The organism is Plantactinospora sp. B24E8 (assembly GCF_039871735.1).
Lineage (GTDB): Bacteria > Actinomycetota > Actinomycetes > Mycobacteriales > Micromonosporaceae > Plantactinospora.
Genome location: NZ_JBDPMH010000032.1, coordinates 1 through 83,705 on the forward strand (window position 1 = coordinate 1; position 83,705 = coordinate 83,705).

The following is an 83,705-nucleotide window of genomic DNA, read 5'->3' on the forward strand; positions in this document are numbered from 1 at the left end:
CGGAGACCGATTCCGTCGCAAGAACCTGTCTACCGATGGCTCCACGTCCTTATCAAAAGCTGTCCGCTATGGACGGTACGCCCGTGTCATCCCGAACCGCCCCCGGATCCTTGCTGAGATCACCTCACTGGACGATCTTCGCGCTGTTGGCCGTACCGCCACCCTGGACGTTCATACACAGATTGGTGTGCGATACCTGGATGTGTACCCCGGCCGCCGGGGTGATCGCCGCCGAGGCAGGCGCGGCCGGCACACTGAGCAACGCCGCCAACACCACAAGAACTAGGCCAGCAGCACGTGAAGCTTTCGGCCGCAGGCCAGGCCGAACCCAAGTTGGATACACCTTTCTCCAATCATTGTCGTACAACTTTGGAGGGTAGCTACACCTCGACAATCTGCTTGACCCTAGTCACACGCATCCGACCAGCCGCCAACGTCCACGGAACGACAGACCTCTTCCGAGATTGGGTAATCCAGGAAGTCAATCAACAAAAAGCGCGCCCCAGGAAGCCACCGCCAGCCAACCGGGAAACCTAATCGGTCGAACGTGAGCGCCTAGTCCTTTTACGGGAAGCCTTTAGGATCTCAGCATAGTAAGCGAGTCGCGCATCATCAAGATCGATCAACTCCAGGATCTCACCCACGATTTCACCATGCTTGCCAAAACCCTCCTGCAGAATCACCCAAATACCTTCACGCGCCTTATGCCGGCACTCATCCCCCAATCGCCCACGCCCGATGGACCTTTCAGTAGAATGCGATTCTCCAGCCAACACACGCCACAATGCCTCCAGAAGCTCCAGCCGGGAAGACGGCAACAAGTCTCCAGTCATTGCCGCGAGGATTACTCCGATTGCCGGAACAGCAACCTCGAACAGATTTCCATCCACCTCCAGATGTCCATCTAAGGTCACGCCATAGACATCCGAAGGATCCTCGACATCGATCAGCGATCGAAACAACGCGGGCACATGTTCTGCCGTGCCTCGACAGCCACACCGAAACCGACTCCAGTCATACCTGTCCAGCTCCGCAGAAAACAACTTATTCGAAGACATCAGCGACCCCCTCAACCCCAAAATACCCCTGAGACGAAGTTGCCTTCACCAAATAGACCCTGACAGACCGAGCAAACTTCCTTTTCCTGCACCGCGCGCCCTACGCCATCTCTGAAGTTCTGCCATTTCAAAGCCTTGGTGAAGATCACATCCACATGGTCCCAGTCCGTTCCGATCAATACATTTGGCTCAGCACAGTTACCACGACCAGAGCAGCTGACCGCAATCTCTCCGGTACGGAGATTCACGGCACCGACCCAGGTCTTCGTCTTCGCCACACCAGTAGCCGCGTGCACCGCCTCGGACACCATACCCTGCGCCTCAACGAGTTGATCCTCAAGATCCCATCCACCGGCCGGGCTACTACGAAACAACGGCGGTTCGAATTCGAGTTCACCTGTTCCCCCGCGAGTCCCTCGCTCAGGCGCCAAATCGGTTATCCGACCATTTGTCGGACAAACAAATCTGGCACCGACATCTGAATTGTGGACCAGGACCGGAATGCTGCCGGCAACCACATAGTACGTGTGCAGGCCATCGACGGTGAGGTTGTGGACGCGCTGGTCCTGCGCAGTCCATCGCTTGACCGCTGTGACCTGTACGTAGGTACCAGCCGACGTACGCAGAAGCGAACCGGCATGCAGCTCCGAGGCGTCGAGCCAGGTGCCGGAATCCGGTACCCAGAACGGATGGCCGGCGGTGGCCTGGACCGAAGCGGTGTGGTCTCCGGTGTCACCATCCACGTCGATGGTGACCTCGACGATTTCCTTCTCGCCCTGGCCGACGATCAGGTCGGTGACCTTCCTGGGCCCCGTCTCGCCGGTCGTCGGGTCGGTCGCCAACACCACGTCACCGACCCGGACGTCCTCGATCGGCTTACGGCCACCGTCGGCCATCAGAACGGCGGTGCCCGGAACAAAGCTGTTCGACACTCCGGACCCGGTACATCCGCCGCCCATCCGGACCGGCGCCCGCCTGTCTAGAGCCCGGCCGACCAGGCCGCCAGGACGGAGGTTGGTAAAGCCCTTCGCGGTCGACATCGCGGCAGTGCCCGCCGCCGAGAACGCCGACCGGCCGGCTCCGCCGATCACGGCCCGCACGCCCGCGCCCACCGCGGATCCGGCCACGGTGGACAGTGGGCCGGTGACCGCGCCGAATGCGGCGCCCATCAGCGCGTTGGCGGTCATCTCCTGCCAGCCCTTGCCGCCCTCGACGAGGTCGTTGACCAGCGATCCGACCGCACCAGCCGCCGCCGCGCAGCCGACCGCGCCGACCCCGGTCCACCCGACCGCCACCCCGCACCCCACGCCGACGACCGCACCCGCCACCGCTCCGGCGATCGCGGCCTTGTGCTCGACGACCCAGTTCCCGGCCGCGTCCAACGCGGTGGTCAGGCCACCGATCACCGCGTCCCGGGCCGCGATCGCCTGGTTGTAGAGGTCTGCCGCTGCCTTGGCGCTGTCCGCCACGACGTTCTGCATGGCGGAGACCAGCGCGGCCGGCTGGGTGACCGCGGTGACGACGATCTTGCCGAGGCCGGCGATCAACGGCCTCGCCGCTGCCGCGATCTTGCCGACCGGGGTGTGTTTTACCGCATACTTGATCGCCTGGCGCGCCGCCGCACGGATCTGCACCGCCCGCTGTTGCACCGCTGCGGCCTTCTGCGCCAACCACTGCTTGCCCCGGTCGACGTAAGGCTTCGCATACTTGTTGTAGAGGCTGTTCAAGCCTCTGCCGACCGCCTTCATTCCGTCGGCGAGCGCCCGCAGCCCTCTCTTCGCCATGTCGAAGCCGATGGTGATGCCCCGCTTCAGACCCGACCAGGCCGCCCGGGCGTACTGGTTGACGTATCCGCCGGCGCTGACGACGGCTCGGTAGCCGCTGCTGACCGCGCTGCTGACCGCGCCGCCAACAGCCTTCGCCGCCCGCGCGCACCAGCCGCACGCCCAGTGCCCGTCCGGGTCGGTGTTGGCCAGCGGATTGCCGGCGCCGTACGTGTAGCGGTTGGCCAGGATCGACGCGCCCTGGGCGTAGGTGACCGAGTCGCGAGAGATGAAGGAACCGGTGCCGGGTGAGTACCAGCGGGCACCCATGTTGACCTGATCGGTTTCCGGGTCGGTCCAGTCGCCCTGGTAGCCCAGGTTGGACTGTTCCCCGCTGACTCCGATCCGCTCACCGAACGGGTCGTAGGCGGTCGACCCGGCGAGCGCGGCCATCGTGCCGTCTGCCCCGTCGAACGCGCCGACCAGGTCACCGTGTTCGTCCGTGAGCGCGACCCGGGAGTCTGCCTCCTCGGCGACGGCCAACAGCTCCCCGTTGGGACCCCGGCTGTAGCGCTCGGCGCCGTCCGCGACCACCTCCGGGCTCAAACCGGCGTAGCTGAAGCTGGTGCCGTTACGAATCCCGACACGGTCCAGGCCGTCGTACTGGTAGGTCTCCTCGTCCTGGCCGACCAGCCGGTCGAACGCGTCGAAGGAGTACTCCTCGACCAGTCCCGAACTGGTCCGGCTGGCCAGCGTGCCACGCGCCGTGTACTGGTAGGTGTAGTCGCCGTCCGAGAGCAACCGGTTGCGGGCGTCGTAGCTGGAGGTTTTGTCGCCCGCCACGATCCGGTTGCCGGAATCGTCCCACTCGTAGCCGACGGTGCCGGTCGGCGACGTCCAGGAGACGAGCCGGGCGGCGTCGTCGTAGCCATAGCTGTTCCGGCCCGGTTGGGCCGTGCCGGTCGTTTCCTTGACCGTCAACCGGTCGTCGGCGTCGTACTGGTAGGAAATCTTGGCAACCTCGTCACCGGAGGCGTTGCGCAGCACGTCCGAACTGACCCGGCCGAGATTGTCGTAGCTGTACGTCCGCACCCGACCGAAGCCGTAGTCGACGGTGGTCGGCAGCCCGGCGGCGTCGTAGCCGAGGGTCTGGGTGACCCCACCCGTGTCCTCCTGCAGTGTCGCGAGCCGCCCCCTGACATACCCGAACGTGGCGGTCCCGGAGGCGTCGGTCCTGGCGACGAGCTGCCCGTCCCGGTTGTAGGTGTAGCTCGCGTCTCCTGCCGGCCCGACAGCGCCGAGCAGCCCGCCCCGGTCGTTGTAGTCGTAGGTGTTGGTTCCGCCGGGGGCGTTCACCGAGACGACCCGGCCCGCCAGGTCGTAGCCGATGCCGCGGGTGGCGGCGGCCGCACCGCTGCCGGTTTCCGTGGTCAGCCGGCCCGCCGCGTCGTACGCCCTGATCCTGACGACGCCGCCGGGCGCGACGAGACGCTCCGGATTGCCGGCCCGGTCGTACCCGACCGTCCAGGTGCGATCGGCGGCATCCGGATGACCCGCGGTCGGGGGCTCGATCACCGACTCGGGCAGGCCCAGTGAGTTGACGGTGTAGATGACATCGTTGTTGCGTCCGTCGGTGTACCGGGTCCGGTTACCCGCCGCGTCGTAGCCGAACGAGGTGACGATGTTCTTCGTGGCGGATACCGGCTCGGTTTGGCGGACGAGTCGGTTGTGCGCGTCGTACTCGAAGGTCGCCCGCTTCTGCAGGGCATTGATTTGGGCGGTGACGTTGCCGTCCGCGTCGTACTCGAACTTCTCAGAGCGGAGGACGGTGCCGGCGGCGTCCAGGTCCGACTCCTGGGCGACCCGGCCGAAGCCGTCGAACTCGGTCCGGGTTGTCCGGCCCAGCCCGTCGGTCACCCGCACCTGGTTGCCGTGCAGATCGTAGCCGAGTTGGGTGGTCACGCCGGCGGCGCTGGTGTTGGAGACGACCTCACCGGCGGTGTTGTAGGCGGCGGTGGTCCGGACCCCGGCCGGTGACACGGTCTCGACCAGGTTACCAACGTCGTCGTAGCGGTACCGGGTGGTGAAGCTGTCGGGCACCGGGTACCGCTCGATCTGGGTGGTGGTGACCGGCCGGTCGAGGTCGTCGTAGGTGGTCTCGGTCCGGGCGCCGGTCGGGCTGGTCGTCGAGAGCACCTCTCCGGTCCGGGTGTACGTGTAGCGCCAGACCGCCCGTTGCTCGTTGGTCGAACCCGGCTGATCCCGGGTGATCACCCGGTTCAGCCGGTCGTAGCCGAGGCGGGTGACGTTGCCTCGGGGATCGACGATCTCGGTCGGGTTCCCGAGCGCGTCATAGCTGGTCGTGGTGGTGGGCGCGGTCGGGAGGACGGGCATCCCGGGCGGGGCGTAGATCGGTTGGCTGGCGCTGACCACCCGCCCCAGTCGGTCGTAGGTGCTGCGTCGGACGTTGCCGAGCGCGTCCCGGGTCGCCACCACCTGTCCGAAGGCGTCGTAGCCGGTGGAGACGGTCGGGTGGACGACGGCGGCCGGTCCGCCGTTGCTCTCCGCCGTGACCGGTGGGGCCCGGGCGGAGATCTGCCGGCCGAGTTCGTCGTGCCGCAGCGTCGTGGTGTACGCGGTCCGGTCGGCCCCGGCCACGTTGCCCCGTGGGGACGTGACGGTGGTCGGCAGACCACGCTGGTCAAAGGTGTACGAGGTGACCAGCGCCCCGTTGTCGGAGACGACCTTCTCCTGGGTGCGTCGGCCGGACGCGTCGTAGACGTTCTCCACCACGTTGCCGGTCGTGCTGGTCGGCCACGGCACGTTGCTCGGCATTCCCGAGTACGAGGTGCGGAGCACGTTGCCGCCGCTGTCATAGGTGTAGCTGATCCGCCGGGCCAGCCCGCCCGGGTCGAGCACGGTACTGGTGATCCGCCCCATCGCGTTCACGCTGTGCTCGGTGACCGACAGCCCGTTGCCGGTGACCTTCCGGGTCAGGTTGCCCGCCGCGTCGTAGGCGTTCTCCTCCATCACGTAGTCGCGGGTGCTGCCGTCCGGGTTGCGGAAGCCCTTCAGCACGATCTTGTGGAGCAGATCGTCCTTGTAGTAGGTGTACTCCTGCCGCCGACCCATCGAGTCGACCTGCAGCACCATCCGGCCGGCATAGTCGAAGGCGTACGAGTTGAGCACGACGTAGTCGCCACCGTCCGGTGGAGCCCCACTCTGCTCAGGGTCGCCGTTCCAGTCCCGCAGCCGGACCTCCGCCAACGCGTTTCGCGCGGTGTACGCGTACTCGTAGTGGTTGCCGTTGGCGTCGATGACAAAGGTCCGGTTGCCAAACTGGTCGTAGCCCTGGGACTCTTCGTTGCCTTCCGGGTCCACGGTACGTACCGGCCGGTTGAATTCGTCGTACTCGGTGGTGGTGACCCGCGCCGGGGCGTCGCTGAGCACGTCCCGGCTCTCCACGCGGGTCACGTTGCCATCTACGTCGTACGTCGTGGTGGTCACCAGTTGGTGGCGGGTGCCGTTCACCTCGTCCGTGGTGACCGGGCCGGTGCTGGTGACCGGCCGGTTCAGGTCGTCGTAGCTGGTGGTGGTGACAACGCCGGCCGGATAGGTGTCGGAGATCTCCTTCTCCGCGATCTGCCGTCCGAGTTCGTCGTAGGTGTACTCGACCCGCATACCGGACGGGGTGATCAGCACAGCCAAGTCGCCCTGCCGGTTGTACTGGTACCGCGTCGTCGCATCACGGGTGTCGGTGGTGGTGCGGACCAGACCGGGTGGAGTCGGGTCCGGATGGCCGACTGAGCCGCCGCTGCCGTCGGTGTAGGTGTGCGCGAGGAGGAAGCCGTCCGGGCCGGTTTCCCGTAGTACGTCTCCGTTGGAGGTGTACTGGTAGGTGGTCCGGTAGCGGTTGTCGGTCGCGCTGCTGGACCGGGCGTCGCGGGTCTCGGTCGGCAGGTCGTTACGGGGATCGAATGGATTCGTCACCGTTGTGGGGTACGAGGTGTAGGAGGTGTGGCATTCGGTGGCGGTGCGACACGTCCGGCGTGAGGTGACGTTTCCCCGGTCGTCGAAGGTGAGCTGGACCTTATCGCCGCTCTCGTTGGTGATCTCGCTCTGATATCCCTTGTCGTTGTAGCCGAACGAGCGGATGACCAGACCGGTCAGTTCGTGCTCCTCGAAGATCGGCCCACCGGAATCACCGGGAATGACGGTGCAGAAACCCGGGTCGCTCGGGTCGGGCGAGGTACAGACCTCGGTCGGTGACGGACTCGGGGTGGGCGACGGCGACCGGTAGTCCGGCCGATCCTCCTCGCGGGTGTCGACTCCGACCGGAGTCCCGGTGCGAAGTACCCGGCCGGCCAGGGCGTCGTACTCGTAGAGGTAGGGACGGTTGGCCGGGTCGAGCACCTGCACACTCCGACGGAGGTCGTTGTTCCCGCCGTAGACCGCCGGGGCGCCGATCTTCCAGGTGCCCCCGTTGCCGTCGGTGAATTCCTTGATCCGGTCCCGTTCGGTGTCGTAGACCGCCTCGGACGAGTTCTTGCCGCTGGGCAGCGTGACCCTGGTGAGCTGGTCGGCCGCTGCCGCCTGGGCGAAGTGCGCCTTTACCGCCGACGGCCCGAGCGGGTGGGCGTACGTGGCGACCTCGTCGATGCTGCCGGAAAAGAAGCGTCGGGCCGAACTTCCCCACTGTGGCCAGGATGCCGGAATGGTCGCGTACCCCGCGCCGATCTGGTTGAAGGTGAGCGTGCTGTGCTCGATCGAGGCGGTCCGGGTGCCGGCCAACTCGCCGTCGACATAGAGCGTCTGGGTGTTGCCCATGGCGGACAGGACAACATGGTGCCACTGGTTGTCCCGGATGTCCCGGGTACTGGTGATCGGGCTGACCGTGCCGCCGGCAAACTGCCCGCGTAACCGCCCGTCGAGCCCCACGTAGAGCAACGGCTGACCGTTGGTCGCGGTTTCGCCGAGCGCCTTGTCCTGGTATCCGAGCAGCGGCCCGCCGGTCTGGTTCGGCGAGATCTTAACCCACAGTTCAATGGTCGCGTCGCGGTTCTTCTTCAGGGTCCCCTTGGTCAATTCGATCTGGGAGCTGGTGCCGTTGAAGGTGGCCGCGGTGTTGCTGGTGCCGGCCAGGGCACCCGGAACGCCGAGGATGACGTTGCGGATGATGCCGGCGTCCTTGCCGAGGTTGGTGGCGACCTCACTGCCGGCGGTCCCGCCCTCGGCCTCGCCCAACCGCCAGTACGAGTCGGGCCCGCTGTCCGTCACCGCGCTGCGGTAGTGGGAGCCTGCGGCGTAGGTGTAGCTCGTGCAGATTGCCGGGTCGGGCGCGCAGACCCGGGTGAGGAGGTCGCCGGTGTAGGTGTACGTCCAGGTCAGACGCCGGCCGCCGACCGGGTCGGTGGAGACGCTGGAGATGTGGTTGCCGGTCCAGGTGAAGGTGAGCGACCGACCGTAGGTGGCCCCGGGGACGGGCATCACCTGTGCCTTCACCAACCTGCCGTTGTTCGGGTCGTGGCTGAGCTGGATCGACCTGAACCAGGCGTCGCTGATTTTGTGGAGCCGGCCCGAGCCGGTGAACTCGTAGCTGGTTCCGGCCCGGTCGAGTAGCTTGTAGAGCCCGTTCGTCACGCTGAGTTGGGCGGTACGTCCCATCGGCGCGGCGAAACTGCCGTCCGGGTTACGGCCGAACCGGACCTGCTGCCCGTCCGGGTAGGTGATGACGACGTTTCCGGAGCCGTCGTCGTCGGGCAACAACCGCATGTCGAACTGGGTCATCCAGCCCGCACCGAACAACAGGTCACGTCGGGGATCCAGGCTGTTGTAGGTACGCACCACCCGCAGCGGAGGCCCGATGTTGGAGACGGCCGCGTCGACGGCTCCGGTGGTGAGGTTACCGACCTGTGGATCGAAGTCACGCTCCTGGCTGCCGTACGGTGCGTTGGCGATCCGGGAGGTGATCTCCGGCTGCGGCACCGCCGACAGCATCGTCTGCCAGTCGGAGAACACCTCGTTGCCGGCGTCCCTGATGCCGGCCCGCCACTCGTAGGTCTTGCTCCAGACGAGTCGGCCGGCCGGTACCGTCCACGCCTGACCCGTCTGGTAGCCGGAACTGGCACAGTTGACCCGGGCTCCTGCGGCGTCACGTTCGCAGTATTCGAAGTTGAACCGCAGGGTGGATCCCGGAGGCGCGTCGATGTCGGTCGCCCGAGCCCAGAGTTGCGGAGTCAGGGTGGGGGTGGCGTAACCGTTCGGCGGCTGGAGTTCGTCCAGCACCGGCGGGATGTCGAAGACCTCCAGGACAATCCGGCCCGGCGGGATCTGCTGGTCGGTGAAGACCGGTCCGCCGGTCCGTACCATGGTGAAGTCGAGGAAGTACCGGCCCGGCGGCAGGGGCTGGATGGTGGCGTCGAAGGTCACCCGTCCCTTGCGGGCCACGGTGGTGGTCAGATCGGCCGCCCGCCGCTGCCCCATCGCCGTGCCGTCGGAGACCCGGTAGGCCCGGTAGGCGAGGTAGTAGGCGCCCGGCGTCCAGGATTCGGCACTGAGGTTGGTAACCGTGATCTTGACCTTGCCGGCCTGGTTCTGCAGGACCGGAGGCTCAGGAACCGGCTTGGGAATGGTGTAGCTGGCGTTGTACGGCGTGTGCGTGACGTACAACCGGGGCGGGTTGGCGGTGCCGGTGCCGGCGAACTTTTTCCATGCCACGCTGTCGCTGTCCGAGGCGCGCAGCGACAGCCCGTGGTTGGGGTCACCGTCAGCCCACCCCTGGATCAGGTCACGACCCTTGGTACCCAGGTCGAACAGCGTTCCCCTGATCGGGCAGGACGACGCGGCCTGGCCGATTCCGACGTAGCCGTACGCGAAGGACTGGCTGGTCAGCGCCGGACCGACGGCGGGACCGGGATAGGAGTACCCGGAGCCGGCTGTCCAGGATCCGGTCACCGGGTGGACGGTCACCCGACGCGGGCTGCACGAGGCCGAATCGAAGTTCACCACCTGCAACTGGGCGCCAAAAATGGTGTGGTTGCGCAACCGGTCCGCCAGACCGTCGAATTTCAGGTACGACGCGGCGGCGCCGCCGCTACCCGGCCGGCCGACCAACAGCTCGTCCCGGTCGATGCGTGACCCGTTGCCCTGCACCACCATCGTCTCGTCGGCGGCGCCGTTGGCCACCGACGGGTCGACCCGGACCGGGAACGCCCGTGCTGGATCACGCAGCCAGGCAGGGTCAGCGGTCAGCTCGATCGCCGTTCCGGTCGCGTCCGGAACCAGCCGGTAGGCGACGCTGGTGGAGACCACGCCCTTCGCATCCATCATGTATCCGGCCGGAATCACTGCCCGCTGGACCCCGGCACCGTCACGCAGCACGATCCGGTCGCGGTCAAGCACGGCGGTGAGTCCGGTCAGTCGCATCGGGAACAGGAACCGGTGCGGCGCGTCGGCCGAGTGCAGTACGAGCGTCTCCTTCACCCCGCCCGCCTGGGCCCGCAACTCCAGGTCGACCCCCGGCCGCACCCCGGGATACGTCGCCGTCTCGCCATGGGCCGTGCCGGAAACCGCCAGAGCCTCTGCGAGTCCGTACGCGATGACGTGCTGCTCGTCGAGGGCCAACCGCACCAGTTCCGGCGCATCCGCCCGGTGGGCGATCCTCAGGTCGACCGAGTCGGCCCGGGACCGCCATCCGGATCCGCCCGGGACCAGCGTCAGGTCGATGTCGGCCCAGGTGCCGTCCGATTGTTGATAGTGCAGCGGCGTCGAGGAGATCTCCGTCGTCTCCGTGCCGTCCGCATTCGTGTAGGCGCGTTGGTGGGCATCGCGCCGGTGCGTGAGCTCCCGGCTGGTCTCCTCGTCGAAACCACGGACAGCGGCGACCGGCGGCGTGACCACCTCGGCCCGGTTCTGACGGATGGCCGGAGGAGCCGACGGCTTGGTCAGTGGGTAACGCCCCCGTAGTGACTGTGGGACGGTCCGGTTGGCAGGACCCTCGACAATGTGGTCTTCCAGATCGGCCGAACCCCATCGCTGGTCCGGTGCTGATTCAGCACGGTGTACGCGGTCGGCCGCCGGCCTGGACGGCGAGTTGAGTGCGGTCCGGGTGCCGGGCTCGGCGGTGTTGGCGAGCAGGGCCGCGCAGAGCAGCATCGCCCCCAGCAGCCATGGTGTTCTTCCACGGCGACCGAGATGCTTCCCCCGCTTCGGGGGTGTGGTGAACGGACGTCGAATCCTCAACATGCCCTGCCTCCCCGTCCGGCACGACCAGCGGCTAGGGCGCTCTCCACCGGGTCGATCAGCCGACCCGGTAGTCGCGACCGGCCTGTTACTGGCTTCCAGACAAGGTACGGATTGTGCGCACAGCAGGACGCACAGTGCAGGCATATCGGAGATACAACGAGCGGCCAGCTTTCATGCGTACCCCCTAGCAGAGGCACAGCGAGGCGATCCGTCACGCCTTGCAATGTTTTGATCACCAGGGAAAGCCGATGCCGAAGAGGCGCTATACGATGTCGATCATTTGGAAGCATCGAGAGGTGGTGATGTAGCGATGCAGTACGGCCTACTCGGTCCCATGCTCATCCAACCCGGCGGGCGGCCGGTCACCGTAAACGCGCTCAAGCCACGTACGCTTCTCGCCTGCCTGGTCGCCGAGGCCAACCGGCCGGTCAGCATCGACCACCTCATCGAAGAAGTCTGGGGAGCACAGCCACCCGGCTCGGCCAAGGCGAACGTCCGGACGTACGTGGCGGGGCTACGCAAGCAACTGGACGCCCCCGGCGTCCGTGTGGTCCGAGCGACCCGCGCCGGCTATCTCGTCGAACTGGCTACCCAGGCGCGGGACGTCGACGTCTTCCGTGCGCTGGTCGCCGACGGTCAGGCGGCCCGGGCGAGCGGCGACGCCGAGGCGGCGCTGACGACATTCAGGCAGGCGCTCGGAACCTGGCGCGGCCGGGCGATGTGCGATGTCGGCCATGGGCCGCTGCTGGGTCGGCATGCCCGACAACTCGAAGAGGAACGGCAGACCTTGTTGGAGCACGGCGTCGAGGTTTGCCTCGGTCTCGGTCTGGCCGAAGAGGCAGCCGTCCTGCTCCGACAGATCATCGCCGAGCGCCCCCTCCATGAGCCGGCACACGCCGCGCTGATGACCGCGCTGTATCGCTGCGGAGACACCGTCGGCGCCCTGAACGCGTATCAGAACGTCCGTGAGCAGCTACGTCACGAACTGGGGGTTGACCCCGGGCCGGAGCTGAACCGGCTGCATCGCGCCATCCTGAATCGGGATCCCGCGCTGGTAACTGCCATTCCATCCGACCAACGTCCACCTCGCCGGGTCACTCGGTGGACCATCGGCACGTCGGTCGAAGCGCCTCGGCAACTTCCCGCCGACGTGCCCGCCTTCGTGGGCCGCGGACGCCAGGTGGAACTGGTGCTACGTGAGTTGACGTCATCGCCGGATACCCGCCCAGCCGCCACGGTGATCACGGGCACCGGCGGGGTGGGTAAGTCGGCCCTGGCGGTCCACATCGCGCACATGCTGTCGGACCGGTTTCCGGACGGGCAGCTCTACACCAGTCTACGACGGGCGGAGCCGTCGACACCGGTCGACCACCTGGCGACACTGACTCACTTCCTACGGGCACTCGGCGGGTCGGTGCCGGCGTCGGACAGCGTCGAGGAGGTGGCTGCCACCTATCGCTCACTGCTCGCCCGCCGACGCGTCCTCATCGTCCTCGACGATGCCGAGGACGCCACCCAACTGCGTCCGTACCTGCCGGGAAGCGCGCAATCTGTCGTCATCGCCACCACCCGGAGGAGCCTGGCCGCCCTTCCGGCTGCCCGGTACGTACACCTCGACGTCCTCGAGCCGGACGAAGCGATCCGGTTGGTCGCCACCGCCATCGGCGTCGAACGGGCCGCCGCCGACCCCGACGGCATGGCCCGGCTCGTCGACGGTTGCGCTCGGCTACCGCTCGCGCTCGCCATCGCCGGCGCGAAGCTCGTGGGTCGCCCCGGCTGGGATCCCTCTGACCTCGCGGACCTGCTCGACGACGAACGGCAACGGCTCGACGCGCTGACCGTGGCGGATCTCGACCTGCGTGCCGCCTTCGCCGCCCACTACGGCATCCTGAAGCAGGAGCAGGCTGGCGGGGCGGCCCGGGTCTTCCGCCTACTCGGGCTGCTCAACGTGCCGCAACCCGACCTCGCTGCCATAGCCGCGATGCTCGACCGGCCCGCCTCCGAAGTCCGTGCCGACCTGGAGTTCCTGGTCGACCTCGGGCTCGCCGAAACGCCGACCGTCAACCGCTACCGGTTGCCCGACCTTCTCCGAACCTATGCAAGGGAGCTCTGTCAGGGGACTCCGGACGCCAAAGACCTGGACTCGGCTCTTCAACGTGCGCTGCGCTACTACCTGGCATCGGCGGGAGCAGCCGTCGCCGTGCTCTGGCCGGAGGCGCCGCCACCGCTGGACGCCGACCGGGCCGCCGGCGGGAGGAGCTTCGCCACGATGGTCGAGGCCCTCGGATGGCTGGACAAGGAAAGGACGAACCTGGTCGCGGTGGCTACGGCGCACGAGGGCCGGAGTGCGACAGCCGCTCTGGCCGCCGCACTCCGTAGAACGCTTCACCCGTACCTTGGCTGGCACGGACGTCTGACCGAACGCCAGCCGGTCACGACCCCGCCCAAACGCCGCCGGGCACCGGTGACGGTACGCCGCAACGCGCTGTCCGCACGACACGTCCTCCTGGAGGAGCCCTTACCGGACTGACGGACACTCCTTCGCCTTGTCAGTCACCTCGGCCGTCAGCTCCCGATCGCGATGGCGAAGACGTGCATGGTCGGTACGTTCGTCGCCGGCCCGGCGCTGATGTTCGGCAGCTCCACCCGGGCCACCGGCTTGCTCTGGATGGCCACGCCCACCTGGTAGATGCAGGCGGCCACATTCTGCCGCTGGTTGCCGGGCCGGTTCTGGTACGCGGTGACGATCGCGGCGGTACCACCGGCGTGCGGACCGCCGTACCAGTCCGGGGTGCTGAGCGTGAACGTCTGGCGGGTCCCGTCGGCATAGACCACGGCGGCGGTTCCCGACACGGCACCGTAGGTGCCGGTCAGCAGGAAATTGAGCGTGCGACCCGTACCGGTCACGCTGATGGCCTGCCCCGAGGCGATGGCGTTGTCGGCGCCGCCCGGGGCCACGTTGGGCCAGCGGAAGTTCACCCCGTTGCGACTCACCGTGCTGCCCGGGGTGACCCCGGCCTGGGCCAGGGCCTGCGCGGAGAGGGTGGCCCCGCCGCCGTCGAAGTTCCCGGCCCCGGTGTTGGTGTCGTTGGTGGTGCTGACGTTGGTGAAGCTCTGTTCCAGGGTCGGGGTGGTGGCGACCGATCCGCTGGCCCGGTAGGTGCGCCCCGCCTGCACGGTGAGTTCGACGAGGTCGGTCTCGATCCGCGTGGTCCGGGCCGGGGTGCCGTCGGTGGTATCGACGACGGCGTGGTTGGCGGTGAAGAGCCGGCCGCGCAGTCGGACGGCGCCGGTCCGGTCCGCCCGGACGAGGATCTCGGTCGCCTGGCCGCCGGTCCAGGTGATGCCCACGGTGTGCCCGCCCCGGGCCCGCAGCCCGCTCACCCGCCCGTTGGGCCAGGCCGCCGGCAGCGCGGGCAGGATGTGCAGTTCACCGTTGTGGCTGTGCAGCAGCATCTCGGCGATGCCGGCGGTGGCGCCGAAGTTTCCGTCGATCTGGAACGGCGGGTGCAGGTCGAACATGTTCGGGGCGAGGCGCGCGGGCGTGGCGAGGTAACGGATCAGGTCGTGGGCCCGGTTGCCCTCCTCCATCCGCGCCCAGAAGTTGATTTTCCAGGCCAGTGACCAGCCCGTGCCGTCGTCGCCGCGCAGCTCCAGGGTCCGCCGGGCCGCCTCGAACAACTGCGGGGTGCCGCGCCGGGTGATCTGGTTGCTCGGGGCCAGCCCGTAGAGGTGTGAGACGTGCCGGTGGGTCCGCTCGGTCTCGACCCAGTCGTAGAGCCACTCCATGATGTTGCCCCGCGAACCGACCTTCATCGGGGCGAGTCGGTCCCGGGCGGCCCGGACCTGGGTCCGGAAGGTGCTGTCGACGTTGAGGACCTCGCTGGCCCGGGCACAGCCGTCGAAAAGGTCCCGGAGGATCTGGTTGTCCATGGTCGGCCCGGCGCACACGCTGGCGTTCGAGTGGTGGCTGAGTTCCGGCGAGTTCGACGGGTTCGTCACCAGGTAGCCCAGGGTCGGCTCGGTCACCAGGGTGTCGAGGAAGAACTGCGCGGCGCCCCTCATCGCCGGGTAGTTGGCCCGGAGGAACTCGATGTCGCCGTTGAACAGGTAGTGGTCCCAGATCATGGTGGCCAGCCAGGCGCCACCGGTCTGCCACATACCCCAGAACGCACCGTCGACCACGGCGGTCGCCCGCCAGGCGTCGGTGTTGTGGTGGGTGACCCAACCCCCGGCGCCGTACTGGACCTGGGCGGTCCGGGCACCGCTGACCGAGAGGTCCCTGATCATGTCGAAGACCGGACTGTGGCACTCGGCCAGGTTGGTCGTGTTGGCGGGCCAGTAGTTCATCGGCAGGTTCGCGTTGATGGTGTACTTCGAGTCCCACGCCGGGGTCAGCGAGTCGTTCCAGATGCCCTGGAGGTTGGCCGGCTGGGTGCCGGGACGCGACGACGAGATCAACAGGTACCGGCCGAACTGGAACAACAGCGCGGAGAACTGCGGATCGCTGACGTTGTTGTGCTGCGCGATCCGGACGTCGGTCGGCTGGTCCGCGGCCGAGGTGCGGCCGAGGTCGAGGCTGACCCGCCCGAACAGCGCCTGGTAGTCGGCCACGTGCCGGCTGCGGAGCTGGTCGTAGCTGCTGGCCCGGGCGGCCGTGAGGTGCCACCGTGCGATGCCCTGGTAGTCGCCGCTGACGTTGCGGTAGTTCACGTAGCTGGAGCCGATCGAGACCAGCAGGGTCACACTGTTGGCGTTGGTGACCCTGAGCGTGCCACCGGAACTCGTCACGGTGCCGCCGCTGACCGTGGCGTTGGCCAGGGCGAGGAACCGGACCGCCCCGGTGACGCCCTCCTGGTTGCCGGAGACGCCGTCGAGGGCGATGGTGCTGCCGTCCGGGCTGGACACCGAGGTGCGTTGCGGGCTGTCGAAGGTGGCGGTGAAGGTGATCGACCCGGTCCGGTCGGCGGTCAGGCGCATCGCGATGACCTGGTCGGGCGCGCTGGCGAAGACCTCCCGCTGGTGGCGCACCCCGTTCACCACGTACGTCACGGAGGTGGTCGCGGTGGTCAGGTCCAGTTGCCGGTCGTACTGCGACGCCCCACCCGAGGGGAAGGCCAGTCGGAGGTTGCCGACCGTCTGGTAGGCCAACTGCCCGCCCGGGTTGCCCATCATGGTCTGGTTGATCAGATCCTGGGCCTGGGTCCACTGGTTCGCGAAGACCAGCCGCCGGATCTCCGCCAGCGCCGCCTGCCCTCTCGGGTTGCTGGGGTCGTGCGGGCCGCCGGCCCAGACCGTGTCCTCGTTGAGCTGCAGGCGTTCCGTGTCGACGTTGCCGAACACCATCGCCCCGAGCCTGCCGTTGCCGATCGGGAGCGCCCGCAGCCAGTCGGTGCCGGCGGGCTCGTCGTACCAGAGCGCCAGATCGCCGGCCGCCAGCACCTGCGGTGGCGCCGCCGAGTCCGCCCGGGCCGCGGCGGTCCACGGCAGTGGCAGCAGGGCGCCGCCGGCGCCGACCGCGCCGAACTTGAGGACCTGTCGTCGGGTCAGGTCTGACATCGATCCTCCAACCGGTGGCCGATCCGGTCACCTCGAGACGTGGGAGAACTACGGAAGCCGATCAACGAGTCGCTCGGCGACGTGCGCCCCCGGCCCACCGGGGTGGGCCACCGACAGCCCTCACGTCGCCAGACATCTGATGTGTTTCGCGAAGGTTACTCCCGCGCGACGGAATAGGCAATAGTCGATAGGCGGCAGCCGTCGCCCGTCGCCCGCCCCGCTCGGCCCGCCTAATCCCAGCCAGATCAAGGCTCCGCCAAACAAGGCCGGCGGTCAGCGACCGCCCGACCAGCCTGGGCCAGCCCGACGGATCACTGCGCGAGATCCGGACCGCACTCGACGCTGCACTGATACATCAGATGTGTTGATGCTGCCAGGACTCTCGCCGGGGTCAACCCCGACGCGTCCGGTCCGCCGGCCCCGGGCCCCTGCCACGCCCCGTACCGCGACGGCCGCGCTCACCCGGCGGCCAGAGATGGTCGCGGAGCCGGCCGAGGGCAACCTCCCGGCTGGCGGCGGGATCCCTCGCGACGAGCCGGCGCGCGTGCTCGGCGACCTGCTCGGGGAGGCGGTAGCGGATGCCGTCCTGGACGACCAGTCGGCGCTCGCACAGTTTCCCCAGGCCCTGCCGGGCGTGCACGACGGTCAGATTGCTCAGGACCGCGGCGGCGTACACGTCGAAGTCCGGCCCCGGGTGCAGACCGAGATACCGGAGCAACCGCCGCTGCCCCGGGGACAGTTCGCGGTAGGCGAGTTCGAACGCGACGACGGCACGGATGGCGTCATCTGTCACCAGGACGGCAGGAAGCTCGTCCACCCGACTCACGGCGGTCCGCACGGGACAGCCCTCCTCTCAGTGGCCCCGAGCCGGCCACCGTCGACCGGACCGACGGCAGCGCAACCTTGCTGGGCAGACCTCGACGACAGCAAACGTCCGATGTCTCTATAGTGGTGAGGGCTACCGGCAGCCGGCCCGGGCGACCGTCCCACGGCGGCGGCACAGGGCGGACCGGTCCGAAGGGGGCATGGATGGCACTGACCGACGACGCGATCGCGAAGCTCCGAAGCATGATCCAGAGCGGCGAGCTGCCACCGGGCGCCCGACTGCCACCGGAACCGCAACTGGCCGCACAGATGGGGTTGTCCCGCAGCGGCGTCCGGGAGGCGGTGAAGGTGCTGGAGTCGGCCCGGGTCCTCGACGTGCGGCGCGGCGACGGGACGTACGTCACCAGCCTCGCGCCCCGGCTCCTGCTGGAGGGGCTGGGCGTCGCGGTGGAACTGCTGCGCGACGACACGCTGCTGGAGGTGATGGAGGTGCGCCGCATGCTGGAGCCGGTGGCCACCGGCATGGCGGCGCTGCGGATGACCGACACCCAGCTCGACGAACTCGCCCAGATCCTGGAGGACATGCGGGCGGCGGCCGACGACGCCGAGAAGCTGATCCAGTTCGACACCGCCTTCCACCACACCGTCGTCGCGACCACCGGCAACGAGACCCTCACCTCGCTGCTGGACGGGCTGTCCAGCCGTACGCTGCGGGCCCGGGTGTGGCGCGGGTTGATAGAGGGCAACGCGGCGCACAAGACGATCGACGAACACCACGCCATCTACCTCGCCCTGCGCTCGCGCGACCAACTGCTCGCCCACGCCAGCGCGCTGATGCACGTCAACACCTCCGAAGCGTGGCTTCGTACGGTGCTCGCCGCCCAGGCGGCGGAGAGGTAGCAGGGGGTCGGCTCCGTCCGGACCGTGCGTGCGTCGCGAGCCGTCCCGGCCCCGCCGGGCCGGACGGTGGGCACACCCGGCAGTGCCGGCGAGGGATCCGAACCAGACATCAGATGTTCCGGATCCAACCCGTCGAGTGCCGTCCCGCCCGATGATCATCGTGTCGGCGCTCCCGCCCCCACCGACGCGGCCGTCCACCGTGGGCCGTCCGGGAACCGGTAGTCGGCCAACGACGCGGTCAGGATCTCCGCGCTCATGCCCGGGGCGGCGGGTGCGAGGTACCGCCCGTCGCTGATCCGTACCGGGTCGACGAAGTGCTCGTGCAGGTGGTCGACGTACTCGATGGCCCGGTCGGCGGTGCTGCCGCTGACCGCGACGAAGTCGAACATGGCCAGGTGCTGCACCAACTCGCACAGCCCCACCCCACCGGCATGCGGGCACACCGGAACCCCGAACTTCGCGGCGAGCAGCAGGATCGCGAGGTTCTCGTTGACCCCGGCGACCCGACAGGCGTCGATCTGCACGATGTCGACGGCGTCGGCCTGGAGCAGCTGCTTGAACATCACCGCGTTGTGCACGTGCTCGCCGGTGGCCACCTTGACCGGGGCGAGGACCCTGCGCACGGCGGCGTGCCCGAGCACGTCGTCCGGCGACGTCGGCTCCTCGATCCAGTACGGGTCGAACGCGGCCAGCTCGCGCATCCACCGGATCGCGTCGGGTACGCCCCAGATCTGGTTGGCGTCGACCGCGATCCGGACGTCGGGTCCGACGGCCTGCCGGGCGATGGCCATCCGCCGTACGTCGTCGGCCAGGCTTCCGCCGACCTTGAGCTTGATCAGCCGGTACCCCTCCTCGACCGCCTCCGTGCAGAGCCGGGCCAGCTTCTCGTCGTCGTAGCCCAGCCAGCCCGGGGTGGTGGTGTACGCCGGGTAGCCCTCGGCCCGCAGCAGCCGCTCGCGTTCCGCCCGCCCGCCCTCGGCGGCCCGCAGCAACGCCAGCGCCTCCTCCTCGGTGAGTGCGTCGCGCAGGTAGCGGAAGTCGACCTGGGCGACGAGCTGCTCCGGGCTGAGGTCGGCGAGCAACTTCCACAGCGGCTTGCCCGCCCGCCGGGCGGCGAGGTCCCACACCGCGTTCACGAGACCGCCGGCGGCCATGTGCACGACGCCCTTCTCCGGGCCCAGCCAGCGGATCTGGCTGTCGCCGACGAGCCGGCGGGCCAGCGCCCCCGGGTCGGCGGTCACCTCGTCGACGGACTGCCCGATCACCATCGCGGCGAGCGACCGCACCGCCGCGACCTGGATCTCGGTGCCCCGGCCGACGGTGAAGACGAACCCGTGCCCCTCGGCCCCGGTCGTGGTGCGCAGCAGGATGTAGGCGGCGGAGTAGTCCGGGAACGGATTCATCGCGTCCGACCCGTCGCGGTGCCGGGACGTGGGGAACCGTACGTCGATGGTCTCTACGGACGAGATGCGCTCACTCACCGGAACTCCTGGGGGATCGAACGGCGGGCCTGGTCGTACCCGGACCTGCCGGTCCGGCCTCGCGGTGGCCCGCCCGGCGGGCCGGACGACTCATGTCTGCGCCCTGCCTCCGGTGATGCGGGAGACCACCAGGGCCACCAGGATGACGGTGCCGTTGAGGAAGTTCGTCCACTGCGCGGGTACTCCGGCCAGGGTCAGCACGTTGATGATCATGAACAGCAGCAGTACGCCGGTGAAGGCGCCGAAGACACTGCCCTTGCCGCCGTTGAGACTGACCCCGCCGATCACCGCCGCCGCGAAGACCTGGAAGATCGCACCGCTACCCTGGGCCGCCGGCACCGCTGCCAGCCGACCGCTGATCAGCAGGCCGGCGAGGGCCGCGAGGACACTGGCCACGACGAGGGCGATCCACAGCACCCGGTCGGTACGGATACCCGCCGCTCGGGCCGCGTCGGCGTTGCCACCGATCGCGTACAACGCCCGACCGGCGCGGGTGTAGCCGAGGACCACGATCCCGGCGGCGAACAGCAGCAGCGACAGCCAGATCGAGGCCGGCACCCCCAACCAGACGGCGGAGCCGAGGTACGTCATCGACTCCGGCAGCGCGAAGAAGGTCTGGCCGCCGGAGATCCCGGTGAGCAGTCCACGCAGGACGATGAGCATGCCCAACGTGACGATGAAGCCGTTGAGGCCGAACCGGACGATGAGCAGCCCGTTGAAGGCACCGATGAGGGCGCCGACGAGCAGGGCCACCGGCACCGCCCAGGCCTCCGGCAGCACGTCGAGTCCCAGACCCCGGGTCAGGGCGGGGTCGACGATCAGCCAGGCCGCGATGCCGGGCGCGAGCCCGAAGGTCGACTCCAGCGACAGGTCCATCTTGCCGGTGATCAGCACGATGGTCTGGGCGAGGACCAGGATGGCGATCTCCGACATGCTCTGCAGCACGTTGATGATGTTGTCGGAGCTGAGGAAGACCGGGTTGACGATCGATCCGACGATCGCGACCGCGATGATCGCCGGCACCAGGGCGAGGTCCCGCAGCCGGGCGACCGCCAGGGTCCGCGACGAGGACGGCGACCGCGACGGCCGCGAGGGCGGCGTCACGGACGGCGGCGTGGTGGTGGACAGCGTCTCAGACACGGTGGAGATCCACCCCTTCCATGGCGGCTACCAGATCGTTGTCGCTCCAGCCGTGGGTCATCTCGCCGACGACCCGGCCCTGGAACATGACCAGCACGCGATCACAGATCCGCAGATCGTCGAGCTCGTCGGAGACCACCACGACGGTCGTACCGCGACGGCGTACGTCCTCCACGACACCGAGGAGGGTCTGCTTGGACCGCACGTCGACACCGGCGGTCGGCGTGATGAGCACCAGCAGCTTCGGATCGCTGGCCAACGCCCGACCCATGACCACCTTCTGCTGGTTGCCGCCGGACAGGTCGGAGACCGGCACCCGCGGCCCGGACGCCTTGATGGCCAGACCGGCAATGGTGTCCCGGGCCAGGGCGTCACGCCGGGCCGGCGAGATCAGACCACGCCGCCCGATCCGGTCCGGCACGGTCATCGTGACGTTCTCCGCGATGGACAGCAGCGGCACCAGCCCCTCCCGGTGCCGGTCCTGCGGCACCAGGCCGACGCCGGCGTCGAGGGCGTCGGGGACACTGCCCGGACGCAGTACGCGGCCGTCGACGGCGACGGTCCCGCCCACCCGGGGCGCCAGGCCGACGATCGCCTCGGCGACCTCGATCTTGCCGCTGCCGCCGCCGCCCGCGATGCCGACGACCTCACCGGCCCGGGCCTCCATCGACAACTCGGCACCGGAGGAGGTGACCAGGTCGCGTACGGCCAGCAGCAGCGGAGCGTCCGACGCCACGGGCCGGTGCTCGGCCTCGGGCATCGTCACGTCCTCACCGGTCATCGCCGCGACCAACGCCGGACGGCTCAGCTGGGCGACCGGAGCGGTGACGATGTGCCGGGCATCGCGGAAGACCGTCACCTGGTCACAGATCTCGTAGATCTCCTGGAGGTGGTGACTGATGAACAGGAACGTCACCCCCTGGGCGCGCAGGTCCCGGATCCGGTCGAACAGCCGGTTGATCCCGGCCGCGTCGAGCTGGGCGGTCGGCTCGTCGAGGATGATGAACCGGGCACCGAAGGACAGCGCCCGGGCGATCTCCACGAACTGCCGCTGCTCGACCGAGAGCGTCGACGCGGGCTGGCGTACGTCGACCTCGACCGACCACGCCGCCAGCAGCTGTTCGGCCTCGCGGCGCAGCGCCGACCAGCGGATCAGTCCGCCCCGACCCCGGGCGTGCCGGTTGAGGAACAGGTTCTCCGCCACGGTGAGGGTGGGGATGATCGTCGACTTCTGGTAGACGCAGGCCACCCGCTGCCGCCAGGCGTCGCGGTCACCCAACGGCGGCGCCGGACGGCCGTCGAACGCCACGGCACCGTCGTCGGCGGCCTGCAACCCGGTGAGGATGCTGACCAGCGTCGACTTCCCGGCGCCGTTGCGTCCGACCAGGGCGTGCGTCTCGCCGGGACGGACCACGATGCCCGCGTCGGCCAGGGCGACCGTGGATCCGAACCGCTTGGTGATGTTCACGGCCTCGACGACGGGCCGGCCGTCGCCGGTCGGCCCGTCACCCGGGCCCGGTGGGGCGGTACTCATGCGTTGTTGCCCCACAGCGACGCGTCGTCGAACTTCAGGGTCGGCTCGCCGGCGACCGGCGCACCGTCCAGGGTCACCAGCGGCGCCGGAAGCTGGTCCTCGAGCAGCCCCTCCCGTACCTGGATGATGTTGCTGCCGTGGTCGGTCGGGCCGGGCTGGAAGGTCTTGCCCTCGATCGCCGCCTTCACGTACTCGAGCCCGTACCTGGCGTACAGGTCGGCCGGCTGGCTGACGGTGGCGTCGATCAGGCCCTCGCCGATGTTCTTCAGTTCCTCCGGGATGCCGTCGTTGGAGACGACGAACACGTGCTTGGGGTCGCTCGGCGGCACCTGCAGGCCACGCTGCTTGAGGATCTGGAGGGTGCCGGACAGCGCGAACGAGGACTGCATGTAGACACCCTTGATGTCCGGGTCCGAGGCGAAGCGGGTCTGCAGCTTCGCCGCCGCCACGTCCGCCTTCCAGTCGGTGGCCTCGCCGAAGACGGTGATCCCGGGGAACTTGTCGCGCATGCACTCGTTGAAGGCCTCGGTACGATCCCGGCCGTTGATCGAGTCGAGGCCGCCCTGGAGCATGACGACCTTGCCCTTGCCGCCGAGCTTGGTGCCGAGGAACTGGCATGCCTTGATGCCGTAGGCGCGGTTGTCGGCGCGCACCACCATGAAGACGTTGCCGGTGTCCGGCCTCGTGTCGATGGTGACCACCGGGATCTTCTTCGAGTCCAGTTGCGCCAGGGTCGGTGCGATCGCCGCGGTGTCCTGCGGCGCCATCACCACGCCCTTGACGCCCTGGCTCATGAAGGTCTGGGCGTTGGAGATGAGGTTCGCGATGTCGTTCTGCGAGTTGGTCGTCTTCAGTTCGACGCCCAGCTCGTCCGCGAACTGCGGCACGTACCTGATGTACGAGTTCCAGAAGTCCGTGTCGGAGCGCGGATAGTCGACACCGACGAGCAGTCGGGAACCGCCCGGTGCGGTGCCGTCACCGCAGCCGGCCGTGAGGCTGACCGACACGCCGAGCACCATCGTCAGCCCCGCGGTCAGCAGAGCTCTCCGATTGATCATTGCTTCTCCATATCTGCGACGTCGTCCGACGACGGGTCGCCGCGACCAGGCCCCGGGTGCGGCGCACACATCGGACGCCACTGGGTTCAGTCGGCGGTGACGATCCACCACGGGTTGGCGCCGCCATCCCCGGTCCAGCGCTTCGGCCGCGCTCCGGGGGTGGGTGTCGCACCCGGCGTCCTGGGATCTTCGGTCGGACCGGGGGCGGCAAGCAGTCGGCGACGGGTGAGGGATGGACGGGACATGGCAATCCCTCCGAAACACGGGGTGGCGTGGGGTGCATGGTCACGCGTTCAGACATCAGACGTTAGAGGTTTCCATCGCGTAACGTCAACGGCCAACTCCAGCAGAATCCGTGCTCCTGGGACCGGTCGACGGCGCGGAGTAAGCGACACGGGTCAGAGACATCTCATGAATTGTGGTCAACCTCGTTCGTCGGCACAGCGCCGAGACCGCCCGGCACCCGTCCACCTCGCCGCGAGCCCAGCCCGCGACCACGGTGGCGGCACCAGACGAGCGCCATGCCGCCACCGACCGATGTTGACGGTCACATCGAGACGGTCGAGGACCGACACTTTCGCATGTGGAGGCGACTTGCGGACGTTAACATCGATGCCCCTGAGGAGGCCAGGGTGCGCCGCGGAAGCGCTGGTTCACGGTGACCGGCCACCCCCGGGCGTGGTCACCACGGACGCGCGGGTCAGCTCGGTCGGACGGCGGCCGCCGCCGGGACGTCGAGGTACGCGGAAGCCTGGGTCAGATACAGTTCGACATACGTACCATCGAGCGTCATCGGTGTGTCGTGACTGCCGTGCTCGGTCACCCGGCCGGACTCGAGCACGTAGATGTGGTCGGCGTACCAGACGCCCGAGAACCGGTGCGAGATCAGCAGCACCGTACGGCCGGCGAACAGCGTCCTGATCCGGGCGTGCCCGTCGACGGTGGGCAGCCCACGGCCACCGTCGTGTCGATCGTGCCCGGCCGTCGCGGCGCACGCCCCCGTCTGCCGGCGGCCCGATGCCGACCGCCGAGCATCTGCCCTGGCTGACCCCGCTCGGCTTCCAGCACGAGCGACGCACCCTGTGGGAGGCCGAGCGGGTCTACCGGGACCTCGACGCCGTTCTCGCGGCACCGTCGATCACGCGTCCGGTGCTCATCCTGCACGGCCAGCAGGACCGGAACCCGGCCACACCGCCAGAGCAGGCGATCCTGCTGTTCCAGGCGCTGACCGCGCTGGGCACGGCCAGCCGGCTGGTCCTCCTGCCCGCCGAGGGCCACCGGGTCCGGAGCCGGAAGGGACTCGCCGCCGGCCTGACCGAGCAGGTCTCGTGGGTCCGACGCTGGACCGGTGACGCCGATCGCGTGACGCGCCCGCGCCACGCCGACTGCCCCGCCAGCTGACGCTGCCGGGCGACGGCCGCCGCCGTACGACGCGGCGGCCGTCGCGATACGACGGTCGGAACCGCGCCGGTCAGCCGCTGATGGTCGGGCGCAGGTCGGCCGCCGGCGGCTGCCAGACGTCCGGCGTCGCGCCGACCTGCTCACCCGAACGGATGTCCTTCACCTCGTCGCCGGTGCCCTCGTTGCCGGGGAACCAGACGTACGGGATGCCGCGCCGCTCGGCGTACCGGATCTGCTTGCCGTACTTGGCGGCGGACGGGGAGACCTCGGTCGGGATGCCGCGCCGGCGCAGCGCGTCGGCGATCCGGTTGCTCTCCGCCCGCCGTTCCTCGTCGGCCAGGGCGACCAGCACACAGGTCGGCACGCTCCGGGAGATGGTGAGCGCATTCGCCCCGAAGAGCAGCCCGAGCAGCCGGGTCACCCCGATCGAGATGCCGACCCCGGGGAACCGGTTGTTCTCGTCGCTGGCCAGGTTGTCGTACCGGCCACCGGAGCAGACCGAGCCGAACCGCTCGAAACCGCGCAGTTGGGTCTCGTAGACCGTACCGGTGTAGTAGTCGAGGCCACGGGCGATCCGCAGGTCCGCCACGCAGAGCCCGGGGGCGTACGTGCTGGCGTTCTCCATCACCGCGACCAGTTCGGCGAGACCCTCGTCGAGCAGCGGGTCGGTCACCCCGAGAGCACGGACCGCGTCGGCGAACGACGGGTCCGGGGCGGAGATCTCGGCCAGTGCCAGACACGCCTTGGCCTGGGCGTCGGTCGCCCCGGCGGTCTCGGCCAGCAGCTTCGCCACCCCGTCCGGGCCGACCCGGTCGAGCCGGTCCACCGCACGCAGCGCGGCCAGCGGGTCGGCGAGCCCGACGCCCCGGTAGAAGCCCTCCAGGACCTTGCGGTTGTTGACCTGGATCAGGATCGGCAACCGTCCGTCGGCGCCGCCGCCGATCGGCAGCCCACCGAGCGCGTCGCCGATCACCAGCGGGATCTCGGCCTCGTAGTGCGGGGGCAAAGTGTCCCGGTCGACGATGTCGATGTCGGCCTGGAGGAACTCCCGGTAGCGGCCCTCCTGGGGACGCTCCCCACGCCACACCTTCTGGATCTGGTAGCGCCGGAACGGGAACTGCAGTTTGCCGGCGTTCTCCAGCACGTAGCGGGCGAACGGCACGGTCAGGTCGAAGTGCAGCCCGAGGCCGCCCTCGCCGGTGGAGGCCCCCGCCTCCTCCTGGAGCCGGCTGATCAGGTAGACCTCCTTCGAGGTCTCCCCCTTACGCAACAGCTGGTCCAGCGGTTCCACCGCGCGGGTCTCCAGCGGCGCGAAGCCGTACAACTCGAAGCTGGTCCGGAGCCGCTCCAGGACGTACTGCTCGATCATCCGCTGTGGCGGTGCCCACTCGGGAAAGCCGGAGATCGGTCGTGGCTTACTCATGATGCTCGGTGCTCCTGTCAGATCTCGCGCAACGGGCGCGAGTGGGGATTACCAGCCTCGGGCGGACGGCGCACGCTGCGGCCCGTCGAGGTCAGCCACCTCGATCAGGTACGGGTTGCTCGTCCGCTCGCGGCCGATGGAGGTCGCGGGGCCGTGGCCGGGCAGCACGACGGTGTCGTCGGCGAGCGGGAGGATCTTGTCCCGCAGGCTCGTCAGCATCGCCGGCAGGCTGCCGCCCGGCAGGTCGGTGCGGCCGATCGAACCGGCGAACAGGACATCGCCCGCCAGGCAGATCTGCTCCGCCGCCCAGTCCACGCCAGGTGGAAGGGGCAGGTCGGACCGGACGGCCGGGCCCACGCCCGGCAGCCGGAACAGCACCGACCCGCCGGTATGGCCGGGCGCGTGGTCGACGGTGATCTCCAACCCGGCGAGCGACAGCGTCGCGCCGTCGGTCAGCTCGGCGACGTCCTCCGGTTCGGCGTACGGCAGTCGTCCGCCGAAGAGGCTGGTCAGGTCCGCGGAGAGCCCTTTTGCCGGGTCGGCGAGCAGCTCCCGGTCGCCCGGGTGCACGTAGGCGGTGATCCCCCGGGCACCACAGACCGGGGCGACCGAGAAGGTGTGGTCGAGGTGTCCGTGGGTGAGCAGCACGGCGGCCGGCCGCAGTCGATGCTCGGCCAGCAGCGCGTCGAGCTGATCAATCACCCCGATGCCGGGGTCGACCACGACACACTGTTCCCCGGGCGCGGTCGCCACCACGTAACAGTTGGTGCCGAAGGCGTCCGCCGGGAAGCCGGCGACGAGCACGTCCGCTCCCTCCACTCCACGGTTGGCCCCGCCCACCCTATCCGTCGTCGGTCACCGGGACGCGACCATATCCACCAGCCGGAAGGCCGCCAGCGGGGCAGTGATAATCTCCGATGGTTTCGGGGGTGACCTCGTACAACACTTTCCCAGTCGGTACCCGTACACTCTGGCGGGCGTGTGGCGTGGCGCACTTGACGCCACGACGGCGGAGCGCGCCGTCGGCCAGAACACCATCGGGTACGGCGACCAGAGGTCGGCGACGACCAGGGGCACATGAAAGGGGAGCTCGGGTGGCTTCCAGCAAGGACCGGCAGCGCAAACTGGCGCGGGCCAAGCTCGACCGCCAGCTGGCCCGACGGGCGGCCGCCGCCCGGCGCAAGCGGCAGATCCGGGCCGGTGTCGGCTCCGCCGTCGCGCTGCTGCTGATCGCCCTCGGGTCGTTCTGGGCTCTCGGCGGCTTCGACTCCGAGCCCGCCGACGACCCGACCGCCATGGAGATCTGCGCCTGGACGAAGCAGGACAGCCAGGTCAACACGAACCTGAAGGACGTCGGCACCCCGCCGACCCGCGACCTGCCGACCACCGGCACCCGCCCCATGACGATCACCACGAACCAGGGCGAGCCGGTGACGGTGCAGTTGGATCTCGCCTCGGCGCCGTGCGCCGCCGCGAGCTTCACCCACCTGGCCGGCAAGAGCTTCTTCGACAACACCAAGTGCAGCGAGATCACCACCGAGGGGGCGGTGCGCTGCGGCGACCCGACCGACACCGGGTTCGGCGGTCCGACGTACACCTTCTTCGACGAGAACGTTCCGGCCGGCTCGTCGGAAAACCCCTCGACGCCGCCGTCGGCCGAGCCGTCCGGGACGCCCACCGCGACCGCGTCGGCGAGCCCGTCCGGCAGCCCCGAGCCGAGCCCGTCGGCGACCGCCGCGACCGCCCACTACCCGGCCGGCACGGTGGCGATGATCGGCAACCCGCCGGGAGCGAACGGCAGCCAGTTCCTGATCTTCTTCAAGGACTTCGCCACCACCGAGCCGAAGTACTCCGTGGTGGGCACCGTCACGGCCGGACTCGACGTGATCAAGAAGATCGGCGCCCTGGAGACCGTGGACAATGGTTCCGGCAGCAAGGTGAAGCCGAAGACCGACGTGGTGATCCAGAGCCTCACCGTCGGCGAGCCGTCCTCGGCCGACCCGACGGCGGTGCCGCCGACGGCGACCACACCGCCGGCGTCACCCTCGGCCAGCCCGACGGCTGCCGGAGTTTCCTGAGCATCCCCAGACCGCCCCAGACCACCCAGCCGCGGACGCCCACCGCGCAGCTGCACATAGTCCAGGAGGAGCCACCGTGACGTCCACCAGAGAGCGGCAACGCGCCGCGGCGCGGGCAAAGCTGGAACGGGATATGGCCGAGCGGGCCGCCGCGGCCCGCAAGCGCCGGCAACTCCAGGCCAGTATCGGTGCGGGCGTGGCGTTGCTGCTGGTGGTCGCCGGCACCGTGTGGCTGGTGGTCAGTCTCGGCGACGACACGAAGACCGGCGGGACCCAGGCGGTCGGCGCCACCTGCGACTGGACCGAGATCCCGGCCGAGCAGCGCAGCCCGACGACCAAGGACGTGGGGCTGCCGCCGACCACGGCGAAGAGCACCGGCAGCCAGATCATGACGATCGACACCAACCTCGGCCCGATCACCGCCAAGCTGAACCTGCACGAGGTTCCGTGCACCGCGGCCAGCTTCACCCACCTGGCCGAGAAGAAGTTCTTCGACAACACCAAGTGCCACCGACTGGTCACCCAGGGACTCCAGGTGCTGCAGTGCGGCGACCCGAGCGTCGCCGCCGGCAGCGGCTGGAAGGAGACCGACGGCACCGGCGGCCCGTCGTACCGGTTCGCGGAGGAGAACCTGCCGACCGAGAAGCGGCCGCCGTACCCGGCCGGGGTCATCGCGATGGCCAACTCGGGCCAGCCCGGCACCAGCGGCAGCCAGTTCTTCATCGTCTACGGCGACTCGGAACTGCCGGCCCAGTACACCGTGCTCGGCACGGTCACCCAGGGCCTGGACCTGGTCGCACAGGTGGGCGCAGCCGGTGACGACGGCGCCTTCGCCCAGCAGGCCGGCGGCGGTCACCCGAAGAAGGAAGTTGTGATCAAGAGCCTGACCATGGGCGCACCGGGCGGCGGCCCAGCTCGTTCGGCACGCGCCCGGCGCCACGTTCGCGGCGCCGGGCGCTTCCGTTTCCGGAGGGCGGAGACCTGCCCGGGCATCCGGCACGGGCCGACGACCTACCCCGGCGCGGGCCGCGCTCGCGGTCCTCGCCGACCGGCCGTTCGCCGACGCCGTCGCCTGGCCCGCTGGGACCAGTTGCTGTGGGCACTGCTGAGCGGGGAGTCACAGAATCCGGGCGGCGTCGAGCCGCCGAGCGCGGTCGGGCCGGAGACGGCGCGCCAGGCCGACGAGGAGTTCGCCGCCGCCCGCACCCTGCTGGCCGAGGACCCGACAGCGGTACGGGCCCCCCGCCGACCCCACCAGCGGGTGGCGCCGGGCCGAAGGCCGGCGTCAACCCCCGTGCCGGAGGCCGGCGTCAACCCCCGTGCCGGAGGCCGGCGTCAACCCCCGGGCCGGCACCGTCGCGGAGGCGGCCCGGACCGCGTTGCGGCTGCTCGACGGCGGTCCGCTGCTACCGCCTCACTGAGCCCGACCCGGTTGTCAGGCGCCGGAGGTGACCCGGTACGCGTCGAAGACCCCGTCGACCTTGCGTACCGCAGCGAGCAGGTGCCCCAGGTGCTTCGGGTCGGCCATCTCGAAGCTGAACCGGCTCACCGCCACCCGGTCCCGGGTGGTGGTGACGGTCGCGGAGAGGATGTTGACCCGCTCGTCGGAGAGCACCCGGGTGACGTCGGCGAGCAGCTTGTGCCGGTCCAGCGCCTCGACCTGGATCGCGACCAGGAACGTGGACGCGGAGGTGAGCCGCCAGCTGACCTCGACGATCCGTTCGCTCTGCACCCGCAGTTCCTCGGCGTTGGCACAGTCGTCGCGGTGCACACTCACCCCGCCGGACCGGGTGACGAAACCGAAGACCGAGTCCGGCGGCACCGGGGTGCAGCACCGGGCCAGCTTGATCCAGACGTCGCTGACGCCGCGGACCACCACACCCGGGTCCCCGCCCCCGCCGCTGCGGCGCGGCGGACGGGTGGCGACGGCGGTCTCGGCGAGGTCCTCGGCCGCGCCCTCCTCGCCGCCGTATCCGGCCATCAGCTTCTGCACCACGGACTGGGCGGAGACCTGGCTGTCCCCCACCGCCGCGTAGAGCGAGGCGACGTCGGCCAGGTGCAGGTCCCGGGCGATGGTCATCAGGTTGTCCGTGGTCAGCATCCGCTGCAACGGCATGCCCTGCTTGCGCATCGCCTTGACGATCGCGTCCTTGCCGGCCTCGATCGCCTCCTCGCGGCGTTCCTTGTTGAAGTACTGCCGGATCTTCGTCCGGGCCCGTGGGCTCTTGACGAAGCCGAGCCAGTCCTGGGTCGGGCCGGCGGTGTCCGACTTCGAGGTGAAGATCTCGATGACGTCGCCGTTGGAGAGCGTCGACTCCAGCGGCACCAGCTTGCCGTTCACCCGGGCGCCGATGCACTTGTGCCCGACCTCGGTGTGCACCGCGTAGGCGAAGTCCACCGGCGTGGAGCCGGTCGGCAGCGGGATCACGTCCCCCTTGGGGGTGAAGACGTAGACCTCCTGGCTGGAGAGGTCGAAGCGGAGCGCGTCGAGGAACTCGCTCGGGTCGGCGGCCTCCCGCTGCCAGTCCAGCAACTGCCGCAGCCACGTCATCTCGTCGATGTGGGCCGGCGGGCCGACGACCGTCTCGCCCTTCTTCTCCTTGTACTTCCAGTGCGCGGCGATGCCGAACTCGGCCGTGCGGTGCATGGCGTACGTCCGGATCTGCATCTCGACCGGCTTGCCGCTCGGCCCGATGACCGTGGTGTGCAGCGACTGGTACATGTTGAACTTCGGCATCGCGATGTAGTCCTTGAACCGGCCCGGAACGGGCTGCCAGTTCGCGTGGATCACACCGAGTGCCGCGTAGCAGTCGCGCACCGTGTCGACCAGGATGCGTACGCCGACCAGGTCGTAGATGTCGTTGAAGTCGCGACCCCGGACGATCATCTTCTGGTAGATCGAGTAGAGGTGCTTCGGTCGCCCGGTCACCTCCGCCTTGATCTTGGCGGACCGCAGGTCGACCTGGACCTTCTGGGTCACCTGTCGGAGCAGTGCCTCCCGCTGCGGCTGGTGCTCGCCGATCAGCCGGTTGATCTCCTCGTACCGCTTGGGGAAGAGGTTGGCGAACGCCAGGTCCTCCAGCTCCCACTTGATGGTGTTCATACCCAGCCGGTGGGCCAGCGGGGCGAGGATCTCCAGGGTCTCCTTGGCCTTCTGCTCCCGCTTGGTCACCGGCAGGAAGGTCAGGGTACGCATGTTGTGCAGCCGGTCGGCCAGCTTGATCACCAGGACCCGGGGGTCCTTGGCCATCGCGACCACCATCTTGCGGATCGTCTCCGCCTTGGCCGCGTCGCCGAGTTTCACCTTGTCGAGCTTGGTGACGCCGTCGACCAGCAGGGCGACCTCGGCACCGAAGTCGGCCCGCATCTGGTCCAGGCCGTAGTCGGTGTCCTCGATCGTGTCGTGCAGCAGCGCCGCCACCAGGGTGGTGGTGTCCATCCCCAGGTTGGCCAGGATGGTCGCCACCGCCAGCGGATGCGTGATGTACGGGTCACCGGACTTGCGGTACTGCCCGGAGTGCCACCGGGCGGCCGTGTCGAAGGCCCGCTGCAGCAGCCGGGCGTCGGCCTTGGGGTGGGCGAACCGGTGGGTGGCGATGAGCGGCTCCAGCACCTCGCTCACCTGCGGCGTCTGCCACGGGGCGTTGAACCGGGCCAGCCGGGCACGAACCCGTCGACCGGTCGGGGCGTTGGCGAACCCGAAACCCGTGGCGGACGACGACGGGCTGCCCGTCGCGGCGCCCACAACCTCGCCGCCGGCACCCGGACGGACCGGCGCCGGGCTGCCGTTGCGGCTGACCCCGGTCGGCACCGTTCCGTTGCCGGTCGCGCCACCGCCCGACACCCCAGCCGCCGTCGAACCGGCGCCTGACACACCGGAACCGGTCACCGAAACGCCGGTGCCCGTCGGACCGGCCGAGACGGAAGCGGACGAAACCGGAGCAGACGAGGCCCGGCCAGGCGAGACGGGAGCAGGCAAAACCGGAGCAGTCGAAACCGGACCGGCTGAGACCGGACCGGACGAAGCGGGAGCGGGCCCACCGGAAGCGGCCGGACGGGCATCCGAGACAGCGGAGCTGGCCGAGCCGGGCGAACCACCATCGGACCCGCCGGAGGCGGCGCCGTCGGCGGGGCCGCTCGCCGGGTCGGTTGTCGAGTCGACAGCGGCGTCCGCGTCGACCGGAGCCGCGCCGGACACAGCGGTGGAGCCGATACCGGGCCGCACCGGACCGGGTGCCGGTGTAGCGGCACCGTCCGTGCTGGTCACGGCGTCGACAGGACCATCAGCTTCGTTGGTGGGACGCACCGTACCCTCCGCCGGAGGGGCGACATCGTGGGACACCGGCCTCCTCAACACCTCGCCGGGAACGAGCCGACCGTAACTGGTCAACCCCGTCCCGCACCAGCCGGGCGCACTGCACGGCGCTCGACCACGAACGGCAATCGTACCCGTCCCACCGACCCGGCTACCGTCCTCCGGACGTACGGATCGGTCGAGGCGGTCCAGTGGATCAAACGGTGAGCAGGGCGTGGACCGGTCTCGGCGCCAGCCGGTCCCGACCCTTCAGGAAGCTCAGTTCGAGCAGCACGGTGAAGCCGGCGACCGTGCCGCCGGCCCGTTCGACCAGGTCGAGCGTCGCCTGGGCGGTGCCACCGGTGGCGAGTACGTCATCGACCACCAGTACCCGGTGTCCGGCGGTGAAGGCGTCCTGGTGCACCTCGAGCGTCGCCTCGCCGTACTCCAGCGCGTACGAGGCGGCGTAGGCGGGGCGGGGCAGCTTGCCGGCCTTGCGCACCGGCACCACGCCGACCCCGGTCGCGTACGCGATCGCGGCGGCGACCACGAAGCCTCGCGCCTCGATCCCGACCACCGTGTCGAACGAGTCGCGGCCGTGGTACTCGACGATGCCGTCGATCACCTCACGGAACACCGCCCCGTCGGCGAAGAGCGGCATCAGGTCCTTGAACATGATGCCCGGTTTCGGGAAGTCGGGCACGTCCAGGACCCGGCTGGCCACCAACTGTGCGGTCAGGGGACCGCTGTCGCCGCGTGCCTCGCTGGGGGTCTCCGTCACGGGTGTGTCCTTTCATACGAAGGCGTCCGCCGGGCCACCAGAGGCCCGACGGACGCCATGATGTCGCATCCCGCTCGCCGCCGGCCGGTCGCGGTGACCCGCGTCGGACGACGCAATCACCGCGCTCGGCTCAGCGCCGCTTGCCGCCCGGCCGGTTACCGCCGCCGGAACGACCACCACGTGTCCCGGCGGAGCCGGACCGCTTGCCCACGGTGGGACGGGCGCCCACCTTCGGCGCGGCCGCGGCCAGCGCGTCCTGGTCGGTCTCCGCCGCGCCGTCGGCCGTGGCCGGCTCCTCCGCCGACGCGTCGGCCGAGTCGGCCGGGCGCGGCTGGCCGGCCGGACGCGCCGGACGACGTACCGCGCCGTCGCGTCCGCCGCCCGCCCGGCGGGCGAGAACCCGCTGGGTGTGCGTCCGGACCCGGGGCTCCCGCTCCTTGAGGGTGACGAGCAGCGGCGTGGCCAGGAAGATCGACGAGAAGAACGCGGCACCCATACCGACGAAGAGCACCAGACCGAGGTCCTTGAGCGTTCCGGCGCCCAGCAGACCGGCACCGATGAAGAGCAGACCCCCGACCGGCAGCAACGCCACCACGGAGGTGTTGATCGACCGCATCAGGGTCTGGTTCAGCGCCAGGTTCGACGCCTCGGAGTACGTCTGGGTGCTGCCCCCGAAGATGCCCCGGGTGTTCTCCTGGATCTTGTCGAAGACCACGACCGTGTCGTACAGGGCGAAACCGAGGATGGTGAGGAAGCCGACGATTGTCGACGGGGTGACCTCGAAGCCGATCGCCGAGTAGATACCGGCGGTGAGCACGAGGTCGAGGCCGAGCCCGACGATCGCGGCGACCGCCATCCGGATCTCGAACCGGACCACCAGGTACGCGGCGACGAGGACCAGGAAGATCGCCAGACCGATCAGGGCCCGCTGGGTGACCTGACCACCCCAGGCGGAACTGACCCGGCTGTCGCTGATCTGGTCCACCCCGACGCCCAACTCCTGGGCGATCTCGGCCCGGACCTGGTCGGCCTGCTGCTGGTCCAGCGGCGAGGTCCGGAACAGGTACGTCGCGTCGCCGACCTGCTGGCTGGAGACCACGTCGGCCGGCCCGTCCGGGGTCTGCTCGTCGGCGAGCGCGTCGTGCACCGCCGTCTCGGCCCGTTCCATGGTGCCGACACTGGTCGGCACCTGGAACTCGTTGCCGCCCTTGAACTCGATGCCCAGGCTGAACCCCTGCAGCACGAAGCTCAGTACCGCCAGCAGCACCAGGCCGCCGGAGATGCTGAACCAGAGCTTGCGGCGGGGGACGATCTGGAGACCGGCCTCACCGCGGTACAAGCGGCTGGCAAGACCACTCCTGCTCATCTCAGGCCTCCTTCACGCGCGACGTGCCGGTCTGGTTCTCGTCGTCGCTGGACTGCAGCGCCCGGCCGAGTCCGCTGACCCGCGGCGACAGGAACGCCGGGGTCCGCGCGAACATCGTCATGATCGGGTGCCGGAACAGGAAGACGACAACCAGGTCGAGAATGGTGGCCAGACCGAGCGCGAAGGCGAAGCCCTTCACGGTGCCGACCGAGACGAGGTAGAGCACCACGGCTGCCATGATCGAGATGGCGTTCGCCGAGATGATCGTCCGGCGGGCCCGTGCCCAGGCCCGGGGTACCGCGCTACGCGGGGTCCGGCCCTCCCGGATCTCGTCCTTCAGACGTTCGAAGTAGATGACGAAGGAGTCGGCGGCGACACCGAGCGAGACGATGAAGCCGGCGATTCCGGCCAGCGTCAGGGTGAAGCCGATCTGCCGGCCGAGCAACACCAGCGCGCCGAAGACCAGCACGGCGGAGAGCAGCAGGCTGAAGAAGATCACCGAGCCGAGCAGCCGGTAGTAGAAGAACGCGTAGATGATGACCAGTAGCATGCCGACGCCGGCGGCGAGCAGACCGGCCCGCAGCTGCTCGGTGCCGAGGGTGGCGGTGATGTTCTGCGCCTCCTGCGGCTGGAAGGTCAGCGGCAGCGCGCCGTAGCGGAGCTGGCTGGCCAGGTCGTTCGCGCTGGCGGCGTTGAAGCTGCCGGTGATCTGCGAGTCACCGGTGAGCACGCCCTGGATCTCCGGCGAGGAGATGATGCTGTTGTCCAGCACCACGGCCACCCGGCAGCGCCCCTCGTCGCCGAGCGCGGCCTGGTCGCAGGCCCCGCCGTCGTTGTTGAAGGCCTCCCGGGTCAGGTTGGTCCACTTGGTCTGACCGTCACCGGTGAAGTCCAGGCTGACCACCCACTGGCTGGTCTGCTGGTCGAGTACGCCGTCGGCGTCCGCCACGTCGGTGCCGAGCACCTTCGCGACGTCCAGGAAGTTCTTGATCTGGCCGCCCTCGCAGGCCACCACCTGCTGCTTCTCGTCCTTGATCGAACCCGGTGCCCGCTGGTCCAGCTTCGCGCAGGTGATGGTCGGGACGTTGAACTGGATGTTCGCCGGCAGGACCCGGACCTCCGCCGGGGTCAGGTCCGCGAACGGCTTGAGCTTCTCGGCGAGCGCCGGGTCGGCGCTGAAGTCCGCCGGGGCCTGCAGGCCGTTGGCCGCGGCCCAGGCCTCCGCGCCGATTTTCTGCTCCACCGCGGCCCGCTGCTGCTCCAGGGTCTGGTCGGCGGGGGCGGCGGCCGGCGTGCTCGCCGAGGCGGTCGGCGTCGGGGAGGCCGGGGCGCTCGGCGTCGGAGAGGCGGGGGCGCCACCACCCTGGCCACCGGCGCCCGGCGACCCGGTCACCGCCGGGCTGGGGCTGCCGGAGGGGGAGGCGCTGCCGGACGGTGTCGGGCTGCCGGACGGGGCCGGGCTGCCGGTGGCGCCCGGGGTCGGCGGGGTCACCGGACCGCCACCGTCGGCGGTCTTGAGCACCTTGCGGAACCGGAGTTCCGCCGGCGTGCCGATGTCACCGAGGTCGGCGTTCTGACCGGGCACCGAGATCACGATGTTGCGGTTACCTTCGGTGACGACCTCGGCCTCGGCGACGCCACGGCCGTCGACCCGCGCCTGGATGATCTGCCGCGCCTCCTCCAGCGACTCCGCCGGGGGCGCCTGGCCGGCCTCGGTGGCCGCCTCCAGGGTCATCCGGGTCCCGCCGACCAGGTCCAGGCCGAGCTTCGGATGGAGCCGGTCCGTCCAACTGCCCTGGGCGCCTGCGGCGAAGAACACCAGAAGGTATAGGACGACGAAGATGAAACCGAGCACGGCAATCTGCCGCCCGGGTCGCATCTGTCCCTGAGGTGGTGCCACGGTTGTCCTGTCTCCCTGCGCGGTTCGGCCGCTAGTTGTGGGCGGCGGGTCGGGCGCCGGCCTGTCCGGCGACATGCGTACCGCACCGGCAGGAGGTCCCACCGGCACGGTTATCTATTATCTTCGATGCCAAGGTGCCCCGTCGTCCGGGTCGGTCACTCCTTGGCTTCGACCTCGTCCGGCACCTGCTCGATCCGCTCCACCTGCTTGACGACCCGGGCGATCGCCGGACGGGCGTACCGGGTCTGCACCCCGGGGGCGACCTCGATCATCACGGTCTCGTCGTCGACCCCGGTGACCGTGCCGTAGAGGCCGCCGATGGTGACCACCTCGTCGCCGGCGGAGAGCGAGGACTGCATGGTCTCCGCCTCGCGGCGCCGCTTCTGCTGCGGCCGGATCATCATGAAGTACATGACACCGAAGAGCAGGACGATCATCAGGATCGGCATCAGACCGCCGAGCCCGCCGCCACTGGATTGTGCTGCCACGACTGGCACTGTTTATGACCTTCCCATCGGCCTCGTCACGACATGGGAATGCCGGAGCGGAGGCAGGATCTCACGTCCTGTCAAACCGCGGCGAGTCTAGTCCCTGCGGCTGAGAATCACCGAATGCGGTACGGATCACGTTCCGGTCACACCTCGGAGGACCCGGCGGTGAACAGGTCGGGCGTCGCCGGCACGTCAGCACCAAATGTACCATTCGGGGGCGTACGCCCCAAGTGACGCCAACCGGCTGCGGTCGCCACCCGCCCCCGTGGCGTACGCGCCAGCAGCCCGGCCCGAACCAGGAACGGTTCGCAGACCTCCTCCACGGTGTCCGGCTGCTCCCCCACCGCCACCGCCAGGGTGGAGAGCCCCACCGGGCCGCCCCGGAACGAGTCGACCAACGCGGTCAGCACGGCCCGGTCCAGCCGGTCGAGCCCCAACTCGTCGACGTCGTACACCCGCAGGGCCGCCCGCGCGGTCTCCCGGGTGACCGTGCCGTCGGCCCGGACCTCGGCGAAGTCCCGCACCCGGCGCAGCAACCGGTTGGCGATCCGGGGCGTGCCCCGGGACCGGCCGGCGATCTCCGCCGAACCGTCCGGGGTGATCGGCACCCCGAGGATCCGCGCCGACCGCTGCAGCAGCACGTCCAACTCGTCCGGGGTGTAGAAGTCGAGGTGCGCCACGAAACCGAAGCGGTCCCGCATCGGCCCGGTGAGCAGCCCGGACCGGGTGGTGGCGCCGACCAGGGTGAACGGCTCCACGTCCAGCGGGATGGCGGTCGCGCCCGGCCCCTTGCCGACCACCACGTCGACCCGGAAGTCCTCCATCGCGCTGTAGAGCAGTTCCTCGGCCGGCTTCGCGATCCGGTGGATCTCGTCGATGAACAGCACGTCACCCTCGGCGAGGCTGGTCAGGATCGCCGCCAGGTCGCCGGACCGTTCGATCGCCGGACCGCTGGTGACCCGGATCCCCGCGCCCAGCTCGGCGGCGACGATGTTCGCCAGGGTCGTGTTGTGTACGACCAGGTCGTTGACGGTGAAGGTGTGGTCGTCGGCGACGGTGAGGCATCGACACTCATGTAGCCCGGCCGACTCAACCGAGACGACCCGATCGGCGGCGAGGGACTCCTCGAACCGGTCCCGGCGCGGCGCCCACTCCGCCAGACGCCTTCCACGTTCACCGATGACCGCGATCCGCTCGACGAATCTGGCCACGTCGTCCTGACTGGTGACGCTCAGCCGCCAGGACTCGTGCGGTCGGCCCTGGTAGCGGCCCCGCTTGAGCTTGAGACACGACTGGATGCCGAGCCGCAGGAGGAGGTGCTGCACGTCCTGGAGTAGGCCGTGCGAGACGCTGTAGAACTCCACCACCACGTCGTGGCGGTCTCGCCCTCGGCGGCTCACCGTACCGTCACCGGCGAAGTAGGCCCCGAGGAAGGCGCTGACCTGCCAGGCGTCGCCCTGGTAGACGAATTCCGGCACCCGTTTCAGCCAGGCCGTCTTACCCAGCAACTGGTGCGTGGCGAGCCAGTCCCGCAGGCCTGACACTCGCACAAGCGAGCTACCCGCGCTGTTCGCCCGGGTGGTGTGCCGATGCCCCATCCGGTCACACGTCGACCGGAAGTCGGCCAGGACGTCCGGGTCGCCGCTCGTGAAGGTGACCTGGTTCGACGTGCAGCTGTCCCCGATGAGATATCCGGCCAGCCGGAACTCGTCACTCGACTCGGTCCCGTCCGGGGTCAGTGTTGGGCACAGCACATTCGCCAGCACGTCCCGGTCGGTCAGATCACCCGCCTTGACCCAACCCTCGGCCGTCCAGAACGGGTGGTCCGGTGCCGCCACCACCTCCCGGCCGGTCGCCGTCCGGATCCGCACGCAGTCGAGCTCTCCCTGCTCGTGGACCGCCTCGACAAGAGCGGGCTGCCCGGTACGGGTGATCACCCGGTCCCCCGGAACGATCTCCCCCAGCCGTCGGCGTGTGCCGTCGGCGAGCAGTACCAGCGCCTCGACCGAAACCGGCTTACCCAAGCCGGGTGGGCCCGAGAGCAGGATGTGGTCCGGTGGGGTGCCGCGACCCATCGCGCCCTGCAAAAGCAGGTCGAGCTGGTCGCGTACCCGGTGCTGGGCGATGAAGTCGGCGAGCCGCTTCGGACGGACGCTGACCTCCGCGTCCCGTTCCGCGTCGCTGGCGTACGCCGAGACCAGCCCCTCACCCGGCTCGACGTACTCCCCCTGCCCCGTCATCGGGTCTTACCGAGCAGTCGGATGGCCTGCTTGAGCAGCACCGGAACCGGCGGGACCTCGCCGTCGAGGGTCTCGGCGACCGCGGCCACCGCCTGGTCGGCCTGGGCGGCGGTCCAGCCGAGCCCGACCAGCGCCTGGCGTACCTGCTCGGTCCACGCCCCGGCGGTGACCCCGGCCGTGCCGTCCGGGCCGACCGGCACCGGCCCGATCCGGTCCCGCAGTTCCAGCACCAGCCGCTCGGCGCCCTTCTTGCCGATCCCCGGCACCCGGGTCAGGGTGGCGGTGTCACCGCCCGCGATCGCCCGGCGCACCGTGTCCGGGCTGTGCACGGCGAGCACCGCCTGGGCGAGCCGGGGACCGACCCCGCTGGCGGTCTGCAGCAACTCGAAGAGCTGCTTCTCGTCGTCGTCGGCGAAGCCGTACAGGGTGAGCGAGTCCTCCCGGACGACCAGGCTGGTGGCCAGCCGGGCCGGTGCACCGACCCGCAGCCCGGCCAGGGTGCCCGGCGCACACTGCACCGCGAGCCCGACCCCGCCGACCTCGATCACCGCACTGTCCGGGGACAACCCGGCGACCACTCCGCGCACGCTGGCGATCATGCCGCTCCTCCCTGCCGCCGGCCCCCCGGCCGCCTCGTCGTCGACCCGCGCCGGGCCGCGCTCGCCGCGGCCGACAGTCTGGCCCGGGTGCCGCCCCGCCAGATGTGGCAGATGGCCAGGGCCAGGGCGTCCGCCGCGTCCGCCGGCCGGGGCGGGGCGTCCAGCCGCAGCAGCCGGGTGACCATGGCGGTCATCTGCGCCTTGTCCGCCTGCCCCGAGCCGGTCACCGCCGCCTTCACCTCACTCGGGGTGTACGTCTGCACCGGCAGACCGGCCCGGGCACCGGCCAGTACGCCCACCGCGCTCGCCTGGGCGGTCCCCATCACCGTCCGCACGTTGTGCTGGCTGAACACCCGCTCCACGGCGACGCTGTGCGGCCGGTGCTCGGCCACCAGCGCGGTCAGCGCGGTGTCCAGGTGCAGCAGGCGCAGCGGCAGTTCGTCCTCCGGGTCGGTGTAGACGACGTGGTAGGCGACGAGCGTGCAGGGGCGCCCCGGCATCCCCTCGACCACACCGACCCCGCACCGGGTCAGTCCCGGGTCGATGCCGAGCACCCGCACAGCGGTCGCCCGGGGGGCACCGTTGCTCCGGGGGCCGCTGGCTGCCCGTACGTCGCCTGCCGCCACACCGTCCGTCCGCACGCCGCCCCCTCCCCTGCCCCCGACACGTACGTGTGTTCGACACCCTAATCGCCGGCACCGACGGCCGGAACGCCGACACGCCCGCCCCACGGTCACCACCCGACACCCTGCCGCACCGCCGGATCCACCACATAGCCAGGGACCGGAGTATGTGTCCGACGCCCATGTGCGACCGACCGGCGAACTCGTAGCTTCTTGCGCCATGACGGTAGAACCCGGGCGGGACGGCCAGCCCACGCAGCGGCCCGAGGCGACGGATCCGGGCGGGACCGACGGCCCGACGACGCGGCTCGCGGCGGGTGTCGCCGCAGGTGTCCCGGACGTGGTGCGGCTGGACCTGTCCGGGCGGACCGCACTGGTCACCGGCGGTGGCAGCGGCATCGGTCGGGCCTGCGCGGTACGGCTGGCCGCGGCCGGCGCGGCGGTCACCGTGGTCGACCTGGACGCCGACCGGGCCGAGGCGGTCGCCGCACAGATCGGCGGCCGGGCGGTCGGGGCCGACCTGTCCGACCCCGGGGCGGTCGACGGGATCGACGCCGAGGTCGACATCGTCGTCAACAACGCCGGACTGCAGCACGTCGCCCCGGTCGACGAGTTCCCGCCGGACCGCTTCGCCCACCTGCACCGGGTGATGGTGGAGGCGCCGTTCCGGCTCGTCCGCCGGGCGCTTCCGCACATGTACGCGGGCGGCTGGGGCCGGGTGGTCAACATCTCCTCGGTGCACGGGCTGCGTGCCTCGGCGTACAAGTCGGCGTACGTGTCGGCGAAACACGCGCTGGAGGGACTCTCCAAGGTGGTCGCCCTGGAGGGCGCGGCGCACGGGGTGACCGCGAACTGCGTCAACCCGGCGTACGTGCGTACCCCGCTGGTGGAGGGCCAGATCGCCGCCCAGGCGGCCCACCACGGCATCCCCGAGGACGAGGTGGTCGAAAAGATCATGCTGGCCCGGGCGGCGGTCAAGCGCCTGATCGAGCCGGAGGAGGTGGCCGAGCTGCTCGCCTACCTCTGCTCCCCCGCCGCCGCGTTCATCACCGGCGCCTCGATCCCGCTCGACGGGGGCTGGACGGCGAACTGAGCCGACCGGTCGCGCAGAATGGACGCCGTGTCGTCGCCGATCGAGTTCCTGGAACTGTTGGAGCGGGAGGCCGCGCCGGTCGAGTTCGAGGGGCCGCTGGTCGCCGCCCGGGAGGCCGGGCTGGCCGCCGACCGGCTCGGCGAGCTGGAACAGGCGAAGGTGGTGGCGCTGCGGGTCCGGGCGCTGCTGGAACGGCGGCGGCGGCGCGAGGCGGAACTCTCCGGCCTGTACGACACCGCGAACGACCTCGCCGGGCTGCGGGACTCCGACGCCGTCCTGCGGGCGATCGTGCGCCGGGCGCGACACCTGCTCGGCACCGACGTGGCGTACATGACGCTTGTCGACGACGAGCGGGGTGACACGTACATGCGGGTCACCGACGGTTCGGTCTCGGCCCGGTTCCAGGGGCTCCGGCTGCCGATGGGTGCCGGCCTGGGCGGGCTGGTGGCGCAGACCGGCAGCCCGTACGCCACCGCGAACTATCCAGAGGACGACCGGTTCCACCACACCGGCGAGATCGACGCCGGGGTCGGCGAGGAGGGGCTGGTCGCGATCCTCGGCGTTCCGTTGCGACTCGGCGCGCGGGTGATCGGGGTGCTCTACGCGGCCAACCGGTCGGCCCGGCCGTTCGCCCGCGAGGAGGTGTCCCTGCTGCTGTCGCTGGCCGCGCACGCGGCGGTGGCGATCGACACGGCGCGGCTGCTCGCCGAGACCCGGGCGGCGCTGGCCGAGCTCTCCGCCGCGAACGCCACGATCCGGGCGCACAGCGCCTCGGTGGAGCGGGCCGCCGCCGCGCACGACCGGATGACCGCGCTGGTGCTGCGCGGCGGCGGGGTGGAGGACGTCGCGGCGGCGGTGACCGGGGTGCTGGGCGGTGCCCTGCTGGCGCTGGACGCCGAGGGTCGGGTCCTGGCCCAGGTCGGACACCTCGACGAGCCGGACCGGGCGGCCCGGCACGAGGCGGTGGCCGCGTCCCGCACCGAGGGACGCAGCGTGCGCCGGGGTGAGCTCTGGTACGCCGCCGTCGTCGCCGGCGCGGAGAACCTCGGCACGTTGGTGCTCCGGCCGGACGAGGAACTGGTCGACGCCGACCAGCGGATCCTGGAGCGGGCCGCGCTGGTCACCGCGTTGCTGTTGCTGTTCCGGCAGTCGGTCGCCGAGGCGGAGGGGCGGGTCCGGGGTGAGCTGCTGGACGACCTGATCGCCCGGCCGGTGCAGGATCCGGCCGCGCTGCGGGCCCGGGCCCGTCGGCTGGGGGTGGACCTGGACGCCCCGCACGTCGTGGTCGCGGTCGTCGACGATCCGATGGCGGACAGCGCCTCGGTACGCCAGCGGATCGTCTCCTGGGCCGCGACGTACGCCTCGACCCAGGGCGGTCTGGCCGCGGCCCGGGACGGGCGGGTGGTGCTGATGCTGCCCGGCGACGACGCGGGCGGGGCGGCCCGGGCGGTGGTCCGGGACCTGTCCCGGGTGACCGGCCGGCCGGTGACCGCGGGTGCCGGTGGACCGTCGACCGGGCCGGCGAGACTGGCCGAGGCGGCGCGGGAGGCGGACCGGTGTCTGACCGCGCTCCGGGCGCTGGGCCGGCCCGGCGAGGGGGCGAGCAGCGCCGAGCTCGGTTTTGTCGGGCTGTTGCTCGGCGCGGTGGAGGACGGCTCCGACCGGGACGTGACCCGGTTCCTGGCCGACACGGTCGGGCCGGTCGTCGACTACGACGCCCGGCGGGGCACCGCGTTGGTCCGGACCCTGGAGGCGTACTTCGGGGTCGGTGGCAGCCTGGCGAGGGCGGCGGAGCTGCTGCACGTCCACGTCAACACGGTGACCCAGCGACTGGAGCGGGTCGGGCAGCTGCTCGGCCCGCAGTGGCAGAAGCCGGAGCGGGCGCTGGAGGTGCAGCTCGCGCTGCGGCTGCACCGGCTGCGTGACCACCAGCGGCCGGGCTGACCGGCCGGCGTGACCGGCCGGCGGCCGGCGTACCCGGGCGCCGGCCGACCGCGCAGCAGGCGACGGCGTACCCGGGCGTCAGCGGGCGGCGATCCCGGCGATGACGGTGTCGACGATCCGGATCGGGAGGTCGGTCTCGTCGAGGTGTGGGTTGGCCCGCAGCACCCGCTGCATGACCAGTGGGGCGGTGAGCAGCGACACGACAAGCTCGACGTCGATGTCGGCCCGGATCTCGCCGAGCCGGATCCCGCGGCGCAGCACCTCCCGGAGCATCCGCCGGCGTGGTTCGACCACGTCCTGGTAGAGCCGGTACTGCTCCGGGCTGCGGTTCAGCGTCGGCATGATGCACGGCATGATCTGGCCGATCCGGGGGTCCGCGTTCTGGGCGGTCGGACTGACCAGCATGATCAGGTCCTCGCGGACGGAGTCGCCGGGCGGCTCCGGCGGTGGCGGCTTCAGGCGGCGCAGCGCGTCCTGCAGCAGCGCCTCCTTGCCCGACCACCGCCGGTAGATCGTCGCCTTGCCCACCTGTGCCCGGCTGGCGATCGACTCGATGGAGAGCGTCTCGACGGCACTACCCTCGGCGAGCAGGTCGAGCGCGGCCTCCAGGATCGCCTCGTCCGCGCGGATGCTCCGCGGTCGCCCTGGCGCCCGCGGAGCATCCGTCGTGTCGGTCATGTCAACCATTGTTCCGCTGCCGTTACGCAGCGACCAACTCGGGATCCGGGTCGACCGCCGGCGTCGGGGGCAGCACCTGGTCCTCGGCCGACCGGCCGGGCAGCCAGCGCAGCACCACCACGATGCCGAGCGCGGCGATGACCGCCGAGATGCCCGCCGCCCAGTGCATGGCGTTGACGAAGGCGTCGTTGGCCGCGTTCATCACCGACACACCGGCCGGACCGAGCCGCTCGGCAGCCCCGTACGCTGCGGAAATCGACTCACGGACGGCGTCTGAGGCCGGCTCGGGCAGGGCCTTGGCCGCCGGGGCGATCTGGTCGCGGTAGACGCCGGAGAGCACCGAACCGAGCACCGCGACGCCGAGCGCGCCGGCCACCTGGCGGACGGTGTTGCTGACCGCCGAGCCCACCCCGGCCTTCTCCCGGGGCAGCGACGACATGATCGACTCGGTCGCCGGCGGCATGATGTTCGCCATTCCGACGCCCTGGATGAAGAAGATCACCTCGATGAACCAGATCGGCGAGTCGGTGCCGGCGAAGGCGAACATCGCCAGCGCCCCGGCGGTCAGCAGCAGACCGACCGTCGCGACCGCCTTGCCGCCGTACCGCTTGACCATCGCCGCGCTGCGCGGGGCGAAGACCAGCTGGGCGACCGCGAACGGCAGCATCAGCAGACCGGTCTCCAGCGGGCTGTAGTCGCGGACGAGCTGCAGGTAGAAGGCGCTGAAGAACATCACGCCCATGGCGGCGAAGAAGACCAGGCCGATCACCGCGACCGGCGCGGCGAACCGGGGCACCTTGAACAGACGTACGTCCAGGGACGGGAACTCGATCCGCCGCTCGTAGAGGACGAACCCGGCCAGGACCGCCAGGCCGCCGACGATGCCGACCCAGACGATCGGCCGGCCGAAGCCGTGGTCGCCGCCGTCGATGATCCCGTACGAGAGCGCGACCAGGCCGACCACTGACAGCAGTACGCCGACGATGTCGATCCGGCCCGGCTTCGGGTCCTTCGAGTCCGGTACCAGGATCGCCGCGGCGATCATGCCGAGCACCACGACCGGAACGTTGATCAGGAAGACCGAGCCCCACCAGTAGTGCTCCAGCAGCAGGCCGCCGAGGACCGGGCCGATCGCCACGCCGAGGCCGACCGCGCCGGCCCAGATGCCGATGGCCCGACCCCGCTCCCGGGGGTCGAAGACGTTCGAGATGATCGACAGCGTCACCGGCATCACGGCAGCGGCGCCGAGGCCCATCAGGGCCCGGGTGCCGATCAGCTGTCCCGGGCTCTGCGCGTAGGCGGAGAGCAGCGAGGCGAGGCCGAAGATGGCCAGGCCCGCCTGCAGGAAGAGTTTGCGCCCGTAGCGGTCGCCGAGCACTCCGAAGGTGAAGAGCAGACCGGCGAAGACCAGGGTGTACGAGTTGATCGACCACTCGAGGTCACCCTGGCTGGCGCCGAGTCCGTGCACCGGGTCGGCGAGCGTCCGCAGTGCGACGTTGAGGACCGTGTTGTCCAGTACGACAACCAGCAGGCTGACGACGAGGACCCCGAGGATGGCCCAGCGCCTCGGGTGTCCGGTGTTCTGGGTTAACTGCATGCCTTTGTGTCCCCCCGAAATCCCGCGTCCGGCCAGTGGGTCTGGCGCGCGGGAGGTGTTCTGACCGCACCGACGATAGCGAGAAGAGAACCGAAACGGCACCGTCTCGTATCGTATTGTGAGTCGACTCACCGACGGCCCGCCGACGGGAATAATCAGCCGGCGAGGCCGCAGGCAGCCAGCACCAGACGCAGACGCCGCTCGGTCGAGTTGGTCAACGGTGGCACCAGCAGGGTCGGGATCCCCGCCTCGACCGCCCCGCCAGCCCAGCAGCACGGCCTCGATCGACAGCGTCCGTCCTCCCGCTGTTGACCTCAACCCGACTTCAACTGGCACCGTTTGCGGGTGATGACGCTGACCCGGGTGGTGCCGGCGACCTACCGTACGACGCTCGCCGTACCTGCGTTCCGACAGCTGCTCGGCGGGCTGGTGATCTCGCACCTGGGCAACGGGATGAGCATGGTCGGCGTCGCCTGGCTGGCCCTGCGGCTCGCCCCGCCGGAGCGGGCCGGCCTGGTCATCGGCGCGGCGCTCGCCGCGTACACCCTGCCGGCCGCCGTCGGAGCGCTGTTGTTCGCGCGCTGGCTGGGCCGGGTCGCGGCCCGCCGGCTGGTCGTCGCGAACGCCGTGCTGCGGGCGGTCGCCCTCGGCACCGTCGTGGGTCTGCACCTCACCGGGGAACTCACCGCCGGCCGGTACGTCGCGGTGCTGGCCGTCTCGTCGCTGCTGGCCGCCTGGGGCAGCGCCGGCACCTACACCCTGATCAGTCAACTTTTTCCGCCGGACCGTCGACTGCCGGCGAACGCTCTGGTCAACACCAGCCAACAGGTGTCCTTCATCGCCGGACCGGCGCTGGCCGGTCTGCTGGTCGCGGTCCTCCACCCGGCGCTGGTGCTCGGCCTGGACGCGCTGAGCTACCTGGTGCTGGCCGTCCAGGCGGCCCGGGTCGAGCCGCCACCGACGACCACGGCCGCCGACCGGCAGACCCGCCGGACCGGCACCGGTTTCCGGATCCTCGCCCGGCGACCCGCACTGCTCGGCCTGGTCGGGGTCACCGCCGTCTTCTTCTTCCTGTACGGCCCGGTCGAGGTCGCCCTGCCGCTGTACGTCGCCGACGAACTGGCCGCCGGCGCCGGCCTGCTCGGCGCGTACTGGACGGTGTTCGGCTGCGGCGCGGTGCTCGGCGGGCTGCTCGGCGGGCTGCTCACCGAGGCGCGGCAGTGGACGGTCACCGTCGCGGTCATCGCCGGCTGGGGTCTGGTCCTGCTGCCGTTCGGCTTCAGCACGTCGACCTGGCTCACCCTGACCTGTTTCGCCCTGGGCGGGCTGGCCTACGGACCGTTCCCGGCGTTCACCTTCGCCCTGTTCCAGAACGCGGCACCGCCGGCCGACCTGCCGTCGGTGCTCGCCGCCCGGAGCGCGGTGACCACCGCCGCGACCCCGCTCGGCGCTGCGCTCGGCGGTCCGCTGGTGGCACTGCTCGGCGCTGCGGGCACGCTGTTCGCGTCCGGACTCGCCACCGTCGGACTGGCCGTACTCGTCGTCGCCGTGCTCGGCTTCCGACGAGCCGGAGCCGTACCTCGCCCGTGACCACTGGTCCGGGCGTACCGGCCCCACCGGAACGAGCCGATCGGGGAGCAAGCGGCCTCATGCGGCTGACCGGGTTGCCGGATGTGGGTACGGTTCGCAACCGTGGATCAGACCGTGCACCCCGGGTTCAGCCAGGAGGTCGTGGCGGGACGGCCCGCGTGGCGGCACGACCGGTCCGGGGTGGTGTTCCGGCTGATCCCGGCCGGAGTGTTCCAAATGGGATTCTCCGACGAGGAACTGGCCGCGATCGACACCCTCGTCAGCGGCGCGAACCTGGAGTGGTACGACGAGTACGCCGACCGCTCCCGGCCCGTCCGGACGGTGCGCCTCGATGCGTTCCTGCTGGCCCGGCACCCGCTGACGATCACCCAGGCACGGTCGTTCCGGCCCGGCTACCGCGACGAGTACGGCTGCGCGGACGAGCACACCGCCGCCACGATGTACAGCACCGGGTCGCTGGAGGCGATGCTGGCCGCGATGCCCTTCCGACTGCCGAGCGAGGCCGAGTGGGAGTACGCCGCCCGCGCCGGCACCACCACCCTGACCTGGCGCGGCAATCGTCCACCGGACCAGCGGACAGACCTGTTGCGGGTGTTCGGTGACGAGGCCACGATCCAGGCACACGAGAACCCGTTCGGAGTGGCGGCGATGGGTTGCGTCTTCGAGGTGTGTGCCGACACCTACCGGCCCGACCACCGCCGCGCGGGCGACGACGGGCGGCCGTACCTTGGTCCGGGTCCCCGGGTGAGCCGGGGCGGCGCGGCGTCGTTGAGTCCGTGGCAGGGGTGCGGCGAAGCGGCCCTGATGTTCTCGGCCTCCCGCGCGGCGCTGGAGCCGGTCGACCTGCACGACATGATCGTCACGAGTGTCCGACCAGCGCTGGACTGGCCACTCTCGCCGCCCGGCGATCGAGCCGACCGGCCGCGATAACCCGTTGGCGGGCCCACCGCCCGGCCCCCGACGGGCGCCACGCAGTCACCGTGATGCCTGACGGCAGGTCTTCATTCGAAAAGGGCAGGCAGCCGACGTGCCCCGGCCGGCGTACGCCGGCCGGGGCAACGGTCCGGTCCGCCGGGGTCAGCTCTCCGGTCGGGTGGTCCGGACAAAGGCCTGCCAGGCCGGTTCGGCGAAGGTCAACACCGGACCGGGGCGATCCTTGCTGTCGCGTACCCGGACGGCACCGGGCGACCAGGCCACCTCGACGCAGTTTCCCTCGCTGCCGGACCGGCTGGAGGTCCGCCAGCTCCCGTCACTCCGCACCATGCATCTCCTTCGCAATCGCCGTGATCAGCTCCCGGGACCCATCCTCGTCCAGCGCCAGCTCGCTCAGCGAGCGCCAGGCATCCTCGTAGACCTCGATCTCGTGCGGTTTGTCCAGATAGATTGCTCCGCACGGCCCGTCCATGTAGATCGTGGTCGGCTCCGGCTCCCGGACGTTCTCCTGCGGGAAGTCCAGCATGGTGAAGCCACCGGACCATCCCCAGCGGTGCAGCCCGGCGGCCAGCGGCAGCACCCGGAGCCGGACGTTGTGCCGGCGACTGGCGCTGACCAGGTGGTCGAGCTGCCGGGCCATCGTCACCCGGTTGCGTGGCGGACGGCGCAGCACCGCCTCGTTCAGCATCACCTCGAGCAGTGGGGCCGGTGGGACCACCCGGGCCAGCAGGCCCTGCCGGCGCACCCGGACCTCGACCTTCGCCTCCCGGTCCGCCTCGGACATCTGCGGCTGGTCGATGGCGATGAGTTCCCGCACATAGTCAACGGTCTGGAGCAGGCCCGGCACCACGTTCGGCTCGTACGTCCGGATCCGGGTCGCCGAGGACTCCAGACCGATGTAGAGCTTGAACCACTCCTTGATCGCTTCGCCGTAGCTGTGCCACCAGCCGCGCGCCTTCGTCTCCCGGGCCAGTTTGCGCATGGTCCGGATGGTCTCCGCCGAGGCGCCGTAGAGCCGGCACATCGCCTCCGCGTCGTTCGGATGGATCGGCACCTGGCCGGTCTCGTAACGCCAGATCCGCGGTGCCGACCACTCGAGTTCGCGGGCGGCGGCGACCACGGTGACATGCGCGTGTTCCCGAAGGTCTCTCAGATATCTCCCCAGTTGCCTACGCGGGACGGTACTCCCCGTCTCCTCCACGTCATCTCCCGTTCTGTCGTCGCGTAAGGCACCTCATCCCTTGGTCCACGATCCTCCCGCGCAGTATTGCGAACGGCCAGAGGGAAAGTCAGCATCATGTGCACGCCGCCGTTTCCCCTCGGCGGTGGCGAAAGCCGGGGCGGGGGTAAAGCCTCCGGCAACCTCGTTCCGACCCCCGCCCCGGCCCATCATTTCCATTTTGTAACGTCCCAAAATTGAAGGGTCGGATGCTGATGGCCGCGCACACCGCGACGCCCGACGACCACTCCCCGGTACGTCCCACCTGGCACTGCAGCTGCGGCGACCGACGGTGGCCGTGCCACCGGGCCCGGGAACTGCTGTTGCTCACCGTCGATCGGATCAGCCTCGCCATGTACGCGGCCAACTGGATGACCGACGCCGCCCGGGACCTTCCCGAGCTCACTCCGGCGGAGTTGTTCCAACGATTCCTGCAATGGACCAGAAAGTAACCCCCCAATTCTCGACGTCCCAAAGGGAGAATTCCAGTGGAGTCATATCCCAGTGCGGACACCGTCACCCCGGTTCCCGGGATACGGCCGGCGCGGGCGGACGAGGTCGACTGGCTCGCGCGGGTGCTCGCCGAGGCGTACCAGGCCAACCCGGTGGCGGGCTGGCTCGTACCCGATCCGGACGAGCGACTGGCGGTCAACCGCGACCTGCTCACGGTGGTCCTCGGCGCCGCCGTACCCGGCGGGCTGGTGCAGGTCACCGACGACCTGGCCGGGGTCGCGGTGTGGCGGGACCGGATTCGGCCGGCGGCGGACCCGACGGCGTACCGGGACCGGCTGCGTGCCGCGACCGGACGCTGGGCCGGCCGGTACGAGCTGCTCGACCACCTACTGTCCGCCTACCACCCCGGCGGCGCCCACCACCACCTCGCCCACCTCGGGGTACGCCCCGCCCGACGCGGCCAGGGACTCGCCGGCGCGCTGCTGGCACACCACCACCGGCTACTCGACGCCGCCCGGCTGCCCGGGTACCTGGTGACCGACAACGAGTGGAGCCGCGACGCACTCCAACGGTACGGCTACCACCCGGACGGCTGCCTCCCGCTGCCCGACGGCGGTCCGCCACTGTGGCCGATGTGGCGGCCACCCGGTCCCCTCGGCGGAGGTGCCGTCGGCACGATCGGGTGACCTCGGCAGATATGGAAGTTCTACCGACGTCGCCGTGCCCCGGCGCCTCGTTGAGTTCGGCAGGCGACGACACGGACGCGATCCGGCGGCGAGGAAGTCAACCAGAGGGACGTCGGTACGGCACACTGGTGCCCGGCCCTCCCCCGTGCCGTCGAGGCGTGAGGCAGGAGGCTGATGGCTGTCCAGGGTGCCACACCGATCGGGCACGCCGCCGTACGTCCGCAGTGGAGCTGCAGCTGCGGGGCTGGCCGCTGGCCCTGCCCGACCGCCCGTACGCTGCTGCTGCTCACCATCGACCGGCTCGACCTGGCCCAGCACGCCGCCGGTTGGGTCTACGACGCCGCCCGGGACCTGCCCGACGCCACCCCGGCGGAGCTGTTCGACCGGTTCCTGCACTGGACCCGCTGAGCCGCCCGTCCCCCACCGGTCGACGACCGGGCAGCAGGGCGGCGGCCCGCTCGCTACGCTCATCCGGCAGCCCGGAGGGAGCGGATCATGACTGAGGATTCCAGTTCGGACGACCGTCCCGGAACGATCCTGTCCGGAGCGGACCGGTACGTCGTCCGGCCGATCGGCCGGGTGGAGTCGCCGCTGGTCGACCGGGCCAGCGCGCCCCGGCAGGGCGACGAGGGGGCGCCCGAGGCGTGGCTGGTTTTTGAGCCCGACGTCCGGGACGGGCTGCGCGACCTTCGGGTCGGCACCGACGTGCTGCTGTTGACCTGGCTCGACCGGGCACACCGGGACGTCCTGGTGGTGCGTCCCCGGGGTGAGCCGACCCGGCCGCCGACCGGGGTGTTCAGCACCCGGTCCCCGGACCGGCCCAACCCGGTCGGGCTGCACCGGGTGACCATCGTCGAGGTGGACGGCCTGCGGGTCCGGGTACGGGACCTGGAGGCGCTGGACGGCACCCCGGTCGTGGATGTCAAGCCGGTCCTCGACCGGGACACCGAACGCTGAACGGACCGGCCCCTCGGTCAGCCGTCGGTGCGGGACCCGACCGCCGGCCCGGCGGGAACCCCGGAAGCTTCCGGGTCGTCGAAGGTCAGCGTCAGTGTGCTGTGGTACGCCGCCGAGGTCGAGGGGTCCGGCACCGGGTCGGGCGGTTCGGCGGCCCCGTCGGTCCAAACCCTCACCGCCCGGTAGCCGAAGCCGTCCTGCTCCGCCCGCTCGGCCCGGAAGGAGACCTGCTGGCCCGCGACCAGCCGCCGGTAGCCGGGCGCCACGATCGCGGAGAAGTGCACCCAGCAGCCGCCGGGCGTCTCCGGCGCGTCGATCACGCCCCAGCCCCGGTCGGCGTCGAACTCCCGGACCACCCCGACCGCCGATGCCACTCCCCCGGGCGTCATCCGATCCGTTCCTCGCTCAGCTGCGGCACGAGCCGGGCCACCGTCTCGAAGTCGGCGTCCTGGTGGAGTACCACGAGCTTCAGTCGGATGGCGGTCGCGATCACCAGGTGGTCGGCGACGGACAATCCCTGATGGGCGCTCTGGCTGGCGAGCTCGTGCCGCACCGCCCGCACGACCTGCCAGGCATCGTCGGGAACCGGAACCCACGGGTACAGATCCCGTAGTCCGCGCTCGACCCGGTCGTACGCCTTGGCGTCGGCGATGCTCAGGGTCTCCACGAGCACGGGGTCACACAGGGCGATCAGGCCGCGGGTCGCCAGTTCGGACCACTGGGGATCAACCTGCCGGCGCACCATGCGGACAAGCGCACTCGTATCGACCAGGTATTTCATCGGTCCAGCTCGTCAAGTCGGTCGAACTGGAAGCCCCCCTCGTCGGCGACCTCCTGGAGATCCGCCAGCGCACGCTGCCGGCGCTCCCGGCTGGACTCGACCGCCTGTCTGAGGGCCTCCGTCACGGTCTCCCGCTTGGTGGAGGTGCCGAGGGCCGCAGTCGCCTCGGCAAGCAGCTCTTCATCAAGATCCAACAGCGTCTTCGCCACGAGAAACACCTCCCGGACAAATATATACCCGGGAGGCGCGTATATCACCCGCTGGTGAGCCTCAGCCGACCGCCGCCATGATCTCGTCGGAGACGTCGAAGTTGCCGTAGACGTTCTGCACGTCGTCGGAGTCCTCGAGCGCGTCGATCAGCTTGAACACCTTGCGGGCGCCGTCCTCGTCCAGCGGCACGGTGACGCTGGGGACCAGGGAGGACTCGGCCGACTCGTACTCGATGCCGGCGTCCTGCAGGGCGGTCCGGACGGCGATCAGGTCACCCGGCTCGGAGATCACCTCGAACGCCTCGTCGAGGTCGTTGACCTCCTCGGCACCGGCGTCGAGGACGGCGAGCAGCACGTCGTCCTCGGAGAGCCCCGCCTTCGGGACGATCACCACGCCCTTGCGGGAGAACATGTACGACACCGAACCGGCGTCGGCCAGCGAACCGCCGTTACGGGTCAACGCGGTCCGGACCTCGGTCGCGGCGCGGTTCCGGTTGTCGGTCAGGCACTCGATCAGCAGCGCGACCCCGCCCGGACCGTATCCCTCGTACATCACGGTCTGCCAGTCGGCACCGCCGGCCTCCAGGCCGGAGCCGCGCTTCACCGCCCGGTCGATGTTGTCGTTCGGGACCGAGTTCTTCTTCGCCTTCTGGATGGCGTCGTAGAGGGTCGGGTTGCCGGCCGGGTCACCGCCGCCGGTCCGCGCCGCGACCTCGACGTTCTTGATCAGCTTGGCGAACATCTTGCCGCGCTTGGCGTCGATGACCGCCTTCTTGTGCTTCGTCGTCGCCCACTTTGAGTGGCCGGACATACCTGACCTCCGTTACTACCCGCCGTCTGCGTCGACCACCCGCCATCACCACCCGGTGGGTGCGGGGAAACACCGCGCACCGGATGTGGACGAAGAACCGCCGAACCGGCGCCAATCCTACCGACGCCGTCGCCGTCCGTTCACACCCGGCACCGGACGGACGGCCGGTTCGGGCCCGACCGTCCCGTCCGTCCGCCGGACCGGTGCTCCCGGACGGCTCGGCGGCGGCCGGCACCCGGCTCGGTCGGCAGCGCCCCGGACCAGCGTTATCCGACGGGATCGGCGGCGCCCCGGACCAGCTCCACGAACCACCGGTGCAGCCGGCGGTCGCCGGTCAGCTCGGGGTGGAAGGCGGTGGCGACCGCGTTGCCCTGCCGGACCGCGACGATCCGACCGGCCGCCGGTCCCTCGGTCACCCGCCCCAGCACCTCCACACCGTCGGCGACCCGTTCCACCCACGGCGCCCGGATGAACACCGCGTGGAAGCTCGGCCCCGGCACGCCGGCCAGTTCGACCGGCGCCTCGAAGGAGTCCACCTGCCGACCGAAGGCGTTGCGCCGGACGGTCATCTCGATCCCGCCGAAACTCTGCTGGTCGGGACGGCCGTCCAGAACCTCGGTGGCCAGCATGATCATGCCGGCGCAGGAGCCGTACACCGGCAGGCCCGTGCCGATCCGCTTGCGGATCGGGTCCAGCAGGTCGAACGCCTCGGCCAGTTTGCTGATCGTGGTCGACTCGCCGCCCGGTACGACCAGGCCGTCGACCCGTTCCAGTTCCTCCGGACGGCGCACCGGCACCGCGGTCGCACCGGCACCGGTCAGCGCGGCCAGGTGCTCCCGTACGTCACCCTGCAGCGCGAGGACCCCGATGGTCACCTCCGCCAAGGCTCACCAGCCCCGTTCGGCGAGCCGGTGCGGCACCGGGATGTCGTCGACGTTGATCCCGACCATCGCCTCGCCGAGCCCACGCGACACCTTGGCCAGCACGTCCGGGTCGTCGTGGAAGGTGGTCGCCTTGACGATCGCGGCGGCCCGCTGGGCCGGGTTGCCGGCCTTGAAGATCCCGGAGCCGACGAAGACGCCCTCGGCGCCGAGCTGCATCATCATCGCCGCGTCCGCCGGGGTGGCGATGCCGCCCGCGGTGAACAGCACCACCGGCAGCTTGCCGGTCTCGGCGACCTCCTTGACCAGCTCGTACGGCGCCTGCAGCTCCTTGGCCGCGACGAACAGCTCGTCGGCCGGCAGCGAGCTGAGCCGACGGATCTCCTGCCGGATCTTCCGCATGTGGGTGGTGGCGTTGGAGACGTCACCGGTGCCGGCCTCGCCCTTGGAGCGGATCATCGCCGCGCCCTCGGTGATCCGGCGCAGCGCCTCACCGAGGTTGGTCGCGCCGCAGACGAACGGCACGGTGAAGGCCCACTTGTCGATGTGGTTGGCGTAGTCGGCCGGGGTCAGCACCTCGGACTCGTCGACGTAGTCGACGCCGAGCGCCTGCAGGATCTGCGCCTCGACGAAGTGGCCGATCCGGGCCTTGGCCATCACCGGGATGGAGACCGCGTTGATGATCCCGTCGATCATGTCGGGGTCGCTCATCCGGGATACCCCGCCCTGGGCGCGGATGTCCGCCGGGACCCGCTCCAGCGCCATCACGGCGACCGCGCCGGCGTCCTCGGCGATCTTTGCCTGCTCGGGGGTGACCACGTCCATGATCACGCCACCCTTGAGCATCTCGGCCATACCCCGCTTCACCCGCGCGGTGCCGACCACCGGAGCGGCGGCCTGCGACTCGGTCGACGGGTCGGAACCGGACTGGATGGTGGATTCGGACACGGTGTTCTCGCTCCTCGACACGTTCGGGTGGCTGAAGTCGCATTCGATGCTACGCGGAATGCAACGCCACACCGACAGCCAATCAGACCCCGGGTGGTCTGCCCTGTGGCCGGGCTCACCTCGCCTTTGTCAGCCGACGGAGAGCCCCGGCCGGGTGTTCAGGGTCGGATCGTCGATGTCGAAGTAGCGCGGCTGTTCGTGTTTGCGGGCCAGTCGGAGCAGGCGGACCAGCCGACGACGCCGTACCGAGAGGGCGTCGCGGACCAGGTCGGTGTGCACCTGGCGGGCCAGGGCGAGCCGGCGACTCGCCCCGATCACCGCCTCCGTGGCCGGATCGTCCGAATCGAGCGGGGTCAGCCGCAACTGCCGGGTGAGGTCGTTCTCCGCCGCCTCCCGCTCGTCGCCCTCGGCGTCGAGCGCGATCCGGGACGCGGCGTACAACTCCACCGAATACCGCTCCTCGGCCAGCACCGCCGCGGCCGCCGCCCGGCGGAGCAGGTGCGCGTCGAGCGCACGGGCCGCCGACCACACCCGGGAGTGCAGGCGGTCGACCCGGGCCGCGGTCCAGGTCAGGTACACCGTTACCAGGACGGCCGCGGCGACGGCGCCCACCACCCACCACATGCCCGGCATCGTAGTGCGGTCGTGCTGCGGGCCCCCTGGCGCGTCACCGGCGTCGATCCGGTCACCGGGCGGCAGGCACGGCACCGACGGTGGTCAGGGCAGGCCGGTCCACTCCTCGTCCAGCACCCGGCCGTCGGTGGCCTCGATCGCCGTCGCGTAGACCTCGAGGACCCGGCGGGCGACCGTCGGCCAGTCGAAGGCCGCGACCACCTCGCGCGCACAGGCGGACAGCTCGGCGCGGCGGACCGGGTCGTCGAGCAGCGTGTCGAGGGTACGCCGCAGCGCCTCCGCGTCCCCGGTGGGAAAGAGCTGACCGGCCCGTCCGCCGTCCAGCACCCGCCGGAAGGCGTCCAGGTCGCTGGCGACCACGGCCGCGCCGGCCGCCATCGCCTCGGTGAGGATCATGCCGAACGACTCGCCGCCGATGTTCGGCGCCACGTAGAGGTCGACGCTGCGCAGCATCCGCGCCTTCTCCTCCTCGGTCACCCGACCGAGGAAGGTGATCCGGTCCCGCAACTCCGGCGGGACGCCCTCGTGCAGATCGGCCAGGTCACCGGGGCCGGCGACCAGCAGCCGCAGCCCCGGACGCCGCGGCGCGAGCGCGACGAACGCCTCCCGCAGCACCCCGAACCCCTTGCGCGGCTCGGTGAACCGGCCCAGGAAGCCGAGCGTGCCGCCCCGGCCGGGGCCGGACGGCCCGGGCCAGCCCGGCAGCGGCTCGGCGTGTGCGAACTTCGCCACCGCCACCCCGTTGGGGATCTCCACCGCCCCACCGCCGAGGTGTTCCACCTGCACCTTGCGGGCCAGCGCGCTGACCGCGATCCGGGCGGTGATCCGCTCCAGCACCAGCTGAAGCACCCCCTGGGCGACCGCCAACGCCCGTGACCGGGTCATCGCGGTGTGGAAGGTGGCCACCACCGGTCCCCGGGTGGAGAGCACAGCGAGCAGCGACAGGCTGAGCGCCAGCGGTTCGTGCACGTGCAGGACGTCGAACTCGCCCCGGGCCAGCCAGCGCCGGACCCGGGCGGTGGAGACCGGGCCGAAGGTGATCCGGGCGACCGAGCCGTTGTACGGAAACGGCACCGACCGGCCGGCCGGCACGACGTACGGCGGCAGGGGCGCGTCGTCGTCGGCGGGCGCCAGCACGCTGACCTCGTGTCCGAGTCCGATCAACGCTTCGGCGAGATCCATCACGTGGTTCTGCACGCCGCCCGGCACGTCGAGGGAGTACGGACACACGATGCCGATCCGCACCGGCCCTCCCCTCAGACCAGCCCGGCCGGGGTCGACGGACCCGCCGGTGTCTCCGACCCGCCGGCCGACGGCTCGTCGATCCAGACCCGCTGCAGCATGTGCCAGTCTTCCGGATGGGCGGCGATCCCGGCGGCCAACTCGTCCGCGATCGCCTGGGTCAGGATCCGTACCCGGTCGACGAGCGGACCGCTGTCCGGATCCGGCACCGGCAGCGGGCCGACCAGCCGCCCCCGGGGGCCGTCCGGTTCGTACCACATGTTGGCGACGTACAGCGGGGCGCCGGTCCGGATCGCGAGCAGTGCCGGACCGGCCGGCATCCGGGCCCGCCCGTCGAAGAACCGCACCTCGATGCCGCGCGCCGACAGGTCCCGGTCGGCGAGCAGCGGAACCAGGTAACCCGCACCGAGCCGCTCGGCCAGTACGTCGAACGGGGCCCGTTCACCCCCGTGGGTGGGCAGGATCTCCATGCCGAGCCGGCGCCGGAAGGCGAGGAAGCGCTCGTACACCCCTTCCGGCTTGAGTCGCTCCATGACGGTGGCGATCGGCCAGTCCATCGCGGCGACCCAGGCACCGGCGGCGTCCCAGTTGCCGGCGTGCGGGAGGGCCACCACCGCGCCCCGGCCGGTGGTCATCTCGGCGGCCAGCAGGTCGGCGCCGTCCAGCCGGAAGTGCTGCCGGATCTGTGCCCGGCTCAGCGACGACAGCCGGAACATCTCCAGCCAGTAGCGGGCGTACGACCGCATCGCCCGACGCAGCAGTTGCTCGAACTCGTCGGTGGGTAGCTCCGGACCGACCACCCGGCGCAGGTTGCCGGCGAGTCGGGTGGTGCCCCGCCCGCGTCTGCGGTACGCGCGGTCGGCGGCGGCCCGGAACGCCGCCGCGGCGACCGGCCGCGGCAGGGCACGCACCAGGCGCCAGCCCGCCAGGTAGGCGAACTCGACCGGAGTCACCGGGGCGCCCACCGCCGGTCGCCCGGCCTCACGCGTCCACGCCCAGACTGGTGGCCTGCGCCTGCCGGTAGACGTGTGCCATCCGTTGGCCGACGGTGAACAGCGAGACGGCGGCGAGCAGCCAGAGTGCGGTGACCAGCGCCCAGCTGACCCCGAGGCCGGTGAGCAGCCCGCCGACCCCGACGATCAGCAGCCGTTCGGTCCGCTCGGCGATCCCCACGTTGCAGGTCATCCCGAGTCCCTCGGCGCGCGCCTTGACGTACGAGACGAGCCCACCGGCGACCAGGCAGATCAGCGCGGCGGCGACCCCGACGTGGTCGTCGCGGGTGGCCAGCCAGTAGGCGACGGCGCCGAAGACGGCGCCGTCGGAGACCCGGTCCATGCTTGAGTCGAGGAAGGCGCCGAACCGGGTGGAGCCGCCGCTCATCCGGGCCATCGTGCCGTCGAGCAGGTCGGTCAGCGCGAAAAAGGTCACCACCAGTGCACCGGCGACCAGGTAACCCCGGGCACCGAGCACGATCGAGCCGACCAGCACCCCGAGGGTGCCGGTGACGGTGACGGCATTGGGCGTCACCCCGACCCGCAGCAGGGTCCGGGCGATCGGTTCGACAACGCGGGTCATGCCGGCCCGGGCCGACACTTGGAAGATCTTCGCCATGGCGGTCCCACCATAACGGGCGGCGTACGGAGGCGGTACGCCCGGTGGCGCACACTTCCCGCCACGGGCTTGTGTCAGGTCTTGTCCGGGTGTGAGATCGGGGCAGGGGACGTGACGCCGCTCACTCCGCAACCCGGCACGTCCCCGACGCACGGAAGGCCACCCGAGGATATCGCCGCGGAGTCGCCAGGGCAGCTCCCCCGTCGCGCGCGGCGGTCGCCACCATCCACCGGCTTAGGGAGGTGCGCCCGATGGCGCAGAAGAATCACGAGAAGGGGCTCACCGGCCCGGCGCCGGTGGTGGACGAGCCCGGCAGGGTGCGCAACGTGGTGCTCGTCGGCCACTCCGGGGCGGGAAAGACGACCCTGGTCGAGGCACTGCTCGCCGCGACCGGGACGATCTCCCGACCCGGCGCCGTCACCGAGGGCACCACGGTCTGCGACCACGACCCCGCGGCGGTACGCCAGCAGCGGTCGATCAACCTCTGCTGCGCCCCGCTGGTGCACGACAACGTGAAGGTCAACCTCCTCGACACCCCGGGCTACGCCGACTTCGTCGGTGAACTGCGCGCCGGCCTGCGGGCGGCGGACGCGGCGCTCTTCGTGGTCTCGGCGGTCGACGGGATGGACGGCGCGACCGCCGCACTGTGGCAGGAGTGCGCCGCCGTCGGCATGCCCCGGGCGGTCGCGGTGACCCGGCTCGACCACCAGCGGGCCGACCTCGACGAGACGGTGGCGCTCTGCCAGCGGGTCTTCGGCGACAACGTACAGCCGCTCTACCTGCCGATGCTCAACGACGAGGGTACCGACGTGGTCGGGCTGATCGGCCTGATCACCCGCCGGATCCTGGACTACTCCGCCGGGCTGCCGGCGGTGGTCCGCGACCCCGACCCCGAGCACGTGCCGGCGATCGCCGACGCCCGTAACGAGCTGATCGAGGGGATCATCGCGGAGAGCGAGGACGAGACCCTGCTCGACCGCTACCTGGAGGGTGAGGAGATCGAGGTCGACGTCCTGATCGACGACCTGGAGACCGCTGTGGCCCGGGGCCACTTCTATCCGGTGGTGCCGGTCTGCGCCGAGACCGGGCTGGGGATCGACGCGCTGCTGGAGGTGCTGACCGCGGCCTTCCCCACTCCGCAGGAGCACGACCTGCCGACCGTCACCGGGGTCGACGGCTCGCCCCGGCCGCCACTGACCTGCGACCCGGACGGGCCGCTGGTCGCCGAGGTGGTCAAGACCACCATCGACCGGCACGTCGGCCGGGTCTCCCTGGTCCGCGTCTTCTCCGGCACGCTCCGGCCAGACCAGGTCGTGCACGTCTCCGGACACGGCATGGCCGAACGCGGCCATCCGGACCACGACGCCGACGAGCGGATCGCGCACGTCTACAGCCCGCTCGGCACCGCGCTGCGCGAGGTGCCGTACTGCGTGGCCGGCGACATCTGCGCGATCACCAAGTCGGGTACGGCGGAGACCGGGGACACCGTCTCCGGCCGGGACGAGCCGCTGCTGATCGCCCCCTGGGAGATGCCGGAGCCACTGCTGCCGGTGGCGGTGGTGGCGAAGAGCCGGGCCGACGAGGACGCGCTGGCCAAGAACCTGGCGCGGCTGGTCGCCGGTGACCCGACGATGCGGCTGGAACGGAACCCGGAGACGCACCAACTGGTGCTCTGGTGCATGGGCGAGGCGCACGCCGAGGTGGTGCTGGACCGGCTCCGGGGCGGCGGGGTCGACCTGGAGACCGAGCCGGTCCGGGTGGCGCTGCGGGAGACCTTCGCGGCCGCGTCGAAGGGGCACGGTCGGCACGTGAAGCAGTCCGGCGGGCACGGCCAGTACGCGATCTGCGACATCGAGGTGGAGCCGCTGCCCCGGGGTGCCGGCTTCGAGTTCACCGACCGGGTGGTCGGCGGCGCCGTACCGCACAACTACATCCCGTCGGTGGAGAAGGGCGTACGGACCCAGATGGAGCGCGGCATCGTCGCCGGCTACCCGGTGGTTGACGTACGGGTGACCCTGGTCGACGGGAAGGCGCACAGCGTCGACTCCTCCGACGCCGCGTTCCAGACCGCCGGTTCGCTGGCGCTGCGGGACGCCGCCGACAAGGGCCAGGTGATCCTCCTCGAACCGGTCGACGAGGTGGTCATCCGGGTGCCGGACGCCAGCGTCGGCGCGGTGATGAGCGACCTGTCCGGTCGGCGGGGCCGGGTGCTGGGCACCGAGCCGGACCCGGAGGGCACCGACCACACCCTGGTCCGGGCCGAGGTGCCGGCCACCGAACTGCTCCGGTACGCCGTCGAGCTGCGCTCGATGACCTCCGGCGGCGGTACCTTCCGCCGGTCGTTCGCCCGCTACGAGCCGATGCCGCCGCAGCTCGCCGACCAGATTCGCAAGGAGGCGTGAGGGAGGAAGCCGCCTGCTCCACCCTCGCTGCCGGAGGTCGGGCGCATGTCACCGTTGCTGCGTGCCGCGCTGGCGTACGCCGCCGACGGCGTACCCGTGCTCCCCCTGCACAGCGTCGGCGCGGCAGGGTGCAGCTGCGGCCGGCCCGGCTGTGACCGGCCCGGCAAGCATCCCCGCTGGCACCACACCCTGCTCCGGCACGGACTGCACGACGCCACGACCCGACCCGACATGATCCAGCGGTGGTGGGCCCGGTGGCCCGGGGCCAACGTGGGACTCCGCACCGGCATCCGGTTCGACGTCTGCGACGTCGACGCGCGGGAGGCCGTGCCCCGGCTGCGGAAGCTGCTCCGGGACGCACCGGTCGCCGGACCCCTGGTTCGTACCGGTTCCGGCGGCTGGCATCTCTACCTGCGTCCGACCGGCGCCGGCAACCGGACCGCCCTGCTGCCCGGCGTCGACTGGCGCGGCGCCGGCGGGTACGTCGTCGCGCCGCCCTCCCGGCACGCGAGCGGGGCCCGATACCGCTGGGTACGCCGGCCGACCCCGCCGCTGCCCGACTGCCCCGCACCGCTGGCCGCCCTGTTACGGCCACCGCCCCGGATTGTTGACGGGGGACCCGGCGGTCGTGCTCCGCAGCTCCGTCGACCCGACCGGTACGCCCACGCCGCGCTCGTCGCCGAGGCCGAGCTGGTCGCCGGCGCGGCCGTCGGTACCCGGAACACCACCCTGTACCGGGCCGCCTTCCAGCTCGGCCAGCTCGCCGCGGCACGGCTGCTGGACGAGCACAGCATCGCCGTTGTGCTCGCCGACGCGGCGTACCGGGCCGGGCTCGGCCAACCCGAGATCACCCGGACCATCCGGTCCGGGCTGCGTGCCGGCCGCCACCGGCCACGTCCCGGACTCGCCGCCTGATTCCCTGCGCCAACCGGGGACGCCCCGCGCCCCGCTGTTGATCTTTGCTTGCCGTTCATCTCACGGCCGGCTGCCGCTCGCTCCTCCGTGTCACCTTCCGAGCCGGAAGCCCAACGTCAACGGAGAAGTGATGCCCTCGAAGAAGAGATACGGGGCGCTGGCCGCGGTGGCGGTCGCCGCCGGCACCATGGCCGTCGCCACCACCACCGTGGCCGGCGCCGGCACCGCCCCCGCCGGCAAGCACCACCCGGCTCCGCAGCTCGCCTTCGACCGGACGGCCACCTACCCGGTGTTCCAAAACCGGCCGGCGGGCGAAGACCCGGCCAGCCCGACCGTCGCGGAGATCTCCACGGTCAGCGCCGACGGGCGGACCCTGATCTACACCGACGCGCTGGCCCGGCGGATCGGTTTCCTGGACATCACCGATCCGGACCGGCCGCGCGGCCTCGGCACGCTCTCCCTGACCGAACTCGGCGACGCCGAGGACGAGCCCACCTCCGTCGCGGTGGTCGGGCCGTATGTCCTGGTGGTGGTCAACACCAGCGCCGACTACACCGACCCGTCCGGTCGGCTCGATGTGATCCGGCTCGCCGACCGCAAGCGGGTGACCAGCTTCGACCTCGGTGGTCAGCCCGACTCGATCGCGATCAGCCACGACCGGCGGTATGCCGCGATCGCGATCGAGAACGAGCGGGACGAGGAAGCGACCCCGGCCGGTGGCGAGGAGGGCGACCTGCCGCAGGCGCCCGCCGGCTTCGTGCAGATCGTCGACCTGACCGGCGGTACGCCGACGGGCTGGCGTACCCGGAAGGTGGCGCTGACCAACCCGGACGGCACCGCGCTGCCGGCGCTGACCGCCGCCGGGCTGGCCGGACCGACCGACCCGGAGCCGGAGTACGTCTCGATCAACAACCGGAACCAACTCGCGGTGACCCTGCAGGAGAACAACGGCGTTGCCCTGGTCGACCTGCCCAGCGGCCGGATCACCACGGTCTTCGGGGCCGGCACCGCCACCGTCCGGGGCATCGACACCGAGGACGACGGCGGAATCAACCTGACCGGTTCGATCACCGACATGCCGCGCGAACCGGACGCGGTCGCCTGGATCGACGACCGCTACCTGGCCACCGCGAACGAGGGCGACTGGCGGGGCGGCAGCCGCGGCTGGTCGGTCTTCGACAGCCGGACCGGCCGAGTCGTATGGGACGCCGGCAACGGTTTCGAACGGCTCGCGGTCGAGTACGGCCTCTTCAACGAGGACCGGTCGGGCAAGAAGGGCACCGAACCGGAGGGCATCGCGGTCGCCGAGTTCAACGGTGTCCGGTACGCCTTCGTCGGCTCGGAGCGGAGCAACTTCGTGGCCGTCTACGACCTGAGCCGGCCGACCGCGCCGGTGTTCCGGCAGGTCCTGCCGGCGACCAACGGCCCGGAGGGGCTGCTGCCGATCCCGTCCCGGAACCTGCTCGCGGTCTCCAGCGAGGAGGACGACGCCTCGGTCAACGTCCGGGCCTCGGTGACGCTCTACCGGTTGGGCAAGGGTGCGCCGAGCTTCCCGACCATCGTGTCGGAGCCGACGCCCCGGGGTGGGGTGCCGATCGGCTGGGGTGCGCTGGGCGCGCTCTCCGCCGTACCGGGCAAGCCGCACCTGCTGCACAGCGTGACCGACGCGGCGTACTCACCGACCCGGATCCTGACCGTCGACCCGAGGCGGGAGCCGGCGCGGATCATCGGCGAGCTGACCGTGAAGGCGGCGGACGGCACCCCGGTCGGCTACGACGCGGAAGGGATCTTCACCCGGCCGCAGGGCGGGTTCTGGCTCGCGGTCGAGGGTGCCACCGGCGCCGGCAACCAGCTGGTCCGGCTGGACGCCGCCGGCATGACCCGGCAGGTCGTGGCACTGCCGGCGGAGGTCGCCGCCGGCCTCGGCAAGCAGGGCCTCGAGGGCGTCACCGCGACCACCGACAGCCGGGGCCGGGAGATCGTCTGGGTGGCGCTGCAGCGCGAGGTGGCCGGCGACCCGACCGGGGTGGTCCGGCTCGGCCGCTACGACGTGGCGGCCGGTACCTGGAGCTGGTACGGCTACCGGCTGGAGAGCACGACCACGCCGGGCGACTGGATCGGCCTCTCCGAGATCACCGTGGTCGGCGACCGGCTCGCGGTGATCGAACGGGACAAGCTCAACGGCCCGGCCGCAAAGCTGAAGCGGATCTACACCGTGGGACTGCCGCGCACCGCGGCGGCGCCCGGTCCGCTTCGGGTGCTGCCGAAGACCCTGGCCTACGACGTCCTGCCCGACCTGCGGGCGACAAACGGCTGGACCCAGGAGAAGCTGGAGGGACTGACCGTGGCCGGCGACGGCCGGGTGTACGCGATCACCGACAACGACGCCGTGCAGGACGCGACCGGGGAAACGGTCTTCCTCCGCCTCGGCGATAACCGGAAGGTGTTCGGGACGAAGCGCTGACCCGGAAGCTGTCGCTCGGAACGGCCGTCGGGATCCTCTCGGCGGCCGTTCCCGTGCTCGGGCCCTCCTCCGACCAGGTCGCCACCCGGCCGGGCGTGGATCCGCTCCGGCCGGTCAGATCTGCTGGCCGGCGACGACCGAGAGGAGCTGGAGTTTCTCGTGACTCTCGGTTCCCGGTGTGGCGGTGAAGACCTGCAGCAGCTGGGACTGGTCGGGGTCGACCAGCACCTGGCAGTGCAGTTCGAGGAGGCCGACCTGAGGGTGGTGGATGCGTTTCGGACCGCAGTACGGGCCCGGTACCGGATGTTTCTGCCAGAGCTCGGCGAACTCCGGGCTCGCGGCGAGCAGCGTCCCGACGACGGCGGCCGCCGCCGAGCTCGCCCCGTCCCGGGTGTACGCCCGGTGCAGGTCCGCGGCGAGCAGTCGACCGTGCGCGGCGTGGTCTTCTGGAAGGTAACTCCGACGGGCGTCCGGGTCGGTGAACCAGCGGTAGTGCAGGCTGCGCGCCATACCGGAGTAGCCGGTCTCGTCGCCGAGCAGCGTGCGGGCCAGGCGGGTCTGCCGGAGCGTCTCGCCGAGATCGCTCACCACCTGGGCGGCGGCGCCGTCGAGCCCGTCGAAGATCCGCATCATCCCCGGGTTGACGTGGTCGGCGCGGCGCACCCGGCGCGATGTGGCGTACCCGCCGAGTCGGAACAGGTGGTCCCGCTCCTCCAGCGAGAGCCGTAGGCCACGGGCGATCCCGGCGAGCACCTGCTCGGAGGGGTGCGGACCGCGCTGCTGTTCGATCCGGCTGTAGTAGTCGGTCGACATGTCGCTGAGCGCGGCAACCTCCTCGCGACGCAGCCCGCCGGTACGCCGCCGCCGGTGTCCCCGGGGCAGCCCGACATCCTCCGGTTGCAGGGCCTCACGTCGAGTCCGGAGGAACTCGGCGAGACGCTCACGGTCCATGATCGCTCCTTCGGCTCCGTGTGTCAGCGGACGAACTCCACCTGGGCCAGTCGTTCCGAGACGTCCCAGAGCCGGGCCGCCTCGGCTTCGTCCCGGGCGGAACGGTAGAGGGCCAGTTCCTTCGGCCCTCCGGTGAACTGTCCGAGGCCGTCCGGGCCGTAGAACCTGCCGCCTCGCGCCCGCGAACTGGTCGCGGCGTAGAGGGCGGGCAGCAGACCAGCCTCCACGTCCTGCACGAACAGGCCCCAGCGGAGCAGCCGTCGCATGACGGCCTCCTGCCGGGAGGGCCGGGACCGGCCCAGGTTGGGGCCGGAGGCGTACAGGTTGGTCAGGGTGGTGCCGGGGTGGGCCACGTTGCTGCTGATGCCCCAGCCGGCGGTCCTGCTGCGTCGGTCCAGTTCGAGGCCGAAGTGCAGGGTGGCCAGCTTCGACAGGTTGTATGCCCGGACCGCCGAGTACTTCCGCTCGCTCTGCAGGTCGGTCCAGTCGATCTTCGCGAACCGGGCGGCGCTGCTCGACATCGTGGTGACCCGGGCCTGCCCGGCGCTCAGCAGCGGCAGCAGGCCGGCGGTGAGCGCGACGTGGCCCACGTGGTTCGTCCCGAACTGCAGCTCCAGGCCGTCCTGGGTGGTGTGCCGGGTAGGCGGTGCCATCACTCCGGCGTTGTTGACCAGGAGGTGGACTGGACGGCCCTCCGCGTGCATGGTGTCGGCGAATGCCCGGATCGAGGCGAGTGAGGCGAGGTCGAGGCTCCGCGTCGAGATCTCCGCCCCCGGCACCACCGCGCGCACCTTTTCGACAGCCGCTGCCCCCTTGTCCGGGTTGCGAACCGGAAGCACCACCTCGGCACCGGCCTGGGCGAGCCGCCTCGCCAGCCCCAGCCCGAGTCCGTCACTGCCGCCGGTCACCACGGCGAGCTTCCCGGTCAGATCGGGTACGGTCACGTCCTTCACAACAACTCCCTGCTGGACGATGTTTCCTTCGTTGCGGAGCCCACGGTCGCACCAGGGTTGACCGGTAACCAGGTGCGGCCCGTCCAGGGATCGGTTGTCCCTGGCGAGGCCGTGAGCACGCGCTCCGAGGATGGTCCGGACCGCGCGGGTCCCGGGCGCCGCGCGCCTCGAACTCCGCGGTGATCCGGCGCTGCGCGGGTTGACTCCGGCCAGGGAGACGGCGGAGCCGAGGACGGAGGCAGCGGCTGTGACGGCTGCGTGCCGTGTCACCGGATCGCGCGGATCCGGCCCGAATGACCGATCCGGGGGGCCGTCCGGCAGCCGCGCTGTCAGTCGACCCGCGCGGGCCAGGCGGCCGCGAGCAGCGTACGGGTGTCGGCCAGCAGTTGCGGCAGCACCTTGGTACGACCGATCACCGGCATGAAGTTGGCGTCCCCGCCCCACCTCGGCACCACGTGCTGGTGCAGGTGGGCGGCGATTCCGGCGCCGGCCACCCCGCCCTGGTTCATCCCGAGGTTGAACCCGTGGGCGTTGCTGACCTGTCGGATCACCCGCATCGCGGTCTGGGTGCAGGCGGCCAGCTCGGCCGTCTCGGCGACGTCCAGCTCGGTGTAGTCGGCGACGTGCCGGTACGGGCAGACCAGCAGGTGCCCCGGGTTGTACGGATAGAGGTTGAGCACCACGAAGACCCGTTCGCCCCGGTGCACCACCAGGTTGTCGTCGCCCTCCCGTTCCGGGGCGAGGCAGAACGGACAGCCGGTCGGCTTCTCGTGCCCCTCCCCCGGTCGGTCGTCACCGGCGATGTAGGTCATCCGGTGCGGGGTCCAGAGCCGGTCGAGTCCGTCGGCTGTGCCGATCTCCGCGTGGGGCGCCGCGCCTGTCACGCCGACGATCCTACGACCGCCCTCGGATCGGCGACTCACCCCGGCCCGGCGCCCACCGCCGAGCCGGAACCGGGGCGGGGCCGGGTGACCCGCGTCGGGATCAAGCCTGACCGCCCAGAGCGGGGCACCCCGGCCCCGCCCCACCCCCACGACCCGCCCGGGGCCCGGCTCACTCGTCGGCGGCCACCACCGGCTCGGCGCTGGGGCCGGAGTTGGTCCGGGACCGGACCACCTCGACCACGTGCGCCACCGCCTCGGCCAGCGGTACGCCGTTGCGCTGCGACCCGTCCCGGTAGCGGAACGAGACCGCGCCCGCCTCCACGTCGGCGTCACCGGCGATCGCCATGAACGGGATCTTCTGCTGCTGGGCGGTCCGGATCTTCTTCTGCATCCGGTCGTCGGAGGTGTCGACCTCGGCGCGGATCCCCTCGGCGCGTAGCGCGGCGACGAACTCGGCCAGGTGCGCCCCGTGCTCCTCACGGATCGGGATGCCGACCACCTGGACCGGGGCGAGCCAGGCCGGGAAGGCGCCGGCGTAGTGCTCGGTCAGCACGCCGAAGAAGCGTTCGATCGAGCCGAAGAGCGCCCGGTGGATCATGACGGGCTGCTGCCGGGTGCCGTCCGCGGCCTGGTACTCCAGGCCGAACCGGGCCGGCTGGTTGAAGTCGACCTGGATGGTGGACATCTGCCAGGTCCGCCCGATCGCGTCCTTGGCCTGGACGCTGATCTTCGGCCCGTAGAAGGCCGCGCCGCCCGGGTCCGGGACCAGCTCCAGTCCGGACGCCTCGGCGGCGGTCCGCAGCGCCTCGGTCGCCTCGGTCCAGTCGGCGTCGGAGCCGATGAACTTCGGCGAGTCGTCGCGGGTCGACAGCTCCAGATAGAAGTCGTCGAGGCCGTAGTCGCGGAGCAGGTCGAGGACAAACGCCAGCAGCGTGGTCAGCTCACCCGGCATCTGCTCCCGGGTGCAGTAGATGTGCGAGTCGTCCTGGGTGAGTCCGCGTACCCGGGTCAGGCCGTGCACCACGCCGGACTTCTCGTACCGGTAGACGGTGCCGAACTCGAAGAACCGCAGCGGCAGCTCCCGGTACGACCGCCCGCGTGCCCTGAAGATCAGGTTGTGCATCGGGCAGTTCATCGCCTTGAGGTAGTACTCCGCACCCTCCAGCTTCATCGGCGGGAACATGGTGTCGGCGTAGTACGGCAGGTGGCCGGAGGTCTCGAACAGGTTGGCCTTGGTGATGTGCGGGGAGTTGACGAACTCGTACCCGGACTGTTCGTGCTTGATCCGCGAGTAGTTCTCCAGCTCGCGGCGGATGATGCCGCCCTTGGGGTGGAAGACCGCCAGGCCGGAGCCGATCTCGTCGGGGAAGCTGAACAGGTCCAGCTCGGCGCCGAGCTTGCGGTGGTCGCGCCGGGCCGCCTCCTCCAGCAGCTTCAGGTACGCCTTGAGCTGGTCCCGGGTCGGCCACGCGGTGCCGTAGACCCGCTGCAGCTGCGGGTTTCGCTCGTTGCCCCGCCAGTACGCGGCGGCGGAGCGCATCAGCTTGAACGCGCCGATGAGTCGGGTGTTCGGCAGGTGCGGTCCCCGGCACAGGTCGGACCAGCAGACCTTGCCGCTGTCGGCGTCGAGGTTGTCGTAGATGGTGAGGTCGCCGGCGCCGACCTCCATCACCTCGCCGGCGTCGAGCCCGCTGCCACCGGTAGAGTCACCGGCGCCCTTGATGTCGATCAGTTCGAGCTTGAACGGCTCGTCGGCCAGTTCGGTTCGGGCCTCCTCCAGGCTGTCGAACCGGCGCCGCCGGAACCGCTGGCCGGACTTGATGATCTCCTGCATTCGCTTTTCGAGCTTGCCGAGATCGTCCGGCTGGAACGGCCGGTCGACGTCGAAGTCGTAGTAGAAGCCGTTGTCGATCGGCGGCCCGATGCCGAGCTTCGCCTCCGGGAAGATGTCCTGGACGGCCTGGGCGAGCACGTGCGCGGTCGAGTGCCGCAGCACGTTGAGGCCGTCCGGGGAGTCGAGCCGGACCGGCTCGACCGGGGTGTCGACGTCCGGGATCCAGTCAAGATCGCGAAGGTTTCCCTCCGGGTCGCGGACCACCACGATCGCTCCGGGGCCGCTGGCCGGCAGTCCGGCCGCGGCCACCGCGTCGGCCGCCGTCGTCCCGGCCGCGACGACGACGGGGTCGGCCACGACAGGGGTACGGGCTTCGGACACGACGGCTCCTTCGATCTGGACGAATCGGACCACACCGGTTCCCCGGCTGTGGGAGATGCTATCGGTCCTGCGTTTTCCTCCTGCCGGCACCGTGACCTCGGCGTTAGATTGACGCCGTGACCGCCGTGGACGCCATCAGCGCGCTGCAACGCAGATACGAGACCTTCTTCGCCAGCCAGCCCGGGGTGCCGTTCGCGGTCGCCCCGGCCGGCGGGCCGGCCCGGACCCTCGGCACCGGCGACCCCCAGTTCACCATCGTGATCAAGGACGAACGTGGCGCGAAGGCGCTGGCCGCGCTCGACCAGTTCGCGGTCGCGGTGGCATACCTGCAGGGTTCGCTGGACGTGGACGGCGACCTCGCCGCCGCGCTGCGGATCCGGTCCTTCTTCAGCGACCGCCACCCGATCGCCTTCCTCGGCCGGTTCGTCCCGGCGCTGGTGCGGGGCCGGCGGGAGGACGACCGACGGTCGATCTCCCACCACTACGACGAGGACTCCGAGTTCTTCCTGACCTTCCTCGACCGACGGCACCGGTGCTACACCGAGGGGGTGTTCGCCTCGGATGACGAGCCGCTCGAGGACGCGATGACCCGAAAGATGGACCTCGCGCTGGAGGCGATCGGGGTCAAGCCCGGCGACCACGTGCTGGAGGTCGGCGGTGGCTGGGGCGCCTTCGCCGAGCACGCCGCCCGCAGGGGCATCCGGGTCACCACCACGACCCTGGCGGCGGAGTCGGAGCGTTACCTGGTCGACCTGTTCGCCCGGGAGCGGCTGCCGGTCCAGGTGGTACGGCAGCACATCTTCAACTACTCGCCCGGTGAACGGTACGACGCGATCGTCAACATGGGGGTCACCGAGCACCTGCCGGACTACCGGACCACCCTGCGCAAGTACGCCGAACTGCTCCGTCCCGGCGGCCGGGTCTACCTCGACGCGCTGGCGATGCGCCGCAAGCACGTCGTCTCGACCTTCATGAAGCGGTACGTCTATCCGGGCGCCTCCGCCCCGCTGCTGCTGCACCAGTACCTGCGGCACGTGGCGCACTCCCCGTTCGAGCTGCTGAGCCTGGTCGACGACCGGCACAACTACTACCTGACGTGCCGGGAGTGGGCGCGTCGGCTGGACGACGCCCGGGACGAGATCGCCCGACGCTGGGGCGAGCCGCTGTACCGGCGGTTCCGGCTCTTCCTCTGGGGTTCGGCGGCCGGTTTCGACACCGGACTGGTCCAGGCGTACCGCTGGGTGCTGCAACTGCCGCCGGCCCGGTGACCGGCCGGCCCGGGCCAGGGGCCGCGGCGGGCGGGCGACACCCCAGTTGACCCTGGGAGCGCTCCCGAATATGGTCGGTCCGAGCCGGTCGAACGACAGTTGTCGATCCATGCGGTCCCGTACGACGGGGAGCGGCGCCGGACGTGCGGAAACCCGCCCGCCCGAGAGGACCTCCCGTGCGCCCGCGAACCGTCGCGCTCCCCCGCCTCCTGCTGATCGTCACCGCGTTGACCCTGGTCGGGGTCGGCGTACCCGCCCCGCCGGCGGACGCCGCCGCCCTGCCGTACCAGGACCCGGGCCGCGCCGTGCCGGACCGGGTCGACGACCTGCTGGCCCGGATGACCCTGGACGAGAAGATCGGCCAGATGACCCAGGGCGAGCGGGCCTCGGTCACCCCGGCCGACATCACCACCTACCGGCTCGGCTCGGTGCTCTCCGGCGGCGGCTCCGCACCGACCCCGAACACCGCCACCAGCTGGGCGGAGATGTACGACCGGTTCCAGAACGCCGCGCTGGCGACCCCGCTGGGCATCCCCATGATCTACGGCTCCGACGCCGTGCACGGGCACAACAACGTGGTCGGCGCGACGATCTTCCCGCACAACATCGGCCTCGGCGCCACCCGCGACCCCGAACTGGTCCGCCGGATCGGCCGGGCCACCGCCGAGGAGGTCGCCGGCACCGGCGTCAACTGGACCTTCGCCCCCTGCCTCTGCGTGGTCCGCAACGACCGGTGGGGCCGCTCCTACGAGTCCTTCGGCGAGCGGCCGGACCTGGTCAGCTCCATGACCACGGTGGTCGACGGGCTGCAGGGCGCGACCCTGGACGCCCCGGGCTCGATCCTGGCCACCGCCAAGCACTACCTCGGCGACGGCGGCACCACCAACGGCACCGACCAGGGCAACACCCAGCTCTCCGAGGCCGAACTGCGGGCCGTACACCTGCCGCCGTTCGCCGAGGCGGTCCGCCGGGGCGTCGGCTCGGTGATGATCTCCTACAGCAGCTGGAACGGACAGAAGCTGCACGGCCACGCGTACCTGATCAACGACGTGCTCAAGGGCGAACTCGGCTTCGACGGCTTCGTCGTCTCCGACTGGAACGGCATCGACCAGCTCGACGGCGCCACCGGCTTCACCGCCGCCGAGGTACGCCAGGCGGTGAACGCCGGCATCGACATGGTGATGGCGCCGACCGGCTGGCGGCAGTTCATCACCCAGCTGCGGGCCGAGGTGCAGGCCGGACGGGTCAGCCAGGCCCGGATCGACGACGCCAACCGGCGGATCCTGACGAAGAAGTTCGAACTGGGCCTCTTCGAACGACCGCTGGCCGACCGGTCGTTCACCCCGACGGTGGGCAGCGCCGCCCACCGGGCACTCGCCCGGGAGGCGGTGGCCCGGTCACAGGTGCTGCTGAAGAACGACGGCGACATCCTGCCGCTGGACCCGGCGGACAACCGGATCTTCGTGGCCGGGAAGAGCGCCGACAACATCGGGTACGCCAGCGGCGGCTGGACCATCTCCTGGCAGGGCGGCAGCGGGGCGATCACCCCGGGCACCTCCATCCTGCAGGGGATCCGCAACGCGGTCGACCCGTCGACCACGGTCACGTACAGCAGCTCCGGCAGTGGGATCGACAACTCGTACCGGGCGGCGATCGCGGTGGTCGGCGAGACGCCGTACGCCGAGGGGCGTGGTGACCGGCCGAGCGGGATGGGGTTGGACAGCACCGACCTGAACACCCTGAACACACTGCGTGCCGCCGGGGTGCCGGTGATCGTCGTACTGGTCTCCGGCCGGCCGCTGGACGTCGCGGGGCAGGTGCCGAACTGGGCCGCCCTGCTCGCGTCCTGGCTGCCCGGCACCGAGGGAGCCGGCGTCGCCGACGTACTCTTCGGCGGGTACGCCCCGACCGGCCGGCTGCCGGTGAGCTGGATGACGAGCGCCAGCCAGCAGCCGATCAACGACGGCGACGGCAAGACCCCGCTCTTCCCGTACGGCTTCGGGCTGGGCTACGACAGCGGTCCCGACCCCGAACCGCCGGTCGACACGAGCGCGCCGACCGCTCCGGGCACCCCGGTCGCCACCGGCACCACCGCCTCCGGCACCACCCTGAGCTGGCCGGCCGCCACCGACAACGTCGGCGTCACCGGCTACCGGGTGTACCGGACCAGCGGCGGCACCCAGACCCTGCTCGGCACCGCCAGCGGGACGACGTACCAGGTCACCGGGTTGGTTGCCGGGACGACGTACCAGTTCCAGGTGGTCGCGGTCGACGCCGCCGGCAACGTCTCGGCGCCCTCGCCGACGGCGAGCGTGACCACGACCGGCGGGACCGGCGGGCCGGCCTGCCAGGTCACCTTCCGGGTCGACCAGTGGGATCCCGGGTTCACCGCGAACGTGACGATCCGCAACACCGGCCCGACCGCACTCACCGGCTGGACCCTGACCTTCACCTTCCCCTCGACCGGGCAGCGGATGGTCCAGGGCTGGTCGGCGCGGTGGTCCCAGTCCGGTACGACGGTGACCGCGACGAACGAGTCCTGGAACGGCAACCTGGCCGTCGGCGCCACCGTCGGGATCGGGTTCAGCGGCACCCACACCGGGGTCAACCCACCGCCCACCGACGTCACGCTCAACGGCCAGCCCTGCGGTCTGGGCTGATCCGGGTCGATACCCGGGCCCCGGACCGGGCGTCGCCCCTGGTCCGGGGGCCGGTCGGGGTGGGCCGGCCCCCGGACCGCCCCGACCCGCCGGCCGCCGATTCACCCGACTTGCCATGGGCAGTACGGTCATCAGGTGGCCACGGTGCTTTTGGTCGAAGACGACCATGTCGTACGCGGAGCGATGCTGCGCTCCCTGGCCGACCGCGGGCACGCGGTGCACGCGGTCGGTACGGCGCTCGATGCCCTGCGCCGGGTAGCCGCCCAGACCCCCGACCTGGTCGTCCTCGATCTCGGGCTGCCCGACCTGGACGGCGCCGACGCGCTGCGCATGCTGCGTGGCATCACCGACGTACCGATCATCATCGCCACCGCCCGCGACGACGAGCAGGCGATCGTCCGGCTGCTGCGCGCCGGCGCCGACGACTACATGGTGAAACCCTTCACCGGGGCGCACCTCGACGCGCGGATCACCACCGTGCTGCGCCGGGTCGGCCGGGCCAGCCGCACGGTGGAGCCGGCGGTGCACGCCGTCGGCGGGCTCCGGGTCGACGTCGGCGAACGCAGCGCCCACCTGGACGGGGTGCCGCTGGCCCTGACCCGTAAGGAATTCGACCTGCTGGCCTACCTCGCGGCCCGACCCGGCCGCGTCGTGTCCCGCCGGGAACTGTTGGAGGAGGTATGGCGGCAGCCATCGGTCGGCGAGGATCAGACCATCGACGTGCACCTGTACTGGCTCCGCCGCAAAATGGGCGAGTCCGCGGCGAAGCCGCGCTACCTGCGCACCGTGCGGGGGGTCGGGTTCCGGTTGGTGGTACCGGACTGAGGCTCGCCCTGGCGTACCTCGGCGCCGGGATGACCACCATCGTCGCACTGGCCTTCCTGATCCCCCTCGGTACGGCGTTGCAGCGCGACGCCCGGCAGGAGGCGCTCGGCGACGCGGCCCGACGCAGCGCGCTGGTCCGGGGTGCGTTGTCGGTCAGCGCCGACCCGGCGGCGGTACGCCAGGTGATCAGCACCGCCGGTGCCAACGCGGCGGCCCCACCGGTCGTGCACGGCCTGGACACCGGCGGCACCCCGCGCGCCGAGGCGGCCGACGTCGACCGGGCGGTCCGGGAGGGCACCCCGGTCGTCGCGGACGTGCCGGGCGGGGTGGTCCGACTGGAGCCGGTGCCGGTCGCCGGCCGGGTCCTGGTCGTCGAGGTCTTCGTCACCGAGGCTGCGCTGACCGCGGGGACCGGGGGCACCTGGCTGATCCTGATCCTGGTCGCGATCGGGCTGGTGGTGGCCTCGGTGATCGTGGTGGACCGGCTGGCCGCCCGGGCGGTCGCCTCGGCCCGGGGGCTGGTCCAGGCCGCACTCGCGGTCGGGAACGGTGACCTCGGGGTACGGATCCAGCCCAGCGGTCCCCGGGAACTGGCCGAGGCCGGGTACGCCTTCAACCGGATGGCCGACCGGCTGGTCGTCTCCCGCACCGACGAACGGGAACTCGTCGCCGACCTGTCACACCGGCTGCGTACGCCGCTGACCGTACTGCGCCTCGACGCCGACGCGCTCGACTCCGACGACACCAGTGTCGGCTCGTTCAGCGCCGCCGAACTCGACCGCCGACGGACCATCCGACGGATCCGGCAGGCGATCGTGACGCTGGAGGGCGAGATCGACGTACTGATCAACACGACCCGCAAGACGATCACCCAGGAGGCGGCGCCGGGTGACTGCGACGCCAGCGAGGTGGTCCGGGACCGGATGGTGTTCTGGTCCGCGCTCGCCGGTGACCAGAACCGCGACCACCGGGTGCTCGGCGCGCACACCCGGATCCCGGTCCCGGTCCCCCGGGCCGAGCTGGCGGCGGCGTTGGACGCGGTGCTGGGCAACGTGTTCCGGTACACCCCGCAGGGCACCGCCTTCGAGGTCGCGGTCTCCCGCCGGGACGGCTACGTCGCGATCCGGGTCGACGACGCCGGACCGGGCATCGCGGATCCGGACCGGGCGCTACGCCGGGGCGCCAGCGACCAGGGCTCGACCGGGCTGGGGCTGGACATCGCCCGCCGGGTGGCCCAGCAGGCGCACGGCTCGGTCAGCATCGACCGGGCCCGGCTCGGCGGCGCCAGTGTGGTGATGCTGCTGGCCGATCCGGACGCGGCGCCCCGCCAGGTAAGCCGGTTCGGGCTGGTCGGACGGCTCGCCCGGGAACGGGATTCCGGCACCCGCCGACGCTGGGGCCGGCAGGGCTCGGACAGCTGAACCGAGCAAAGTTCTGGTTGGCCGCAAGTCTTCCTTAGGACTGACTTAACGACGGACCACCCCGGCCCGCCCGCTGGCACCATCAGAGGCGATCCCATCCCGCTCCACCGGGCCACAACCCACAGATGTCCGCCCCAACCCGGCCCGGGGAGTCACGCGCGCGGCGGGGACACGGTCCCCCACACCAGGTTCCCGCCGCGCGCGATCAGCACCACACCGGCGGCGTCGTTGCCCGACCGCCGCCACGGGCAGTGTCGCCCCCCTGATCGCTGGCCCGGCGCGGCCGCCCGCAGCACCCCGCGCCGGGCCAGCCTACGTGTTCGGTGCCGGGAAGGGGCCCTTCCTGGCGCCGGGCGCTGGCCGGCGACGCGGAAGCGACCCCTCCCGACGGCAGGGCGGACCAGGACGGTCGAAACGGGCGTCAGGCCGAGGCGAGGTAGGCGTCGATCTCGGCGGTCAGCTTGGCCTTCTCCGGCTCCGGCAGGAACGACACCGTGACCGCGTTACGGGCCAGCCCGGCCAGCCCGGCAGGGTCCAGGCGGAGCAGGTGGGCGGCGACCGCGTACTCGTCGTTCAGGGTGGTACCGAACATCGGCGGGTCGTCCGAGTTGATGGTCACCAGCACACCGGCCTCGACGAGCCGGGGCAGCGGGTGATTCTCGATCGTGGTCACCGCCCGGGTCCGGACGTTCGAGGTGGGGCAGACCTCCAGCGGAATCTGCCGCTCGGCGAGGTACTCGAGCAGTCGCGGGTCGCGGGCCGCGGAGATGCCGTGCCCGATCCGCTCGGCGCCGAGCTCACGCAGCGCGTCCCAGACCGTCTCCGGCCCGGTGGTCTCGCCGGCGTGCGGTACGGAGCGCAGCCCGGCCGCCCGCGCCTGGTCGAAGTACGGCTTGAACTGCGGCCGGGGTACGCCGATCTCGGGACCGCCCAGCCCGAAACTGATCAGCCCGTCCGGTCGCTCGTCGAGGGCGATCCGCAGGGTCTGCTCGGCCGCCGGAAGTCCCGCCTCGCCCGGGATGTCGAAGCACCAGCGCAGCACCACGCCGAGTTCCGCCTCGGCCGCGACCCGGGCGTCCTCGATCGCCTCGCAGAACGCCGGCGCCGGGATCCCCCGGTGCACGTGCGAGTACGGCGTGACGGTCAGTTCGGCGTACCGGACCTGCTGCCGGGCCAGTTCCCGGGCCACCTCGAAGGTGAGCAGCCGGACGTCGTCCTGGTCGCGGATCAGGTCGACGACGCTGAGGTAGATCTCGACGAAGTGGGCGAAGTCCCGGAACTCGAAGTAGCCGGCGAGCGCCTCCGGATCGGCCGGCACCCGGGTCCGGCCCTCGTGCCGGGCGGCGAGTTCCGCCACGATCCGTGGCGACGCGGAACCGACGTGGTGGACGTGGAGTTCGGCCTTGGGTAGTCCGGCGATGAAGGCCGACAGGTCGGTCACGGAGATCTCTCCCTAGGATCGGGCGCCGGTACGGGCGACGAAGAAGATACGGCGGAACGGGAAGGACACCAACCCGTTTCGGACCGGGTAGGCGGCCGAGAGCCGGTCGCCGAGCACGCGGCGGAAGTCCGTCCACGCGGCGTCGTCGAGGACGGCTCGGACCGGCCGCAGTCCGGTCCCCTCCAACCAGCTCAGGACCGGGTGTACGGCGTCGTCGCGAGCCGGTAGCAGGTGCACGTAGTTAGTTTCCCAGGCGTCGACCTGGCAGTTCGCGTCGGTCAGCAGCGTGGCGTAGCCCTCCGCGTCGTCGACCGGCCCGTCGGATCCGGACGCCCGCCCCACCGGGTCACCGGATCCGACGGCGACCGGCGGGTGCGGACCCGGCAGGCCGGTCCCGCCGGCGGGGCCGTGGCGGAGCACCGGGGCGACCACGTCGCGCCAGGGGGGTTCGGCGGCGAGGGTGCGCAGCGTGCGGTGCGAGGGGGCGTCGAAGTTGCCGGGGACCTGGACCGCGAGCCAGGCGCCGGCGGGCAGGTCCCGGGCCCAGCGCCGCAGCAACTCCCGGTGACCGGGAACCCACTGCAGCACGGCGTTGCAGACCACCACGTCGACGTCGGGGCCGGGCACCCAGTCCCGGACGTCGGCCACGGAGAACTCGATCCGACCGGCGGACGCGGCAGGCCGTTTCCGGGCGACGGCCGCCTCGATCATCTCGGGGGCCGAGTCCAGGCCGAGGACCCGGGCACCGGGCCACCGGTCCGCCAGGGTGAGGGTCAGGTTGCCGGGGCCGCAGCCGAGGTCGACGACGGTACGCGGCCGCTGCGCCCCGATCCGGGCGAGCAGGTCGTGGAACGGCCGGGACCGTTCGTCGCCGTACCTGAGGTAACTGGTCGGATCCCACATGACGTCCTCCACTCCGCGCCGGTAGATCCCAGCTCCCGGACCATGCCATACCGTACGTACGTCTTGCTAAGCGTACGCCGTCCGGCCCCGGACCGTCCGGCACCACTCCCGGGATAGGCTTCCCGCCGTGGAACAACGCAACTTTGCACGCCTGGACCGTCTGGTCGGCGTCGTCGGACTCGGCGCCTGGCAACTCGGCGCCGACTGGGGCCAGGTCAGCGAATCCGAGGCCCTGGCCATCCTGGACGCCGCCGTCGACGGTGGCGTCACCTTCCTGGACACCGCCGACGTCTACGGCGACGGACGCAGTGAGCAACTGATCGGCCGGTTCCTGCGCCAGCGCCCCGACGCCGGGCTCACCGTCGCCACCAAGATGGGCCGCCGGGTGCCGCAGACCCCCGAGGCGTACACGCTGGAGAACTTCCGGGCCTGGACCGACCGCTCCCGAAGCAACCTCGGCGTCGACGTCCTCGACCTCGTGCAGTTGCACTGCCCGCCCACCCCGGTGTTCCACACCGACGCGGTCTTCGACGCCCTGGACACCCTGGTCGCCGAGGAACGGATCCGGGCGTACGGGGTCAGCGTGGAGACCTGCGACGAGGCGCTCGCCGCGATCGCCCGGCCCGGGGTGGCCAGCGTGCAGATCATCCTCAACGCCCTGCGCCACAAGCCGCTGGAGCGGGTCCTGCCCGCCGCGTCCGCCGCCGGGGTCGGCATCATCGCCCGGGTCCCGCTGGCCAGCGGGCTGCTCTCCGGCCGGTACGACGAGAACACCACCTTCGGTGCCGACGACCACCGCACCTACAACCGGCACGGCGAGGCGTTCGACGTCGGCGAGACCTTCTCCGGAGTGGACTACCGGACCGGGCTGGACGCCGTACGCCGGCTGCTCCCGCTGGTCCCGGACGGCGCCACGATGGCGCAGTTCGCCCTCCGGTGGATCCTCGACCAGGCGGGCGTCACCGTGGTGATCCCCGGTGCCCGCAACGCCGACCAGGCCCGGGCGAACGTGGCCGCCGCCGACCTGTCCCCACTGCCGGCCGAGGCGGTGAAGACGGTCGCGAACGTCTACGACGAGCTGATCCGCCCCCAGGTCCACCACCGCTGGTGAGTACGCCGGAGGACGCCGGGCCCGCCCCGGCCGGAGAGGGGACGACGATGCGCGGCTGGCTCCCGCTCACGCTGGGGCTGCTCGCGATCGTCGTCGGCGCGCTCTGGACCCTGCAGGGGCTGGGCCGGCTGGCCGGCAGTGTGCTGACCGGCGAGACGGTGCTGGCGGTCGTCGGCCCGCTGCTGGTGGCCGCCGGGGTGGTCCTGCTCCGGGTCGGCCTGCGCGCCCGCGCCGACGGTCCGCCGTCCCGGGGTTCGGCGTTTCCGGGCTCCACGTCCTGAGTGGACGATCCGGCCGGCTCCGGACATCCGGCCCCCGGACACGCGTCGAGCCCCGCACCTGCGGGGCTCGACGTGGATCCGTATGAATCGTCACCCTAGGCCGGGGCACCGGCCGTCACGGAATCAGATGGGGCGAACCTGCTCAGCCTGCGGCCCCTTCTGGCCCTGAGCGATCTCGAACTCCACCCGCTGGTTCTCCTCCAGCGTGCGGTAGCCGCTGGTCTGGATGGCCGAGAAGTGGACGAACACGTCAGCACCCCCGCCGTCGACGGTGATGAAGCCGAAGCCCTTGTCTGCGTTGAACCACTTCACGGTTCCCTGCGCCATGTGTATCTCCTTCTAAAACTGGCGGCCGAGCACGCCGTGCGGCCGGTTGGCCGTTTTCGAGCAGCGGCGCCTTGAGTCGGCCCCCACGAAGGAGGACTTCCCTCGACCCACACTGTCTCAACAGCGTGGAACAGCAAACCACGTACGCAAAAACTTCGCATAGCCTACCCGACGAAATTCTCCGACATGTGACCTGAGAAGACCGTCGGACGCCCGCCGGCCATCGACCGGAGGGCAGGGCGTACGCCCGCCGAACCCGTGCCGAAGCTGCTGGTAAACGGTGGAACGACGGTCACCGTGGGGTGCGGATGGTCACCGGGATGTCGTAGTCCGAGAAGGTCACGGTCACCGTGCCGGACCCGCCCGGCCCGGGGAACGTGACCCGGTGCAGCAGTGGCCGGTCGACGCCGATCCAGAGCGTGCCGACGACGTCGCCGTCGACCCCGGGGGCCAGTGTCGCGAGGGCGGCACCGGGCAGGGTGCCACGGATCCGGTACGCCGGTACGCCGTCGATGCTCTCCCGGGCCTCGGTGCTGCCGCTGGCCGTGGCCACCAGGTTGGCCACCCCCCGGTCGGTGGAGAGGATCGCGGAGGGGTCGTAGATGCTGGCGGCGACCGACAACGGCACCCGTTGCCAGCCCCTGGTGAGGCCGTTGACGTACAGGCTGTCGCCCTTGACCACGAACGACAGGCGCAGCGGCGCACCCGCCTGGCTGAGCCGTGCGGTCCCCTCCGCCTCACCGTCGGCGGTGAGCACGCCCTCGGCGGAGCTGATGTCGAGCAGGGTGGCCGAGCCGTCGGTGGTGATGGTGAACCGCGCGCTCCGCACCGTCCTCAACTCGGTCGCCGCGGCCGTCAGCAGTTCGTCGGCCCGCGGCAGCGAGGAGGCGGCGCCGGTCTCCCCGGCCGGCGCCGGCGTCCGGTCCCCGGTGCAGGCGGTGGAGAGGGCGAGCAGCAGGGACAGCGCCCCGGCGAGCGCGAGGGATCGTCGCATAGCCGAAGCGTACTCACGACCGCCCGGTCGGCCGGTCCAGCGACCGGTGGAGCCGCCGACGGTCAGTCGGGCCAGCGACCGGTGACCCGCCGGACGCCGACCGCGCCGCCACGGTCCACGGCGGCCCGGACCACCGCGAAGATCGCTCCCTGCAGCGCCGCGGCGGCCAGGATCTCGCCCCAGCCCCGGTGCTCGTCCGTGGCGTCCGGGGCGTCACCGTCGCCGGAGGCGAACTTCCACACCTGTCGGAACACCGCACCGGCCGCCACCCCGGCGGCCATGCCCAGCAGGATGCCCACCGGTCGGTAGGCCACCTTGCTGACCGTCCTGCTCATTCGCGTGCCCTCCCTCAGGCCCCACCCGGACCGACCGGTCGTCGGTCGGATACCTCATCCGACGGGCCCGGGCCGGTCGGATACCTCAACCGCCGGTGGCCGGGCCGGTCACCCTCGTCTTGCCCGGGCCACCAGCAGCAACGCCGCCAGCGCGAGCGCTCCGGCGGCGGCGACCACCCAGGGCACCGGATGCCGCAGCGCCACCGATCCGGCGTCGTGCACGGAGGTCCGGACCGACGTCGTGGTCCGCGCGGCCCGCTGTCGCATCCGGGCGCGGGTCTGCGCCGCCGATCCCCTGATCCGCGCCTTGACGTCCGCCTTGGCCGCCAGCGCCTGCACCGTCTCGCCGAGTTCGGCCCGGGTCTGCCGGATCTCGGCCCGTAGCGCCTCGGGATTGCCGCTTCCGTTGCTGCGGTTCATGCCTGTCCCCTGTCCCGCACCGCGGAGGCGACCACCCGTACGTCGGCCCGGAGACTGTCCGCCGTCGCGGTCGGCACCGGCGGCACCGCCCGACGGAGCCGCCGTCGCCCGGTCAACGCGACCACACCGGCGACCAGGAACAGTCCTCCCGCCACCACCAGCGCCGCCGCCCAACCGGGCAGCACCAGCGCGAGTGCCAGCACCGCGGCGGCGGCCAGCACGCCGAGCCCGCAGAGGGCCAGCACCCCGGCACCGCCGAACAGCCCCGCCCCGATCCCGGCCTGCCGCCCCTTCTCGGCGAGCTCGATCCGGGCCAACGCCAACTCGTCGCGGACCAGCCGCGACAGCTGCTCGGTCGCGCGCTGCACCAGTTCCGCGGTGGACTGCTCCGCGACCGGTCGGGCGGAATCGCGTACGACATCAGCCATGCTGTCCTCCTCATCCGGTCCCTGGGGTGTATGCCCCGGTCGCCCGCCGTTCAATCCTGATGTCCGGACCGGGAGGCGGCGTGCCGACAGCACACCCGGCACCCCCGGTTCGCCGCTCCGCCTCGCCCGGGGCGGTCCGGACCGCCCCGCGGAGTTCCGTTGTCGTAAGTGTCCGCCACGGACCGGCCCGATGACGGCTGATCGGGCAGGTCGGAAGGGTGGTACGGCGAACCGGGCGCGGCGGGGCGGGTCAGCGCGGCGGGGCCTCCGCCGGTTCGTCCGGACCGAGGAAGGCACTGCTGCGCGCCTCGCCGTCGTCGTCGCCACCGAAGAGGCGGGCGTCGTCCGGAGGCTCGTGTTCCGTCGTACGCCGTCCGGCGGGCTGGCGTCCGGACGGCGCCGAGGTGGGGGCCGGTGGCCGCGTCCACTGCCAGGGCAGCCGGCCGGACGCGTCGCCGACCTCGGTACGCAGCCGGGGCAGCGCCGTCGGCCGCTGGTCACGCAGCCACCCGACCAGGTGCTCCCGGACCAGGCAGCGCAGGTCCCACAGGCGCGGCGCGTCACCCGCGCTGACCAGGGCCCGCAGTCGGACCACACCGCCGACCGCGTCGGTGACCTGCAGTACGCAGGTCCGCCCGTCCCACAACTCGGTCCCCTCGACCAGGCGACGCAGTTCCTCCCGCATCGCCTGGACATCCACCGACCAGTCGACCTCGAACTCGGCGGTGCCGAGCACGGCGGCCTGGGTACGGGTCCAGTTCTGGAACGGCTTCGTGGTGAAGTACGACGTCGGCAGGATCAGCCGTCGGTCGTCCCAGATCTGCACCACGACGTAGCTGAGGGTCAGTTCCTCGATCCGACCCCACTCCCCCTCGACCACCACCACGTCGTCGAGCCGGACGGCGTCGCTGAACGCGAGCTGGACCCCGGCGAAGACGTTGCCGAGCACGCTCTGCGCGGCCAGCGCGGCGATCGCGCCGATCACCCCGGCCGAGGCGAGCACACTCGCGCCGATGCCCCGGACCTCGGGGAAGGTCATCAGCATCACGCCGACGGTGAGCACCACGATGACCGCGATGGTGATCCGGCGCAGCATGACGATCTGGGTGCGGATCCGGCGCGCCTGCCGGTTGTCCGGTACGTCGATCCGGAACCGGGCCAGCGCGGTGTCCTCGGTGACCAGCAGCAGCGACGCGACCAGCCAGGCGACGGTCGCGATGACGGCCAGGACGAGCAGGTGCAGCAGGGTCCGGCGCCAGTGCGTGCCGACGCCGTACCCGGTGCTGAACCGGATGCCGAACTGCAGTGCGACCACGGTGGCCGCCACCTGGAACGGACGGTGGGCGTGCTCCGACAGCTCGGCGAGCAGTACGGAGCGCCGGCCGAGCCGGCGCACGATCCGGTGGACCAGTTCCACCACGACGAGCGCGAACGCCGCCGCGCCGACCGCGATCACGACCGTCCAGAGGTAGCTGTCCAAGAT

At 71.0% G+C, this 83,705-nt stretch carries 67 protein-coding genes and 2 pseudogenes; 22 read left to right on the forward strand and 47 right to left on the reverse strand.

Annotated elements, in window-relative coordinates; translation table 11 throughout:
* Positions 1–124 precede the first annotated feature (124 nt).
* The 3 genes from ABGB21_RS29665 to ABGB21_RS29675 all read right to left on the reverse strand — a co-directional run bounded on the left by ABGB21_RS29665 (position 125) and on the right by ABGB21_RS29675 (position 11,065).
* Positions 125–274, reverse strand: a complete 150-nt coding sequence (locus ABGB21_RS29665; protein WP_347680542.1) for a hypothetical protein — start codon at positions 272–274, stop codon at positions 125–127.
* A 259-nt stretch (positions 275–533) separates the two neighbouring features.
* Positions 534–971: a hypothetical protein gene (locus tag ABGB21_RS29670; RefSeq protein ID WP_347655886.1), complete on the reverse strand. Its 438-nt coding sequence runs from the start codon at positions 969–971 to the stop codon at positions 534–536.
* Positions 972–1,069: 98 nt separating this feature from the next.
* Positions 1,070–11,065 carry a LamG-like jellyroll fold domain-containing protein gene (locus ABGB21_RS29675; protein WP_347680544.1) on the reverse strand — a complete coding sequence of 3,332 codons (9,996 nt, stop codon included), beginning with the start codon at positions 11,063–11,065 and terminating at the stop codon, positions 1,070–1,072.
* 334 nt (positions 11,066–11,399) lie between these two features.
* On the opposite strand from ABGB21_RS29675, the gene ABGB21_RS29680 reads away from it, so the two are divergent.
* The gene (locus ABGB21_RS29680; protein WP_347680546.1) at positions 11,400–13,595 is read left to right on the forward strand and encodes a BTAD domain-containing putative transcriptional regulator; all 2,196 of its coding nucleotides are present in this window, start codon (positions 11,400–11,402) and stop codon (positions 13,593–13,595) included.
* A gap of 35 nt (positions 13,596–13,630) precedes the next feature.
* Here the strand turns inward: ABGB21_RS29680 and ABGB21_RS29685 are convergent, their stop codons facing one another.
* Together ABGB21_RS29685 and ABGB21_RS29690 are read right to left on the reverse strand one after the other, a co-directional pair.
* The gene (locus ABGB21_RS29685; RefSeq protein WP_347680548.1) at positions 13,631–16,624 is read right to left on the reverse strand and encodes a glycoside hydrolase family 95 protein; all 2,994 of its coding nucleotides are present in this window, start codon (positions 16,622–16,624) and stop codon (positions 13,631–13,633) included.
* A gap of 391 nt (positions 16,625–17,015) precedes the next feature.
* Positions 17,016–17,462, reverse strand: coding sequence for a hypothetical protein (locus ABGB21_RS29690; protein WP_347680550.1), 447 nt, complete (start codon positions 17,460–17,462; stop codon positions 17,016–17,018).
* Positions 17,463–17,653: 191 nt separating this feature from the next.
* Here ABGB21_RS29690 and ABGB21_RS29695 point away from each other — a divergent pair, with 191 nt between their 5' ends.
* Complete coding sequence (locus tag ABGB21_RS29695) at positions 17,654–18,349, forward strand: FadR/GntR family transcriptional regulator (protein ID WP_347655895.1); 696 nt, start codon at positions 17,654–17,656, stop codon at positions 18,347–18,349.
* A gap of 155 nt (positions 18,350–18,504) precedes the next feature.
* On the opposite strand, the gene ABGB21_RS29700 is transcribed toward ABGB21_RS29695, so the two are convergent.
* The 5 genes from ABGB21_RS29700 to ABGB21_RS29720 all read right to left on the reverse strand — a co-directional run bounded on the left by ABGB21_RS29700 (position 18,505) and on the right by ABGB21_RS29720 (position 24,457).
* Positions 18,505–19,830: an enolase C-terminal domain-like protein gene (locus tag ABGB21_RS29700; RefSeq protein ID WP_347655897.1), complete on the reverse strand. Its 1,326-nt coding sequence runs from the start codon at positions 19,828–19,830 to the stop codon at positions 18,505–18,507.
* A gap of 90 nt (positions 19,831–19,920) precedes the next feature.
* Positions 19,921–20,970, reverse strand: a complete 1,050-nt coding sequence (locus tag ABGB21_RS29705) for an ABC transporter permease (protein ID WP_347655898.1) — start codon at positions 20,968–20,970, stop codon at positions 19,921–19,923.
* Positions 20,963–22,504: a sugar ABC transporter ATP-binding protein gene (locus tag ABGB21_RS29710; protein ID WP_347680552.1), complete on the reverse strand. Its 1,542-nt coding sequence runs from the start codon at positions 22,502–22,504 to the stop codon at positions 20,963–20,965. Before ABGB21_RS29710 ends, ABGB21_RS29705 begins: the two co-directional genes overlap by 8 nt.
* The gene (locus ABGB21_RS29715) at positions 22,501–23,562 is read right to left on the reverse strand and encodes a sugar ABC transporter substrate-binding protein (RefSeq protein ID WP_347680554.1); all 1,062 of its coding nucleotides are present in this window, start codon (positions 23,560–23,562) and stop codon (positions 22,501–22,503) included. Before ABGB21_RS29715 ends, ABGB21_RS29710 begins: the two co-directional genes overlap by 4 nt.
* 700 nt (positions 23,563–24,262) lie before the next feature.
* On the reverse strand, positions 24,263–24,457 hold the full coding sequence (locus tag ABGB21_RS29720) for a hypothetical protein (protein WP_347655902.1): 195 nt from the start codon (positions 24,455–24,457) through the stop codon (positions 24,263–24,265).
* A gap of 122 nt (positions 24,458–24,579) precedes the next feature.
* Between ABGB21_RS29720 and ABGB21_RS29725 the strand changes: the two genes are divergently transcribed.
* Positions 24,580–24,963: a prolyl oligopeptidase family serine peptidase gene (locus ABGB21_RS29725; RefSeq protein ID WP_347680556.1), complete on the forward strand. Its 384-nt coding sequence runs from the start codon at positions 24,580–24,582 to the stop codon at positions 24,961–24,963.
* A gap of 70 nt (positions 24,964–25,033) precedes the next feature.
* Here ABGB21_RS29725 and hisS read toward each other — a convergent pair whose 3' ends face one another.
* Positions 25,034–26,386, reverse strand: a complete 1,353-nt coding sequence (hisS, locus tag ABGB21_RS29730; protein ID WP_347655903.1) for a histidine--tRNA ligase — start codon at positions 26,384–26,386, stop codon at positions 25,034–25,036.
* Between the two features lie 48 nt (positions 26,387–26,434).
* Entirely contained in the window at positions 26,435–27,190 is a 756-nt protein-coding gene (locus tag ABGB21_RS29735; protein WP_347655904.1) for an MBL fold metallo-hydrolase, read from the reverse strand.
* Between the two features lie 290 nt (positions 27,191–27,480).
* On the opposite strand from ABGB21_RS29735, the gene ABGB21_RS29740 reads away from it, so the two are divergent.
* Together ABGB21_RS29740 and ABGB21_RS29745 are read left to right on the forward strand one after the other, a co-directional pair.
* Positions 27,481–28,464, forward strand: coding sequence for a peptidylprolyl isomerase (locus tag ABGB21_RS29740; protein WP_347680558.1), 984 nt, complete (start codon positions 27,481–27,483; stop codon positions 28,462–28,464).
* Between the two features lie 76 nt (positions 28,465–28,540).
* Positions 28,541–29,371, forward strand: a pseudogene (locus tag ABGB21_RS29745) (peptidylprolyl isomerase); the annotation flags it as partial.
* 528 nt (positions 29,372–29,899) lie between these two features.
* Here ABGB21_RS29745 and ABGB21_RS29750 read toward each other — a convergent pair.
* From ABGB21_RS29750 to ruvC, 9 genes and pseudogenes are all read right to left on the reverse strand, one after another.
* Positions 29,900–32,353, reverse strand: a complete 2,454-nt coding sequence (locus tag ABGB21_RS29750; RefSeq protein WP_347655907.1) for a bifunctional (p)ppGpp synthetase/guanosine-3',5'-bis(diphosphate) 3'-pyrophosphohydrolase — start codon at positions 32,351–32,353, stop codon at positions 29,900–29,902.
* 622 nt (positions 32,354–32,975) lie between these two features.
* Complete coding sequence (locus tag ABGB21_RS29755; protein WP_347655908.1) at positions 32,976–33,539, reverse strand: adenine phosphoribosyltransferase; 564 nt, start codon at positions 33,537–33,539, stop codon at positions 32,976–32,978.
* A 130-nt stretch (positions 33,540–33,669) separates the two neighbouring features.
* On the reverse strand, positions 33,670–34,905 hold the full coding sequence (gene secF / locus ABGB21_RS29760; protein ID WP_347655909.1) for a protein translocase subunit SecF: 1,236 nt from the start codon (positions 34,903–34,905) through the stop codon (positions 33,670–33,672).
* Position 34,906: 1 nt separating this feature from the next.
* Positions 34,907–36,805 (reverse strand): protein translocase subunit SecD, encoded by a 1,899-nt coding sequence (gene secD / locus ABGB21_RS29765; RefSeq protein WP_347655911.1) that lies wholly within the window; start codon positions 36,803–36,805, stop codon positions 34,907–34,909.
* A 155-nt stretch (positions 36,806–36,960) separates the two neighbouring features.
* Positions 36,961–37,254: a preprotein translocase subunit YajC gene (yajC, locus tag ABGB21_RS29770; protein ID WP_347655968.1), complete on the reverse strand. Its 294-nt coding sequence runs from the start codon at positions 37,252–37,254 to the stop codon at positions 36,961–36,963.
* Between the two features lie 185 nt (positions 37,255–37,439).
* A complete protein-coding gene (ruvB, locus tag ABGB21_RS29775) occupies positions 37,440–38,894 on the reverse strand; it encodes a Holliday junction branch migration DNA helicase RuvB (RefSeq protein WP_347680591.1) in 1,455 nt (484 codons plus the stop codon).
* 417 nt (positions 38,895–39,311) lie between these two features.
* Positions 39,312–39,536 (reverse strand): annotated as a pseudogene (locus ABGB21_RS29780) (hypothetical protein); the annotation flags it as partial.
* Positions 39,533–40,135, reverse strand: coding sequence for a Holliday junction branch migration protein RuvA (ruvA, locus tag ABGB21_RS29785; RefSeq protein WP_347655912.1), 603 nt, complete (start codon positions 40,133–40,135; stop codon positions 39,533–39,535). The gene ruvA and the pseudogene ABGB21_RS29780, both read right to left, overlap by 4 nt.
* Positions 40,132–40,695 (reverse strand): crossover junction endodeoxyribonuclease RuvC, encoded by a 564-nt coding sequence (ruvC, locus tag ABGB21_RS29790; protein ID WP_347655971.1) that lies wholly within the window; start codon positions 40,693–40,695, stop codon positions 40,132–40,134. Before ruvC ends, ruvA begins: the two co-directional genes overlap by 4 nt.
* Positions 40,696–40,978: 283 nt before the next feature.
* Here ruvC and ABGB21_RS29795 point away from each other — a divergent pair, with 283 nt between their 5' ends.
* Positions 40,979–41,851 (forward strand): 3-hydroxybutyrate dehydrogenase, encoded by an 873-nt coding sequence (locus ABGB21_RS29795; protein WP_347655913.1) that lies wholly within the window; start codon positions 40,979–40,981, stop codon positions 41,849–41,851.
* Between the two features lie 18 nt (positions 41,852–41,869).
* Positions 41,870–43,795 carry a helix-turn-helix domain-containing protein gene (locus ABGB21_RS29800; protein ID WP_347655915.1) on the forward strand — a complete coding sequence of 642 codons (1,926 nt, stop codon included), beginning with the start codon at positions 41,870–41,872 and terminating at the stop codon, positions 43,793–43,795.
* Between the two features lie 78 nt (positions 43,796–43,873).
* Here the strand turns inward: ABGB21_RS29800 and ABGB21_RS29805 are convergent, their stop codons facing one another.
* Together ABGB21_RS29805 and ABGB21_RS29810 are read right to left on the reverse strand one after the other, a co-directional pair.
* Positions 43,874–44,473 carry a TetR/AcrR family transcriptional regulator gene (locus ABGB21_RS29805; protein WP_347655916.1) on the reverse strand — a complete coding sequence of 200 codons (600 nt, stop codon included), beginning with the start codon at positions 44,471–44,473 and terminating at the stop codon, positions 43,874–43,876.
* Between the two features lie 22 nt (positions 44,474–44,495).
* Positions 44,496–46,070 carry an MFS transporter gene (locus tag ABGB21_RS29810; protein ID WP_347655918.1) on the reverse strand — a complete coding sequence of 525 codons (1,575 nt, stop codon included), beginning with the start codon at positions 46,068–46,070 and terminating at the stop codon, positions 44,496–44,498.
* 348 nt (positions 46,071–46,418) lie between these two features.
* Here ABGB21_RS29810 and ABGB21_RS29815 point away from each other — a divergent pair, with 348 nt between their 5' ends.
* Complete coding sequence (locus tag ABGB21_RS29815; RefSeq protein WP_347680593.1) at positions 46,419–47,660, forward strand: MFS transporter; 1,242 nt, start codon at positions 46,419–46,421, stop codon at positions 47,658–47,660.
* A 102-nt stretch (positions 47,661–47,762) separates the two neighbouring features.
* A complete protein-coding gene (locus tag ABGB21_RS29820) occupies positions 47,763–48,590 on the forward strand; it encodes an SUMF1/EgtB/PvdO family nonheme iron enzyme (protein WP_347680560.1) in 828 nt (275 codons plus the stop codon).
* A 147-nt stretch (positions 48,591–48,737) separates the two neighbouring features.
* Here ABGB21_RS29820 and ABGB21_RS29825 read toward each other — a convergent pair whose 3' ends face one another.
* Together ABGB21_RS29825 and ABGB21_RS29830 are read right to left on the reverse strand one after the other, a co-directional pair.
* Complete coding sequence (locus tag ABGB21_RS29825) at positions 48,738–48,923, reverse strand: DUF397 domain-containing protein (protein ID WP_347680562.1); 186 nt, start codon at positions 48,921–48,923, stop codon at positions 48,738–48,740.
* Complete coding sequence (locus tag ABGB21_RS29830) at positions 48,910–49,794, reverse strand: helix-turn-helix transcriptional regulator (protein WP_347680564.1); 885 nt, start codon at positions 49,792–49,794, stop codon at positions 48,910–48,912. Before ABGB21_RS29830 ends, ABGB21_RS29825 begins: the two co-directional genes overlap by 14 nt.
* A gap of 215 nt (positions 49,795–50,009) precedes the next feature.
* On the opposite strand from ABGB21_RS29830, the gene ABGB21_RS29835 reads away from it, so the two are divergent.
* The 4 genes from ABGB21_RS29835 (at position 50,010) to tsaA (ending at position 51,908) form a co-directional block, all read left to right on the forward strand.
* The gene (locus ABGB21_RS29835; protein ID WP_347680566.1) at positions 50,010–50,264 is read left to right on the forward strand and encodes a hypothetical protein; all 255 of its coding nucleotides are present in this window, start codon (positions 50,010–50,012) and stop codon (positions 50,262–50,264) included.
* Between the two features lie 36 nt (positions 50,265–50,300).
* The gene (locus tag ABGB21_RS29840) at positions 50,301–50,951 is read left to right on the forward strand and encodes a GNAT family protein (protein WP_347655925.1); all 651 of its coding nucleotides are present in this window, start codon (positions 50,301–50,303) and stop codon (positions 50,949–50,951) included.
* Positions 50,952–51,125: 174 nt separating this feature from the next.
* The gene (locus ABGB21_RS29845; protein WP_347655927.1) at positions 51,126–51,359 is read left to right on the forward strand and encodes a hypothetical protein; all 234 of its coding nucleotides are present in this window, start codon (positions 51,126–51,128) and stop codon (positions 51,357–51,359) included.
* An 87-nt stretch (positions 51,360–51,446) separates the two neighbouring features.
* Positions 51,447–51,908, forward strand: coding sequence for a tRNA (N6-threonylcarbamoyladenosine(37)-N6)-methyltransferase TrmO (tsaA, locus tag ABGB21_RS29850; protein WP_347655928.1), 462 nt, complete (start codon positions 51,447–51,449; stop codon positions 51,906–51,908).
* Positions 51,909–51,925: 17 nt separating this feature from the next.
* Here the strand turns inward: tsaA and ABGB21_RS29855 are convergent, their stop codons facing one another.
* The 10 genes from ABGB21_RS29855 to pgsA form a co-directional block, all read right to left on the reverse strand.
* Positions 51,926–52,297 carry a cold shock domain-containing protein gene (locus ABGB21_RS29855; RefSeq protein ID WP_347655930.1) on the reverse strand — a complete coding sequence of 124 codons (372 nt, stop codon included), beginning with the start codon at positions 52,295–52,297 and terminating at the stop codon, positions 51,926–51,928.
* Entirely contained in the window at positions 52,294–52,689 is a 396-nt protein-coding gene (locus ABGB21_RS29860; protein ID WP_347655931.1) for a PIN domain-containing protein, read from the reverse strand. The genes ABGB21_RS29855 and ABGB21_RS29860 overlap by 4 nt, the downstream gene beginning before the upstream one ends.
* Positions 52,686–52,898, reverse strand: a complete 213-nt coding sequence (locus ABGB21_RS29865; protein WP_347655933.1) for a type II toxin-antitoxin system VapB family antitoxin — start codon at positions 52,896–52,898, stop codon at positions 52,686–52,688. Before ABGB21_RS29865 ends, ABGB21_RS29860 begins: the two co-directional genes overlap by 4 nt.
* A 61-nt stretch (positions 52,899–52,959) precedes the next feature.
* The gene (locus ABGB21_RS29870) at positions 52,960–53,709 is read right to left on the reverse strand and encodes a YebC/PmpR family DNA-binding transcriptional regulator (RefSeq protein WP_347655934.1); all 750 of its coding nucleotides are present in this window, start codon (positions 53,707–53,709) and stop codon (positions 52,960–52,962) included.
* A gap of 266 nt (positions 53,710–53,975) precedes the next feature.
* On the reverse strand, positions 53,976–54,593 hold the full coding sequence (gene pdxT, locus ABGB21_RS29875; protein ID WP_347680568.1) for a pyridoxal 5'-phosphate synthase glutaminase subunit PdxT: 618 nt from the start codon (positions 54,591–54,593) through the stop codon (positions 53,976–53,978).
* A gap of 3 nt (positions 54,594–54,596) precedes the next feature.
* Positions 54,597–55,523, reverse strand: coding sequence for a pyridoxal 5'-phosphate synthase lyase subunit PdxS (gene pdxS, locus ABGB21_RS29880; protein WP_347680595.1), 927 nt, complete (start codon positions 55,521–55,523; stop codon positions 54,597–54,599).
* A 144-nt stretch (positions 55,524–55,667) separates the two neighbouring features.
* Positions 55,668–56,171 (reverse strand): hypothetical protein, encoded by a 504-nt coding sequence (locus ABGB21_RS29885; RefSeq protein WP_347655937.1) that lies wholly within the window; start codon positions 56,169–56,171, stop codon positions 55,668–55,670.
* An 84-nt stretch (positions 56,172–56,255) separates the two neighbouring features.
* Positions 56,256–57,416, reverse strand: a complete 1,161-nt coding sequence (locus tag ABGB21_RS29890) for a glycosyltransferase family 4 protein (protein ID WP_347655939.1) — start codon at positions 57,414–57,416, stop codon at positions 56,256–56,258.
* 11 nt (positions 57,417–57,427) lie between these two features.
* A complete protein-coding gene (locus tag ABGB21_RS29895) occupies positions 57,428–58,366 on the reverse strand; it encodes a phosphatidylinositol mannoside acyltransferase (protein WP_347680570.1) in 939 nt (312 codons plus the stop codon).
* A 28-nt stretch (positions 58,367–58,394) separates the two neighbouring features.
* On the reverse strand, positions 58,395–59,024 hold the full coding sequence (gene pgsA, locus ABGB21_RS29900) for a phosphatidylinositol phosphate synthase (RefSeq protein ID WP_347680572.1): 630 nt from the start codon (positions 59,022–59,024) through the stop codon (positions 58,395–58,397).
* Positions 59,025–59,275: 251 nt separating this feature from the next.
* Here pgsA and ABGB21_RS29905 point away from each other — a divergent pair, with 251 nt between their 5' ends.
* The 3 genes from ABGB21_RS29905 to ABGB21_RS29915 all read left to right on the forward strand — a co-directional run bounded on the left by ABGB21_RS29905 (position 59,276) and on the right by ABGB21_RS29915 (position 64,805).
* Complete coding sequence (locus ABGB21_RS29905) at positions 59,276–61,426, forward strand: elongation factor G-like protein EF-G2 (RefSeq protein WP_347680574.1); 2,151 nt, start codon at positions 59,276–59,278, stop codon at positions 61,424–61,426.
* 45 nt (positions 61,427–61,471) lie between these two features.
* Positions 61,472–62,341, forward strand: coding sequence for a bifunctional DNA primase/polymerase (locus ABGB21_RS29910; protein WP_347680576.1), 870 nt, complete (start codon positions 61,472–61,474; stop codon positions 62,339–62,341).
* 130 nt (positions 62,342–62,471) lie between these two features.
* Complete coding sequence (locus ABGB21_RS29915) at positions 62,472–64,805, forward strand: esterase-like activity of phytase family protein (RefSeq protein WP_347680578.1); 2,334 nt, start codon at positions 62,472–62,474, stop codon at positions 64,803–64,805.
* Between the two features lie 114 nt (positions 64,806–64,919).
* Here the strand turns inward: ABGB21_RS29915 and ABGB21_RS29920 are convergent, their stop codons facing one another.
* The 4 genes from ABGB21_RS29920 to thrS all read right to left on the reverse strand — a co-directional run bounded on the left by ABGB21_RS29920 (position 64,920) and on the right by thrS (position 69,808).
* Positions 64,920–65,756, reverse strand: coding sequence for a helix-turn-helix transcriptional regulator (locus ABGB21_RS29920; RefSeq protein WP_347680580.1), 837 nt, complete (start codon positions 65,754–65,756; stop codon positions 64,920–64,922).
* A gap of 23 nt (positions 65,757–65,779) precedes the next feature.
* Positions 65,780–66,709 (reverse strand): SDR family oxidoreductase, encoded by a 930-nt coding sequence (locus tag ABGB21_RS29925; protein ID WP_347680582.1) that lies wholly within the window; start codon positions 66,707–66,709, stop codon positions 65,780–65,782.
* A gap of 329 nt (positions 66,710–67,038) precedes the next feature.
* The gene (locus ABGB21_RS29930) at positions 67,039–67,521 is read right to left on the reverse strand and encodes an HIT domain-containing protein (protein ID WP_347655975.1); all 483 of its coding nucleotides are present in this window, start codon (positions 67,519–67,521) and stop codon (positions 67,039–67,041) included.
* Between the two features lie 241 nt (positions 67,522–67,762).
* Positions 67,763–69,808 (reverse strand): threonine--tRNA ligase, encoded by a 2,046-nt coding sequence (gene thrS / locus ABGB21_RS29935; RefSeq protein ID WP_347680584.1) that lies wholly within the window; start codon positions 69,806–69,808, stop codon positions 67,763–67,765.
* 116 nt (positions 69,809–69,924) lie between these two features.
* Between thrS and ABGB21_RS29940 the strand changes: the two genes are divergently transcribed.
* From ABGB21_RS29940 to ABGB21_RS29955, 4 genes are all read left to right on the forward strand, one after another.
* Positions 69,925–71,076, forward strand: a complete 1,152-nt coding sequence (locus ABGB21_RS29940) for a class I SAM-dependent methyltransferase (protein ID WP_347655952.1) — start codon at positions 69,925–69,927, stop codon at positions 71,074–71,076.
* 176 nt (positions 71,077–71,252) lie between these two features.
* Positions 71,253–73,736 (forward strand): glycoside hydrolase family 3 N-terminal domain-containing protein, encoded by a 2,484-nt coding sequence (locus ABGB21_RS29945; RefSeq protein WP_347680586.1) that lies wholly within the window; start codon positions 71,253–71,255, stop codon positions 73,734–73,736.
* A 135-nt stretch (positions 73,737–73,871) separates the two neighbouring features.
* Complete coding sequence (locus tag ABGB21_RS29950; RefSeq protein ID WP_331217042.1) at positions 73,872–74,561, forward strand: response regulator transcription factor; 690 nt, start codon at positions 73,872–73,874, stop codon at positions 74,559–74,561.
* A gap of 29 nt (positions 74,562–74,590) precedes the next feature.
* Positions 74,591–75,982, forward strand: a complete 1,392-nt coding sequence (locus ABGB21_RS29955) for a HAMP domain-containing sensor histidine kinase (RefSeq protein ID WP_347655955.1) — start codon at positions 74,591–74,593, stop codon at positions 75,980–75,982.
* Between the two features lie 421 nt (positions 75,983–76,403).
* Here the strand turns inward: ABGB21_RS29955 and ABGB21_RS29960 are convergent, their stop codons facing one another.
* A complete protein-coding gene (locus ABGB21_RS29960) occupies positions 76,404–77,423 on the reverse strand; it encodes an adenosine deaminase (protein WP_347655956.1) in 1,020 nt (339 codons plus the stop codon).
* 12 nt (positions 77,424–77,435) lie between these two features.
* Entirely contained in the window at positions 77,436–78,326 is an 891-nt protein-coding gene (locus ABGB21_RS29965; RefSeq protein ID WP_347680588.1) for a methyltransferase domain-containing protein, read from the reverse strand.
* Positions 78,327–78,453: 127 nt separating this feature from the next.
* Here ABGB21_RS29965 and ABGB21_RS29970 point away from each other — a divergent pair, with 127 nt between their 5' ends.
* The gene (locus ABGB21_RS29970; protein WP_347655959.1) at positions 78,454–79,437 is read left to right on the forward strand and encodes an aldo/keto reductase; all 984 of its coding nucleotides are present in this window, start codon (positions 78,454–78,456) and stop codon (positions 79,435–79,437) included.
* A 47-nt stretch (positions 79,438–79,484) separates the two neighbouring features.
* Positions 79,485–79,718 carry a hypothetical protein gene (locus ABGB21_RS29975; protein WP_347655977.1) on the forward strand — a complete coding sequence of 78 codons (234 nt, stop codon included), beginning with the start codon at positions 79,485–79,487 and terminating at the stop codon, positions 79,716–79,718.
* Positions 79,719–79,841: 123 nt separating this feature from the next.
* Here the strand turns inward: ABGB21_RS29975 and ABGB21_RS29980 are convergent, their stop codons facing one another.
* The 6 genes from ABGB21_RS29980 to ABGB21_RS30005 form a co-directional block, all read right to left on the reverse strand.
* Positions 79,842–80,045: a cold-shock protein gene (locus tag ABGB21_RS29980; protein ID WP_007075740.1), complete on the reverse strand. Its 204-nt coding sequence runs from the start codon at positions 80,043–80,045 to the stop codon at positions 79,842–79,844.
* A gap of 292 nt (positions 80,046–80,337) precedes the next feature.
* Positions 80,338–81,039: an LppX_LprAFG lipoprotein gene (locus ABGB21_RS29985; protein ID WP_347655963.1), complete on the reverse strand. Its 702-nt coding sequence runs from the start codon at positions 81,037–81,039 to the stop codon at positions 80,338–80,340.
* Positions 81,040–81,101: 62 nt separating this feature from the next.
* Positions 81,102–81,374, reverse strand: coding sequence for a DUF4235 domain-containing protein (locus ABGB21_RS29990; protein WP_347655965.1), 273 nt, complete (start codon positions 81,372–81,374; stop codon positions 81,102–81,104).
* A gap of 108 nt (positions 81,375–81,482) precedes the next feature.
* Positions 81,483–81,794 carry a DUF3618 domain-containing protein gene (locus ABGB21_RS29995; protein ID WP_347655966.1) on the reverse strand — a complete coding sequence of 104 codons (312 nt, stop codon included), beginning with the start codon at positions 81,792–81,794 and terminating at the stop codon, positions 81,483–81,485.
* The gene (locus tag ABGB21_RS30000; RefSeq protein WP_347655967.1) at positions 81,791–82,222 is read right to left on the reverse strand and encodes a phage holin family protein; all 432 of its coding nucleotides are present in this window, start codon (positions 82,220–82,222) and stop codon (positions 81,791–81,793) included. The genes ABGB21_RS29995 and ABGB21_RS30000 overlap by 4 nt, the downstream gene beginning before the upstream one ends.
* A 250-nt stretch (positions 82,223–82,472) precedes the next feature.
* Entirely contained in the window at positions 82,473–83,702 is a 1,230-nt protein-coding gene (locus ABGB21_RS30005) for a mechanosensitive ion channel family protein (RefSeq protein WP_347680597.1), read from the reverse strand.
* Positions 83,703–83,705: the final 3 nt, after the last annotated feature.

Coding starts and splice junctions, on each gene's coding strand:
- ABGB21_RS29930 (WP_347655975.1), bottom strand. CDS start 67,521: ATGACCTACATCGCCGGTGACGACCGACCGGGGGAGGGGCACGAGAAG.
- ABGB21_RS29910 (WP_347680576.1), top strand. CDS start 61,472: ATGTCACCGTTGCTGCGTGCCGCGCTGGCGTACGCCGCCGACGGCGTA.
- pgsA (WP_347680572.1), bottom strand. CDS start 59,024: ATGGCGAAGATCTTCCAAGTGTCGGCCCGGGCCGGCATGACCCGCGTT.
- ruvB (WP_347680591.1), bottom strand. CDS start 38,894: ATGGGGCATCGGCACACCACCCGGGCGAACAGCGCGGGTAGCTCGCTT.
- ABGB21_RS29800 (WP_347655915.1), top strand. CDS start 41,870: ATGGACGCCGTGTCGTCGCCGATCGAGTTCCTGGAACTGTTGGAGCGG.
- secF (WP_347655909.1), bottom strand. CDS start 34,905: ATGAGCAGGAGTGGTCTTGCCAGCCGCTTGTACCGCGGTGAGGCCGGT.
- ABGB21_RS29845 (WP_347655927.1), top strand. CDS start 51,126: ATGGCTGTCCAGGGTGCCACACCGATCGGGCACGCCGCCGTACGTCCG.
- ABGB21_RS29685 (WP_347680548.1), bottom strand. CDS start 16,624: ATGTCAGACCTGACCCGACGACAGGTCCTCAAGTTCGGCGCGGTCGGC.
- ABGB21_RS29905 (WP_347680574.1), top strand. CDS start 59,276: ATGGCGCAGAAGAATCACGAGAAGGGGCTCACCGGCCCGGCGCCGGTG.
- ABGB21_RS29680 (WP_347680546.1), top strand. CDS start 11,400: ATGCTCATCCAACCCGGCGGGCGGCCGGTCACCGTAAACGCGCTCAAG.
- ABGB21_RS29990 (WP_347655965.1), bottom strand. CDS start 81,374: ATGAGCAGGACGGTCAGCAAGGTGGCCTACCGACCGGTGGGCATCCTG.
- ABGB21_RS29795 (WP_347655913.1), top strand. CDS start 40,979: ATGACGGTAGAACCCGGGCGGGACGGCCAGCCCACGCAGCGGCCCGAG.
- ABGB21_RS29980 (WP_007075740.1), bottom strand. CDS start 80,045: ATGGCGCAGGGAACCGTGAAGTGGTTCAACGCAGACAAGGGCTTCGGC.
- ABGB21_RS29965 (WP_347680588.1), bottom strand. CDS start 78,326: ATGTGGGATCCGACCAGTTACCTCAGGTACGGCGACGAACGGTCCCGG.
- ABGB21_RS29725 (WP_347680556.1), top strand. CDS start 24,580: ATGCCGACCGCCGAGCATCTGCCCTGGCTGACCCCGCTCGGCTTCCAG.
- ABGB21_RS29920 (WP_347680580.1), bottom strand. CDS start 65,756: ATGGACCGTGAGCGTCTCGCCGAGTTCCTCCGGACTCGACGTGAGGCC.
- ABGB21_RS29855 (WP_347655930.1), bottom strand. CDS start 52,297: ATGACGCCCGGGGGAGTGGCATCGGCGGTCGGGGTGGTCCGGGAGTTC.
- ruvA (WP_347655912.1), bottom strand. CDS start 40,135: ATGATCGCCAGCGTGCGCGGAGTGGTCGCCGGGTTGTCCCCGGACAGT.
- ABGB21_RS29885 (WP_347655937.1), bottom strand. CDS start 56,171: ATGCCGGGCATGTGGTGGGTGGTGGGCGCCGTCGCCGCGGCCGTCCTG.
- ABGB21_RS29805 (WP_347655916.1), bottom strand. CDS start 44,473: ATGACCGACACGACGGATGCTCCGCGGGCGCCAGGGCGACCGCGGAGC.
- ABGB21_RS29715 (WP_347680554.1), bottom strand. CDS start 23,562: ATGATCAATCGGAGAGCTCTGCTGACCGCGGGGCTGACGATGGTGCTC.
- ABGB21_RS30000 (WP_347655967.1), bottom strand. CDS start 82,222: ATGGCTGATGTCGTACGCGATTCCGCCCGACCGGTCGCGGAGCAGTCC.
- ABGB21_RS29975 (WP_347655977.1), top strand. CDS start 79,485: ATGCGCGGCTGGCTCCCGCTCACGCTGGGGCTGCTCGCGATCGTCGTC.
- ABGB21_RS29870 (WP_347655934.1), bottom strand. CDS start 53,709: ATGTCCGGCCACTCAAAGTGGGCGACGACGAAGCACAAGAAGGCGGTC.
- yajC (WP_347655968.1), bottom strand. CDS start 37,254: ATGCCGATCCTGATGATCGTCCTGCTCTTCGGTGTCATGTACTTCATG.
- ABGB21_RS29695 (WP_347655895.1), top strand. CDS start 17,654: ATGGCACTGACCGACGACGCGATCGCGAAGCTCCGAAGCATGATCCAG.
- ABGB21_RS29675 (WP_347680544.1), bottom strand. CDS start 11,065: ATGTTGAGGATTCGACGTCCGTTCACCACACCCCCGAAGCGGGGGAAG.
- ABGB21_RS29985 (WP_347655963.1), bottom strand. CDS start 81,039: ATGCGACGATCCCTCGCGCTCGCCGGGGCGCTGTCCCTGCTGCTCGCC.
- ABGB21_RS29955 (WP_347655955.1), top strand. CDS start 74,591: ATGACCACCATCGTCGCACTGGCCTTCCTGATCCCCCTCGGTACGGCG.
- ABGB21_RS29810 (WP_347655918.1), bottom strand. CDS start 46,070: ATGCAGTTAACCCAGAACACCGGACACCCGAGGCGCTGGGCCATCCTC.
- tsaA (WP_347655928.1), top strand. CDS start 51,447: ATGACTGAGGATTCCAGTTCGGACGACCGTCCCGGAACGATCCTGTCC.
- hisS (WP_347655903.1), bottom strand. CDS start 26,386: ATGAGTAAGCCACGACCGATCTCCGGCTTTCCCGAGTGGGCACCGCCA.
- ABGB21_RS29710 (WP_347680552.1), bottom strand. CDS start 22,504: ATGAGTACCGCCCCACCGGGCCCGGGTGACGGGCCGACCGGCGACGGC.
- ABGB21_RS29995 (WP_347655966.1), bottom strand. CDS start 81,794: ATGAACCGCAGCAACGGAAGCGGCAATCCCGAGGCGCTACGGGCCGAG.
- ABGB21_RS29860 (WP_347655931.1), bottom strand. CDS start 52,689: ATGAAATACCTGGTCGATACGAGTGCGCTTGTCCGCATGGTGCGCCGG.
- ABGB21_RS29815 (WP_347680593.1), top strand. CDS start 46,419: ATGACGCTGACCCGGGTGGTGCCGGCGACCTACCGTACGACGCTCGCC.
- ABGB21_RS29915 (WP_347680578.1), top strand. CDS start 62,472: ATGCCCTCGAAGAAGAGATACGGGGCGCTGGCCGCGGTGGCGGTCGCC.
- ABGB21_RS29825 (WP_347680562.1), bottom strand. CDS start 48,923: ATGGTGCGGAGTGACGGGAGCTGGCGGACCTCCAGCCGGTCCGGCAGC.